General features: G+C 64.4%; 108 protein-coding genes, 1 rRNA gene and 1 pseudogene (1 of these 110 cut by a window edge). 69 read left to right on the top strand and 41 right to left on the bottom strand.

Going from position 1 to position 113,926, the window contains the following annotated elements; all coding sequences use genetic code 11:
* Positions 1–168: 168 nt before the first annotated feature.
* A 5S ribosomal RNA gene (gene rrf, locus R3P95_RS20285) occupies positions 169–285 on the top strand.
* Positions 286–972: 687 nt separating this feature from the next.
* The gene (locus tag R3P95_RS20290) at positions 973–1,590 is read left to right on the top strand and encodes a DUF6188 family protein (protein WP_317549251.1); all 618 of its coding nucleotides are present in this window, start codon (positions 973–975) and stop codon (positions 1,588–1,590) included.
* On the opposite strand, the gene R3P95_RS20295 is transcribed toward R3P95_RS20290, so the two are convergent.
* Complete coding sequence (locus tag R3P95_RS20295) at positions 1,569–2,318, bottom strand: YqjF family protein (protein WP_283347500.1); 750 nt, start codon at positions 2,316–2,318, stop codon at positions 1,569–1,571. The two genes, R3P95_RS20290 and R3P95_RS20295, sit on opposite strands and share 22 nt — an antisense overlap.
* Positions 2,319–2,341: 23 nt before the next feature.
* Complete coding sequence (locus tag R3P95_RS20300) at positions 2,342–3,010, bottom strand: SIMPL domain-containing protein (protein WP_317549252.1); 669 nt, start codon at positions 3,008–3,010, stop codon at positions 2,342–2,344.
* Between the two features lie 87 nt (positions 3,011–3,097).
* Between R3P95_RS20300 and R3P95_RS20305 the strand changes: the two genes are divergently transcribed.
* Complete coding sequence (locus R3P95_RS20305; RefSeq protein ID WP_317549253.1) at positions 3,098–4,090, top strand: isopenicillin N synthase family dioxygenase; 993 nt, start codon at positions 3,098–3,100, stop codon at positions 4,088–4,090.
* Here R3P95_RS20305 and R3P95_RS20310 read toward each other — a convergent pair.
* The gene (locus R3P95_RS20310; protein WP_317549254.1) at positions 4,084–4,512 is read right to left on the bottom strand and encodes a DoxX family protein; all 429 of its coding nucleotides are present in this window, start codon (positions 4,510–4,512) and stop codon (positions 4,084–4,086) included. The genes R3P95_RS20305 and R3P95_RS20310 overlap by 7 nt on opposite strands.
* Before the next feature lie 34 nt (positions 4,513–4,546).
* Here R3P95_RS20310 and R3P95_RS20315 point away from each other — a divergent pair, with 34 nt between their 5' ends.
* A complete protein-coding gene (locus R3P95_RS20315) occupies positions 4,547–5,614 on the top strand; it encodes a DNA polymerase IV (protein WP_317533748.1) in 1,068 nt (355 codons plus the stop codon).
* Here R3P95_RS20315 and R3P95_RS20320 read toward each other — a convergent pair whose 3' ends face one another.
* The 3 genes from R3P95_RS20320 to R3P95_RS20330 form a co-directional block, all read right to left on the bottom strand.
* The gene (locus R3P95_RS20320; protein WP_068051137.1) at positions 5,615–6,319 is read right to left on the bottom strand and encodes a TerD family protein; all 705 of its coding nucleotides are present in this window, start codon (positions 6,317–6,319) and stop codon (positions 5,615–5,617) included. It abuts the gene before it with no gap.
* Positions 6,320–6,436: 117 nt separating this feature from the next.
* Positions 6,437–8,188: a pyruvate dehydrogenase gene (locus tag R3P95_RS20325; RefSeq protein ID WP_317549255.1), complete on the bottom strand. Its 1,752-nt coding sequence runs from the start codon at positions 8,186–8,188 to the stop codon at positions 6,437–6,439.
* A gap of 186 nt (positions 8,189–8,374) precedes the next feature.
* The gene (locus tag R3P95_RS20330; protein ID WP_094639850.1) at positions 8,375–9,427 is read right to left on the bottom strand and encodes a LacI family DNA-binding transcriptional regulator; all 1,053 of its coding nucleotides are present in this window, start codon (positions 9,425–9,427) and stop codon (positions 8,375–8,377) included.
* 112 nt (positions 9,428–9,539) lie between these two features.
* Between R3P95_RS20330 and R3P95_RS20335 the strand changes: the two genes are divergently transcribed.
* The 10 genes from R3P95_RS20335 to R3P95_RS20380 all read left to right on the top strand — a co-directional run bounded on the left by R3P95_RS20335 (position 9,540) and on the right by R3P95_RS20380 (position 20,290).
* The gene (locus R3P95_RS20335) at positions 9,540–10,574 is read left to right on the top strand and encodes a formamidase (protein ID WP_317549256.1); all 1,035 of its coding nucleotides are present in this window, start codon (positions 9,540–9,542) and stop codon (positions 10,572–10,574) included.
* 159 nt (positions 10,575–10,733) lie between these two features.
* Complete coding sequence (locus R3P95_RS20340) at positions 10,734–11,366, top strand: flavin reductase family protein (protein ID WP_317533744.1); 633 nt, start codon at positions 10,734–10,736, stop codon at positions 11,364–11,366.
* Positions 11,363–12,256, top strand: a complete 894-nt coding sequence (locus R3P95_RS20345) for a carbon-nitrogen hydrolase family protein (protein WP_317533743.1) — start codon at positions 11,363–11,365, stop codon at positions 12,254–12,256. Before R3P95_RS20340 ends, R3P95_RS20345 begins: the two co-directional genes overlap by 4 nt.
* Entirely contained in the window at positions 12,234–13,265 is a 1,032-nt protein-coding gene (locus R3P95_RS20350) for a hypothetical protein (protein ID WP_283347516.1), read from the top strand. Before R3P95_RS20345 ends, R3P95_RS20350 begins: the two co-directional genes overlap by 23 nt.
* 1 nt (position 13,266) lies before the next feature.
* Positions 13,267–14,526 (top strand): FAD-dependent monooxygenase, encoded by a 1,260-nt coding sequence (locus R3P95_RS20355; RefSeq protein ID WP_068051148.1) that lies wholly within the window; start codon positions 13,267–13,269, stop codon positions 14,524–14,526.
* Positions 14,523–15,953 carry an MFS transporter gene (locus R3P95_RS20360; RefSeq protein ID WP_317549257.1) on the top strand — a complete coding sequence of 477 codons (1,431 nt, stop codon included), beginning with the start codon at positions 14,523–14,525 and terminating at the stop codon, positions 15,951–15,953. The genes R3P95_RS20355 and R3P95_RS20360 overlap by 4 nt, the downstream gene beginning before the upstream one ends.
* Positions 15,953–16,804 (top strand): FAD binding domain-containing protein, encoded by an 852-nt coding sequence (locus R3P95_RS20365; RefSeq protein WP_317549258.1) that lies wholly within the window; start codon positions 15,953–15,955, stop codon positions 16,802–16,804. The genes R3P95_RS20360 and R3P95_RS20365 overlap by 1 nt, the downstream gene beginning before the upstream one ends.
* On the top strand, positions 16,801–19,167 hold the full coding sequence (locus R3P95_RS20370) for a xanthine dehydrogenase family protein molybdopterin-binding subunit (protein WP_317549259.1): 2,367 nt from the start codon (positions 16,801–16,803) through the stop codon (positions 19,165–19,167). Before R3P95_RS20365 ends, R3P95_RS20370 begins: the two co-directional genes overlap by 4 nt.
* A complete protein-coding gene (locus R3P95_RS20375; RefSeq protein ID WP_317549260.1) occupies positions 19,164–19,667 on the top strand; it encodes a (2Fe-2S)-binding protein in 504 nt (167 codons plus the stop codon). Before R3P95_RS20370 ends, R3P95_RS20375 begins: the two co-directional genes overlap by 4 nt.
* Positions 19,664–20,290 carry an SRPBCC family protein gene (locus tag R3P95_RS20380; protein ID WP_317549261.1) on the top strand — a complete coding sequence of 209 codons (627 nt, stop codon included), beginning with the start codon at positions 19,664–19,666 and terminating at the stop codon, positions 20,288–20,290. The genes R3P95_RS20375 and R3P95_RS20380 overlap by 4 nt, the downstream gene beginning before the upstream one ends.
* 1 nt (position 20,291) lies before the next feature.
* Here R3P95_RS20380 and R3P95_RS20385 read toward each other — a convergent pair whose 3' ends face one another.
* A complete protein-coding gene (locus R3P95_RS20385; protein ID WP_317549262.1) occupies positions 20,292–20,957 on the bottom strand; it encodes an aspartate/glutamate racemase family protein in 666 nt (221 codons plus the stop codon).
* Positions 20,958–20,960: 3 nt separating this feature from the next.
* A complete protein-coding gene (locus R3P95_RS20390) occupies positions 20,961–22,379 on the bottom strand; it encodes an MFS transporter (protein ID WP_094639858.1) in 1,419 nt (472 codons plus the stop codon).
* Positions 22,380–22,578: 199 nt separating this feature from the next.
* Here R3P95_RS20390 and R3P95_RS20395 point away from each other — a divergent pair, with 199 nt between their 5' ends.
* The 5 genes from R3P95_RS20395 to R3P95_RS20415 all read left to right on the top strand — a co-directional run bounded on the left by R3P95_RS20395 (position 22,579) and on the right by R3P95_RS20415 (position 26,209).
* Complete coding sequence (locus tag R3P95_RS20395) at positions 22,579–23,253, top strand: GntR family transcriptional regulator (RefSeq protein ID WP_317549263.1); 675 nt, start codon at positions 22,579–22,581, stop codon at positions 23,251–23,253.
* Positions 23,254–23,464: 211 nt separating this feature from the next.
* Positions 23,465–23,764, top strand: coding sequence for a type VII secretion target (locus R3P95_RS20400; protein ID WP_317549264.1), 300 nt, complete (start codon positions 23,465–23,467; stop codon positions 23,762–23,764).
* Positions 23,761–24,768, top strand: a complete 1,008-nt coding sequence (locus R3P95_RS20405) for a WXG100 family type VII secretion target (RefSeq protein WP_317549265.1) — start codon at positions 23,761–23,763, stop codon at positions 24,766–24,768. The genes R3P95_RS20400 and R3P95_RS20405 overlap by 4 nt, the downstream gene beginning before the upstream one ends.
* Complete coding sequence (locus R3P95_RS20410) at positions 24,765–25,682, top strand: hypothetical protein (protein ID WP_317549266.1); 918 nt, start codon at positions 24,765–24,767, stop codon at positions 25,680–25,682. Before R3P95_RS20405 ends, R3P95_RS20410 begins: the two co-directional genes overlap by 4 nt.
* Positions 25,679–26,209: an LpqN/LpqT family lipoprotein gene (locus R3P95_RS20415; RefSeq protein WP_317549267.1), complete on the top strand. Its 531-nt coding sequence runs from the start codon at positions 25,679–25,681 to the stop codon at positions 26,207–26,209. Before R3P95_RS20410 ends, R3P95_RS20415 begins: the two co-directional genes overlap by 4 nt.
* Here R3P95_RS20415 and R3P95_RS20420 read toward each other — a convergent pair.
* Entirely contained in the window at positions 26,206–27,573 is a 1,368-nt protein-coding gene (locus R3P95_RS20420) for an MmgE/PrpD family protein (protein ID WP_317549268.1), read from the bottom strand. The genes R3P95_RS20415 and R3P95_RS20420 overlap by 4 nt on opposite strands.
* Before the next feature lie 178 nt (positions 27,574–27,751).
* Here R3P95_RS20420 and R3P95_RS20425 point away from each other — a divergent pair, with 178 nt between their 5' ends.
* Complete coding sequence (locus R3P95_RS20425) at positions 27,752–28,564, top strand: cyclase family protein (RefSeq protein ID WP_317549269.1); 813 nt, start codon at positions 27,752–27,754, stop codon at positions 28,562–28,564.
* On the top strand, positions 28,561–29,988 hold the full coding sequence (locus R3P95_RS20430; protein WP_317549270.1) for an MmgE/PrpD family protein: 1,428 nt from the start codon (positions 28,561–28,563) through the stop codon (positions 29,986–29,988). The genes R3P95_RS20425 and R3P95_RS20430 overlap by 4 nt, the downstream gene beginning before the upstream one ends.
* Before the next feature lie 67 nt (positions 29,989–30,055).
* On the opposite strand, the gene R3P95_RS20435 is transcribed toward R3P95_RS20430, so the two are convergent.
* Both R3P95_RS20435 and R3P95_RS20440 read right to left on the bottom strand, forming a co-directional pair.
* Positions 30,056–30,883, bottom strand: coding sequence for an HpcH/HpaI aldolase/citrate lyase family protein (locus R3P95_RS20435; RefSeq protein ID WP_317549271.1), 828 nt, complete (start codon positions 30,881–30,883; stop codon positions 30,056–30,058).
* Positions 30,880–31,668 carry an IclR family transcriptional regulator gene (locus tag R3P95_RS20440; protein WP_068051171.1) on the bottom strand — a complete coding sequence of 263 codons (789 nt, stop codon included), beginning with the start codon at positions 31,666–31,668 and terminating at the stop codon, positions 30,880–30,882. The genes R3P95_RS20435 and R3P95_RS20440 overlap by 4 nt, the downstream gene beginning before the upstream one ends.
* A gap of 210 nt (positions 31,669–31,878) precedes the next feature.
* Here R3P95_RS20440 and R3P95_RS20445 point away from each other — a divergent pair, with 210 nt between their 5' ends.
* The 9 genes from R3P95_RS20445 to R3P95_RS20485 are packed head-to-tail and all read left to right on the top strand — an operon-like array spanning position 31,879 to position 41,235.
* Complete coding sequence (locus R3P95_RS20445; protein ID WP_283347528.1) at positions 31,879–33,099, top strand: ABC transporter substrate-binding protein; 1,221 nt, start codon at positions 31,879–31,881, stop codon at positions 33,097–33,099.
* Complete coding sequence (locus R3P95_RS20450; protein WP_094670731.1) at positions 33,096–34,085, top strand: branched-chain amino acid ABC transporter permease; 990 nt, start codon at positions 33,096–33,098, stop codon at positions 34,083–34,085. The genes R3P95_RS20445 and R3P95_RS20450 overlap by 4 nt, the downstream gene beginning before the upstream one ends.
* The gene (locus R3P95_RS20455) at positions 34,082–35,125 is read left to right on the top strand and encodes a branched-chain amino acid ABC transporter permease (protein WP_068047081.1); all 1,044 of its coding nucleotides are present in this window, start codon (positions 34,082–34,084) and stop codon (positions 35,123–35,125) included. The genes R3P95_RS20450 and R3P95_RS20455 overlap by 4 nt, the downstream gene beginning before the upstream one ends.
* The gene (locus R3P95_RS20460; RefSeq protein ID WP_317533730.1) at positions 35,122–35,844 is read left to right on the top strand and encodes an ABC transporter ATP-binding protein; all 723 of its coding nucleotides are present in this window, start codon (positions 35,122–35,124) and stop codon (positions 35,842–35,844) included. The genes R3P95_RS20455 and R3P95_RS20460 overlap by 4 nt, the downstream gene beginning before the upstream one ends.
* Complete coding sequence (locus R3P95_RS20465; RefSeq protein ID WP_317549272.1) at positions 35,841–36,545, top strand: ABC transporter ATP-binding protein; 705 nt, start codon at positions 35,841–35,843, stop codon at positions 36,543–36,545. Before R3P95_RS20460 ends, R3P95_RS20465 begins: the two co-directional genes overlap by 4 nt.
* Before the next feature lie 13 nt (positions 36,546–36,558).
* Positions 36,559–37,191: a hypothetical protein gene (locus R3P95_RS20470; protein ID WP_094688177.1), complete on the top strand. Its 633-nt coding sequence runs from the start codon at positions 36,559–36,561 to the stop codon at positions 37,189–37,191.
* Positions 37,188–38,561 carry an FAD-dependent oxidoreductase gene (locus R3P95_RS20475; protein WP_317549273.1) on the top strand — a complete coding sequence of 458 codons (1,374 nt, stop codon included), beginning with the start codon at positions 37,188–37,190 and terminating at the stop codon, positions 38,559–38,561. The genes R3P95_RS20470 and R3P95_RS20475 overlap by 4 nt, the downstream gene beginning before the upstream one ends.
* 20 nt (positions 38,562–38,581) lie before the next feature.
* Positions 38,582–40,048 carry a dihydroorotase gene (locus R3P95_RS20480; protein WP_317549274.1) on the top strand — a complete coding sequence of 489 codons (1,467 nt, stop codon included), beginning with the start codon at positions 38,582–38,584 and terminating at the stop codon, positions 40,046–40,048.
* Positions 40,045–41,235: a CaiB/BaiF CoA transferase family protein gene (locus tag R3P95_RS20485; RefSeq protein ID WP_068282244.1), complete on the top strand. Its 1,191-nt coding sequence runs from the start codon at positions 40,045–40,047 to the stop codon at positions 41,233–41,235. The genes R3P95_RS20480 and R3P95_RS20485 overlap by 4 nt, the downstream gene beginning before the upstream one ends.
* 456 nt (positions 41,236–41,691) lie before the next feature.
* Here R3P95_RS20485 and R3P95_RS20490 read toward each other — a convergent pair whose 3' ends face one another.
* Positions 41,692–42,618 carry an ABC transporter substrate-binding protein gene (locus tag R3P95_RS20490; protein ID WP_317549459.1) on the bottom strand — a complete coding sequence of 309 codons (927 nt, stop codon included), beginning with the start codon at positions 42,616–42,618 and terminating at the stop codon, positions 41,692–41,694.
* Positions 42,619–42,692: 74 nt separating this feature from the next.
* The gene (locus R3P95_RS20495; RefSeq protein ID WP_317549275.1) at positions 42,693–44,990 is read right to left on the bottom strand and encodes an excinuclease ABC subunit UvrA; all 2,298 of its coding nucleotides are present in this window, start codon (positions 44,988–44,990) and stop codon (positions 42,693–42,695) included.
* A 173-nt stretch (positions 44,991–45,163) separates the two neighbouring features.
* Here R3P95_RS20495 and R3P95_RS20500 point away from each other — a divergent pair, with 173 nt between their 5' ends.
* Positions 45,164–45,607: a PASTA domain-containing protein gene (locus R3P95_RS20500; RefSeq protein ID WP_317549276.1), complete on the top strand. Its 444-nt coding sequence runs from the start codon at positions 45,164–45,166 to the stop codon at positions 45,605–45,607.
* Between the two features lies 1 nt (position 45,608).
* Here the strand turns inward: R3P95_RS20500 and R3P95_RS20505 are convergent, their stop codons facing one another.
* A complete protein-coding gene (locus R3P95_RS20505) occupies positions 45,609–46,148 on the bottom strand; it encodes a DUF2231 domain-containing protein (RefSeq protein ID WP_317549277.1) in 540 nt (179 codons plus the stop codon).
* A gap of 89 nt (positions 46,149–46,237) precedes the next feature.
* On the opposite strand from R3P95_RS20505, the gene R3P95_RS20510 reads away from it, so the two are divergent.
* Positions 46,238–47,755, top strand: coding sequence for an acyl-CoA synthetase (locus tag R3P95_RS20510; RefSeq protein WP_317549278.1), 1,518 nt, complete (start codon positions 46,238–46,240; stop codon positions 47,753–47,755).
* 7 nt (positions 47,756–47,762) lie between these two features.
* Here the strand turns inward: R3P95_RS20510 and R3P95_RS20515 are convergent, their stop codons facing one another.
* From R3P95_RS20515 to R3P95_RS20525, 3 genes and pseudogenes are all read right to left on the bottom strand, one after another.
* Positions 47,763–49,379: an HNH endonuclease signature motif containing protein gene (locus tag R3P95_RS20515; RefSeq protein ID WP_317549279.1), complete on the bottom strand. Its 1,617-nt coding sequence runs from the start codon at positions 49,377–49,379 to the stop codon at positions 47,763–47,765.
* 45 nt (positions 49,380–49,424) lie between these two features.
* Positions 49,425–49,676 (bottom strand): DUF3253 domain-containing protein, encoded by a 252-nt coding sequence (locus tag R3P95_RS20520; protein WP_317549460.1) that lies wholly within the window; start codon positions 49,674–49,676, stop codon positions 49,425–49,427.
* Between the two features lie 15 nt (positions 49,677–49,691).
* Positions 49,692–49,865: pseudogene (locus R3P95_RS20525) on the bottom strand (DUF2256 domain-containing protein); the annotation flags it as partial.
* Between R3P95_RS20525 and R3P95_RS20530 the strand changes: the two are divergent.
* On the top strand, positions 49,843–50,409 hold the full coding sequence (locus R3P95_RS20530) for a peptide deformylase (protein ID WP_317549280.1): 567 nt from the start codon (positions 49,843–49,845) through the stop codon (positions 50,407–50,409). The pseudogene R3P95_RS20525 and the gene R3P95_RS20530 overlap by 23 nt on opposite strands.
* Before the next feature lie 13 nt (positions 50,410–50,422).
* On the opposite strand, the gene R3P95_RS20535 is transcribed toward R3P95_RS20530, so the two are convergent.
* On the bottom strand, positions 50,423–50,863 hold the full coding sequence (locus R3P95_RS20535) for a hypothetical protein (protein WP_317549281.1): 441 nt from the start codon (positions 50,861–50,863) through the stop codon (positions 50,423–50,425).
* Positions 50,863–51,195 (bottom strand): hypothetical protein, encoded by a 333-nt coding sequence (locus tag R3P95_RS20540; protein WP_068047049.1) that lies wholly within the window; start codon positions 51,193–51,195, stop codon positions 50,863–50,865. The genes R3P95_RS20535 and R3P95_RS20540 overlap by 1 nt, the downstream gene beginning before the upstream one ends.
* A 107-nt stretch (positions 51,196–51,302) precedes the next feature.
* Between R3P95_RS20540 and R3P95_RS20545 the strand changes: the two genes are divergently transcribed.
* A complete protein-coding gene (locus R3P95_RS20545; RefSeq protein WP_068047047.1) occupies positions 51,303–51,716 on the top strand; it encodes a DUF6992 family protein in 414 nt (137 codons plus the stop codon).
* Between the two features lie 142 nt (positions 51,717–51,858).
* A complete protein-coding gene (locus R3P95_RS20550; RefSeq protein ID WP_317549282.1) occupies positions 51,859–53,127 on the top strand; it encodes a DUF4185 domain-containing protein in 1,269 nt (422 codons plus the stop codon).
* Here the strand turns inward: R3P95_RS20550 and R3P95_RS20555 are convergent.
* Both R3P95_RS20555 and R3P95_RS20560 read right to left on the bottom strand, forming a co-directional pair.
* Positions 53,060–53,722, bottom strand: coding sequence for a hypothetical protein (locus R3P95_RS20555; RefSeq protein WP_317549283.1), 663 nt, complete (start codon positions 53,720–53,722; stop codon positions 53,060–53,062). The genes R3P95_RS20550 and R3P95_RS20555 overlap by 68 nt on opposite strands.
* Entirely contained in the window at positions 53,719–54,675 is a 957-nt protein-coding gene (locus R3P95_RS20560) for a hypothetical protein (RefSeq protein ID WP_317549284.1), read from the bottom strand. The genes R3P95_RS20555 and R3P95_RS20560 overlap by 4 nt, the downstream gene beginning before the upstream one ends.
* A gap of 297 nt (positions 54,676–54,972) precedes the next feature.
* On the opposite strand from R3P95_RS20560, the gene R3P95_RS20565 reads away from it, so the two are divergent.
* The 6 genes from R3P95_RS20565 to R3P95_RS20590 all read left to right on the top strand — a co-directional run bounded on the left by R3P95_RS20565 (position 54,973) and on the right by R3P95_RS20590 (position 62,618).
* On the top strand, positions 54,973–55,953 hold the full coding sequence (locus R3P95_RS20565; protein WP_269594912.1) for an ABC transporter permease: 981 nt from the start codon (positions 54,973–54,975) through the stop codon (positions 55,951–55,953).
* A gap of 31 nt (positions 55,954–55,984) precedes the next feature.
* Positions 55,985–56,905: an ABC transporter permease gene (locus tag R3P95_RS20570; protein ID WP_317549285.1), complete on the top strand. Its 921-nt coding sequence runs from the start codon at positions 55,985–55,987 to the stop codon at positions 56,903–56,905.
* A complete protein-coding gene (locus R3P95_RS20575) occupies positions 56,862–58,799 on the top strand; it encodes an ABC transporter ATP-binding protein (RefSeq protein WP_317549286.1) in 1,938 nt (645 codons plus the stop codon). The genes R3P95_RS20570 and R3P95_RS20575 overlap by 44 nt, the downstream gene beginning before the upstream one ends.
* Positions 58,800–58,836: 37 nt before the next feature.
* Positions 58,837–60,525 (top strand): ABC transporter family substrate-binding protein, encoded by a 1,689-nt coding sequence (locus R3P95_RS20580; protein WP_317549287.1) that lies wholly within the window; start codon positions 58,837–58,839, stop codon positions 60,523–60,525.
* Between the two features lie 92 nt (positions 60,526–60,617).
* Entirely contained in the window at positions 60,618–61,169 is a 552-nt protein-coding gene (locus tag R3P95_RS20585; protein WP_317549288.1) for a hypothetical protein, read from the top strand.
* A gap of 81 nt (positions 61,170–61,250) precedes the next feature.
* Positions 61,251–62,618, top strand: a complete 1,368-nt coding sequence (locus R3P95_RS20590) for an acetamidase/formamidase family protein (RefSeq protein WP_317549289.1) — start codon at positions 61,251–61,253, stop codon at positions 62,616–62,618.
* 73 nt (positions 62,619–62,691) lie between these two features.
* Here R3P95_RS20590 and R3P95_RS20595 read toward each other — a convergent pair whose 3' ends face one another.
* Positions 62,692–63,306: a TetR/AcrR family transcriptional regulator gene (locus tag R3P95_RS20595; protein ID WP_317549290.1), complete on the bottom strand. Its 615-nt coding sequence runs from the start codon at positions 63,304–63,306 to the stop codon at positions 62,692–62,694.
* An 85-nt stretch (positions 63,307–63,391) separates the two neighbouring features.
* Between R3P95_RS20595 and R3P95_RS20600 the strand changes: the two genes are divergently transcribed.
* Positions 63,392–64,744 carry a cytochrome P450 gene (locus tag R3P95_RS20600; RefSeq protein WP_269594920.1) on the top strand — a complete coding sequence of 451 codons (1,353 nt, stop codon included), beginning with the start codon at positions 63,392–63,394 and terminating at the stop codon, positions 64,742–64,744.
* Positions 64,745–64,746: 2 nt separating this feature from the next.
* Here the strand turns inward: R3P95_RS20600 and R3P95_RS20605 are convergent, their stop codons facing one another.
* From R3P95_RS20605 to R3P95_RS20615, 3 genes are all read right to left on the bottom strand, one after another.
* Positions 64,747–65,610 (bottom strand): alpha/beta hydrolase, encoded by an 864-nt coding sequence (locus tag R3P95_RS20605; protein WP_317549291.1) that lies wholly within the window; start codon positions 65,608–65,610, stop codon positions 64,747–64,749.
* Between the two features lie 47 nt (positions 65,611–65,657).
* Positions 65,658–65,954, bottom strand: a complete 297-nt coding sequence (locus R3P95_RS20610) for an antibiotic biosynthesis monooxygenase family protein (RefSeq protein WP_317549292.1) — start codon at positions 65,952–65,954, stop codon at positions 65,658–65,660.
* Between the two features lie 68 nt (positions 65,955–66,022).
* A complete protein-coding gene (locus R3P95_RS20615; RefSeq protein WP_317549293.1) occupies positions 66,023–67,399 on the bottom strand; it encodes an NAD-dependent succinate-semialdehyde dehydrogenase in 1,377 nt (458 codons plus the stop codon).
* 240 nt (positions 67,400–67,639) lie between these two features.
* Here R3P95_RS20615 and R3P95_RS20620 point away from each other — a divergent pair, with 240 nt between their 5' ends.
* Positions 67,640–69,877 (top strand): NADP-dependent isocitrate dehydrogenase, encoded by a 2,238-nt coding sequence (locus R3P95_RS20620; RefSeq protein WP_269594924.1) that lies wholly within the window; start codon positions 67,640–67,642, stop codon positions 69,875–69,877.
* Between the two features lie 69 nt (positions 69,878–69,946).
* Here R3P95_RS20620 and R3P95_RS20625 read toward each other — a convergent pair whose 3' ends face one another.
* A complete protein-coding gene (locus R3P95_RS20625) occupies positions 69,947–70,840 on the bottom strand; it encodes a LysR family transcriptional regulator (protein ID WP_317549294.1) in 894 nt (297 codons plus the stop codon).
* A gap of 82 nt (positions 70,841–70,922) precedes the next feature.
* On the opposite strand from R3P95_RS20625, the gene R3P95_RS20630 reads away from it, so the two are divergent.
* The 3 genes from R3P95_RS20630 to R3P95_RS20640 are packed head-to-tail and all read left to right on the top strand — an operon-like array spanning position 70,923 to position 74,016.
* Positions 70,923–72,356 carry a CitMHS family transporter gene (locus R3P95_RS20630; RefSeq protein ID WP_317549295.1) on the top strand — a complete coding sequence of 478 codons (1,434 nt, stop codon included), beginning with the start codon at positions 70,923–70,925 and terminating at the stop codon, positions 72,354–72,356.
* Positions 72,353–73,705, top strand: a complete 1,353-nt coding sequence (locus tag R3P95_RS20635; RefSeq protein ID WP_317549296.1) for an acyclic terpene utilization AtuA family protein — start codon at positions 72,353–72,355, stop codon at positions 73,703–73,705. The genes R3P95_RS20630 and R3P95_RS20635 overlap by 4 nt, the downstream gene beginning before the upstream one ends.
* Entirely contained in the window at positions 73,702–74,016 is a 315-nt protein-coding gene (locus R3P95_RS20640; protein ID WP_317549297.1) for an AtuA-related protein, read from the top strand. The genes R3P95_RS20635 and R3P95_RS20640 overlap by 4 nt, the downstream gene beginning before the upstream one ends.
* Here R3P95_RS20640 and R3P95_RS20645 read toward each other — a convergent pair.
* Together R3P95_RS20645 and R3P95_RS20650 are read right to left on the bottom strand one after the other, a co-directional pair.
* Positions 74,013–74,846, bottom strand: coding sequence for an adenylate/guanylate cyclase domain-containing protein (locus R3P95_RS20645; RefSeq protein WP_317549298.1), 834 nt, complete (start codon positions 74,844–74,846; stop codon positions 74,013–74,015). The genes R3P95_RS20640 and R3P95_RS20645 overlap by 4 nt on opposite strands.
* Positions 74,843–75,823 (bottom strand): GlxA family transcriptional regulator, encoded by a 981-nt coding sequence (locus R3P95_RS20650; protein ID WP_317549299.1) that lies wholly within the window; start codon positions 75,821–75,823, stop codon positions 74,843–74,845. Before R3P95_RS20650 ends, R3P95_RS20645 begins: the two co-directional genes overlap by 4 nt.
* Before the next feature lie 124 nt (positions 75,824–75,947).
* On the opposite strand from R3P95_RS20650, the gene R3P95_RS20655 reads away from it, so the two are divergent.
* Positions 75,948–76,586: an isochorismatase family protein gene (locus tag R3P95_RS20655; RefSeq protein WP_317549300.1), complete on the top strand. Its 639-nt coding sequence runs from the start codon at positions 75,948–75,950 to the stop codon at positions 76,584–76,586.
* A gap of 44 nt (positions 76,587–76,630) precedes the next feature.
* Here the strand turns inward: R3P95_RS20655 and R3P95_RS20660 are convergent, their stop codons facing one another.
* Positions 76,631–77,833 (bottom strand): vWA domain-containing protein, encoded by a 1,203-nt coding sequence (locus R3P95_RS20660; protein ID WP_317549301.1) that lies wholly within the window; start codon positions 77,831–77,833, stop codon positions 76,631–76,633.
* Positions 77,834–78,023: 190 nt separating this feature from the next.
* On the opposite strand from R3P95_RS20660, the gene R3P95_RS20665 reads away from it, so the two are divergent.
* From R3P95_RS20665 to R3P95_RS20675, 3 genes are read left to right on the top strand one after another with little or no spacing between them, the layout of a single operon-like run.
* Positions 78,024–78,533: a hypothetical protein gene (locus R3P95_RS20665; RefSeq protein ID WP_317549302.1), complete on the top strand. Its 510-nt coding sequence runs from the start codon at positions 78,024–78,026 to the stop codon at positions 78,531–78,533.
* 16 nt (positions 78,534–78,549) lie between these two features.
* The gene (locus tag R3P95_RS20670; RefSeq protein ID WP_317549303.1) at positions 78,550–79,536 is read left to right on the top strand and encodes an alpha/beta fold hydrolase; all 987 of its coding nucleotides are present in this window, start codon (positions 78,550–78,552) and stop codon (positions 79,534–79,536) included.
* A 7-nt stretch (positions 79,537–79,543) separates the two neighbouring features.
* Complete coding sequence (locus tag R3P95_RS20675) at positions 79,544–80,200, top strand: nitroreductase family protein (RefSeq protein WP_094670769.1); 657 nt, start codon at positions 79,544–79,546, stop codon at positions 80,198–80,200.
* Between the two features lie 43 nt (positions 80,201–80,243).
* Here R3P95_RS20675 and R3P95_RS20680 read toward each other — a convergent pair whose 3' ends face one another.
* Both R3P95_RS20680 and R3P95_RS20685 read right to left on the bottom strand, forming a co-directional pair.
* Positions 80,244–81,326, bottom strand: coding sequence for a ParB/Srx family N-terminal domain-containing protein (locus tag R3P95_RS20680; RefSeq protein ID WP_317549304.1), 1,083 nt, complete (start codon positions 81,324–81,326; stop codon positions 80,244–80,246).
* Between the two features lie 90 nt (positions 81,327–81,416).
* Positions 81,417–81,947: a GNAT family N-acetyltransferase gene (locus tag R3P95_RS20685; RefSeq protein ID WP_317549305.1), complete on the bottom strand. Its 531-nt coding sequence runs from the start codon at positions 81,945–81,947 to the stop codon at positions 81,417–81,419.
* Between the two features lie 115 nt (positions 81,948–82,062).
* Here R3P95_RS20685 and R3P95_RS20690 point away from each other — a divergent pair, with 115 nt between their 5' ends.
* Genes R3P95_RS20690 through R3P95_RS20705 form a run of 4 tightly spaced genes read left to right on the top strand, consistent with a single transcriptional unit; the run spans position 82,063 to position 85,868 of the window.
* On the top strand, positions 82,063–82,923 hold the full coding sequence (locus tag R3P95_RS20690) for an ABC transporter permease (protein WP_094670773.1): 861 nt from the start codon (positions 82,063–82,065) through the stop codon (positions 82,921–82,923).
* Positions 82,924–82,926: 3 nt separating this feature from the next.
* Entirely contained in the window at positions 82,927–83,646 is a 720-nt protein-coding gene (locus R3P95_RS20695) for an ABC transporter ATP-binding protein (protein WP_317549306.1), read from the top strand.
* Between the two features lie 36 nt (positions 83,647–83,682).
* Complete coding sequence (locus tag R3P95_RS20700; protein WP_317549307.1) at positions 83,683–84,729, top strand: ABC transporter substrate-binding protein; 1,047 nt, start codon at positions 83,683–83,685, stop codon at positions 84,727–84,729.
* A 29-nt stretch (positions 84,730–84,758) separates the two neighbouring features.
* Positions 84,759–85,868, top strand: coding sequence for an LLM class flavin-dependent oxidoreductase (locus tag R3P95_RS20705; RefSeq protein ID WP_317549308.1), 1,110 nt, complete (start codon positions 84,759–84,761; stop codon positions 85,866–85,868).
* 10 nt (positions 85,869–85,878) lie between these two features.
* Here R3P95_RS20705 and ribA read toward each other — a convergent pair whose 3' ends face one another.
* Genes ribA through R3P95_RS20730 form a run of 5 tightly spaced genes read right to left on the bottom strand, consistent with a single transcriptional unit; the run spans position 85,879 to position 89,555 of the window.
* Positions 85,879–87,105: a GTP cyclohydrolase II gene (ribA, locus tag R3P95_RS20710; protein WP_317549309.1), complete on the bottom strand. Its 1,227-nt coding sequence runs from the start codon at positions 87,103–87,105 to the stop codon at positions 85,879–85,881.
* A complete protein-coding gene (locus R3P95_RS20715) occupies positions 87,105–87,602 on the bottom strand; it encodes a flavin reductase family protein (RefSeq protein ID WP_317549310.1) in 498 nt (165 codons plus the stop codon). The genes ribA and R3P95_RS20715 overlap by 1 nt, the downstream gene beginning before the upstream one ends.
* Complete coding sequence (locus tag R3P95_RS20720; protein WP_317549311.1) at positions 87,599–88,105, bottom strand: NADPH-dependent FMN reductase; 507 nt, start codon at positions 88,103–88,105, stop codon at positions 87,599–87,601. The genes R3P95_RS20715 and R3P95_RS20720 overlap by 4 nt, the downstream gene beginning before the upstream one ends.
* A gap of 13 nt (positions 88,106–88,118) precedes the next feature.
* Positions 88,119–88,250: a hypothetical protein gene (locus R3P95_RS20725; protein WP_317549312.1), complete on the bottom strand. Its 132-nt coding sequence runs from the start codon at positions 88,248–88,250 to the stop codon at positions 88,119–88,121.
* Positions 88,251–88,262: 12 nt separating this feature from the next.
* On the bottom strand, positions 88,263–89,555 hold the full coding sequence (locus tag R3P95_RS20730) for an NtaA/DmoA family FMN-dependent monooxygenase (protein ID WP_317549313.1): 1,293 nt from the start codon (positions 89,553–89,555) through the stop codon (positions 88,263–88,265).
* A gap of 413 nt (positions 89,556–89,968) precedes the next feature.
* Here R3P95_RS20730 and R3P95_RS20735 point away from each other — a divergent pair, with 413 nt between their 5' ends.
* The 12 genes from R3P95_RS20735 to R3P95_RS20790 all read left to right on the top strand — a co-directional run bounded on the left by R3P95_RS20735 (position 89,969) and on the right by R3P95_RS20790 (position 105,370).
* Positions 89,969–90,796, top strand: a complete 828-nt coding sequence (locus tag R3P95_RS20735) for an ABC transporter ATP-binding protein (protein ID WP_317549314.1) — start codon at positions 89,969–89,971, stop codon at positions 90,794–90,796.
* Positions 90,793–91,836 (top strand): ABC transporter permease, encoded by a 1,044-nt coding sequence (locus tag R3P95_RS20740; RefSeq protein WP_317549315.1) that lies wholly within the window; start codon positions 90,793–90,795, stop codon positions 91,834–91,836. The genes R3P95_RS20735 and R3P95_RS20740 overlap by 4 nt, the downstream gene beginning before the upstream one ends.
* Positions 91,836–92,720: an ABC transporter permease gene (locus R3P95_RS20745; protein ID WP_317549316.1), complete on the top strand. Its 885-nt coding sequence runs from the start codon at positions 91,836–91,838 to the stop codon at positions 92,718–92,720. Before R3P95_RS20740 ends, R3P95_RS20745 begins: the two co-directional genes overlap by 1 nt.
* Before the next feature lie 100 nt (positions 92,721–92,820).
* Entirely contained in the window at positions 92,821–94,476 is a 1,656-nt protein-coding gene (locus R3P95_RS20750; RefSeq protein WP_317549317.1) for an ABC transporter substrate-binding protein, read from the top strand.
* Between the two features lie 183 nt (positions 94,477–94,659).
* The gene (locus R3P95_RS20755; protein ID WP_317549318.1) at positions 94,660–95,967 is read left to right on the top strand and encodes an NtaA/DmoA family FMN-dependent monooxygenase; all 1,308 of its coding nucleotides are present in this window, start codon (positions 94,660–94,662) and stop codon (positions 95,965–95,967) included.
* Between the two features lie 33 nt (positions 95,968–96,000).
* Positions 96,001–97,314, top strand: coding sequence for an NtaA/DmoA family FMN-dependent monooxygenase (locus R3P95_RS20760; RefSeq protein WP_317549319.1), 1,314 nt, complete (start codon positions 96,001–96,003; stop codon positions 97,312–97,314).
* Positions 97,315–97,350: 36 nt separating this feature from the next.
* Positions 97,351–98,640 carry an NtaA/DmoA family FMN-dependent monooxygenase gene (locus R3P95_RS20765; RefSeq protein WP_317549320.1) on the top strand — a complete coding sequence of 430 codons (1,290 nt, stop codon included), beginning with the start codon at positions 97,351–97,353 and terminating at the stop codon, positions 98,638–98,640.
* An 83-nt stretch (positions 98,641–98,723) separates the two neighbouring features.
* Complete coding sequence (locus R3P95_RS20770; RefSeq protein WP_317549321.1) at positions 98,724–100,160, top strand: MFS transporter; 1,437 nt, start codon at positions 98,724–98,726, stop codon at positions 100,158–100,160.
* The gene (locus R3P95_RS20775) at positions 100,157–101,446 is read left to right on the top strand and encodes an NtaA/DmoA family FMN-dependent monooxygenase (protein ID WP_317549322.1); all 1,290 of its coding nucleotides are present in this window, start codon (positions 100,157–100,159) and stop codon (positions 101,444–101,446) included. Before R3P95_RS20770 ends, R3P95_RS20775 begins: the two co-directional genes overlap by 4 nt.
* Positions 101,446–102,885 (top strand): MFS transporter, encoded by a 1,440-nt coding sequence (locus tag R3P95_RS20780; RefSeq protein WP_317549323.1) that lies wholly within the window; start codon positions 101,446–101,448, stop codon positions 102,883–102,885. Before R3P95_RS20775 ends, R3P95_RS20780 begins: the two co-directional genes overlap by 1 nt.
* Entirely contained in the window at positions 102,849–104,045 is a 1,197-nt protein-coding gene (locus tag R3P95_RS20785) for an NtaA/DmoA family FMN-dependent monooxygenase (protein WP_317549324.1), read from the top strand. The genes R3P95_RS20780 and R3P95_RS20785 overlap by 37 nt, the downstream gene beginning before the upstream one ends.
* Positions 104,042–105,370: an NtaA/DmoA family FMN-dependent monooxygenase gene (locus R3P95_RS20790; RefSeq protein WP_317549325.1), complete on the top strand. Its 1,329-nt coding sequence runs from the start codon at positions 104,042–104,044 to the stop codon at positions 105,368–105,370. Before R3P95_RS20785 ends, R3P95_RS20790 begins: the two co-directional genes overlap by 4 nt.
* Before the next feature lie 72 nt (positions 105,371–105,442).
* On the opposite strand, the gene R3P95_RS20795 is transcribed toward R3P95_RS20790, so the two are convergent.
* Positions 105,443–106,282: a GntR family transcriptional regulator gene (locus R3P95_RS20795; protein WP_317549326.1), complete on the bottom strand. Its 840-nt coding sequence runs from the start codon at positions 106,280–106,282 to the stop codon at positions 105,443–105,445.
* A 279-nt stretch (positions 106,283–106,561) separates the two neighbouring features.
* On the opposite strand from R3P95_RS20795, the gene R3P95_RS20800 reads away from it, so the two are divergent.
* Positions 106,562–107,482 (top strand): ABC transporter ATP-binding protein, encoded by a 921-nt coding sequence (locus R3P95_RS20800; RefSeq protein ID WP_317549327.1) that lies wholly within the window; start codon positions 106,562–106,564, stop codon positions 107,480–107,482.
* Between the two features lie 24 nt (positions 107,483–107,506).
* Here R3P95_RS20800 and R3P95_RS20805 read toward each other — a convergent pair whose 3' ends face one another.
* Genes R3P95_RS20805 through R3P95_RS20820 form a run of 4 tightly spaced genes read right to left on the bottom strand, consistent with a single transcriptional unit; the run spans position 107,507 to position 111,515 of the window.
* Complete coding sequence (locus R3P95_RS20805) at positions 107,507–108,652, bottom strand: serine hydrolase domain-containing protein (protein ID WP_317549328.1); 1,146 nt, start codon at positions 108,650–108,652, stop codon at positions 107,507–107,509.
* Positions 108,642–109,268, bottom strand: coding sequence for a TetR/AcrR family transcriptional regulator (locus R3P95_RS20810; RefSeq protein WP_317549329.1), 627 nt, complete (start codon positions 109,266–109,268; stop codon positions 108,642–108,644). The genes R3P95_RS20805 and R3P95_RS20810 overlap by 11 nt, the downstream gene beginning before the upstream one ends.
* A complete protein-coding gene (locus tag R3P95_RS20815) occupies positions 109,265–110,827 on the bottom strand; it encodes a class I adenylate-forming enzyme family protein (protein ID WP_317549330.1) in 1,563 nt (520 codons plus the stop codon). The genes R3P95_RS20810 and R3P95_RS20815 overlap by 4 nt, the downstream gene beginning before the upstream one ends.
* Before the next feature lie 25 nt (positions 110,828–110,852).
* Complete coding sequence (locus R3P95_RS20820) at positions 110,853–111,515, bottom strand: nitroreductase family protein (RefSeq protein ID WP_317549331.1); 663 nt, start codon at positions 111,513–111,515, stop codon at positions 110,853–110,855.
* Positions 111,516–111,698: 183 nt separating this feature from the next.
* Between R3P95_RS20820 and R3P95_RS20825 the strand changes: the two genes are divergently transcribed.
* Entirely contained in the window at positions 111,699–113,624 is a 1,926-nt protein-coding gene (locus R3P95_RS20825; RefSeq protein ID WP_317549332.1) for a flavin-containing monooxygenase, read from the top strand.
* 129 nt (positions 113,625–113,753) lie between these two features.
* Positions 113,754–113,926 carry the start of a RidA family protein gene (locus R3P95_RS20830; protein ID WP_317549333.1) on the top strand. 223 nt of this gene lie beyond the right edge of the window, so only the first 173 of its 396 coding nucleotides appear in the window; the start codon lies at positions 113,754–113,756; its stop codon lies off the right edge, out of view.

The following is a 113,926-nucleotide window of genomic DNA, read 5'->3' on the forward strand; positions in this document are numbered from 1 at the left end:
GTGACTGGTACTAATAGGCCGAGGACTTACCACAAAGAAGCTACGCGTCCACTGTGCAATATCTGAAACAACACACGTTTCAGCACAACACAATTGAATGAACCAGTACGTCACCGATCTTGATCAGGTGGCACCGCTGATGTTCCGTGTGACTTTGTTTCGCAGAGTTACGGCGGCCATAGCGGAGGGGAAACGCCCGGTCCCATTCCGAACCCGGAAGCTAAGCCCTCCAGCGCCGATGGTACTGCACTCGACAGGGTGTGGGAGAGTAGGACACCGCCGAACACAACATTCCAGAATGGCCCCCGACCACGGTCGAGGGCCATTCTGCATTTCGAAACCACCCACACCACAAACTATCCACGAGCATCCGACGAACGCGCGCACCCGCCACGATCCGGGCCTGACCTCGGCGGGCGGACAGACCACGCGACCGCGGACTGTGCACACGGGCGCAGACGCGCGCGCGTTCGCCGTCCGCGCGCACAATCGCGCCCCGACCAGACACCAATTCCCGCGCACCCGACGAACGCGCGCGCACTCGCGACGAACCGGGCCTGGACCCGGGTGGCCGGCTCGCACGCTGACGGACCCCCGAGCTGGCCGGCACCCCAGCCGCCCAGCCCCCACCCCCTCCGACACACACACGCGCGCGTTCGCTATCCGCGCGCGGAATCGCGCCCCGACCACTCACCATTCCCCGCGCACCCGACGAACGCGCGCGCATTCGCGACGATCAGGGTTTGGACCCGGGTGCCGGCTCCACACTGTCGCCCCCGAGCTGCCTACGATGGTGGTCCCGGCGCAGACGCGCGCGCATTCGCCATCCGCGCGCACAATCGCGCCCCGACCACTCACCATTTCCCGCGCACCCGACGAACGCGCGCGCATTCGCTCGCCGCCGGGTCCAACATCCTCTCCCCGGCGAGGCTTTGTGGGTGTCGACGAGATTCTGTGGCACAGTCGTTGTCGATGAAACTCCCCGTCGAACAGCGCCGTGTCAGCAGAGTTCTGCTCGATTTCGATCTGAGTATCGAGTTCGACAACGGTGCCAGCATTGCCTTCAGTGAGGTAGTGATCGATGGCCTCACTGTCGATGAAGACAATCAGTTCGAGGGTCTACGAGCTTTCGCAACACTGCACGGTCTTGTATGCGAGGACGCAGACTACGACGAATCCGGTGTTCTCCGTCTGACGTTCGAGGGCAGGCAAAGGGTGGTGGCCGCCCCGCGAGACGAAGTCGAATCCTGGGAGTACACCGCGGTGGACGGTTCGACCGTGTTGTGTGGACCGGGAGGGGCCGTCGAATCGTGGCCCGCACCCGAGCACCCGAAGGCGGAGACCCCGACCGTCGAAAGGCTTCCTTCGATCGGTGCCTCTGTGGTCCGACTCTCGACCGGCGACGATCCTGCCGTCGAATTCTCCGACGGCACGAAGCTGTTGTTCGACCTCGCGCTCGACGCCGGGTATCTCGTACTGCGGGAGAGTGTGACGTCGAGCTCCCACTCGGACGGTGCTGCCACAGAGGGAGATTGGGTCGTCGAACTATCCTCGGGGCACGTTATCTTCTACCGGCCGCGCACGGTGTAGGGCTTGCCGAACTGAGTTTCTACACCGGGGGAGTACAGCACCGAGTCGGGTGGCCGGGTACTGACATCGGGTAGGCCTGCCGCAGCGACGAGCTCGTCGGAGCAGTGGGTGAGTTGAGCATCGACCAGCTGCCAGTGTCGGTGCACGTTCGGTACGTAGAGCAATCGCCCTGCCAACGATGTGTGCAAGCCCCATCGCGCGGTGAGGAAGACCGCGAGTGCGTCCTCGGACATATCGCGAGTTCCTCGGACGATTCCGAAGTCCGTTGTGGCACCGCGACGCGGGGGAGCGAGTCTCCGACTTCGATAGCCGATTGTCGTCGTGTCGTCGTCTATGTCGATCGACGACCAGCGATAGGGAATGCGAGCGGCGTTGGTGCCCAGAACGACTGCGAGTCTGGATGCCTCGAGGGATCGGAACACGACGCCGCGTCGACCTTCCGCGTCGATCGAGTACAGGCGCACGTTGATCTCACCGAACGTGCCGAAGTACGGAACGGGGTGACGGTAACCGAGGCCGGCACCGACCATGTGGAAGCCGATCAGCCCGACCCACGACGAGCCGTCGAATTCGTCGGGCGTGCATCCGCGAGGCAACAGCGGGGCGACGGCCGAACTCGGAACTCGCCAATGCAGAAAGACGAGCCGTTCCCAGCGCTGATCCATCAGGATCGGACGAGGCAGCAGCGGCGGCCGCGGCCAGAGGCGTCGGGCATCGTCTCGATTCATGATTCGAGCCTAGGCGCGACGCGTCAGGAGGCCGTGAACCGGGCGTGCACGCTCGCTGAGATCGTGATGTTCTCGGGTTTGAGTGCGAATCCGGCAGGGGACGACTGCGCGGCGAACATGCGCGCGGAGGGCTCCGCTGCACCATGTTCGGCGGTCCCAGGAAGCAGGCCCGGGTCGGCTATCGCGACAGCGTGCACGCCCGTACGGCCCAGGCTCGATGCGTAGGCCTCGGCCTTGGAGACGGCGTCGCGCACAGCGAGTTCTCGGACCGCGAGAGTACGAGCGGTTCTGCTGGATTCGGTGAGGTCCCAGTCGAAGTGGTCGATCGACACGCCCTCCAGTGCAGAGGCTGCGTAGACGAACGCGTCCACCAGATCGAGTTGGCTGAACTGCACCTCCACCGACGCCTCGGCTTGGTAGACGTAAGGGAGTTGTTCTCCGTCGTTGTTGAACGGGCGGTGGCGCGAGTGGCGCACCTGGTCCACCGACCAACGATCGATCGGTCCGCCGTCGCTGTTGTAGAGCGGCTCGACCAGTCTGGTGAGCTCCCGGACGAGTTGCTGAGCGGGTTCGGACGCGGACTCCGCCGTGCGGCCGTCGGTGCGAACGGTGAGCGAGAGTGTGCACTGTTCGGGCGGGTAGGTCGCTGCGCCGTGACCGACGACGGTGATGTCGAGTGCTTCAGGGCTCATGGCGTCCAGTCTGGCATTCACCCGCCGATATTCACCGAACCTCAACAGTGCTGGCCGACGCGTCAGGTGGGGAGGACAATTGCGAGCATGCTTCCCGTTCTCGATCTCGGTATGGCCGACGACGACCCCCGCACGTTCGAGCTGTCGCTGCGCGAAGCAGCTCACGGGCACGGATTCTTCTATCTTGTCGGACACGGGATCGAGAACGAACGAATGCACGAGGTGCTGCGTCTCGCGCGTGAGTTCTTCGCTGTGTCGGACGATGTCAAGGACGAGATGAGTCAGCTGAAGAGCCCGCACTTTCGTGGCTACTCGCGGGTGGGTGGCGAGCTGACCAACGGCCGGGTGGATTGGCGGGAGCAGATCGACATCGGGCCCGAACGTCCGGCGATCGAGGGTGCGGCGGGCTACTGGAATCTTCAGGGCCCCAATCTCTGGCCTTCGCAGCCCGCAGGATTCAGAGAGACGTTCGAGCGGTGGGAACGGACGGTGTCGGGTCTCGGACTCCGGCTGCTTCGGCATTGGGCACATTCCCTGGGGGCGCCCGAGAACGTGTTCGACGACGCTTTCGCCACCGCGCCCGCGACACTGATGAAGGTCGTGCGTTACCCGGGCACTCCCGATCATTCGCAGGGCGTCGGTGCGCACAAAGACTCCGGGGTGTTGACGCTGCTGCTCGTCGAGCCGGACTCGACCGGGCTGCAGGTGGAGACGACACCCGACACATGGATCGATGTGCCGCCACTGGACGGGGCGTTCATCGTCAACATCGGCGAGCTGTTGGAAGTGGCGACCGGCGGCTATCTACGGGCGACGCGGCATCGGGTGGTCGCGCCCGGGCCCGGCACCGATCGAGTCTCCGTGCCACACTTCCTGAGCCCCGCCCTCGATGCCGTCGTACCTGTCATCGAACTGCCACCGGAGTTGGCGCTGCATTCACGAGGCGTCGAGAACGATCCCGACAACCCCATCTACCGCACCTACGGCGAAAACGCGTGGAAGTCTCGAACACGAGCGCACCCTGACGTGGCGCAGTTGCACCACGGCATTGCTCCAGCAGAGCAACGGTCGACCTACTGACTCCTGCTGCGTACATCTCGTGACTGTCGGTACTGCGCCCATGCCCCGGTGCACCACAGTGCCCAGAGGATCAGCAGGGGCTGGAACAGCAATCGGATTCCTCGCGCAGTGTCGGAGTCGAGGCCGAACGCATCGGTGTGCGTGAGGAACTGTGAGATGTTGCCGGGGAAGACCGCGACGAAGAACGCTGCGACCACCCAACCCACGAGCGGCGCGCGAGCCGTCCAGAACAGCAGTGCCAAGCCGAGCACGATCTCCACGACGCCCGATGCCAGTACGACGAAGTCGGTGCTCAGCGGCACCCACTCGGGAACCTGCGCTGCGAACGTCTCGCGCGCCCAGAAGAGATGACTGAGGCCGGCGAAGACTAGGAACGCTCCCAGTACTACTCGCCCGATGGTGCGAGATATCGATTTCGTCATGGCGTCATGAGACACCACGGGCAGACTGAGCACTATGACCGGGAGTACACCGACCGACTCAGCGCGGCACCGATGGGTACTGCACGTCGACCTCGATCAGTTCATCGCTGCCGTGGAAGTGCTCCGCAATCCGGATCTGGCGGGCAAGGCAGTGGTGGTCGGCGGCAGGGGAGATCCCACCGAGCGTGGGGTGGTCTCGACCGCCTCCTACGAGGCGCGTGCGAAGGGCGTCGGATCCGGAATGCCACTGCGCGTCGCCGCGAAGAAGATTCCCGACGCCGTCTTCCTCCCCGTGGACAAGCCGGCGTACGACGAGGCGTCGGCGATGGTGATGGACACTCTGCGGACGTTGGGATTCGTCGTCGAGGTGATCGGTTGGGACGAGGCTTTTCTCGGTGTCGAGACCGATGACCCCGAGGGGGTAGCGAAGACAGTGCACGACGCTGTCTTCGACGCGACGGGGTTGCATTGCTCGGTCGGTATCGGGGACAACAAGTTACGAGCCAAGATCGCCACCGATTTCGACAAGCCGCAGGGCGTCTACCGGCTCACACAGGACAACTGGTTCGAGGTGATGGGCGATCGCAGTACCGATGCGTTGTGGGGGATCGGCAAGAAGATCTCGAAGAGGCTGGCCGCCCTCGGCATCTCGACAGTCCGAGAACTTGCCGATGCCGAGGACGCGGACCTCGCCGCCGCGTTCGGGCCGAAGATCGGTCCGTGGCTCGGTACGAAAGGACGAGGCATCGACCTCGCACCGGTGACGTCCGAGCCGTGGGTTGCACGGTCGCACAGTCATGAGATCACGTTCCAGACCAACGTCGCCGACTGGGCGGTCATCCGAGACGAGGTGGCCGGTTTGACGTCGAAGGTGTTGGCCGACATCGAGGCCGAGAACCGGCCGGCAGTTCGAGCTGCACTGAAGATTCGCTACGCGCCGTTCGAGACGCATACCGTCAGCGCACCGATCGTCGGCGCGCCGACCTTCGATCCGGAGATTCTGACCTCTGCTGCGGTGGCGCTCGTCGATCGCCTCGACCACACGAGAGAGGTTCGATTGATCGGCGTCCGGCTGGAAATGATTCCGCCGCAACCTCTCTGACTACTTGCGGCCCGCCGCCCAGCGCAGTCCCCAGCCGTACTTCTTGTCGAGATCGGCCTGGCTCCCCTGGATGTACTCGACCTCGCGGGTGACGGTAATGCCCGCAGAGGTGTTCTCCAACAACGCGATCGAGCAGATTCGCGCGGAGTTCTCGGCAGAGTCGAGGCGTACCTCTACCTGCGGTCCGCTGGTGGGGTAGAGCGTCACCACTCCGTCCACTGCGGCCCAGTTCGGTGCGCCGTCGTAGATCATCGCGAAGATCAGGATTCGAGCGAACTTCTCGGGATGGGCAAGGTTGATGTGCATGTTCTCGCCGCCGCTGACCGAACCGGAGCGATCGTCACCGTCGAGCGCGATGAACGGGGCATCCTGCAGTGAACCGAAGCTGTTTCCGAGTGCCTGGACGACGCCTTTGGAACCGTCGCGCAGTTCGTAGAGGCAGCCGAGGTCGAGATCGACACCGCCGGAGCCGTACGACGCCGCGGCCAGCTTGGCCAGGAAGCCCTTCTTCTTCGGCTGTGCCGCGGGTGCGCCGGTCGACCAATTAAGGTTCACCCGCATCGAACCCTGCTTCTCACCGGACTTGGTGAGGCTGATCGTCGGTGACGCCTTGGACAGCGTCACTTTGCTCAGGCTGACGGGAGCTCCGCTTTGCTGCGCTGGGTTCTGCCCGGTCGAGGGCTTGCGGGTGTAGTCGATGGCCATGGTTGTGCCTTCCGGAACGGTCGGTTACCGGATCGAGGTGTCCGGTTTGGGCGGTGTGTCGACAATAACTGCCCGCCCGATCACCTCGATGATCGCACCGCTGCGTACGAGACGTTGCTACGGCCGTGGCACGTTGCGCAGATTCGACTTGGCCATCCGGACTGCCTCGCCGACGCCACCGTTGAGCACGACCTTGCTCATCGCGAGCGCGAATCCCTTGATCTGCTCCCCGGTGATGGTCGGGGGCACCGACAGCGCCATCGGGTCGGTGATCAGCTGAACCAGCGCCGGACCGTCGACCGCAAAAGCGGTTTCGAGTGCGCTGCGAATGTCACCGGGCTGTTCGACGCGTTGTGCGTGGATGCCGGCGGCGGCAGCGATGCCGGTGTAATCGACCTGCGGCACGTCGACGCCGAAGTCGGGCAGACCGTCGACGAGCATCTCGGCCTTGACCATGCCGAGCGTGGAATTGTCGAACAGCACGATCTTGACGGGCAGCTTGTACATCGCGACGGTCAGGAGTTCGGAGAGCAGCATCGAGAACCCGCCGTCGCCGGAGATGGAGACGACCTGGCGGCCCGGGTTGGCGAACTGCGCGCCGATAGCGTGCGGCAAGGCATTGGCCATGGAACCGTGCAGCATCGACGCGACGAAGGCCCTTCTGCCGGTGGGGTTGATGTAGCGCGCGGTCCACACGTTGCACATGCCGGTGTCCGTGGTGAACACCGCGTCGTCGGCAGCGAGGTCGTCGAGCACCGACGCGGCGTATTCGGGGTGGATGGGAACGAGCTTCTCGGCGTTGCGGGTGTATGCGCCGATCGTCTTGCCCATGAGGTCGTTGTGCTTGTCCACCCACTTCTCCACGTACCGGCGGTCGGTCTTGCGAGTGACCAACGGCTGCAACGCATTCAACGTCGCGAGAACATCACCGTGAATCGGGTACTGCACCGAGGTTCGGCGTCCGAGCTTCGTCGGATCGATATCTATCTGTGCGGTGGTGACGTCCTCCGGCAGGAACTGCTGGTACGGAAAATCGGTGCCGAGCAGGATGAGCAGGTCTGCGTCGTGGATACCCGCATGGGCTGCACCGTACCCGAGCAAGCCCGTCATTCCGACGTCGTACGGGTTGTCGTACTGGATGAACTCCTTGCCGCGCAACGAATGTCCGACGGGAGCGCCGATCGTGTCGGCGAACGCGACCACTTCGTCGTGGGCACCCTTGACGCCGTAGCCTGCAAAGATGGCAACCTTTTCGGCGTTGTTGATGGCGTCGGCCAGCTTCTGGATGTCCGCCGCAGGCGGTGTGACGACCGGTGTGGACGGAACGGCAATGGGATCCATCGTGCCGGACGCCGACAGCTCGGCGATGTCTCCGGGGAGTGTCACGACCGACACCCCGCCGCCGGTGATGGAGGCGTTGATCGCCGCGCGGAACACCCGGGGAGCCTGGTCGGCAGTGGAGACGAATTCGTTGTAGAGCGAGCATTCACCGAAGAGGCGGTCGGGGTGCGTTTCCTGGAAGTAGCCCGAGCCGATCTCGCTGCTGGGAATGTGCGACGCGATCGCCAGAACCGGTGCGCCGGAACGGTGTGCGTCGTATAGGCCGTTGATCAGATGCAGGTTCCCGGGCCCGCAGGAGCCGGCGCAGACGGCCAACGTGCCGGTGGTCTGCGCGTCGGCCGAAGCAGCGAACGCCGCTGCCTCCTCGTGTCGGACATGAATCCAGTCCATACCACCCTTGGCCGATCCGCCGGTGCGGCGCACCGCGTCGACCACAGGATTGAGACTGTCGCCGACGATGCCGTAGATGCGCTGAACGCCGGCGTCGACGAGTCCTCGAACGAGTTGGTCGGCCACTGTGGTGGGCATGTCACTGTCTCCTCAAAATTCGGTGACGCACCGATGTGCCTCGGCTGCGTCTTCTCGATGCCTTCCCTGGACCGAGGGTCTGCCAAACATGGAAGTGCACGTCGGTGGGGGCCGTCACGAGGAAAGCGCTGGTCGAGCCCCGTGGCGATCTCCGTCACGTCGCACTACGCCCACCGATGACTGCAGTTACCCGCGGACCGGCGAGAACTGTGTCGGTGCAGTTCGCCCCGGGACCGTGGAGTCGCGGACGACCAGCGTCGGTGTGAGTGCCACCGAGGACACCGGCAGCCCGTGGGTGACGGCCAGCAGCATTTCGGCTGCGCGTGTGCCGATTTCGCGGTGCGGACTGTGAATTGTCGTCAAGGGCACCGTCAGTTCGCTGCAGATCGAGATGTCGTTGTACCCGACGACGGCAATGTCGCGTCCCGGCTGCAACTGCGCTTCGCGCAGGACACCGAGGACTCCGATGGCGCTGAAGTCGTTGGTCGCGAAGATCGCGGTCGGAGGTGTCGGTAACGCCAGAAGTGCTGTGGCCCCACGTCTCCCGGCCTCGGGATCGAAGCCTTCCTCCCTCACGTACTCGTCCGGAACGTCGATGCCTGCATCGCGGAGGGCAGCTCGGCAGCCCTCCGATCGGTCGATTCCGGTGCTGGCCCACGCCGGTCCGGATACGATCCCCACTCGGGTGTGGCCGAGCCTGGCCAAGTGCTCACCGGCGAGGTAACCGCCCCGATGGTCGTCGCACGTCACCGAGGTCATCCCCGGGTATCTACGGCTGATGAGCACGAACTTGATTCCTCGGCGGTGGAGGTCCTCGAGGTTCTCGCTGTCGAGGCGAGCGTCACCGAAGATGAGGCCGTCGACGTTGCGGCCGAGCAACAGATCGATGCGTCGACGCTGCTGAATCGGATCGTCGTGGGTGTTGGCGACGAAGGTCTCGTACCCGGCACGGTTCGCTGTTTCCTCGATGGCGTCGTACATCGCCGAGAGCACCACGTCGGTCAATCGCGGGACGAGTACTCCGAACGCCGTGGACTTCTTGGTGGTCAAGCTCGCCGCGTTGGGGTTGGGGACGTACTCCATCTCGCGGGCCAGCTCGAACAATCGCAGATCTCCGGCGCTGGCACCGGCCGGGTCGAGCGCGACGCGTCGTAGAGCACGGGAAACGGTCGAGACATGCACTCCCGCAGCAGCTGCGACCGTTTTGAGCGTGACGCTTCCCGACGTAGTGCTGTCCACTGGCGGTTCCCCTCGATCCTCCGTCGGCGCTGCCCCGACCCCTGATGACCCCTAAGCTAGCACCGTGCGCAATCGTTTGCGCAACAAGTTGCTCTCGAGGAACGGACATTCGATGACAGGTTTGGGTGGTCTCAATCCATCGCCGACGTCGCTCACGCTCGGCCTGGTTCAACAGCAGGTTCCGCTGATCACCAGCATGGCCGACGTGGATGCGACGACCGACCGCGTGTGCAGGCAGTTGCGTGAGGCGAAGGCTGGATTCTCGGCCCTGGATCTCGTGGTGTTCCCGGAGTATTCGCTGCACGGCTTACGCAAGTCCTCGTGGGCATCCGACGAGGTGATGTGCGATATGGACGGTCCGCAGGTGGAGCGACTGCGCGCCGCGTGCCGCGAGTCGAAGGTGTGGGGGTGTTTCAGCATCATGGAACGCAACCCGGGCGGGGCGCCGTTCAACTCCGGAATCATCGTCGACGACCGAGGCGACGTAGCCCTGTACGTCCGCAAACTCCATCCCTGGACGCCCAAGGAGCCCTGGGAGCCAGGCGATATGGGTCTGCCGGTCTGCCCGGGGCCCAAGGGTTCCGTTCTGTCGTTGTTGATCTGTCATGACGGGATGTTCCCCGAAGTCGCCAGGGAGGCGAGCTACCGCGGTGCGAACGTGCTGCTGCGTACGGCCGGGTACAAGTTTCCGCTGCGGCAGTCCTGGCGTATCACCAACGAGGCCAATGCCTTTCACAATTTGGCGTACACGGCATCGGTGTGTCTGGCGGGGGAGGACGGCAACGGCATCCCGTCGATGGGCGAGGCGATGGTGTGCGACTACGAAGGAACCATCGTCGAGCGCGGCGATTCGACACCCGATCGAGTGGTGACCGTGTCGATCGAACCGGCCAGGGCCGATGCGGCACGTCGGGAGTGGGGAGTGGAGAACAATATCTATCAACTGGGGCATCGCGGGTTCACTGCCCTGGCCGGTGGCGCGCAGGACTGCCCGTACACCTACGTTCGCGACCTGGCCGACGGAACCTATCGACTGCCGTGGGAGGACGAGGTGCGCATCGTCGACGGGACGTCGGAGGGGTACGGGCCCCCGCGTAGACCCGACAGTGCAACCGATTCGGCGCGGGCCGGTCTGCGCGGCGAGTAAGGCGGAGGTTACGCGGCCGGTGCCCGTGTAACGGTGCCATTAATTGGTTCCGGATTTGTCGCTCAAAGCTCGACATCGATCTCGAAACCCCTCTATCGTCAGTGCAACGCAATCGGTTGCACGACCGTTTGCACAGCAAGCGAAAGAAGGCTCGTTTCGATGACTTCCCAGGTAGGCGACTCTCTGGAGCTCACGGATCGCACCCGCCACGACATCGATTCGATGTCTTCGGGGGATGTGTACAAACTGCTGTCCTGCGCGGTGCAACCTCGTCCGATCGCGTGGATCTCGACCGTCTCCGGCGACGGCGTTCGCAACCTGGCACCGTTCAGCTTCTTCAACGTCGCCTCGCGCAATCCGGCGACGCTGATGATCTCCATCGGCGAGCGCATCGGGTCCCCCGGAGAGCTCAAGGACACGTTGGTCAACATTCGCGACACCGGCGAATTCGTCGTCAACATTCCGTCCGCCGACACCGTGGATGCGGTGACCGCGAGTTTCGCCACCGTCGATGCGGAGATCGACGAGTTCGAGCTCTCGCAGATGACCGCGGTGCCGTCGGTGTCGGTCTCGGCTCCGTCGGTCCTCGAATCCCTGGTCTCGCTCGAATGCCGAACGTTGCAGGAAATTGCGCTCGGCTCGGACACCCTGGTACTCGGGACCGTGACGACGGTGACCAGCAGGCCCGGGTTGCTCACCACCGACCTGCATGTCGACACACTCCAACACCGATTCCTCGGCAGGTTGGCCGGCCCGTTCTACACCACCGACATGAACCGGGTGGCGCAATGACCACGTCGGCCCGCCTGCGCGGCGTCGACACCCAGCCGGTGGTCGACACGTTCGATATCGCTGTGGTGCAGACCGGTTCGCGGACCGGTGCCTGGCAGCAGAACATCGATGCAGTGGCCGCAGAAGTGCGTACGCTCGCCGCCGCCGGGTCCAAGCTGATCGTCCTACCCGAATTGTTCGCCAGCGGTTACGATCTCGACGACCTCGATTCGATGGCCGAGTCGGTACCCGGTCGTACATCGATCGCGCTCGGTGAGCTCGCTGCCGATACCGACACGGTTCTGGTGACGGCCATCGTGTTTCGTGACTCCGCAGGAGTCGTCTTCGACAGCTCGCTCGTCGTGGGTCCGGACGGCCTGCTGGCTGTGGGACACAAGCGTTTTCTCTGGGACCGAGAGAAATCGGTGTTCACTCCTGGCGCGGAGAGCGGACTGCTGGTCAGCACTCCGTTCGGCACCATCGGCGTCGTGATCTGCTACGAGGCAGGCTTTCCCGAGACGGTCCGCGATCTGGTCCAGCGAGGAGCCGATGTCATCGCCGTGCCGTCCGCATTCGGGCACGTTCGCCTGCACGTGTGGAAGCTACTCACCCGGTCCCGTGCACTCGAGAACGGCGTCGTAGTCGCGGCCGCCGGACTCACCGGACAGGCCGGCGACGGCCCACGGTTCGCGGGCCACAGCGTCATCGTCGGACCGCAGGGGCGCACCATCGTCGAGATGGACGAGGGCGTCGGATCGGTATCGGCCACAGTGACTCGACGCGAGATGCTCGACGCACGCGACGAAGTGCCCTATCTGAAAGACCTTGCCCTACTGGGCGGTATCACCGAGACACGGACGACCGAGAACGATCACGAGAGGAACCGAGATGTTCGATCTGCGATCAGCTGATCTGTTGCGCGCATTCACCCGTCAGCTCGAGCTGTGCAAAGTTCAGCCCGGAGAGCAGGTGGTGATTCTCGCGGAACCGTCGAGCCGCGGTGATTACATCTCGGCTGCCTTCGGTGCGGCCCAGAGCCTGGGTGCCCAGGTGCTCGCGGCAACGGTCCCCGGCGGTAGTCCGGCGCCGATGCCGAGCACCCACACCGGGGCAGGCCCCGGCCTGGTGTCGGTCATGAACAGTTCGGTGGCTCAGGACATGCTCAAGGGCGCGGACCTCGTGGTCGACCTCACCAGTGAAGGCTTCATCCACGCGCCCATCCAGCAGGAGATCCTGGCCGCCGGAACGCGCATCATCTTCGTCTGCGACGCCCCGGACGTGTTGATCCGCAACATGCCCCAGGACGGCGACAAGGAGCGAGTACAGGCCGGTGTCGACCTGATCCGCAACGGTTCGACCATGCGCATCACCAACGAGGCCGGCACCGATCTCACCGTGCAACTGAGCAATTCGCAGCCCGAGTTCCAGGTGGGCTTCGCCGACGACAAGGGCCGCTGGGATCATTGGCCGTCGACGATGGTGCTGTGCTGGCCGGAGATCTCCAACGGAAAGATCGTGCTGTCCGAGGGCGACATCTTGTTGCCGTTCAAGGAGTACGTCCGAGACGAGACGACGCTGACGGTCACCAACGGTCACATCGACGAGGTCACCGGCGGCGGCGAGGCGGCGCTGCTCAACATGTTCTTCGCCGACTCCAACGACAAGTGGGCGCGCTACCTGTCCCACATGGGCTGGGGACTGATGAAGACCGGCGACTGGTTCGCGGCCGCGATGTACGGCAAGGACGACATCATGGGCATGGACGCCCGCGCGTTCGCCGGCAGCTTCCTGTGGTCCACCGGCCCACACCCCGTACTCGGCCGAGACTCCTACGCACACCTCGACATCGGAATGCGCGCCTGCACCGTGTCCATCGACGGCATCGATGTCGTCACCGAGGGTCGATTGGTGGAGAGCTGACATGGCACCGATCGAAGTAGTGATCGCAGGCGGTGGCCTGGGCGGTCTGACCGCGGCGCTCTCGCTGCGGCACAGAGGAATTCAGGTGACGGTACTCGAGGCCGCTGCCGAGCTGGGCGAGGTGGGCGCGGGAATTCAGACCGCTCCCAACGCCAGCCGTATCCTCATCGCCCTCGGGATGCGCGAGAAGCTCGAAGCGATCAAGACCGAGCCGATGGATCAGGTGCGAAGGCGCTGGGAGAACGGCAAGGTCATCGCGCTCACCGCGCTCGGCGAGTACTGCAAGAAGACGTTCAACGCCCCGTACTGGCACTATCACCGCGCAGACCTGCACTCTGCCATCCACGCGCAGTGTCTCGACCCCGACGGCCCGGGCCCGATGGTGGTGTTCGAGACCGACGCGAAGGTCGTCGAGGTCGATCGAAAGAATCCGACGCGGCCTGTCGCGGTCACCGGAACCGGTAAGCGCTACGAATCGGACCTGCTCATCGGAGCCGACGGAATTCGCTCGACGGTGCGCGATCTCATCGGTCTACCCGATACGCTCGTGTTTTCCGGCGAAATGGCCTATCGCGCACTCATTCCGGGTGATCGCATCGTCAAGGATCCGGCCACTCGCTGGCTCGTCGACCGATACCAGAGCACCATCTGGTACGGACCGGACCGGCACCTGGTGCACTACATGATCCGTAACGGCGAATACCTCAATGTCGTTGCGCTGGCTCCGTGTACCGACGAGGTCCGCGACGGTGGACCACGGCTCGTCGGGCCCGAGGAACTGATGGGGACATTCCCGGATTGGGACGATCGCGCCCACGCGATGCTCTCCAAAGCCGACGAGAACGTGCTGTGCCAGGCGCTCTACTACCGCAGGCCCGACCCACGGTGGACCGACGGCCGCGTTGCGCTGCTGGGCGATGCCTGTCATGCCATGCTGCCGTATCAGGCGCAGGGGGCCTCGCAGGCCATGGAAGACGCGGCAGTGCTGGCCGAGGAGCTCGCGAAGGTCACCCCGAGCGGGATCGACGAGGCGTTGGCGCGCTACGTGTTTCGGCGGGCCAGGCACGCGCGGATGGTGCAGGACGCGAGCCTGCAGAACAAGACTTTTTATCACATACCCGATGGACCCGAGCAGCAGAAGCGGGACGCGACACTGGCGTCGTTCGATGGGGAATCCGACATCTCGTACGACTGGCTGTGGAGCGGTACCCCGCTCGACGACAGCGACGACGAGAAATTCCATTACTCGTTCGTCCGATGACGACCTCGGACCACAACACCGCGCCGGAGGCTGCGATGAAGACTGGTGATCAGGTAGTACAGGAACTCCCCTGGAAATGGGGTGTGCAGGGCAAGATCTTCATCATCGGTGGGCTGGGCTACATGTTCGACGCCTGGGACGTGGCACTGAACGGATTCTTGACCCCGCTGCTCGGAAGCTACTGGGACCTGTCCCAAGCCGAGCGCGGTCTGGTCGCCACCGGCAACCTGATCGGCATGGCCGTCGGGGCCGTCGTGTGGGGCACGATCGCCGACCGAGTCGGACGGAAACGCGCTTTCTCGTTGACGCTGTTGATCTTTGCGCTGTTCTCGGTCCTCGGAGCGTTCGCGCCGAGCTTCGAGATCTTCATCATTCTGCGGTTCCTCGCCGGGTTCGGTCTCGGTGGCTGCATACCGGTGGACTACGCGTTGGTCAGCGAATTCTCACCGCGTCGCATTCGCGGCAAGATTCTCTCCGCCATGGATGTCTGGTGGCCGATCGGTGCCACCATCTGCGGCGTCGTCGCCACGCTGCTCGTCCCGATCGACGGCGACGTTCGCTGGCGCTACATGCTGCTGTTCATGGTTCTGCCTGCGCTGCTGCTGTTCTGGGTTCGACGCGGTATCCCCGAGTCACCGATCTACCTCGCCAAGGTCGGCCGTGAGGTCGAGGCCCGCGCCGTCATCGACGACATGGTGACCCGTACCGGATCCGAGGCAGTCGAGTACGTCATCGTTGCCGATACCGCGCCGAAGGGGCCGGGCGGTATGAAAGCTGCACTGACGCAGCTGAAGTCGGTGTGGCGCTACAGCCCGCGCATCACCGCCGCAGCCTGGATGCTGTTCGTGTCCATCATGCTGCTCTACTACGCAGCGCTGAGCTGGATGCCGTCCATCCTCCGCGCCGAGGGCTACGGAGAGTTCGCAGCCTTCGCCGGTACGACGCTCATGACCGGAGTCGGCATCGTCGGTGTGCTCACGTCCGCATTCATCGTGGAGATCTTCGGACGCAAGTGGGTCATCGGACTGTCCGGCCCGATCGCGGGTAGCGCGCTGGTCATGTTCGCCGTCATGCTCGACATCCAGTCGGCTGCGCTGATCTGGCTCGGCATCTTCGGATTCGTCATTCAGCTGACCATCCCGGTCCTGTACTGCTACGTCTCGGAGTTGTACCCCACCAACATCCGCGCCTCGGGATTCGGCTACGCGTCCTCGGTCAGCCGGGTCGCAACCGGCTTCGCGCCGCTGTTGTTCGGCTCCGTCATGTGGCCGATCCTCGGTCTGCCGTTGACCTTCGGCATCGTCACCGCGTTCGTGTTGTTCGCAGTGATCTGGATGGCGTACTTCGCACCCGAGACCAAGGGACGCGAACTCGACACCCTCGTCGACGAACCCACCGAGGTAGTCGCAGGCGAGGCTCGGGTCTGATGAAGCCCGCACAGTTCGACTACCACCGGGCGCGCGATGTCTCGGGTGCAGTGCGGCTGCTGTCCGAGCTGGGCGAGGACGCGAAAATCATCGCCGGAGGCCAGTCCCTGGTCGCCATGATGAACTTCCGCCTCGCCCGGCCCGGGCACCTGGTCGACGTGGGTGGGTTGAACACTCTGCAGTACATCCGCCGAGAATCCGACGGCTTGCACATCGGAGCGCTCACCACCCACCACGACGTCGAATGCGGCGACGTGGGAACGGATTTCGGTGTCCTTCGCGAGGCCATGCGGTGGGTGGGGCACTACCCGATCCGTACCCGCGGGACCGTCGGGGGCAGCATCGCCCATGCGGACGCCACCGCGGAATGGTGCTTGTTGGCCATCCTGCTCGACGCCCGCATCGTCGTCGAGAGCGTGCGGGGGCGGCGAACCGTCGAGGCGGACTCGTTCTTCTTCGGGTACTACTCCACCGATCTCGCGTTCGACGAGATGATCGTCGAGATCGTGTTCCCGAACCCGGCACCGCACGCTGCGGTCACCGAATACGCCGAGCGGCAGGGAGATTTCGCGATCGTCGGCGCGGCCGTGTCCCTCGATCTCGACGGCGTGGCCGTGGTCGGCGGGCGGGTTGCCCTCGCGGGAGTGGGAGCAACTCCCGTGCGATCGCCGGCTGGGGAAGCCGTCCTGGCCGCAGGCGGGACCTTCGCAGACTGTGCGAACGCCGCAGCCGAATCACTGGAACTGGAGGACGAGGGCATGGTCACCGCCGAGTACCGCCGCACCCTGGTGCGCACGTTGGTCGCCGAAGCGTGCAGCGACGCACTGGTATCTCAGGGGGTGCCCACATGAGCGTCGATCAGGTTCTCACGCCGAAATTCGTCGGAACCTCGGTCGCACGCCGCGAGGATCCGCGGTTGCTCACCGGCCGAGGTAGATTCGTCGACGACATCGCGATGCCGGGGATGTTGCACGCTCAGTTCGTCCGCAGCACCGTCGCGGCCGGATCGATCACCGGTCTCGACGTCGGTGATGTCGCCGGAGTCGAAGGGGTGCGCGGCGTCTTCACCGCGGCGGACCTGGACCTGCAGCCGATCCGCGCCGAATTGTCGCGTCCGCTCAGCGAATTCGTGCCCACCGACATGCCCGTGCTGGCGCACGACATGGTGCGCTACGTCGGTGAGCCGCTGGCCATCGTCGTCGCCGCCGATGCCTACAGCGTCGAGGACGGGCTCGAAGCGGCACGAGTCTCGTACCGGACCGTCACCGCCGTCACCTCCGCAGACCAGGCCATGTCCGAGGGCGTGCCGCTGGTTCACGATTCGGTTCCGAACAACACCGTCGTGGACGTGCAGATGTTCGCCACCGACGGCATCGACGACATCTTCGACAACGCGCACACCGTGGTGTCGGTGCAATCCAGAACCGGCCGCCAGAACGCGCTTCCACTCGAGACCCGTGGATGCATCGCGTACTGGGACGACCGCGACGAGCAGTTGATCATCTACATCTGTACGCAGGTGCCACACCAGGTTCGGACGGTCACCGCGCTCTGCCTCGGGCTCGACGAGCGCCAGGTGCGCGTCGTGGTTCCCGACATGGGCGGTGGGTTCGGGCAGAAGTGCGTCGTCGGTCGCGAGGAGATCGCCGTCGCCGCAGCAGCGTTGAAGTTCCGCCGTCCCATCAAATGGATCGAGGACCGCAAGGACGCACTGACGGCGTCGTTCCTGGCGCGCGAACAGCAGTACGACGTGCGGGCAGCGTTCGATTCCGAGGGGCACATTCTCGGCCTCGACGCAGATGTCGTGTGCGACATGGGTGCGTACTCGTGCTACCCCTTCACCGCGGGCATCGAGCCGCTCATGGCTTCGGCCGAAATGCCGGGGGTGTACCAGGTTCCGGCGTACCGGGTTCGAGGACGCTCGGTGTTCAGCAACAAGGCACCGACCGCGCCGTACCGCGGCGTGTCCCGGCCGCAGTACGTCATGGTGATGGAGCGACTCTTCGAGCGAGCAGCTCGCGAACTGCAGCTCGATGCGGTGGAGATCAGGCGACGCAACGTCATCACCGCTTTCCCGTACACGGGCGTCAACAACATCACCTACGACCCGGGCTCGTACCTCGAGGCGCTGAACCTGTGCGAGCAGACCCTCCGTGACGGCGGTTGGCACGACCTCCAGGACCGGGCAACCGCCGAAGGCCGGCACATCGGCATCGGATACTCGTGCTTCAGCGAGCGAACCGGCTACGGCAGCAGCGCATTCGCGGCGCGCAAGATGAACGTGGTGCCCGGGTTCGACATTTCGGAGGTCAGGATGGACACCTCCGGCACGGTCGTCGTGACCACCGGAACGATGAGCCACGGGCAGAGCCACGAGACCACGATGGCGCAGATCGTCGCCGATCGCCTCGGCATCGGCGTCGAACAGGTCAAGATCGTGCAGGGCGACACCGATCGGATCACCTACGGCTTCGGCTCGTTCGCCTCTCGCTCCATCACCATCGGCGGCAGTGCGGTGGCGTTGGCGTCGAACAAGCTGGGAGACAAACTCTGTGAGATCGCAGCGCACCTGCTGGAGACTCGCGACGACAACGTCCAGTTGGCATCGGGGCGCGTACGTCAGCGCGACGACCACTCGAAGTACGTCACCTACCGGGACATCGCCGACGTCGCGTATCTGAAGGCGCAACTGCTGCCGAAGGGCGTGGAACCCGGATTGTCCGCGACGGCAAGCTTCGACGTGTTCAACGACGGCACCTTCTCCAACGCCACCCACGGCGTTGTGGTCGAGTTGCACGAGGGCACCGGACGAGTGGAGATCCTGAAGTACGTGTGCGTCGAGGACTGCGGCGTCGCGATCAACCCCAAGATCGTCGAGGGCCAGTGCCGGGGTGGGATCGCCCAGGGCATCGCCGGGGCGTTGTTCGAGCAGGTGTCGTACGACGATCACGGAAATCCACTGTGTGCCAGCTTCATCGACTACAAGGTGCCGACTGCCTGCGAGATCCCGGACATCGAGATTCACCACCTCGAAACTCCCTGCCTGTTCACCGAATCCGGAGCCAAGGGAGCCGGTGAGGGCGGAACGATCGGTGCACCCGCCGCTGTGCTCAACGCCGTCAACGACGGATTGCGCTCCACCGGAGTCGAACTGAACGACACACCGATCACCCCCGTGGCAGTACAGGCAGCACTGGCGAAGGGCAGGCCATGAGCAACAAGCAACTGATCGAACTGAACGTCAACGGCACCGTCCGTGAGGTGATCACCGAACCACGCCGCACCCTGGTCGACGTACTGCGGCACGATCTGCAGCTCACCGGAACCCATGTCGGCTGCGAACACGGCGTGTGCGGAGCTTGCACCGTGCTGATCGACGGCAAGCCGGCTCGCGCGTGCCTGACATTCGCAGCGCAGGTGGAGAACTCGGCCATCGAGACCGTCGAATCACTTGGCATCGACGGTGAATTGAACGACCTGCAGCAGGCCTTCGCGGATCACCACGGCCTGCAGTGCGGGTTCTGCACACCGGGATTTCTGATGCTGGCCGAGGGCTACCTGGCCGACAACCCCGATGCCACCAAGGAACAGATCCGCGAGGTGGTGGCGTCGAACTACTGCCGCTGTACCGGGTACCAGACCATCGTCGAGGCCATCGACTCGTGCGCCGAGCAGCGCCGCTGCGCCGGCTGTGTGAACGGAGTTCCCAAGTGATACTGACCAATACACTCGATATCGACGCGTCCGCCGAGGACGTGTTCCGGCTGATCAACGACGTCGAGAAGGTCGCGACCTGCGTACCGGGGGCGGCCATCACCGGTAAGGACGGCGAGACCTACCTCGGCGGAGTGAAGGTCAAAGTGGGCCCGATCAGTGCGTCGTACGCCGGCACGATCAGGTTCCTCGAGGTCGACGCGGAGACCCGCACGCTCACACTCGAAGCGAAGGGGGCGGACTCGCACGGCAACGGCGACGCCGAGGCCCAGGTCGATCTGGCGGTCGAGGCGATCGGCGACCGTTCGCGGTTGACCCTGAACACCGACCTGGTGATCAGCGGAAAGATCGTCTCGTTCGGCAAGGGCGCGATCGTGGCGGTGTCGAACAAGGTGCTGCAACAGTTCGCCGTCAATCTCGGTGCGCTGCTGAGCGGTTCGGCTCCGGCCGAGCCGACCGCACCGGCAGGTGTGAGAACTGCTGTTGCGAGTCCGGTCGGCGGCGAACTGAACGCGATGAGCCTGATGCCCGAACCGGTGCGCAAGTACGGACCGATCGCGGGCATCTTCCTCGCGGGAATGGTCGAGGGCTGGCTGGTGTCCAGGGCCTTCGGACGCCGATAGTTCAGCTGCGTACCGCGTACGAGATTCTGTCGACGACCATCGCAACGGCACTCGGAACCGGCTCGATGACGTCCACGTCGGTGCGCAGCGCCAGCCGCCGGGCCGAGTCGCTCAACGGTCCGCCGCCGATGACGACCGCGCTCGCTCCGGCGGCGACTGCTGCATCGACCGCTGCTCCCAGTTCGACAATGCTCGATGCGAGGTCCTCGGCCAGGACCAACGGTGCTGACGCGGTGAGGAACACACCCGCGAAATCGCCGTCGGGCACGGTGGCACGGGTCAGTGCATCGAGTTGGGCGGCGAGATCGGCTGTGGTGGTGGCGATCGCGAAGCGCCGACCACCTCGTGCAGCGTGAAGGATTCCTGCCTCGCCGATCCCGACGACCGGAATGTCGACGAGGGTTCGGAGTTCGGCGGCACCGGGATCACCGAACGCGCCGACGATCACCGCTGCCGGGCCATGGTGCTCGATCGCGTCGAGAGCCGCGGTTACGACATCCGGTCCGGCAGCACGCAACTGTTCGGTGCCGGTGATCATCGCCGGTCCGGTACCCGCGGTGACCCCGACGACGGTGAATTCTGTGTCGTGGAGCCAACGCCGCGCGACGTCGACGAGCAGCTGCGTCGTTGCAGTGTTCGAGTTGGGGTTGATCACGAGAATCTTCACTGCTCAGCCATCTTCCGGCATGGGTTGTCCGAAGGTCTCTTTCGGGAACTGCACGGCAATTCCGCACACGATGAAGAGGCCGGCCAGCATCGCGAACATGGCACCCACGCCGGACGAGTCCAGTACGGCTCCGGCGATGAGCGGGAACAGTCCGCCGGAGAGGGAGCCCAACGCCAGGATCACCGAGGTCGCGAGGCCACGGATTCGTGTGGGGTACTGCTCGGGTGCGAACAGCCAGATCGTCGTGTTGAGGATGATGACCGAGAAGTTGAACAGGGCACCGAAGAACAGTACGAGCCCGATGGACGTTGCGAAGAAGCCGAATCCGAGCCCGGCGACGATACCGAGCACAGCGCCACCGGTCAGCGTCACCTTGCGGGGGAGTTTGCGAGCGATGAGTGCGGCGGTCAGCGCGCCGATCAACGACCCGGACTGCATCACGAGGGTGTACCAGAGCGCACTCGAGATCGACATTCCCCGCTCGGTCAGGATGACTGGGATCAGCGTGAGCATCGAGATCTGTGCTGCGTAGGACATGCAGACGGCAATGCCGAGGGCGAGAGTGCTTCTGCGGTAACGCTGCCCGAACATCTCCGTCCACCGTGCGCGCGGTGCGGCGTGATCATCGACCGTGGTGTCGACGTTCAAGTACTGAACCTCGGAGTCGAGGGTGCCGCGAAGCTTGCCCTGTGCCAGGCGGTTGATGACGGTGTTGGCCTCGGCCACCCGGCCTGTCGCCGCGAGGAAGCGAGGTGTTTCCGGAAGCGAGCGTCGATAGAACACGACCGCGAGTGCGGGTAGCACCAGCAGACCGAACAGCCAACGCCAGCGGTCGTCACCGGTGAAGATCGCGAAGACGATGACCCCGAACAGAGGGGCGAGCATGTTGCCCAGACCTGCGGCCGCGACGTTGATCATGCCGACCGCAGTACCGCGATGCTTGGCGGAGAAGAACTCGGAGAGCATGATCACCGCTACGGCGATCTCACCGCCGAGTCCGAGCCCGACCAGGAATCGAGCGCCCACCAGCACCTCGTAGTTGGGTGCGAATGCGCACAGTAGCGAGCCGAATGCGAAGACGAGGAGGTTTGCACCGAGGAGGGTTCGACGACCGAATCGGTCCATCACGGCTCCGGCCAGGATGCGCCCGAGTGCGACGGCGGTGAACGTCGCGGTGTTCAGCAGTCCGATCTCGGTTCCGCCGAGGCCCCAGGATTCACGCAGGAGCGGTCCGGTGATGCCGACGGCATTCTGTTCGATGGCATCGAAGAACACACCGAACAGGACCATGGCGACGATGCCGAAGTGCGCTGTGGTGAGGCCGATCTTCGAGTACGACGCCTCGATCTGTTCACTGAGGCTGCCGGCCTCGGGCGGTGGGTCGATCGGTGACGGCTTCTCGTTCCTGGTCGGGACGCTCATCCCAGTGCCTCTCGCTAAGTGGTATACCAACAACGGAGAATTTACGGAGCATTGGGCCGCGAATGGTTTCTCGGCGGTAACGCTTGTGTTTCCAGGTCCTCTCACCTGGCTCTTGCTGTCTAGCTCTTCGTTGGACAAAGCTTGCCGATGACGCTGGCGGATGCGCGGTATACCTACAGTTCGCTGGTATACAAGCATCATGGCATCCACGGAAGGTCGCGAATCGCTGTCGCGATCGGTGTTCGACGCGATCAGAACACGCATCCTCGACGGCCGCCTCCGGCCTGGTGAAACGCTGAGCGAGCGCAATCTGGGAACCGAGTTGCAAGTGTCGAGGGTCCCGATTCGCGAGGCGCTTCCGTTGCTCGAAGCAGCAGGGTTGGTGACGCTGTCGCCGCGACGCCCTGCCGTGGTGACAGGAGTGACCAGAAGTTCCGTCGACGAGTTGTACGACATCAGGTCCGCGCTCGAGCCGCTCGTTGCTCGCCGGGCAGCGTCCGCTGTGGCGGCGGGCGCGGACTCGTCGTCGTTGGTCGACGCCGTGTCCCGTGCAGGTGCAGCCCTCGAACGGGGTGATCTGCTCGAATTCCATCACGCGAGCTCGGGGGTGCACTCGGGGATCGAGGCATTGTCGGCCAACCGGCTGTTCCCGGTCATCATGGAACCGTTGCGCGAGCGCAGCAATCGACTCAACATGGCCAATCTCGAACGGGATCCGTCGCTACGACACGGGGAGCATGTCTCCCTCGTCGACGCCATCGCCAAGGGGGACACGGAATTGGCTGCCGCTGTTGCGTTCGCGCACGTGGAATGGGGTCGAGCGCGAACGTTCGAGACTCTGGCGCAAGTTCCGGGCTACGACCCACAGCACTGAGCCGAGTCCGCCGTACTCACCGCGCCGCAGGCAGTCCTGCCGCGGTAGGTCCGATGGGCGGTGACTGGGCGATGACCGGGCGGTGCTCATCACCGTGATGCCCATGAACGTTTCTCGAAGCGGCCGGAGGGAACCGATCGGGGCACACTCGCGTCAAACCCGATGACGCCGATTCACCGGGCGTCGCTACGGTGCAACTCGGGGGAGCGTCATGACAGTGAATGTGGATCCAGCGATCCTGCGGCAGTTCTCGAATGTGTTGTCGGCAACTGGCGGGGTGATCCGTGAGGTGGATGCTCTTGCTCCGTTCCGTGCGTCGGAGAATGCGTTGCAGGGTAGTGACTTTCACGGAGCATGTGCGGCGGCAGCAGCAGCGGCGGCCGGAGCTGTTGCAGCTCTGGCCGGGCGGGCCGAATGCGTCGCGGACATCGCCCGCGGCGTCGCGCAGAACTACGAGATCGCCGACGACGAACTCGCCCGCCGCCTCGCAGCAATGGACCAGCCGAAATGACCCCGACGGTCCCGCACGTCGCGGGTTGGGAGCCGGAGTCGATGCGCAAGACGATGATCGAGTTGTCGGAGATCGTCGAGCGCGTCAACGGCCAGCGCACCGGAGTACTCGAGGAGCAGGACGTACTGGCCGAGACGTGGACCGGCGAAGCAGCCGACGCCGCAGCCGAGCGTGTGGTGAGCGAATGCTCCCGAATGAGCTCGGTGTGCAGTGAAATCGATTCACTCGGTAGAGCATTCGAGACCGCAGCAGGACTGGTCGATGCTGCGAAGGCCCACCTGCAGGCGCAGGTCTCGGCGGCGACGGCGAGCGGGTTCGCCGTTCGGGCCGACGGTGTAGTGGATCCAGACGGGATGATCGCATTGATACCGGACGTCCTGGGTGAAGAAAAGATACGGAAGGCCGACGAACTACGCTCTGCTGCAGCGCAGTTGACCGAGGACATTCAGGGAGCTCTGAGACAGGCCGACAGGGCCGCACTCGACGCTGCGCAGCAGTTGGCCGAGCCCACGAAGCTGTTGACCGAGCTTGCGCTCAGTAGTCCGGCCGGGAAGTTCGTCGAGAACCCGGACGGGTCCTTCTCGTGGATGCCGGATTGGCCGACGACCGTTGCAGCCACCGTCATCGGTGGTATGACCGACGTGACGAGGAGGGCTCTCGAACTTCCGGGTGTCGGTTCCGTCGACGATGTTGCCAAGAACATCGGTCGGGGGTTGGGGGCGTTCGGCGCGGTGGCAGGAACGGTGCCCTCGATTGGCCACGATATCGATGAGGGGGTGAGCCCCGCTGAGGCGATTGCGGTCAATACGGCGAGTACCGCCGCCGGCCTCGCGGCTGCGAGCTACGTGACCGGTGCTCTGGTGGGAGTCGGTAGCGCCGCGGGTTCGGTGTTTCCCGGGCCGGGCACGGTTGCCGGTGCTGCCGCAGGCGTTGCGTTGGGTGCCCTGGTCGGGGGCTCCGTCAGCCACGGCGTCTCGAAGGTCTTCGAATGGACACTGCGATGACCGATCGTGAGGACACAGGCGCGAACATGCCTGCGACAGCGAATCCGAGACCTGTGTGGGTGCGGAGGTGGCGCAGTGTTCACCTCGGCTGGCTCGCAGCGGTTTTCGGCATCTGTACGGCAGTGGTGGGACTGCTGGTTGCTGCCGTCCCTGTGATTGCCAGGACGGGCGCAGGCGGCCTCCTGGCACTGTTGTGGCTCGCGTTCTTCGTGCTCCTTCCCTTGGGAATGGCGGTGCCGATGTTCGGCATCGGAGCTGCGCGATTGTCACGTTTCGTGCGGCGGGTCGACGTTGCAGGCGTCGGCGCAGGTCTGTTGGTGCCCGGGCGCGGGGACTTCGTGGTCCGGGCAGGTCTACTCGCCTTCGCGTCGGTGGTGGGCCTGTCCTACTTCGTATTCAGAGACGACGGACCGGACCCTCGCCAAGAGAGGGCAGAGTTGCTGACGGCGATAGGCGCGCCGGCATGCCTGGCGTGGTTCGTGCTCGGGTTCGTCGTCGTCAACCGCACCTGGATCTCTCTGCACCCCGAAGGTGTTGTCCAACAGATCTATCGACGTCGTGGGTGGAAGGTGTCGAACGACGTGTCGGTCGTGCCCTGGAGCGACATTGCGGATCTGTGCCTGGAGGAGCATCCGAATCCAGCAGTACCGCACCGAGGTGACTTGCCGGTGATCAGAGTCTCGCGCCGATCGAGCGAGACCGACGAGCCGGAGCTGGTCATCATGGCGTGTGAGAAGAAGGTCGAACCGAATTCGCTGCTCGCGCTGCTTCTGTGGTGTCGCGACAATCATTGGGCTCGTGCGCAACTGGGCCACGACGATGCGCGGGAGTTGCTGCGCCCGCCCAGGCTGCGCGAGCGTATCCGCGCCGACCGTGCCGCAACGACTGTCGGTGGAAGGCACACTGTCCAGTGACGGTTCGACAAAGGACGGTATACACCTATCTCCAGCAGCAGGGTGTCGAACTGGCACCGGTGCACCGCGACGAATGCGACAGGTTCGGGCTCGAGCTCCCGGTGCTACCGGACTGGGAGGCTGTTTCCGAGCATCACTTCCCACACGCCACCGCGGTGCTGTGCTCGCCGGCGAACGCAGTCGACGGATTCGTACCGAATGCGGTGGTTCTGGTCGGGAAGCTCGCACGGTCGGTCGACCCGGATGCCCTACTGGAGTGCGGCTTCGGAGACGCGCGGGCACTGCCCGGCTGGGTCGAGATCAGTCACGACCGAGGTTCGTTCTGCGGTCTACCGTCCGTCTCGATTGCGGGTCGCTACGACTGCGCCGGTCGGTTGCTCTTCGCCCGGACCCGTTACGTCGTCGTCCACCACATCGTCGACCAGTACCTGGTTCAGGTGACGGTCACCGTGCCGGATTCGCTACGACAGAGATTGTCCTGTGTTGCAGACGAATTCGTCGACAAGGTGCGTATCGGTCGACGCTAGCGAATCGGTAGTGCGCGCAACAGCGCCGCAACGTCCTCTGTATCGCCGAGGGAGTCGACGATGTCCTCGATGACCGCGGTATCGGATTCGCCGACCAAGCGGGCGATCTTGGCGCGCACCGCGCTGTAATCCATCGGAAAATGGTCGATGTCGCCCAGCGGATTCGGGGCAGTCGCCGAGAGTGTGGTGCCGTCCCGAAATTCGATCGTCACTTCGGCGGCTCGGCGCTCGGGCAGCAGCGCGTCGAGCTCGCTCGACGATGCGACGTCGACTCGGGCGCTGAACGATTCGGCCGTCGAGAAGCCCGAACCTCGGGGATCCAGAGAATCCACGTCTATCGCGTCGGACACGAACGCGGCGGCCACCACGAACGGCAGTGAGAACATCGCGCCCAACCTGTTCGACGGATGTCGGCGGAACAGGGGCTCCGCCAACGAATGTGTCCGCACCCGAACATGTTCGATGTCGGCGGCGGACCATTCGGCGTCAGCGCGCAGGCTCTGCACAGCGTCCACGGCGGCGTGTGTGTACGAGCAGCTGGCGTGCTGTTTCGTGTAGCCCTCCAGCGTGAGCCATCGCTCGCCGAGATCCTCGGTCAGTCGGGAGGTGTCCAATGTCCCGACCAGAGCGCCCAGGGTGTGCTCGATGGCCCCCGAATTGTGGACGACCCCGGACCGGGCGAGCCTGGCCGCGGTCACGCCCGCCCGTGCGGCACCGCCGATCCACAGGTTTCGCGAGAAATTGCCGTCGAGAACCACCGCCCAGGGCGCTACCTGAATCAACGCAGACGACGAGTCGATCGCCGCGGCAACCTCGTTCGCATCGGCACCACGAATCGACGCGGCTGCCGTGGCCGCGCCAGTGGCACCCCAGTGTCCATGGGTGTGCCACGCACTGTGCCGGGTCAATGCCCAGCCGAATCGAGCGGCAACCTCGTATCCCGCTACGACGGCCGTCAGGAAGGCCCGGCCCGAGATCGGCGTGGATGCCAGCCTGGCCGCGGCGATCGCTGCAGGAAGCACATGCGCAGCAGGATGTCCGGCGGCGTACTTGTTGCCCTCGTCGAGTTCGAGGCAGCACGATGCAATGGCGTCGAGCTCGGCCGCAGTCTCAATGGTGGCGCCGGTGCTTCCGCCTATCGGGTACGTCGATCCTGGTTCCGCGTCCCAGTTCTTCCGTAGTTCGACCATCTCGGCGGTGCGGGCACCGGCAAGGGTGACGCCCAGCAGGTCCAACAGAATCAACCGCGCTCGGTCGCCGAGCGGCGTGGGGAGGGGTGACTTCCTTAGTTCGACCATCGCGGTGGCCAACGCGTCGACCGCAAGTACGTGTTCCGTTGAGCGAAACGCCGTTGAACCGTCCATTGTTGGACTGTAGAAGGCTCGGAAAGAAAGAGTCAATGATCGAGACGTGCAACCTGCCGACTGCTAGGCTCGGCCTACCGCCGGCGCGAGTCCATACCGCTCAGAACCGTTCCGGCTAGCGAAACAAAACAACGCTGGTGTGAGGTACGCACGCAGCGTCGAACGAGGAGACGAAGCAATGTCCGATCAACTTCTTCGTGCAGTCCAGGGGGGCGTGCGCGCAGTCGATCTCGGTAGACAGTTGAGGGTCGGGATGCCGCAGTCGCCCAATCATCCGCAGTTCTGGCATACGTTGCCGCGCAGGCACGGTGACGTGACTCGAGCAGACGGTGGCAGCGCCGCAAACGACATGATCACCACCGGAACGCACGTGGGCACTCACATCGACGCTCTCGCTCACGTCAGCCACGACGGAAAGCTGCACGGCGGTGCCGATGCCGGGCAGTCGTGCCTGGGCGGCAAGTATGTCGAACACGGAGTCCACACCATCGAACCCATGATCCGCCGCGGCGTGCTGCTCGACATCCCGAGGCTCCTCGGTGTCGGTCGCTGCGAGGGCGGGTACGAGATCACCGTCGATGATCTGCAATCGGCATGTGCTGCAGAGAAAATCGAGATCGAACGCGGCGATGTCGTGCTGATTCGCAGCGGATGGGGGCAGTTGTTCGCCGAGGGGTCACCGTATGTCGGCGGCCCGTCCGGAGTTCCCGGAGTGGGAGAAGCAGGCGCGCAATGGCTGGCGGACAGGGGTGTACACGCTGCAGGTGCAGACACCATCGCGTTCGAGCGGCTCGCCCCGGGTGGTGGTCACGCTCTGCTCCCCGCGCACCGAGTTCTGTTGGTGGAGAGCGGTATCTACATCATCGAAGCACTCGACCTCGAAGAGCTCTCGCAGCAGGAACTGTTCGAGTTCACGTTCGTTCTCGTTCCCCTGAACATCTTCGGCGCAACGGGTTCACCGGTACGGCCGCTGGCTGTGACGTCCGCATGAGCGAACGCACACTTGCGCAGCACCTGGCGCGTTTCGCCGCGACCACCCGCTATCAGGATCTGCCCGACGCCGTCGTCACCTCGGTGGGGATGCGGGTGCTCGATACGCTCGGGATCGCGGTTGCGGCCACCGACCTCGAGACGAGCAAGGCCGCGACCGCATGGGCCCGCGAACAAGGCGGGGCAGCAACGGCATCCGCGGTCGGCCTCGACATCGCTCTCCCTCCGGCCCTCGCCGCTTTCGTCAACGGAGTGCTCGCACACTCGCTGGATTTCGACGACACGCATCTTCCATCGATCCTGCATCCGAGCGCCAGTGTCGTGCCCGCGGCTCTTGCGGCTGCTCAGGAGCACGGTGCCGACGGCCGAGAACTCGTCCGCGGCATCGCGATCGGGCTGGAAGTGTGTGTGCGCATCGGTATGGCGGGGTTCGACCCGGAGACCAAGAACTCGGTGTTCTTCGAGCACGGACAGCACGCGACGTCCATCTGCGGTGCGATGGGTAGCGCTGTGGCTGCCGCTGTCATCGGTGGTGCGTCTGAGGAGCAGATCGTCGACACGATGGGCATTGCCGCGTCGATGGCGTCGGGCATCATCGAGGCCAACCGCACCGGGGGCACCGTCAAGCGCATGCACTGCGGTTGGGCTGCGCATTCCGCGCTCTCCGCGGCAGGGCTTGCCCGACACGGGATCACCGGGCCGCCGACGGTCCTCGAAGGACGGTTCGGCTTCTTCCAGGCCTGGCTGCACGAGCCTGGCCGAGCCAACGAGATTCTGGACGGACTCGGCTCCGAGTGGGCCGTTCCCGGAATCTTCTTCAAGCCGTACCCCGCCAATCACTTCACCCACGCGGCAATAGACGCAGGAGCAGCGCTGAGGGCGAGAGGAATCCGGCCGGAGCAGATCGAGAAGCTCGAGCTGGGAGTGCCCGCGGCGAACCTGCGGACCATCGGTGAACCCATCGACGTCAAACGCACGCCCGAAACCGGGTACATGGCGCAGTTCAGCGGACCGTACGCCGTGGTCGTCGGCTTGCTCGGCGGGGGAGGTCTCGGCGCAGCACTCGAGGACTACACCGACGAGTTGGCGAAGTCAGCAGATCGGCGAGCTCTGATGGCCAAGGTCGACGTCGTTCCGAACCCGAAGTGCGACGCCATCTTCCCGCATCAGTTCCCGGCGGTGCTGACCGCAACCCTGACCGACGGAACAGTAGTGGTCGAAGAGGTGCTCACCACTCGTGGCGGACCCGAACGGCCGCTGACCTTCGGTGAGGTCTCGACCAAGTTCACCAGCAACGCGGGGCCGTTCCTCTCCGACGTCGAGCTGAAGGAACTGGCCGGCCGATGCGATCGGCTCGGGGACCTGACCGACATCGGGACACTGCTCGCACCGTTGACCGATCTGAAATCGACCACGCAGCAATAGAACAGTTGTCCCACCGGCTCGGGCGCCGTCACTCGTGTGGCGGTGCCCGAGCTGCAGTTCGGTCGGTTCAGGCCCGGGCGAGGATTTCCCGTGCGCCCCGCACCACTGCCTCGTCGACGAAGCGTCCGTTGTCGTCGACGGTCGGTCCTCCCCGAGACACCTCGTACAGCTCCACCAGTCGACGTGCTGTGGTGATGTCGTCCGAGGACGGGGTGAGCGCGGCATTGATGATCGGAACCTGACTGGGGTGCAATGCCGTCCGGCCACGGAAACCCATCTGCACGAAACGGGCCGTGGTGCCGACGAACCCGTCCAGATCGCGAAAATCGGTCGACGTCGGGGCGATCGGTGCTGTCAATCCCGCCGCAGCACAGTCGATCACGACGTTCAGCCGAAGCGCGTCGATCATCGCTTCCGTCGATTCCGAACGGGTGATGCGCAGGTCCGCGAGGAGGTCGACTTCACCGATTCCGAATGTTCGCACTCTGTTGCATCGAGCCATCTCCGGCAGAGCACGCAAGGAGTGCGCCGTCTCGATCAGCCCGATCAGCTCGACCTCGGGCAGGTTGTGCTCGGTGAGCAATCGGTCTGCGCGCGTGAGTGACTCGACCGAACACTTCGCCACCATGATGCCGGTGACACCGCCTCCGGCGACGGCCTCGAGGTCCTGCGTCATGAATTCGGGGGTGATGCGAATCCAGATCTGGGTATCGGTCGACGGCGTCGAGGCCAACCACCCCGCGAGGTCGGCACGCGCTCGGTCTTTGTCCGCCATTGGAACCGCGTCCTCGAGGTCGATGATCACCGCGTCTGCGGCACCGCCAACGGCCTTGTCGAACAACTCGGGCTTGTTTGCCGGTACGTAGAGGAACGACCGGGCGGAGGTGGGGGTCATCGAGCTGCACGCGCTTCCAGGATGGTGGTGATCGACTGGGCCGCCGCGACGACCTGACCAGCATGAACGATGTGTTCGTCGTCCGCGGACGAGGAGTAGCGGAAAGCGGGGCCCGAGGAGCTGACCGATCCGAGTACGTGCCCTGCGGCATCGAAGAACGGGGCGGCGATCGACGCGGCACCGGTGTTTCGCTCGTTCGTCGAGGTTGCGTATCCGTTGGTGCGGATCTCTGCGAGGCGGGCGCGGAAGCGGGTCTCGTCGGCGTCGGGGGAACTGCTGCGAAGTTCCTGGAAGGCCTCGTCCGCGAATCGATCGGGGAGGAACGCCAGGATCGCTCGGCTCGAGGCTCCCGAGTGCAACGCGTACTGAGGGCCGATCTCGACCACCATCTTCACCTCCTGGGGGCTCTCGTATTGATCGAGATAGACACGGCGGTGCCCCACGAGTACCGACAGCGTTGCGGTCTCGCGTGTGTTCGCGCGAAGCGCGCGCAGCACGGGAGCCGCAATCGACCGGACGTCGAGCTGGCTCCACGCCTTGGTGCCGAGTCCGATCGCCGCCGGGCCGAGGGAATACGTCGACTCGCCCGCAACCGGCTGCACGATCGACCGCGATGCCAGCGACTGCAGAATGCGGTGCACCACAGCCTTGCTCAGGTCGAGAGTGCGAGCGATCTCGGACACGCCCAGTGCCCGATCGGATTGCGCGAAGGCGATGAGCACATCGGCGACACGATCGGCGGACTCTGTTCCCGTCGACGTCTCCAGTGCAGGCCTGCTGACCATAAGTGTCACCTTTCGGATGTGCGTGCGTTCCGCTGAGCGAACCATACCCGTAACAAGAAATTGACGGAAGAGCCTGTTCTGAGGCCGTGATGCGTGCCATACTCGATTTCAGCGAGATCAATCATCAATCTGATGGTGCGCTCAGCGGAACGGTAGGTTCCGCCCAGTGGTTCGACTCGGCGCCGATGGGCGCGGAAGGCAGACTCAACAATGAAGAAGCTCGTAGGCGTGCTGACAGCCGTTGCAGTCGTGGGTGCGGCAGCATGTGGCTCCTCCACCGGCTCGGACGACTCCGGCCCCATCAAGATCGGATCGGTTCATCCCACCACCGGAGCTCTGGCGGGAGTGGGCGGGCTGATGAACGACGGTGCTGCCCTCGCCGTGGCCGATATCAATGCAGCAGGCGGCATTTCGTCCATGGACGGTCGGCAGTTGGAGTTGGTGTCGGGCGACAGCCAGGGCAAGGCAGAGGTCGGACAGAGTGAGGCGCAGCGGCTGATCGACGACGGCGCGGTGTCGCTCATCGGCACGTACCAGAGCGACGTCACACAGAACGTCGCCTCGGTTGCCGAGCGATCTCGGGTTCCGCTCGTGATCGATGTGGCGGTGGACGACAAGATTCTCGACCAGGGTTACCAGTACTCCTTCCGCATGCAGCCGAATGCGTCCAGCATGGGAACCGACGGTGCCAAGGCGCTCGCCGCGATCGAGGAGCAGACCGGTCAGCCGATCGACCGCGTCTCCTACCTGCACATCGAGGGATCCTTCGGAGACAGCGTCTTCAACGCGTTCGAGGCCGAGGCCGCGAATCAAGGGATCTCGTCGGTACAGGAAATCACCTACCCGGCAACGAATTTCTCCGACGCCACCACGCAGGTGCGTGAGGCTGCGGTGTCCAACCCCGACGTCATCGTCGCCACCGGCTACTACCCGGACGGGCTGCTGATCGCACGTGCGGTCGAGCAGCTGAACCTGAACGTCAAGGGCGTCTACGGAATTGCCAACGGCGCGTTCGACGACAGCTCGTTCCCCAGTGACGCAGGTGCAGCAGGCGAGGGCGTGTTGAGCGCCAACTACCACTTCGACGCCACCAGCGACCGCGTCACCGACATCCGCTCGCGGTTCGAGGCCGAATACGGACGTCCGATGGAGACCGCAGCAATGCTGTCCTACCAGGCAGTCGAGGTCATCGCGGCCGGACTGAACGACGGTGCGTCGAGTGATCCCGAGGATCTGCGCGACGCCATCTCCGGCGTGTCGATCGAGGATCCGCTTCTCGCGTTCAACGGACCGATCGAGTTCGACGAGACCGGCCAGAACAAGAACGCCACCGTCATCGTCATGCAGGTTCGCGACGGTGCAGTCGCTCAGGTCTTCCCCGAAGAGTTCGCAACGGACGCAATCGAGTTCCCCGCAGGAGCCGGCCAGTGACGGCCGCTACCTCGACCGCGGAGAAGGCGGGGAACAAAGGTCTCGCGGGGCTCAACCCCGGTATCCCGGTCGCAGCAGCGATCGTCGTCATCATGGCGGTGATCTACCTCGTCGGTGGAAAAGACCAGGGCCTGGTCACGCAGTCGGTCGTCTCCGGACTCCTGCTCGGCGGTGTGTACGCACTGATCTCCGTCGGACTGACGCTGATCTTCGGTGTTCTCGGCATCGTGAACTTCGCCCAGGGTGCGATGCTGACGATGGCGATGTACATCGTCTACGCGCTGTCCACCGCCGGGTTGCCGGTCTACGTTGCAACACTGGTCGCCGTTCCGGTGATGTTCCTGTTCGGCATGGTCGTGCAAGCGACACTGTTGACGAAACTGACCATCAGCGGCAGTCACGACGGCCCGCTCCTGGTCACCCTCGGCCTGTCGCTGCTGATCATCAACGTGCTGCTGATGATCTTCGGTGGGCGGCCTCAATCGGTGCAGGCTCCGATCGACGGTTCGCTCGACGTGCTCGGTGCCGTCGCGTCGTGGCCGCGAGTGATCGCGTTCATCGGGGCCGCGTTGGTCGCCGTCGCGCTCACCGCGGTACTGAAGCGGACGCCGCTCGGATTGTCCATCCGCGCAGTCGCATCCAACTCCGAGGGAGCCAAGCTCGTCGGCGTCGACATCGGTCGGGTCTACGCGCTCACCTTCGGTATCGGCGCAGCCTGCGTCGCTGTCGCGGGCGGGTTGATGACACCGTTCACCAGCCTGACGCCGTCGGTCGGAGAACAATTCACCATCCTGGCGTTCGTCATCGTGGTTCTCGGCGGACTCGGAAGTGTCGTCGGAGCCATGGTCGGCGGGCTCGTCATCGGCCTCGTGCAGACCGTCGGCGCGCTGTACCTCCCCGGAACGGGTTCGCTGATCCTGGTATTCGCGGTGTTCGTTCTCGTTCTGTTTCTCAAGCCCGAAGGATTGTACGGAGCGCGCCGATGACTACGACAAGAAGCGCACCCACACCGGTGCAGCACGATCCGCGGTTGAAGGACACGTGGCTACGCCGCCAATTGATCACGCTGGTCATCGGATTCGTCGTCGTGGCGGCATTGCCGCTGCTCCTCGGCGAGCAGGCCCAGACGGTTGCCGTGCGCACGTTGATCTTCGCCGTGATGGCCGTGGCGTGGAACATCATGAGCGGGTTCGGCGGCATGTTCAGTTTCGGCCACGCCGCGTTCTTCGGAATCGGTGCGTACTCCGGTGCGTATCTTCTGGTCGAGCACGGAATCTCCCCGTGGATCTCGATGGTGGTCGCGGCAGTCCTCTCGGCCACGGTGGGCACACTCATCGCCTACCTGTGCCTGCGCTACCGACTCGCCGGGTCGTACTTCGCGCTGGCGACATTCGCCTTCGCGCAGATGTTTCTGCTGCTGGTGCAGAACCTCGAGGTGTTCAACAAGACCGAGGGCTTCAATGTGCCCATCCTGCCGCGTGATTCGTGGTGGATGCTGCAGTTCGAGAAGGGCAGCCCCAATTACGTCTGGATTCCGCTGGTCATTCTGACGCTCGCGGTTCTCGGCACCATCTTCTACACCCGTTCCCGCGCAGGGCAGTTCGTCCAGGCCACCCGCGACGACGAAACCGCTGCAGCCTCGCTCGGTATCGACACGATGAAGTATCGGTTGATCGCCGTGGCGGCGAGTTGTGCGCTGACCGCCGTAGCCGGGGTCTACTACACGCAGTACTACTTCTTCGTCGGTCCCGAGCAGGCCTTCGGTTCGGCGGTTTCCGTCGAAGCGATCGTGCCGGCCGTCATCGGCGGCATCGGAACGATCTGGGGCCCGGTCATCGGTGCCGCCGTGATCGGGCCGCTGTCGGAGTTGATCAACGAACTGCTCAGAAACCCGCCCGCCTTCCTCGAATTCCTGCAGGGAACAATCGGATTGGACGTCGCCGCGTACTCGGTGATTCTGATCGCGATCGTGATCTTCCTGCCCAAGGGAATCTTCGGCACGATCCGTGAGAGGTGGAACCGATGAGCTTGTTGACCATCGAGAACCTGAGCAAATCCTTCTCGGGAATCCACGCGGTACGCGAGGTCAGCCTCGACGTGCCCGAGCACGAATTTCTCGGCATCATCGGCCCCAACGGGGCAGGCAAGACGACCCTGTTCTCCCTGCTGTCGGGTGAGCAGCCCCCGACAGCAGGCCGAGTGATCTTCGACGGTACGGACATCACCGGATGGCCGGCGAGCAAGATCGCGCGCGCCGGGCTGGTACGTACGTTCCAGCTCATGCGCCCCTTCGAGTCGATGTCGGTGCTCGAGAACGTCACCATCGCCGCACTGTCGAAGCGCAAGTCACGCAAAGACGCCCGGCAGCATGCCCTCGACGTCCTCGACCGCGTGCAACTGTCCGACCAGGTCGGCGGCAAGGTCTCGACCATGTCGACGGCAGGCCTGAAGAGACTCGAACTCGCTCGCGCCCTGGCCATGGAGCCACGCGTCGTGCTCCTCGACGAGGTTCTCGCCGGGCTCGTCCCGGCCGAGCGAGCACCGATGATCGAACTGCTGCGCACGGTGCATCAGCAGGGCCAGACGGTGCTGTTCGTCGAACACATCATGGCTGCGGTGATGGCCCTGTCCGAACGTCTGGTGGTCATGCACGAGGGGGCGGTGCTCACCTCGGGCGACCCACGCACGGTGGTTGCCGACGACCGCGTCGTCGAGGCATACCTCGGTGAGGAGAAGACGGCATGATGCTCGAAATCGACAACCTGCACGCCGGATACCGTCGTCTCGAGATCCTGCACGGGGTGAACCTCTCGGTCGATCGGCACGAGATCGTCTCCCTGATCGGCGCGAACGGTGCGGGTAAATCGACCACGCTGCGTGCGCTGTCCGGCATGGTATCCACCTCCGGTGGCAGAATCATGCTGGACGGCAACGCGATTCACGGGATGCGGGCGGACCGGATCGTGCGAGCGGGGCTGGTGCACGTCGCCCAGGACCGGGCGTTGTTCGGCAGCCTCACCGTCGCCGACAACCTCGAGATGGGCGCGTACACCCAGAAGCGCAGCGGCGTGAAGGAATCCCTCGACCAGGTCTATGCCCTGTTCCCCATTCTCGCCGAACGACGAGAGCAGCGGGCCGACACCATGTCCGGCGGTCAACAGCAGATGCTCGCCATCGGCCGCGCCATGATGTCCAAGCCGCGAGTACTGACACTCGACGAACCGTCCGTCGGGCTCGCTCCCAAGCTGGCAGCTCAAGTGCTCGAGGCGATCGTGCGTATCCGTGACTCGGGTGTGACCGTACTGATCGTCGAACAGAACGCCGCGCAGGCACTCGCGATCTCCGATCGGGCCTACGTCATCGAGAGCGGGTCCATCGTGCTGACCGGCACCGGGCCCGAACTGGCACACGACGAGCGGGTCAAAGCTGCCTACCTCGGCATTTAGGAGTTCACCTCACATGCATCTCTTGGCTTTCACCCCGATCGACGTCGACGCGGCAGAACTGCAGCGCCGGCAGGATCGGTACGACCACCTTTCGCCCGCGGGGATCACCGTCGAGCTCCGCAACATCGGGCCCGACGCGCCGAGCGCACTGGATACCGAACTCGACGTCAGACGGTCGGAACAGGTGCTGTCACAGGCCTTTCGTTCCGTGCCGGACACGCACGCCGACGGGTTCCTGCCCGACTGCGTGCTCGACCCCTGCGCCGAGGAAGCGGATTCGTTCGCTCGGCCGCTCTACGGCCTCACCCGGCTGACGGCCTCGTTCTATGCCTCCCAGGGGCACCGGATCGGTGCACTGGCGAGAAACGACGCGATCGCGGCGGAACTGGACCGCCGACTCGGGTTCTACGGGATCGTCGCCGAGGCCACCGAAGTACTCGGGCTCGGTGTGCACGACATCGCAGACACCGGCACGTGGGGGAGAGCGGTCTCCGAACACGCGGGCAAGCTCCGCTGCACCATCGCCATCAATGCCTGCTCTGCAGTCGATCTCGTCGATCCACCGACGTCACCGCAGGTGGTGGACCCGACCGGCACGGCGTTGCGGCTGCTGGGTCTGCGTTCCGAGCTGCAGGTCTCCGCGTGAGCGAGGACGGCCCCGACCTGGTGGTGGCCGGCGCGGGCGGTGGCCTCGTCGCTGCTCTGCGTGCAGCCGAGCTGGGGCTCGACGTGCTGGTCGTCGAGGCCAGTGCGCACTTCAAGCGGGGCAACAACACGGCGATGTCCACGGCCATGATCCCCGGTGCCGGCTCACGGTGGCAGCGAGCGGCCGGAATCGACGATTCGCCGCAACAGTTCCTGGACGACGTCCTGCGCAAAACGAAGGGCACTGCCGATCTGCGGCTGGCGTCCACCCTCGCCGATGTCAGTGCGCCGTTGGTGGAATGGCTCGCAGATCACGTGCAGCTGCCCCTCACGCTCGTCACCGATTTCGCATACCCCGGCCATTCGCAGTTGCGTTGTCACACGGTCGAAGGCCGTCACGGCAGTGGGATGCTCGAGCATCTTGCGCGAGCGGTCGCCGCCGAGCCGCGCATCGACATGCTGATGCCCGCCCGGCTGACCGATGTGTCCGTCGATTCCGACGGGGCCGTCGACGGCGTGACGATCACGATGCCCGACGGCAGCGTCGACCGAGTTCCGACGCGCGCAGTCCTGTTGGCCACCAACGGCTACGGTGCCAACGCCGAGTTGGTGGCAGAGCACGTACCGGAGATATCCGCGGCGCGCTATCACGGAAGTGAGCACTCCAACGGTGACGCGCTGACCATCGGGCACCGTCTCGGTGCCGATTCGGCGTATCTGGATGCGTACCAGGGACACGCGGCACTCTCGAAGCAGGCGACGACTCTCGTCGGATGGGCGACGGTGATGCACGGCGGCGTCGTGCTCGACGCATCCGGGCACCGGTTCGGTGACGAGACGACCGGGTACTCCGAGTACGCAGCCATTCTGGCCGCCAGGCCGGGCTCGGAGGGCTGGGTCGTCATCGACCGCGAGATCTACGACAAGTGCCTGTCGTTCAAGGACTTCCAGCAGACCGTCGACTCGGGTGCCGCGGTGTGGGCCGACGACACGGACGGCCTTGCTGCAGCAACGGGGCTTCCACCTGCGGCAGTGGCGGAGGAGCTGGCCGCTGTGCAAAAGTATTCACGGGGAGAGGCGTCGGATCCGTTCGGCCGCACCTCTTTCGAGCATTCGCTCACCGGACCGTACGCAGCCATCAAGATCGTGCCCGCGTTGTTCCACACCCAGGGCGGGCTCGTCGTCGACGAGAACGCACGTGTTCTCCGCACCGACGGTTCCGCCATCACCGGTCTGTTCGCTTCGGGCGGTGCCGCAATGGGCATCTCCGGCCACGGTGCTGCCGGGTATCTCGCGGGGAACGGACTGCTCCCGGCGCTCGGACTCGCATACCTCGCGGCAAGTTCGCTTCGAACAACCCAACTCTTGTGAAAAAATTCGAAAGGACCACCATGTCAACGCTGTTGATCACCAATGCGCGCGTAGTTCGACCAGGATCCGACGCCCCCGACGAGGGCGAATTTCTGGACCTGCTGATCGAAGACGGCAAGTTCACTCGCATCGAAGCGAATATCGATGCCTTGGCAGCGGATACCGTCATCGACGCGGCCGGCAAGGTCGCGTTCCCGGGTGTCGTCGACGCACACCAGCACTGGGGTATCTACAACTCCCTCGGTGACGACGCCGAGACCGAGTCGCGGGCGTGTGTCCAGGGCGGCGTCACCACGTCGCTGTCCTACATGCGGACCGGGCAGTACTACATGAACACCGGTGGTTCCTACGCGGATGTGTTCCCCAAGGTTCTCGCGGCCACCGAGGGACGCCCCTACGTCGACTATGCGTACCACCTCGCGCCGATGTCGAAGGAACACATCGACGAAATCCCCGCGCTCATCGCAGATCACGGCGTCACGTCGTTCAAGATCTTCATGTTCTACGGCAGCCACGGGCTGCACGGCCGGTCCACCGATCAGAGCGAATTCCTCATGACACCCGAGGGCGAGCGATACGACCTGGCGCACTTCGAGTTCGTCATGCGCGGCATCCAGGCTGCCCGAGAGCAGATGGGCGACAAGGCCGATCACATCTCGCTGTCGCTGCACTGCGAGACCGCGGAGATCATGAGCGCGTACACCAAGATCGTCGAGGAGGAAGGCACTCTCGAGGGCCTCGCGGCCTACAGTGCGTCGCGGCCGCCGCACTCCGAGGGCCTCGCCGTCACCATCGCGTCGTTCCTCGCCGACGAGACGCAGCTGCCCAACATCAACCTGCTGCACCTGTCCTCCCGCAAGGCATTGACCGCGGCGATGCGGATGGCAAAGGCGTTCCCGCACGTCGACTTCCGCCGCGAGGTCACCATCGGGCACCTACTGGCCGACATCGACACCGCCTACGGACTCGGCGGCAAGGTCAACCCGCCGCTGCGCCCGCGCGACGACGTCGAAGCGCTGTGGGAGCACCTGCTCGCGGGTGACATCGACTGGGTCGTCAGTGATCACGCCTGCTGCAAGGACGAGAAGAAGTTCGCCGAGGACCGGGGCGACATCTTCGCCGCGAAGTCCGGCTTCGGTGGTGCGGAATACCTGCTGCCTGGTCTCGTCAGCGAAGGACGCAAGCGCGGCCTGAGCTGGCGTCGTATCGCCGAGCTCACGTCACTGAACCCGGCCCGCCGTTACGGGCTGCCGGGCAAGGGAGACATCGCCGTCGGCATGGACGCAGACATCGCCCTCATCGACCCCGATCACACCTGGACCGTGCGACCGGAGGATTCCGAGTCGGCTCAGGAGTACACGCCGTTCGAGGGATTCGAGCTCGGTGCCAAGGTGACCGACACGTTCGTCCGTGGTCAGCGGGTACTCGCCGACGGTGCCGTCGCCGGTGCTCCCGCAGGCCGCTACCTGCACCGTCCGTACCTGTGACGGGCCCACTGGAGGGCATCAAGGTTCTCGACATCTCGACGATCCTGGCAGGCCCTCTCGTCGCGCAGATCCTGGGCGACTTCGGGGCCGAGGTCATCAAAATCGAGCACCCCACCAAGCCGGATGGCATGCGCGGACACGGTCTGGACAAGGACGGTCACCCACTGTGGTGGACGATGATCGGTCGCAACAAGCGGACGATGACCCTCGACCTCGGAAGCGCGCAGGGCGGAGCGCTCTTTCGCCGCCTCGCCGCGGAGGCCGACGTGGTGGTCGAGAACTTCCGGCCCGGGACCCTCGAACGCTGGGGGCTGGGATACGACGTGCTCTCCGAGCTCAACCCTGGCCTGATCCTGTTGCGTGTCACCGGCTTCGGTCAGACCGGACCGTACGCCACCAGGCCCGCCTTCGGCACGCTCGTCGAATCGATGAGTGGGTTCGCGCACCTGACCGGTGAAGCCGACGGGCCGCCGACACTTCCGGCGTTCGGATTGGCCGATTCCCTCGCTGGGATCGCGGGCTCGTCGGCCGTGTCGATGGCTCTGCTGCACCGCACCAACAACGGCGGCATCGGCCAGCAGATCGATCTGGATCTGTTGAGCCCGATCATGGCCGCGGTCGGGCCGGGCGTCATCTACGCAGACCAGCTGGGGATCGATCAGGAGCGAACCGGGAACCGGTCCAGCAACAACGCGCCCCGCAACCTGTACAAGACCGCAGACGGGCATTGGTTGGCCATCTCCACGAGCGCCAATTCGATAGCCGAACGCGTGCTCGTGCTGGTGGGTCACCCCGAAGTGCTCGACGAACCGTGGTTCGCCACCGGGCGTCAGCGCGCCGCCCACGCGGACCTGTTGGACGAGTACGTCGGCGGCTGGATCGGCGAACGGACGAAGGACGTGGTGATCGACGAGTTCGAGAAGGCAGGGGCCGCAGTCGCTCCCGTCTACAAGCCGAGCGATCTGTTGTCCGATCCACAGGTCAACGCCATCGAGATGGTGACGACCGTCGAGGACGACGACCTCGGTCCCGTCCGGATGCAGAACGTCATGTGGCGAATGGGTGGCAGCCCCGGCCGCATCAGGTACACCGGCCGCAAGCACGGGGCCGACACCGACGAGGTGCTCACCGAAATAGGCTGCAGCGCCGACGAAATCGAGGCCATGCGGCGCGACAGCGTCGTGTAGAGCACGGCCAGTGCCCGGCAACGGTCCCCTTCGGCAGCACTGCCGAGGGGGACCATTGCCGATGGAACGCTATCGGGCCGGTCCTCGGTTCACACTGAAATCTGTTGCACGACGACGGAAGGCCGCCGTGGCCGGCTGACGCGTTACCCCATCGTCGCTGGGTGCACGCCGGAATCTGTCTCACCACATCGGAAGGGGGCCGTGGCCGGCTGACGCGTTACCCCATCGTCGCCGGGTGCACGCCGGAACCTGTCGCACCACATCGGACGGCGGCCTTGGCCGATTAGCACCTTACCCCATCGTCGCCGGGCTCACGCCGGAATCTGCTGCAGTGCAGCGGAAGGCGGCCGTGGCTGGCTGACGCGATACCCGATCGTCGCTGGGTTCACGCCGGAACCTGTCTCACCACATCGGAAGGGGGCCGTGGCCGGCTGACGTGCTACTCCGTCGCTGGGTTCACGCCGGAATCTGCTGCACCACTGCGGCGACGGCCTCGACCTGGTCCGCGATGCGGGGACCCCATCGACTCGACAGGTCCTCGTCCATCGGGAAGATCCTGCCGTCTCGGACGGCGGTCATCGATCCCCACCCCGGCCGAGTCGCAACCGATTCGGCTGTGACGCCGCAACATTGGGCGTCGGCCAGGAACACGACATCGGGATCCGCGGTGATCACCGATTCGGCGGACAGTTGCGGGTAGTCGCCTGCGCCGGAGCCGTCGGCGATGCTGGTCAGACCGAACAGACCGTAGATCTGACCGACGAAGCTGGCGCTCGACACCGTGTACAGCGTGTCGTCGAGTTCGTGAAAATACGTCAGGGGTTCGTCGCGCGCGGGGACGCTCGCCACGGCGGCATCGATTCGGTCGCGCATCTCTGTGACCACCGCGTTGCCCTCGGCGTCGTGCCCGGTCGCGTCCGCGACGAGCTCGATCTGCGAGTACGCGTCGTCGAGGCTCGTCGCGGCCGGGACCAGCAGCGTCGGAATACCGGCCTCGGCCAGAGTGGACGTGACCAGGCCGAGGTCGGTGGAGGTGATCACCAGATCGGGGTCGTACGCGACGATCGCCTCGAGGCTCGGCGTGAACGCCGACAGCCCGGTCTTCGGTGCGTCGGCGGGATAGTCCGACTGATCGTCGACCGCCGCCACCTGCTCGCCCGCTCCGACGGCGTACAGGGTCTCCGTCGCCGTCGGGCTCAGCGAGACGATCGAACGAGGCATCGCGTCGATGGTGACGGTCCCGCCGTCCGAGCCCGACGCGATCGTCCTCGGGAACTCCCCGCTCGACGCCGCGGCCGAGGTGGTTGCCGGCGGGGAGTCGGTCGTCGTGCTGCCGCAGCCGGTCGCGACCAGCGCGACGACCGCGAACCCTGCTGAGATCATTCGTGCCGATCGACGCTGCACTGCCACTCCTGTGTGTCCGATGCCCCTGGAGCGCCAACACTATCGGGTTGTGGTCACCGGCCCAGGCTCCGTGCCAGGTACGTGCCGGTGTGGGTGTCGGAGACCACCAACTCGTCGACGGTTCCGGTGAAGGTGATCAGTCCGCCGTTGTGCCCGCCGTCGGGGCCGAGGTCGATGACCCAGTCGGCGGCGGCTATGACGTCGAGGTTGTGTTCGATGACGATCACCGACCTGCCCTCGTCGACCATCCCGGACAGCAACGCGATCAGGTTCGACACGTCCGACGGATGCAGACCGGTCGTCGGCTCGTCGAGGACCAGCACCGGTGACGACCCGACCAGTTCGGTGGCGAGCTTGAGCCGTTGTCGCTCGCCGCCGGAGAGCGACGACAGGTTCTGGCCGAGCGAGAGGTAGCCGAGCCCGACGTCCCGGCACCGGCGGAGGATGTCGCGGATCTTCTTGACCTCGAAGAAGTCCTGAGCGTCCTCGACGGACATCTCGAAGATGTCGGCGATGCTGATGCCGTCGACGGTGTGCCGGATCGCGCCCGACCGAAATCGCCTGCCCTGGCACGTCTCGCAGGTGCTCGTCACCGGGTCGGTGAACCCGAGATCGGTGAAGATGACACCGCTGCCCTGGCAGTCGGGGCACGCGCCGTCGGAGTTGGGCGAGAACAGCGACGGCGGCTGGCCGGTCTTCTTGGCGAAGTACGCACGGATCGGATCGAGCAGACCGGTGTACGTCGCGGGGGAGGAGCGCCGCGATCCGCGGATGGGTGCCTGGTCGATGATGACGGCGTCCGGTGCGGCCTCACGGAGGTGCCCGTGGATGAGACTCGACTTCCCGGAACCGGCGACGCCGGTGACGGCCGTCAGGACTCCCAGCGGAATGTCGACACTGACGTCGCGCAGATTGTGGGTGCTGGCTCCGGTGATGCTCAGCCAGCCCGAAGGGGTTCGGGGAGTACGCAATACGACATCCTCGCGCCGCAACGCGGCACCGGTCCTGGTGTCGGCGTCGCGCAGCTCGTCGTAGGTTCCCTCGAACACGACCGTGCCGCCCGCCTTTCCCGCGCCGGGGCCGATCTCGACGATGCGGTCGGCGATGGCCATGACCTCGGGGTCGTGCTCGACGACGAGGACGGTGTTGCCCTTGTCGCGCAGCGCGAGCAACATGTCGTCGAGACGGTGGACGTCCCGGGGGTGCAGGCCTGTGGTCGGTTCGTCGAAGACGTAGAGCATGTCGTTGAGGGTGGCTCCGAGGTGCCGGACCATCTTGATGCGCTGGGATTCACCGCCCGACAGCGACGACGTTGCGCGGTCCAGGCTGAGGTAGCCGAGACCGAGATCGACGAGTCTTCGCAGCTGCGTGACGATTTCGGCGGTGACGGTACCCAGGCCGTCGATCTGCCACCCGTCGATGCGGTCGGCGAGTTCGGACACCTGCATCGCGAACGCGTCGGGCAGAGACAGGCCCTCGAGGGTCGCGCCGCGGATGGTCTCGTTGTAGCGGGAGCCGCCGCAGGATTCGCAGACGCCGCGCGTGACGATGCGCTCGAACGCGAGCTTGGCCTTGCCCTTCAGGGCGTCGGCGTCCTTGGCCAGGTAGCTGCGCCGGAACCGGGACACGATCCCCTCGTAGCTCTTCATGACGGCATCGGGGTTCAGTACCTCGAACTCGCCGGGTTTCGCGTCGAAGAACATGTGGCGCTCGCGGGCGGAGTACTGCTCGATCGGGACGTCGAGATCGAACAGGCCCGAGTCGGCGAACACCCGATACGGCCATTTGCCGACGTCGAAGTCCGGATGCTTGAACGGCCCCTCGCGCAAGGACTTCGACTCGTCCACCAGTTCGCCGAGGTCCACGAACTTCGCCTCGCCGAGCCCCTCGCACTCGAGGCACATGCCGGCCGGGTCGTTGAACGAGAACGCGTTCGCGAACCCGATCGTCGGGGTGACGCCGCGGGACCACAGCATGCGCAGCCAGTCGCCGATGTCGGTGATGGTGCCGACGGTCGAGCGCGGGCCGCCGAACAGGCGCTTCTGGTCGACGATGACGACGGCCGACAGGTTGGCGATGAGATCGGCGTCGGGACGGCCGTAGGACGGAAGGAACGTCTGCGCGAACGCGGTGAACGTGGAGTTGATCTGCCGTTGAGCTTCGGCAGCGATGGTGTCGAAGACGAGTGATGACTTCCCTGACCCTGAGACGCCCGCGAAGACGACGAGCGAGCGTTTGGGCAGGTCGAGGTTTACGTCGCGGAGATTGTTCTCGCGTGCTCCGCGAACGAGGATGGTGGACAGTTCGTCGATGGATGGCTGAGTTGGTGTCGTCGGCTGGGCCTGGGTCATGTGCGCTTCGGTCGCCTTTCGCCGCCCCCGACGCTGGTTCGCCCGGGGCCGACGCAGCTTACCGTACGGTGTACGGAAACGCCACCGATGGACGGGAAGTAACAGACTTACCGGTCTGGCGATCTCTCATGGGTACCGGTTGCGCCAGGCCATCGGTCGGTCGAAGGGTTTTCATGACGAGCAGTAGTCGTTCCCGCGTGCACTCGGTCCTCGCGCTTGCCCTTCCTGCGCTCGTCCTCGCGGGCTGCGGATCCACGGACTCCGCCGAGCCCGAAGTTCGGACCGTGACCGTGACCGTCGAGGCGACCACGCCCGCACCGACGCCGGTCGACAGGATCGTTGTCCCGGACACCACCGCGTCCGAGCCGCCCGCGGCAGAGCCCGTCCTCGCCGCCATGCCTTCGGTCGTGTGCATGAATCTGCAGTCCGCCCAGAACGCGATCCAGGCGGCGGGGATCTTCTACTCCCGGAGCGTCGACGCGTCCGGTGCGAGCCGGATGCAGGTCAACGACTCGAACTGGATTGTTGTGGCGCAGGATCCGCAAGCAGGGGTGCTCGTCGGTGAGGGTGATGCTCTGCTGTCCGCGGTGAAGATCGGGGAGCCGAACAACTGCTGATCTATCGGCGAATGCTGTGCTTGCCTGCCGGAGCCGGTTCCTGCTCGGTCGAGGTGTAGGCGAGGTGGCCTCCGATGAGACCGCCGACGCTCGCCGTTGCCAGACCGGCAGCGGCCAGGGCCTTGGCGATGCCATCGGTCTGCTTGCGGCGCCGCAAGTAGGAGCCGAGGAAGAGGAAGACGCCGGTCGCGTTGGACGCCGCGTGGATCATCCCGACGCGTCGCTGACGGGTGTTCATCGTCGACCAATCGGCCCATCCGGTGGCGATGGCTGCCGGCGCGGACACAAGCCCAAGGGAGATGACCAGCTTGCTCGCCCTGGACTGGTGGTTCAGCAGATCGAGGACGACGGCGCTCGTCCAGCTTCCGATGGTGACGTTGACGAGAGCCGGGTGGATGGGGTGACCGATCCACCGGCCGCGTAGACCTGCGCCGACGGCGGTGTCGTCCAGTGCGGGTTTCAGGACACTGTTGATCGCGTTGCTTGCTCCGTCGAGGAACGAGGCAGATTCGAGGCTGTCGAGGGCTTGTTTCGCTGTCATACCTTCTCGCATGCCCCAATGGCATCGATCGAACCCTGAGGGCAGCCAAACACGGCACGAGATGCTTGGACGTCCTATAACGTCGGGTGATGAGCAGCGGAACACGAGTGAACACCGTCGACGGCGTCCTTCGACGGTCTGCCGCGAAATTCCCGGACCGTCTTGCGGTGACATTCGAGGGACGCAGTCACACCTACTCAGAACTCGATACCGCGGTCACCCGCGCCGCTCGACGACTGATCGCGTTGGGATTGAACAAGGGTGACCGCGTGGCGGCGTACGGCGTCAACTCCGACGCGTACGTGGTCGCGTTCCTCGCCTGTGCGCGAGCCGGATTGGTGCACGTCCCGATCAACTATGCGCTCGTGGGCGACGAATTGCAGTACCTGTTGCAGCAATCGGGTTCTCGGGCAGTGTTGGTCGACCCGGAGTTGGCGGGCACGCTCGATTCGGTTCGCGGCAAGCTGAGCATCGAGCACGTGGTCTCCCTTCCCGACGTGCTGGGTACAGACGGTGACGGCTCCGAACTCGACCCCGTCGCCGATGCGACCGACCCCGTCGCCGATGCGACCGACCTCGCTCAGTTGCTCTACACCTCCGGGACGACGTCGAAACCCAAGGGCGCGATGATGTCTCACGGCGCGCTGGTCGCGGAGTACGTCTCGTGCGTCATCGCGCTCGGGTTCACCCAGGACGACGATCCGCTGCTGGTGATGCCGATGTACCACTCGGCGGGGATGCACGTGTTCATGCTCCCGTACCTGTCGGTGGGTGCCACCGTCCGTTTGATGCGCAGGCCCGACGTTCCGGAGATCCTGCGCCGCATCGAAGCGGAGAGGATCAAGTCTCTGTTCCTGGCGCCGACGGTGTGGGTTCCGCTCGCCAATCACCCCGATCTGGCGACGCGCGATCTCTCGTCGTTGAAGAAGGCGCAGTACGGGTCGTCGATCATGCCTGTCACCGTTCTCACTCGGCTGCGTGAGCGGTACCCGGACATCGAGTTCTACAACTGCTTCGGGCAGTCCGAGATCGGGCCATTGGCAACGGTATTGCAGCCCGAGGAGCACGAGGCGCGGCCGGCGTCGTGTGGACGTGCGGTGTTCTTCGTCGAGACCCGCGTCGTCGATGCCGACGGCAACGACGTGGCGGACGGCGAGCCCGGTGAGATTCTCTACCGTTCTCCTCAGCTGTGCGACGGCTACTGGGACAAGCCGGAGGCGACGGCAGATGCGTTCTCGGATGGGTGGTTTCATTCCGGTGACTTGGTGACACGCGACGGCGAAGGGTTCATCACCGTGGTCGACCGGATCAAGGATGTCATCAACACCGGCGGCATCCTGGTCGCGTCCCGCGAGGTGGAGGATGCGATCTACACCCATCCGGCGGTCGCCGAGGTCGCGGTGATAGGGATGCCCGACGACAAGTGGATCGAGGCGGTGACGGCCGTCGTCGTGCTCAAGGACGGAAGTGAGCTGTCGTCGCAGGTGTTGATCGACCACGTGAAGGGGCGGATAGCGCCGTTCAAGGTACCCAAGACCGTCACCTTCGTCGACGAATTGCCGCGCAATCAGAGCGGAAAATTGCTCAAGCGTGAGCTGCGCAGCTGACCTGTTGTCACGCTGCGCGACGTTTTCGGCGGTGGTAGCTGGGGATGGGTTGTCGTGTGGCGTCGATGGATTCGGGTGGGATGGCGTAGGGGTGTCCGTCGTCGCCCATGAGCAGTTGCCAGTCGCCGTGGTGGACGAGGCGGTGGCATTCTCCGCAGACCAGCGCGAGGTTGTTCAGGTCGGTGCGGCCGCCGTGTTCCCAGAACTTCACGTGGTGGGCCTGGCACCACTGTGCGGGGCGGCCGCACATCACGCAGCACCGATCGCGGATGGTCAGGGCGATGCGTTGGTTGTCGCTGGCGAGTCTGGTGGTGCGGCCGAGGGCGAGGGGGACGCCGTGGTGGTCGACGATGACCGGGGTGAGGTCGGCGTCGCAGGTGAGGAGTTCGGCGAAGGCGCGGCTCATTGGCCCGGTCCAGTCGAAGTGGAACGGCCAGTCGGCATCACCGGGCTCAGGTGCAGACTTCTGCCCGCAATGGTCACCGGCACCAGTGCTGGGACCGACACGATCGCCGCGGGGATCACCGGTCCGTGGACCGGCACCGACACTCCCACTCACGTGGTGCCCGCCGTCAGCGCGAGCAATGGGAGGCGTGTCGGTATCACCGGTCTGTGAGTCGCCACCGGAACCGTCTGTCGTCGAACCCGTTGTTGCGCTGTTCGATTGCGTGTGTCCGCGGTCGGCGAGCAGGTCCCGCAGCGGGACGATCAGGTGCGCCGATGCCCGCGACCCGCCCGCCGATCCGCGGCCACCACCGCTCAGGTGCCGGTCGAGGATCCGATCGAGTGCATCCGCCCGCCGCTTCGACGGACCACGTAGATCGCGTTCACCTCCAGGGCCGGGCTGCGGCGCGGTCAACGCCGACAGCGCGGTGAGCAGCTTCTCGGCCAGGAGCCGGTCGACGTTGCCACCCATCTGGAAGCGGCCACTGGCAAGCGGGTGAACATCGAAACGGTTCAACTCCGGGTTCTCCGACACCGGTATCGGCGGCGGTCCAGCTGGAACAGGTTCGGGCCCAGCAGGTTCGGGCTCGCCCGCGCCACCTGCATCACCCGCGCCACCCGCGTCAGCTCGGCTCGCAGGGTCTCGCTCCCGTTCCCGCTCCTGTGTCCGCTCCCGTTCTTGTCGTTGCTTCTCGGCCTGCTCGTGGCGGGCTCTGGCGTCCTCGGCCGCGGAATGCGCCAGTGCCTGCGCGCGGGAGGCGACCTGCCCGGCGGTGCTGCGCATGGCGGTTTCGAGCAGTTCGGCGACGACAGCGTCGCGGCGTTGTTCGTCGAGGGTGGGGTCGGCGACCACCACGGTGGCGTAGCCGTCGGCGATCGCCGAGGCGTGCGCGGCGTGGATGTCACCACATGCGAGGGCGTTCAACACGCTGGGCCGGTCGGTGAGCCACTGCCCCAGCTCCATCTGACGGGCCGCGGACCCGTCGGTGATGCGCACCGATCGCGCGTACCACCGGGTGATCGACGAGTAGCCGAGTTTCATGGCAAGACCGCGTCGGTCCATCTCCGCCAGCAGCGTCAATCGCGTTGCAGCGAGCTCGTTTTCGAGGGAGGACACGCCAGCGAGCTCGGAGACCAAATCCTGGTCGCCGAGCCCGAACACATCCCCCCATGTCTTCACACCACGAAAGCTATACCCACCCACCGACAACTTCCGTGTCGCAGGTCAGCGTCTCCATCGGATGCGGATGGGCCCCTTCGCGGTCGACGGATCGACGACGGATCCCTTCTGGGTGATCTCGACTTCTCCCGCGTCGACCATGCGGCGGGCGGCGCGGCGGACGGGCTCCATCAACTCCCGCCAATTGTCGTCGGACAGTGCACGTGCGACGTCGGAAGGGCAGATGGTGGAGTCGCGGGACCGGGCGTCGAGCAGGGAACGGATCTTGTCTTCGAGTTCCTTGTCGGTGGTGCTCACCTTGTGCCGGCGGCATGCGTCGCTGCAGTACTTGATGTCATCCCAGTTCTTCTCCCACTTCTTGCGCCATTCGATTCGCCGCCCGCACGATGCGCAGACCTTGTCCGCGGGGTGAGCCGTGGGGGAGCGACGGGAATGAGCCATGCTTCGACAGTAACCTTCTCGCATGGCGATTCGACCCATTCTCATTGCCGGTGACCCGAGGCTGACGACGGTTGCCGAACCCGTCACCGTGTTCGACCCGGAGTTGGCCGGGTTCGTGGAGGACCTGTTCGAGACCAACACTGCGGCGCACGGCGCCGGTCTTGCCGCCAACCAGGTCGGTGATCCGCGTGCGGTGTTCGTCTACGACCTGCAGGACGGCGGAGTCCGTCATCGCGGGCACGTGGTCAATCCAGTGCTTGACACGTCGGCGATCCCGGAGACGATGCCGGACCCCGAGGACGGTGAGGGGTGTCTGTCGGTCCCGGGGGAGCGGTACCCGACCGGCCGTGCGGACTGGGCCCGCGTGACCGGTGTCGATGTGGAGAACAATCCCGTATCCGTCGAGGGGCACGGCTACCTGGCGCGGTGTCTGCAGCACGAGTCCGACCATCTGGCCGGTCACCTGTACCTCGACCGTCTGATCGGCCGCAGTCAGCGCGCAGCGAAGAAGATGATCAAGGCCCGAGGGTGGGTCGGGCCCGGCAACAGTTGGATGCCCGGGTCCGACTCTGACCCGTTCGGATGGTGATCTGATCCGTCGGTCAACATGCCCCGGTGATTCCGCACGCCGCTGCGCGTTCCAGCTTCCAACGGCCCTCGGAGACAACGAAGTCGATGGAGGACACTCGCCCGACGGACGTTCCGCTCGCCTCGACCCGGCCGGGTGCGACGACGTCGATGCGGTCGAACGACGCCTCCGACATGATCCCACCGCTGTCGAACACCGCGGCATTCTCCTCGGCAGATCCCTCGAGCGCGTCGGCGCGGTCGGACCGCTCGGCGGTCCAGTCGAAGACGGTGCGGAAGATGGCGGTCGCCTCGTCCGGGGTCGGGATGGCGGAGGATGCGACGGAGGGAGGAGGTGCCGGGAACGACGACGGCGCAACGTTCACCGCCGCCTCGATGGTCGGCTCGGGTTGCGTTGCAGCGCAACCGGTAAGGGCGACGAGAGCCAGTCCGCACAGGGTGCGGCCGGCGATCATCAGAACGGGTTGTAGACGTAGAGCGTCCGATAGTCCCATTCCGACGATCCGGCCGGGATTCGAATCTGAGTGAGGACTCGCCCGTTCTGGGTGCACCAGCTCTGGCCGTGGAACGACGAGCAGTCGATCTGCTGGCTCGTGCCGAACGGGCTGACGATCAACGATTTGGCGCTCGCTGCACCGTATGCCGCAGGGTCGAGGGCGCTCACGAAGTTCGCGGTCGAGTCCTTGGGTCCGAACGGGTTGTCGTCGGGTGCTGCGGACGCTGTCGACGCGACGAGCACTGCGCCGCCGATCGCCAGCGCGACTCCGGCGAGGACCTTCTTCAGCATGGTGGCTCCGTTCGTTTCGAGCGCGAATGCTCAGTGCTCATGGAATCGGCTGCAACCGACCGCGCGTTACGAACCGGCATCTCCCCCGAGGCGGCACACTGGAGTGCATGACAGCACTCGAAGCGCCCATCGTTGCCCAGCAGCTCGGCCGTCGCCTCGCGGTGTGGGGCGGTGGGAGTGTGCTCGCCGGAACGATGTTGGCGTTGCGCGGGTCCTCGCCTGCCCGGCGGGCGTTCGGGTTGCAGACGGCGGGGTGGGGCGCGATCGATCTGGCGATCGCGGGTGCAGGCGCGCTGAGCTCGAAGCCCCCGACGGCCGCGAGTTTGAGTCGGCTGCTGTGGATCAATGCCGGTCTCGACGTTCTCTACATCGCGACCGGTGCGCACATCGCCGTCAGGAAGCCTCGGTTCGGCGGCCGGATCACTGCTGACCAGGCCGTGGGTCACGGCACTGCCGTCGTCGTGCAGGGCGCTGCACTGCTCGCGCTGGACACGACTCACGCCCGCATGATTGCCGGCTAATCACACGAGTGTCATTCTCTCCGTAGGTGTTTTGTCAAGTACCGACATGCCCGATTTGTTGCGCGATCAGTAGATTTGCGTAACACTCGTCCCATCAGTCACATCAGTATCGTGGGTCACACGGGAAACGGTGGGTTCGTCTATGCGTGTACGTAGTCGGCAGATCGCTGTCGGGGCTGTCCTGGCGCTGGCAGTGAGCGGACTCAGCGCTTTGACTGCGCCCACCGTGTCGGCCGAACCGTGTGGTGGGCTCGGCGGGCCGGGCTCGTCTCCGCTGTTCGGGTCGTCGGGCAGCGCGGGCATGTCGGGTAAGAACCCGCAGGGTCCGCAGGGGCCGCTTCCTCGGATCACCGGCAACACACAGAGCATCGCTTGGGTCACCGGTCCGCAGAGTGTCAACAACACCTACAACGACCTCGCGATGTCGGGCACCGACCTCGGCATCAGCTGGGACAACGGTGCCGGCCAGATCCTGATGGCGTTCGGTGACACGTTCGGCGACTGCTCCTCCGGCAATGCCCAGTGGCGCAGCAACGCGCTCTTCCGCTCGGACAAGGCGTCGACGAACTTGGCGCAGGGCATCGAGATCGGTCCAGCCGATCCCGCGGACAACACCTCCGGTGCCGTCGTGCGTGCAGACAACCCACGCTATGCGGCCGAGATCATCTCGAGTGCAAAGCTACCCAGCGTCGAGGACACGACCATCCCCACGGCGGCCATCGCGATCGGCAACACCCAGTACATCAACTACATGTCGGTGCAGAGCTGGGGCACACCCGGGCGCTGGGTCACGAATTACTCCGCGACTGCAAAATCCACTGACAACGGCCAGAATTGGTCGACGGATCCCAGGACCATCCGCGTCAACAAGGGTGTCACCATCCCGGGCTTCACCAACGTCCACGAAAGCCAGGGCAAGTTCCAACAGAGTGCGTACGTCCTGGGCCGCGACGGCGAGTACCTGTACCAGTTCGGTACTCCGAACGGTAGATTCGGCGACGCCTTCGTCTCGCGGGTCGCGCCTGCGGACATCGAGGATCTCGACGCGTACGAGTACTCGACGCAGGATCCGGACCCGACGAAGCAGTGGTCGAAGAACATCGGCGATACGGTCGCCGTCGTCAAGGGCCCGGTCAGTGAGATGTCGGTTGCGTGGAACGACTACCTCGGCCGCTACGTGATGATGTACGGGGACGAGAACTCTCGCACTCTGGTTGCTCGCACGGCAGACAATCCCGAGGGTCCGTGGAGTGCGCCGAGGACCATCCTCGACGCCAATCAGACGGCCGGCGGAATCTACGCGCCGTTCATTCACCCGATGTCCAGCGGAAAAGACCTGTACTTCACTGCTTCTCGGTGGTCGGACTACAACGTGCTGCTGTTGAAGACGAACCTCGATGCGCTGAAGTGATCTGCATCGATCGTTCGATGGCCGCGTCGAGGTAGGCGTCGACGTCCAAATCGAGGTCTGCGCCGAGCAGTCCGCGGCGAATGGTCGAAAGATACCTGCTCGACGGTTCGCCGGGCTCGCGCACGGTCGAACTGGTCAGCGTGAAGGCGGACCTTCCGTCGATGTCCGGAAGCCGTAGCAGTGCATCGTATTTCCCGCGGAAGCTCTCGCCCTCGCGGTCCACTGTCAGCTGCGACCACTGTCCGATGGCGAGCGTCTCCGTCGCCCCGATATCGACGGCTGCGACGACGTTCTCGACTGCGGCCAGATGAGCGAACTGGGCTCGCTCGATGAGATATCCGCGCCCTACAGAACGATTCGCCGGATCGACCGTCGTCGAGACGAATGCGGATGCTCCGGTCCAGCGCCGGGAGACTCCCGCGAAATACAGCGCATGATCGATCCACAGCCATCGTTCTTCGGCGGGTGGTGACGCAGTGGGTGCCGGTGGGTGCGCACCGAATTCGGAGTGCTCGTCGGACCCGGTCAGGTAGGTATGGAACCTCTCGCGCAGCAGGTTGGACCCGTACGAGACGTACCACAGCCGATCGGTCACTCGGTCTCGAACAGCTGCCGGTATGCCTCGGCGAGCAGGTCGGACGCGAGGTCGTGATTGTGTGATGCTGCGCCCGTTGAGTTTCCGGATCGCATCAGCCGGGCGTTGAGACCGTAGGCGAGGTCGTCGAACGTGTCGTCGTCGATGCCGAGGTCGACGTCCACGTCTTCTTCCAGCAGTGCGCCGAGGTCGATCGACCACGACCACACACGTTCGTCCCGGTGCGGACCGCGTCCTGCGCTGACCGTCTCGTTGGAGACCTCGAGTTGCTCGTCGGTGCGGTCGCGCGGAACGTTGGTGTTGATGCGCAGGTCGAGTTCTATGGTGTCGTCGTCGTGCACGATCTCGTCGACGCGGAGCGTCTCGAAGCCGCCGCACGTCAGCGTCACCAAGCGTCGCGGACCGGTCTCGGCGAGATCGTCGGACAGGGCAGCGATCTGCCACAGATACTTCTCGGTGTTCGCCGGGTCGGGGATCGAGGAATTGATGTAGTCGGCCACGATGCTGCGGATGGCGGGGTACGCGATGTGGTCGGACAGTTCCCAGAACTGCTTGCGTGCCTTGCCGACTGCCGTGTCGAGCAACGTCGCCCGCTTGGCTCTTTCTTTCGGCAGTGCGGATTTCGCGCTCGGTGCTTCGCCGATCGCGCCAGGATCGGAAGGGCGTTCGCGGAGGCGGGTCAGGCGCGACACGAGCTCCTGCAGCTGCTCCAGCTGATCTGCAGTTCCGACCGCAAAATCGAGTGCCTCGATGTCGGCCCACACGTCGAGGTCCGCGGCGAACCGCGCGGCGACCGAATCTGCGTAGCCCGCGTAGGCCGAGCCGTCGGTGAAGTGCAGAACGTAGAGCCCGGCTCGGTGTTCCTTGGCCGCGAAGACCGTGGCGATGGATCCGGCGTCGGTGACGTCGAATCGTTCGTAGGCGAATCCGTCGGGTGTGGCAGCTGCGGTCATGGTCGTGAATCTACCGATTCGAGTGGAGAGCACCTATTCCGCGCGTTGTCCGCATTGTCGGAATTTGCAGCCTGTATCGGTAAATGTCTCCAAACATGTTCTGACACCGCTATTTCCGGTTTGTCCGTTCCTCGGAAAGTATTTCCTCTTCCATGAACGAACAGCAAATTTCTGGTGCTATGTTGTGGAATGTCTGTTTCCGCCGCTAACGAAACAAGCAGGAAACACGCGGTGTGAACAATGCCGAGAGCAGTGCCAGTGGGCACCGCCGTGGTGTTCGATGGAAGGTGGTTGCGCGTGGGCGGTTATCTTGCGCGGAGGTTGCTGAACTACGTCGTACTGCTGCTCATCGCGACGTTTCTGACCTACCTTCTGGCGTCGCTCACGTTCGATCCGCTGTCCAATCTGCTCAGCCGTAACCCACCGCCCTCCGACGCGGTGCTTGCCGCCAAGCGCGCGGCTCTGCACCTCGACGACAATCCGGTGCTGCGTTATCTGAAGTGGCTGTGGGCGGTGCTGCACGGTGATTTCGGGCAGACGATCGCTGCCGGTTCGGTCAACGACGAGTTGTGGCGTCGCATCCTCGTATCGCTGCGGCTGGTGGTGCTCGGCACCGTGTTGGGAGCAGTGCTCGGTACGTTGATCGGGGCGTACGGAGCGGTTCGGCAATACAAGATCTTCGATCACGTCGCAACGGTCGTGACGTTCGTTCTCATCAGCACGCCGATTCTGGTACTTGCCCCGGTGCTCAAATACCTGGCGGTGCAGGTCAATCAGAGCACGGGCAGTCAGTTCTTCCAGTACACCGGCGAGACGTCGACAACGCTCGCGCCAGGCCTGATGAACGAAATCGTCGATCGTGCACAGCATTTACTGCTACCCACCGTCGTGCTGATGTTGTTCACCATCGGTGGCTACAGCCGCTACATGCGCAGCTCGATGCTGGACGAGCTGAACATGGACTACATTCGCACCGCCCGCGGCAAGGGGCTCACCCGCGGCCGCGCGATCTTCAAGCACGGCTTCCGTACTGCGCTCATTCCGATGGCCACGTTGTTCGCGTTCGGTATGGGCGCGGTGATCACCGGAGCCACCTTCACCGAGCGCGTGTTCGGTTGGTACGGCATGGGGGACTGGCTGATCTACGGCATCACCAGCCAGGACATCAACATCACGCTCGCGGTCTCGCTCTTCACCGCGCTCTCTGTCCTCGTCTCCGGAATGCTGACCGATATCTTCACTGCCGCACTGGATCCGCGCGTTCGCTACGCGGACTGACCCACCACTTCGATCGAGGAAAGGATCGGCGATGGCAACACCTGTGGTTCCCGAGATCGCTGCGGTGGACGGCCAGGGCGAGACGACGGCCCCGATCACCCGTCGTCGACTGGTACTGCGTCGGTTCCTGCGTAACAGGCCGGCCCTGGTAGGCATTCTGGTGTTGGTGGTGATGTTCGTCGGCGCCTTCGTGCTCCCGCGCTTCATCCCCTTCACCTACGAGGAACTCGACGCGTACGCGTTGAACTCTCCGCCGACCACGCGGCATTGGTTCGGCACCAACCAGATCGGGCAGGACGTCCTCGCTCAGACGCTGCGCGGATTGCAGAAGTCGCTGATCATCGGCATGCTCGTCGCGTTGATCTCCACCGTGCTCGCCGGCGTCGTCGGCGCGGTGGCGGGATACTTCGGCGGCTGGACGGACCGCGCCCTGATGTGGGTTGCCGATGTCCTGCTCGTCGTCCCGAGCTTCCTGGTCATCGCCATCTGCTCACCGCTGTTCCGCGACAAGAGCTTCTTCATTCTGGTGCTGCTACTTGCGGCGTTCGCGTGGATGATCACCTCGCGCATCATCCGAGCGATGACGCGGTCGCTCCGGGAGCGTGAATTCATCCGCGCCGCAAAGTACATGGGCGCGACGCCGGCGAGTGTGATCGGCAAGCACGTGCTGCCGTCGATGGCCTCGATTCTCATCGTCGACGTCACGCTCAATGTGGGTATCGCCATCATCGGTGAGGCGTCCCTGAGCTACTTCGGCTTCGGTGTCCAGCGACCCGACGTCTCGCTAGGCACGCTGATCGCCGACGGCACGTCGTCCGCGTTGACGTATCCGTGGCTGTTCGCGTTCTGCTGTGGCGCACTGGTGTTGATCGTGCTGGCAACCAATTTCGTCGGCGACGGTCTGCGCGATGTATTCGATCCGAACTCGACGAGGGGACAGGCACGTGGCTGAGATTGTGCCGGTGTTGAAGGTCAGCGGGCTCGAGGTCAGTTTCCCCAGTGAGGAGGGGCGCGTCACCGCGGTCCGGGGCTTGGACTACCAGGTCGACAAGGGTGAGGTGTTGGCCATCGTCGGCGAGTCCGGCTCGGGAAAGTCGGTGTCGTCCCTCGCCGTCATGGGACTTCTCCCGCAGACCGCGCGGGTCACCGGATCCATCGAACTCAACGGCCGTCAGCTGCTCGGCCTGTCCGACCGCGAGATGTCCCGCGAGCGCGGACGTTCGGTGGCCATGATCTCGCAGGACCCGCTGACTGCACTGACGCCCATCTACCGCATCGGTGACCAGATCTCCGAAGCGATCTCGGTACACAATCCATCGCTCAGCAAAGCGAAGGTGCACGAGCGTGCGCTCGAGTTGTTGGATCTGGTCGGTATCGCCGATCCGAAGACACGGGCCAGGTCGTACCCGCACGAGTTCTCCGGTGGCATGCGCCAACGCGTCGTCATCGCGATGGCCATCGCCAACGACCCCGACCTCATCATCGCCGACGAGCCCACCACGGCCCTCGACGTCACAATCCAGGCCCAGATTCTGGATCTGCTCCGTACCGCGCGGGACGTCACCGGGGCCGGGGTCGTGTTCATCACCCATGACCTGGGAGTCGTTGCCGGCGTGGCTGATCGGGCCATGGTGATGTACGCCGGTCGCGCTGTCGAGACCGCGCACGTGGACGAGCTCTATGCGCATCCGTCGATGCCGTACACCGTCGGGCTGCTCGGATCGGTTCCTCGCCCCGACCGGCCGGCCCAGGAGCGGCTCGTGCCGATCGAGGGCACCCCGCCGGCTCTGGTCAACCTGCCGACGGGATGTCCCTTCGGTCCTCGGTGCCCGTTGCACACCGACGCGTGCGACGCAGGCGAACCCCAGTTGATCGAGGTCTCACCGAGCCACAGTGCTGCGTGCATTCGTATCGATGCCGCTACGGCAGAATCGGTGGAGACGGAGTTCGAGGGTGCCCCGCGGTCGGAGGCCCCAGCGGAGCTGGTGGTGACGGTTTCGAAGGACGCTCCGGTGCTGTCGGTGACCGATCTGCACAAGAGCTACCCGGTGTTCAAGGGCTCGGTACTGCGGCGTCGGGCCGGGGAAGTGCCTGCGGTGCAGGGCATCAGCTTCGACGTGCACGCCGGGTCCACGCTGGCAATCGTCGGTGAATCGGGCTGCGGCAAGTCCACGACCCTGCTCGAGATCATGGAATTCGTGAAGCCGCAACAAGGTTCGATCCGGATCAACGGCGTCGAGCCGTACAGCCTGAGCCGCGTCGAGCAACGACAGCTCCGCGCGCACATCCAAATCGTGTTCCAGGACCCGATGGGCTCGCTCGACCCGCGGATGCCTGTGGGGGAGATCATCGCCGAGCCGTTGAAGATCAACGGTGTCCCGATCGACGAGCGCACCCGCCGGGTTCGGGAACTGATGGACACCGTCGGGATGCGTCCGGAACTCGCAGATCGGTATCCCACACAATTTTCCGGCGGGCAGCGTCAACGAGTCGGTATTGCACGGGCTTTGGCGCTGAAGCCGTCGATCCTGGTGCTCGACGAGCCGGTGTCCGCACTCGACGTATCGATCCAGGCGGGCGTGCTGAACCTGCTGCAGGATCTGCAAGCGGAGCTCGGTCTGGCATATCTTTTCGTCTCGCACGATCTGTCGGTGGTGCGTCATCTCGCCGACGAAGTGGCTGTGATGCGCAACGGGGTGTTCGTGGAAAAGGGTCCGACGGCGCAGATCTTCGACGCACCCGAGGACCCGTACACACGGGCACTCCTGAAAGCCATCCCCATCCCCGATCCCGTGCTCCAACGAGCTCGAATCGCCGAGGCCGCAGCACTGGCCGACGCCATCTGATCCTGCAGGTTACGTGCACACTGAGAAAGGTGAATTGATGAGAGCCAAGCTATTTCGGGCACTGGTCCCGATCGCGGTGGCCGTGACCACTGTGGGACTGGTGGCGGGGTGCAGCTCGGGGGATACCGGGCCCAACGCCGATGCGCCTGCGTCCTTCGAGAGCGGAGCGCAGATCAATCCGCATCCGATCAGTGACTTGCAGCAGGGCGGAAACATGAACTTCCCGCTCACGCAGGTGACGGCCAACTACAACTACTACCAAATCGACGGCACCACGGTCGATACCTCACGTTTCTACGCCGCGCTGATGCCGAGGTCGTTCACCGCCGCAGCCGATGCGAGCCTGTCGGTGGCCACGGACTTCTTCACCGACGTCACCGAGTCGGAGGTCGACGGCAAGCAGGTCATCACGTACAACATCAATCCCAAGGCCAAGTGGAGCAGCGGGAGGCCGCTGGATTACACAGACCTCGTGGCGACGTGGACGTCGAACAGCGGTAAGGACCCGGCTTACGAGGCGTCATCCACGGCCGGGTACGACAAGGTCGAATCCGTGGTGCGCGGCGAGAACGACCAACAGGTGATTCTGACCTTCGCCGAGAAGTTCGCAGACTGGCGCTCCCTGTTTTCGCCGCTGATGCCTGCGGAGTCCGTGAACACTGTCGAGGCGTTCAACACCGGTTCGGTCGAGACCATGCCTGCCACCGCCGGCCCGTTCCGCATCCGCACGATCGAGCCCGGCGGCAAGCGCATCGTGGCCGAGCGCAACCCCGATTGGTGGGGCGAAAACCCAGCGGTGCTCGACACCATCACGTTCCTGCCACTTGATTCGACGGCTTCCGTTGGCGCGTTGCAGAGCGGTGAGATCGATTACTACGAACTGGGCAGCAGCGCAGACGCATTCAAGGTCGCGCGCGGTATCCCGAACGTCGACCTCCGTCAGAGCCTGGGGCCGCAGTACCGGCACTTCGACTTCAACGGTGCGCCCGGTCGTATCACTTCGGACAAGGCCGTCCGGGTAGCGTTGATGAAGGCGATCGACCGTGACTACTTGGCCACCTCGCAGCTCGGCCAGATCACCTCGAACCCGACGGTCCTGAACAGTCACATCTACGTCGACGGTCAAAAGGGCTACCAGGCGAACAACGGCGACATCACGTTCGACCCGGAGAAAGCGAAGTCGGAACTCGACGCGGCTGGTTGGACGATGAACGGCGAGTTCCGCTCCAAGGACGGGCAGCAGCTCGATCTGCACGACATCATTCCGGCGGATACCCCGAATGCGACGCAGGAAGCGCAGATCATCCAGCAGAACCTCAAGGCCGTCGGTGCCAACCTCATCATCGACGCAGTGCCGTCCGACGACTTCTTCGAGAAGTACATTCTGGTCGGAGCGTTCGACGTCACCCACTTCACCTGGGAGGGAACGCCGTACACCTCGAGCAGTGACGGCATCTTCCGGCTCACGCCCGGCAGCACGCTGCAGAACTACGGCCAGGTGGGATCCGAGGAGATCAACGGTCTGCTCGACACGGCTGCCGCCGAGCTCGACGACGATGCACGCATCGCCGACTACAACGAAGCGGACAAGGCGATCTGGGCCGAGGGCCACAGCCTGACGATGTTCCAGCGTCCATCGACGTACGCGACCAAGTCGAATCTCGCGAACTTCGGAGCTCCAGGATTCGGCGACCTCGATATGTCGAAGGTCGGGTTCCTGAAATAGCTCACGGTCTCGGGTATCCGGTCGGTGCCGCGGCAATCACTCTGGTTGTCGCGGCATCGACCGTTGTCGTCATTGCGCCACTGAGCGTTTTCGTGGCCCTGATCGTCCTCGTCTGGACGGGCTGGTCGACAGCGTGCGCCGTGCTGGCCGGGAGGTCGATGAACACCTCGACCACCGTGCGGCGAGTGCGGTTTCAACACCGTATGCGTTCTCGCGGATACCTGGAAGTACAGAAGAACGGTGGGCGGGCCTGGTACCCCGTCTACTTCCACACCGGGCTTCTGGCGATCGTCCCCGACGCCGACGCGCGTGCGAGTAGGTCGATTCTCGGGCGGCGCGCTTTCGTCATCGAACCCGGAATTGTTGCGCTGCCGTCGGGGCGGCGTTGTAATTCGTTGCCTCCCGGCGCTCCGCTCGACGCGCCGCGGTTGAACGAGTCCGACCTCCGTACGCGCAGTGATCGCTTCGGGTCGCTGCGGCGTCGGATCATGCTGGACGCTCCCGCCGCGGTGGCAGGTCCGATCATCGGATTGCTGTGGCTGGTCGTCGACGGAGGCGGATTCGCCGAGTTCGTGGCAGTGAGTCTGTTGGCTGCAATCACCGCCATCTGGTGGTCGGCAATCGGCGGCAGCGATCCAAGCTGAGCAATTGCCGCGACGCGTGATCGTAACTGCCGAGAAACACCTCCGGTCTACGTTCGGGTTTCGGACAATTCAGGAGGCATCATGGCGCGGTCGATGGCGGAGCAGGCAGCGGAGACGATCACCAAGGGGATCGGACGTCGCGGATTCATTCAGGCGGTGGCCGCGCTGGGCGCGGGCGTCGGAATCGCCGGAACGGCAGCCTGTTCGACGTCGACGTCGACGTCGACGAGCACCGCCGCCGCGAGTTCGTCGGCCCCGGCACCGGTCGGCATTCTTCAGCCCGGCGCGGGCGATATCTCCGGCGATCACTACCTGAGTTCCGAAGTCGACAAGGTTCTGTGGGGGTACGTCCCGACGGTCGAGTCCGAATCGGTGCTGCGGATGAAGTCCGGTGAGACGGTGACCATCGATGCGCTCAGCCACGAGGGAATTCTCGAAGACCAGGGCCGCGATCCCGTTGAGTTCTTCGGCGGCAAAGGTGTATCCGAATCCGATGTGCTGCAGGACGCCATCGACATCGCCGGCGGGTACGACCGGACGGTCCGCAACTTCGACGTCGACGGTCCGCACGTGGTGACGGGGCCGGTGTTCGTCGAAGGTGCGCAGCGTGGTGATGTGCTCAAGATCGAGACGCTCGAGGCGATTCCCCGCGTGCCGTACGGCGTGGTGTCGAGTCGGCACGGCAAGGGTTCCTTGGCGGTGACCGCGTCCGGTGAGGCACCCGCAGGTATCAGCCTGGACGAGGTGATGCCTCCGATCGGCAGCGATGGCAGGCCGTCGGGTGATCCGACGCAGTACGGCAACGTCTCCACGTTCACCGCCGTCGAGGACGGGCAAGGTGTGATGCGTTACGGCGATGCCGCCGTGCGCTTTCCGCTGCGCCCGTTCATGGGCATGATGGGCGTGGCGTTCGCCAGCGACCCGGGTCTGACGTCACCCAACGCGAACTCGATTCCGCCGACGCTCGGCGGCGGCAACATCGACGTCGGTTTGCTCGGTGTCGGATCGACGTTCTACCTCCCGGTATTCGCGGAGGGTGCGTTGTTCTACGTCGGCGATCCGCACATGGCGATGGGCGACGGGGAGGTGGCGCTGACCGCGATGGAAGGTTCTCTGCGTGGCACCTTCCGGCTCACTGTCTGCAAGGCGGGCAGTGGAGATGCCCCGTCCGTCGCGTACTCGTATCCCTTTGCCGAGAACGAGGACTCGTGGATTCCGATCGGCCTGTCCGATCCGGACGGTGCCGTCGGCGGCCAGAGTTCGGACCTGAACGCCGCCATGCGTCGCGCCGTGGTCAACGCGCTCGACTTCCTCGAGACCGACCTCGGTATGGACCGGGCGACGGCGTACGCGTACCTCTCCGCGGCCGCGAACTTCACCGTGTCGCAGGTGGTCGACAAGACGGTCGGCGTGCACGGTCAGATCTCCAAGGCGCACTTCGACCGGTAGGAGTGCGCCTCCGGCGCAGTGGTGCGGGTAAGTGCCTCAGGGGGCACTTAATCACGCCACTGCCGAAGGCACCTCAGCGGTGTGCCGTCGCGATGAAGTGGCGGGTGGCGGCGTCGACGATATCCGCTGGGGTGACGGCTATCTCGTCGTTCAACCACGCGATGACCAGTTCCGCGAGTCCGCCGATGAACAGCAGGCCGTTGATCTCGGATTGTGGCTGCGGCCAGGCCTGTTCGCCGAACAGCTCGCGTGACTGCTCGGCGACCAGATGCGCGAACGCGCGCATGGACTGTCGTCGATAGTCCCGCAGTGAGTCGACGGCCAGTGACTCGATCATCGCGACGCGGCCCTTGCGGCGGTCGTCGGTGAGCACGCCGACGAACGCGGCGATGGCGTTGTGTACCTGGTCCTCGACGGTGGGGGCGGGGGAGTGCAGAGCGTCCAGGGCAGCGGCCCGGATCTCGTCGGATACCGACTCCACCACTTTCTCGAGCACATCCTCTTTGCTGGAGAAGCTTTGGTAGAAGTAGCGCTCGGTCAGCTTCGCCTCCACGCAGATCGCGGTCATGGTCGTGTTCTGGGCACCGGCCGTCGAGAACACTTCGAGTCCGGCTTCGAGCAACCGTGCGCGACGGTCGGCGGTGCGATCGTCTGCGCTCATGCCGTTGTAGCGGCGCGTGGAAGCCATGAGTAGATCTTGACAGAGGGAGCAGGTGTGACGCAGACTACATCCCATCTGACAGGACGCTCTGTCAGATTGACGGAGGTCGACAATGGCACGTGCTCTCGCTGCTCCACCTGCTGATTCAACGCTCCAACCGGTCTACGGCGACGGCGGTATGCCCGTCGTCGGGCACACGCTCGAGTACATCCGAGATCCCCTCAAACTGCTCGGGAGTCGGTGGGAGAAGTACGGCGAGGTGTCGTGGCTGACGATGGCCGGTCAGAAGTGGATCACCGTTCTGGGTCCGGACGCATGCCAAGAGGTGTTGCAGAACGCCGACAAGGCGTTCGCGAACGGTGACGGCTGGTCCCTGCTGATCGGCCCGTTCTTTCACGGCGGATTGATGTTGCTCGACTCCGAGGAGCATCTGAAGCACCGACGGATCATGCAGCAGGCCTTCACCAGGGACCGGCTCACCAAATCCGTCGAGGCGTTGAATCCTGTCACAGCAACAGGTTTGGACGCGTGGCAAGGCGGGCGCGACGTTCAGGTCTACCCGGCGCTCAAGGCGTTGACCCTGGAGGTGGCAACGAGCATCTTCATGGGCGGCGCAGAGGGCAGCACCGATGCCGAGATCGCCGAGCTGAACTCCAGTTTCGTGGCGTGCGTTCAGGCGGCGACATCCATTGTGCGCTTTCGGGTTCCCGGAACTCGGTGGAAGCGCGGTCTCGACGGCCGCGCCATGCTCGAGGAGTTCTTCCGGCGGTACCTTCCGTCCCGGCGTGCCACCGAGACCGACGACCTGTTCTCGGTTCTGTGTCACATCGAGGGGAACGACGGCGAGCGTTTCTCCGACGACGAAGTGATCGACCACATGATCTTCCTGCTGATGGCCGCGCACGACACGTCGACGATCACGCTGTCGACGATGATGCAGTACCTCGGTCAGCATCCGCAGTGGCAGGACAAGTGCCGTGCCGAGTCCGAGGCGCTCGGTACCGATGCGCCGACGCTCGCGCAACTCGACGAACTGCACAGCGTCGATCTGGTGATGAAGGAATGCTTGCGTTTGGTCTCGCCCACGCCGGTGGTTGCGCGCCGCGCGGTCAAGGACACCGAGGTGCAGGGCAAGTTCGTCCCCGCGGGGACGTATGCGTCGGTCGCCCCACACTTCACGCACCACATGGCCGAGTACTGGCCGAACCCGGAGAAATTCGATCCCGGCCGGTTCGCCGACGACCGCCGGGAGGACAAGGTGCACCGCTACGCGTGGGAGCCGTTCGGCGGAGGCGTGCACAAGTGCATCGGCATGTTCTTCGCCGGAGCGGAGATCAAGACGATCATGCATCATCTGCTGCTGCGGTTCGACTGGTCGGTCGACCCCGATTACGTTGCGCCGCTGAACTTCACGTCGCTGCCCTTCCCGGAGGACGGGCAGCCCGTGCAGTTGCGAAAGCGGTAGGTCTATCCGGCGCGGTCGGTGAGCCAGCCGATGATGTTCGCGGTGACCTCGTCCCGGTTGGTCTCGTTGAGGATCTCGTGGCGGGCACCGGGGTAGAGGGTGACGGAGACGTCGCTCATTCCGGCCTCGCGGTATCGGGCAGCGAGGGTCTCGATCAACTGTCCGCCCCCGGCGAGCGGGTCGTCGGTTCCCGAGGTGATGAGCAGCGGGAGATCGGAGCGGATCTGCTCGAGGTTGTGCGGGTCGGCGAGCTTGTCGGCCTCACCGAACAACGCGGGGACCGTCGACTCCGGGAGGTCGAAGCCGCACAGCGGGTCGGCTACGTAGGCGTCCACTTCGGCCTCGTCGCGGGAGAGCCACTCGTATCCGGTGCGGTGCTCGAAGGCGGCGTTGAACACGCTCAGGTCACCGGCTGGGGCGTCGGCCATTCCGGCGGCGAGGATGTTCAGCGTGGTCGAGCCCGACAGCACCACACCCTCGTACAGATCGGATCGTTCGATCAGAACATGCTGCGCGGCAAACGATCCCATGGAATGGGCGAACAGGAACAGCGGCAGGTCGGGATATTCGTTCAGCAGTGATTCGCCCAGCTGCTCGATGTCGGCCCACAAACCCGCGAACGCTGCAGCACCGAAATCGCCGGGGGTGTCGACGATCGACTCTCCGTGGCCGCGATGATCGGACGCCACGACGTGGAATCCGGCGTCGTTCAACGCTGCGGCGAAGCGGGCGTAGCGGCTGCCGTGCTCGGCGAGCCCGTGCGCGATCTGTACGACTCCGCGAGCCGGGTCGGCGGACGTCGCCCAGATGTAGGTACTGATCTCGGTGTCGTCCTGCTTGGATACGAACGACGAAGCATTGGCCACGGGTGACTCCTCGAAACGGCGATGGGGACGAGAAACGAACTTATCTCCTACGCCCTGAGCCTCGGAGCGAAATGCTCGACGACGGGGAAGGGGTCGTAGAAATGATGCAGCAGCGTCTTCCACTTCTGGTACTCGTCGGACTTCCTGAAGCCCTCGGTGTGGTCTTCGAGGCGTTCCCATTCGACCAGCAGTAGATACGTATTCGGCTGCTCGATGCCCCGCGACAATGTCAGATTCACGAACCCCGGCATCGAGGCGATGATCGATTTCGCGTCGGCGAACGCGGCCTCGAAGTCGTCGGTTCGATCGGGGACGACGTGCAGCAGAGCATGTTCGACGATCATCGGGACAGTATGACCGCGGCATGACAAAGCTCCCCGGGCAACTGCCCGGGGAGCCTTGCCGACAGGATCTACTTCGCGGAGACGCGCACGAGCTTCTTGTTCACGAACTCGTCCATGCCCCACGGTCCCAGCTCGCGGCCGACGCCGGAGCGCTTGACGCCGCCGAACGGCAGGCCGGGGAGCGTAGTGCCGTGCTCGTTGACGAAAGCCATGCCCACTTCGAGCTGCTCGGCCACGTCACGGGCCTTGTCCAGGTCGGCGCTCCACACCGAGCCGCTCAGGCCGTAGGCCGAGGAGTTCGCCAATTCGATTGCCTGCTGCGGGCTTTCGACCTTGTAGATCACCGCTGCCGGTCCGAACAGCTCCTCGCTGTACGCACGCATGTCCGGGGTGACGTCGGTCAGCAACGTCGGCTGTACGAATGCACCCGGTCCGTCGATCTTCTTGCCGCCGGTCAGCAAGGTTGCGCCCTTGGCGACGGCGTCGTCGATCTGTTCGATCAACGTGTCGGCTGCGGTCTGCGACGACAGCGGGCCGAGAGTGGTGTTCGCGTCCAACGGATCGCCCGTCTGCACTGCCTCGAACGATGCGGTGAGCTTGGTGACGAAGTCGTCGTAGAACTCCTCGGCGACGAGGATGCGCTTGGCGGCGTTGCACGCCTGGCCTGCGTTGGACAATCGCGCCCGGGTCGCGGACTCGACGGTGGCATCCATGTCGTCGGAGTCGAGCATGATGAACACGTCCGAGCCGCCGAGTTCGAGCACGACCTTCTTGAGGTTGCGTCCGGCGGTTTCGGCAACCGAGGTTCCGGCCCGCTCGCTACCGGTGAGCGAGACACCCTGCACGCGTGGGTCGGCGATCATCTCGGCGATCTGATCGTTGGTCGCGAAGATGTTGATGTACGCGTCCTGGGGGAGTCCGGCCTGTTGGAAGATCTCCTCCATCAGCAGAGCCGACTGCGGGCAGTTCGGTGCGTGCTTGAGCAGAATCGTGTTGCCCACCATCAGGTTCGGGCCGGCGAATCGGGCCACCTGGTAGTACGGGAAGTTCCACGGCATGACGCCGACGAGCGCGCCCACCGGCTTGCGCTGCAGCACAGTGTCTTCCGCGCCGGGGACGTCCAGCTTCTCGTCCTCGAGCAGCACAGGACCGTTGTCGGCATAGTAGTGGTAGATGTTCGACGACAGCTCCACCTCACCCTGGGATTCGGTGAGCGGCTTGCCCATTTCGAGCGAGATGGCCCGCGCCAGTTCGTCCGAACGTTCGGTGTAGAGATCGGCGACCTTGTGCAGAATTTCGGCGCGGTGCTTCGGTGAGGTCTTGCGCCACGTCTGGAATCCGGCGTGTGCGTCGGCCAGTGCGCGCTCGACGCCGGCCGCGTCGAGAGTTTCGAATTCCTTGACAGTTGTGCCGTCGGCAGGATTGACAGTTTTGTAGGACGTCATATTCGGTTCAACGGTCGGGGAGGGGTCCGTTGTTCCGATCCGGGCAAATCGGATGCTCCGACGGTGGTCAGAGGCGGGGCAGGGGTAGGCGGCGAAAACCTTTGAGCGCCCTACCGGTCGGTAACTTGGAACCGCCGATGGAGTGATACCCCACTGGCACGCACAGCGGCGGGTTCAAAGATTAAAGTCGACGGTGGACGCATCCAAAAGACGACGTTGAAACTGAGGCAAAGGCGAAACATGACTGCGAAGAAGCCGACCATCATCTATACCCTGACCGACGAGGCGCCCATGCTGGCGACTCACGCGTTTCTGCCGGTCATACGTTCTTTCGCCAGCGCGGCCGAGATCAACGTCGAGTCGAGTGACATCTCCGTTGCCAACCGCATCCTCGCCGAGTTCCCCGACTACCTCAACGAAGACCAGCGAGTGACCGACAACCTCGCCGAGCTGGGCAAGCTGACGCAGCTGCCCGAGACCAACATCATCAAGCTGCCCAACATCAGCGCGTCGGTTCCGCAGCTGCTCGCTGCCATCAAGGAACTGCAGGACAAGGGCTACGCGATCCCCGACTTCCCCGGCAATCCGAAGACGGACGAAGAGCGCGAGATCCGCGACCGGTACACCAAGTGCCTCGGTAGCGCGGTCAATCCTGTTCTGCGTGAAGGCAACTCGGATCGCCGCGCGCCGAAGGCCGTCAAGGAATTCGCCCGCAAGCACCCGCACAGCATGACCGAGTGGTCGATGGCGTCGCGCACCCACGTCGCGCACATGCGCGAGGGCGATTTCTACCACGGCGAGAAGTCGACGGTCGTCGACGGTGACCGTGAGATCAAGATGGAGCTGCTGCCCGCCGACGGCGAGCCGATCGTGCTCAAGGAGACGGTCTCGCTCACCGACGGTGACGTCATCGACTCGATGTTCATGAGCAAGAAGGCGCTCCTCGATTTCTACGAGCACGAGATGCAGGACGCCTACGACACCGGCGTCATGTTCTCCCTGCACGTCAAGGCGACCATGATGCGGGTCTCTCACCCCATCGTGTTCGGCCACGCTGTGCGTGTGTTCTACAAGGACGCGTTCGCCAAGCACAACGAGCTCTTCGAGGAGCTGGGCGTCAACGTCAACAACGGCCTCTCGGACCTGTACACCAAGATCGAGACGCTCCCGGCGTCCAAGCGCGACGAGATCATCGAAGACCTGCACAAGTGTCACGAGACCCGTCCGGAGCTCGCGATGGTCGACTCCGCCCGCGGCATCTCGAACTTCCACTCGCCCAGCGACGTCATCGTCGACGCATCCATGCCCGCGATGATTCGCGCCGGCGGCAAGATGTGGGGAGCGGACGGTCGTCCCAAGGACACCAAGGCCGTCAACCCCGAGTCGACGTTCTCCCGGATCTACCAGGAGATGGTGAACTTCTGCAAGACCAACGGCCAGTTCGACCCGACGACGATGGGCACCGTTCCCAACGTCGGACTGATGGCTCAGAAGGCCGAGGAGTACGGCTCGCACGACAAGACCTTCGAGGTGCCGAAGGCAGGCGTCGCGAACATCACCGACAAGGCCACCGGCGAGGTGCTGCTGACGCAGACCGTCGAAGAGGGCGACATCTGGCGCCTGTGCATCGTCAAGGATGCCCCGATCCAGGACTGGGTCAAGCTCGCCGTCACGCGTGCGCGTGAATCCGGAATGCCGGTCGTCTTCTGGCTCGACCCGTACCGCCCGCACGAGAACGAGCTCATCGGCAAGGTGCGCAAGTACTTGAAGGACCACGACACCGAGGGCCTCGACATCCAGATCATGTCCCAGGTTCGTGCCATTCGGTACACGATGGAGCGTCTGGTCCGCGGACTCGACACCATCTCCGCCACCGGCAACATCCTGCGCGACTACCTCACCGACCTGTTCCCGATCCTCGAACTCGGCACCAGCGCCAAGATGCTCTCCATCGTTCCGCTGATGGCAGGTGGCGGTCTCTACGAGACGGGTGCAGGCGGCTCGGCTCCCAAGCACGTCAAGCAGCTCATCGAGGAGAACCACCTGCGGTGGGATTCGCTCGGCGAGTTCCTGGCCCTGGCCGTGAGCCTCGAAGATCTGGGTACCAAGACCGGCGACGTCAAGGCGACCATCCTCGCCAAGGCACTCGACTCCGCCACCGGCAAGCTGCTCGAGAACAGCAAGGGCCCGTCGCGCTCGACCGGTGAACTCGACAACCGTGGCAGCCAGTTCTACCTCGCTCTGTACTGGGCACAGGAACTCGCCGAGCAGACCGAGGACGCCGAACTGGCCAAGCACTTCGCTGCACTGGCGAAGACGCTTGCGGAGAACGAGGAGAAAATCGTCTCCGAACTCAACGAGGTCCAGGGCACGGCTGTCGACATCGGCGGCTACTACTACCCGGACCCCGAAGCCACCGCTGCAGTGATGCGCCCCTCGAAGACCTTCAACGAGGCTCTGGAGTCGGCAAAGAAGTAGTTTTCTCTGGCTCACCCCCCCATCGAATGAATGGTCCATTCACGCGCTCAGACGTGTTGAATGGACCATTCATTCGTTCAAGGCGGGCACCAAAATATCCAGAAATGCCGAGCAACTTGCACTTTGGCGACGCCCGGGCAACTGGACAACAGAGATGGTCCGATGGATGGTCGGCTCGATGGGCAGGTAGATCAGGTTCGCGAACGACATCATCGGCTCCACCAGTTCCGGGATCACGGTGATGCCGAGTCCGGCAGCGGTCAGGCCCGCCACGGCGGCCACGTTGTGCGCCTGAACCGATGGTCCGACGTCGACTCCCGCGCTTTCGAGCCCCAGTTGCACGTGCGAGGCGATGCTCGATTCGGGACCGAACGCGACGAACGGCTGGTCGGCGAGGTCGGTCCACAGCAGGCTTGTCCGTTGTGCAAGCGCATGATTCGGCGGTAGCGCGCAGACGAATGCGTCGGTGCTGACCGTCGTGCGCATCAGATCGTTCGCTCGCCCCGACGCGGCGACGACTGCGAAGTCCACGGAACCGTCGCGAACCGAGGCCACCACGTCGTCGCGCAGCCCGTCTCTGATGTGTACCGAGACGTCGGGGTGACTGCTGCGGAAGTCCACGATGTACGGCGGGAGAAACGTCGCCGCGATCGAGGGCAGGCACGCGATGGTGACGGTTCCGCGGTCACCGGATACGAAGCGCCCGATCTGCTCCAGGCCGTCGTCGAACTCGAGCAATACCCGACGGGCATAGGCCGTGACTTCGTGTCCGTCTCCGGTGAGGTCGACGCTGCGGGTGGTGCGCACGAACAGTCGGACGCCCAGGCGTCGCTCGGCCTCGGCGACGGTACGGCTCAGATTGGGTTGCGAGACCTGAAGCCAGTTCGCCGCTGCAGTGAAGCTCGCATGATCGGCGAGTGCGACGACGGCGCGTAGATGGGCGATGCCCAGGTTTATGCCCACGATGCATGAATCTATACCCAACTGATGTTGGACGGAGTAAGTGATCTGCACAACACTCGTCGTATTCGATGAAGGAGATCACATGCTGTCACTGCTCGGCTTCGGGACGATTGCCATCATTCTGCTGCTGTTGTTCACCCAACGCGTTGCGGCGATCGTCGCGCTCGCAGGTGTCCCGCTCGCTGCGGCGTTCCTGGCCGGCAACTCGCCATCCGAGGTGGCCGGGTTCGTCAAGGACGGACTCGGCGGCGTGGTGGGCGTCGCGGCGATGTTCCTCTTCGCGATCGTGTTCTTCGGGATCATGCGCGACGCGGGACTGTTCGATCCCATCATCGCCCGCATCGTGCGCTGGGCAGGTAGTGCCCCGCCGACCGTGGCAGTCGCGACCACTGCCCTCGCCGTGGTGGCTCACCTCGACGGTGCCGGCGCAACCACGTTCCTGATCGCCGTCCCCGCCATGCTCCCGATCTACGAACGCCTCGGTATGAGCCGGCTCGTCCTGGCCACCTGCGTCGGTCTCGGTGCCGGAGTGATGAACATGGTCCCCTGGGGTGGTCCGACGGCTCGCGCTGCAGCAACTCTGGGTGTCGACGCCAACGAACTGTGGGTACCGTTGATTCCTGCTCAGATCGCCGGAGTCGTGTTCGCACTGGGCGTCGCCTACTACCTGGGTCGGCGTGAGCGGACCCGCCTGGCCAAGGTCGCCGCGGGCGATGCGTCGGCCGTCGTGGAGGAGTCGACGGCGCGAATCGCCGAACGAATGTCCGTGGGATCCGGGGATACCGGATCCGCAGTCGGTGACGCGAACGAGGAGCCCGGCAGCCCGGCGACCGGTGGCGACGATGCGGACGGTCCGGCAACCGCGTCGAGTGACCGAGCACTGCTGCGGCCGAAGTTGTTCTGGGTCAATGCCTTCCTGGTAATCGCGACGTTGGCTGCGTTGATCGCCGCCATCGCCCCTCCGGAAACGTGCTTCATCATCGCCACTATCGTGGCGCTTCTCGTCAACTACCGCGGAATGAAGGCCCAGTCCGCCCGCATCGAGGCCCACGCTGTCGGCGCGATGCTGATGGTCGGCACGTTGTTGGCTGCAGGGGTACTTCTCGGTGTGCTCGACGGCAGCGGCATGATCGAGTCCATGGCGGTCAGCGCAGCGAATGCCATTCCGGACGCGATGGCCCCCGCCTTGCCGCTCATCGTCGGCGTGTTCGCCGTCCCGATGAGCCTGATCTTCGGGCCGGACGCCTACTACTTCGGCGTGCTGCCGGTCCTCATCGAGGTGGGTGACCAATTCGGAGTCAGCGCAATCGATCTGGCGCAGGCCTCGATCATCGGTGAGGAAACGGTCGGATTCCCGATCAGCCCGATGACCGGCGCGTTCTACCTTTTGGTGGGTCTCGCGAAAGTCGACATCGGAAAGCACATTCGGCACACGTTGGGGTGGGCGTGGCTGATCAGTCTCGGCATGCTCGGCGTTGCCATGGCCACCGGCGCGATCCCGCTGTGGTCGTCATGAGCGCCCGCGGAACCGTCCGGTTGGGTGCCGGCGCAGGTTTTGCCGGCGATCGCATCGACCCGGCGCAGATCTTGGCCGAGCGGGGCGAGCTCGACTATCTGATCTTCGAGTGCCTCGGAGAGCGGACGGTGGCGACAGGGCAGGCCCGAAGACTGCTCGATCCCACGGCGGGCTACGACCCGCTGTTGGCAGCGCGGATGCGTGCAGTTCTCGGGGCGACGACCGAGCAGGGCATCACCGTCGTCACCAACTCCGGAGCCGCGAATCCTGTTGCGGCAGCGGCCGTCGTTGCGCGCGTGGCCGAGCAGGTGTGTTCGCGTTCGGTACGTATCGCTGCCGTCACCGGTGACGACGTACTGGACGCGGTGCGACGGATCGACCCGGTGGTGTGGGAGACCGGTCGCCCGCTGTCGGAGCATTCCGAGGAACTGGTGTCGGCCAACGCCTACATCGGGGCCGATGCAGTGCTGCCCGCACTCGATGTCGGTGCCGACGTGGTCGTCACCGGCCGTCTCGCCGATCCGGCGCTGTATCTCGCACCCCTGATGCACGAGTTCGGTTGGGCCGGGCAGGATTGGGAGACGCTCGGTGCAGGAACGGCCGTCGGACATCTTCTCGAATGTGCGGGCCAACTGACCGGTGGTTACTTCGCCGATCCGGTCACCAAGCCGGTGCAGGGTCTGGCGAATCTGGGCTTTCCGTTCGGCGATGTACATGCAGACGGTACAGCAGAATTCGGCAAGGTCGACGGTACCGGCGGGGAGCTGACGCGTCGAACGTGCGCCGAGCAATTGCTGTACGAGGTCGGCGATCCCGCCAGTTATCTGACGCCGGATGTAACCGCCGATTTCACCGGGGTCTCGTTCGAGACCATCGGACCCGATCGGGTGGCGGTGTCCGGGGCGACGGGCAGCACGCGGCCAGAGGAGCTGAAAGTGACCCTCGGGTTCCGGGGCGGTTGGCTCGGTGAGGGGCAGATCAGCTACGCGGGTCCGCGCTCGCTGCAACGCGCCGAGCTCGCCGGAGAGATTGTGCAGCAACGACTGTGGGAGGTGCACGGTATATCCGCCGAGAACGTGGGTATCGAGTACATCGGTGCGGGCGCTGCATTCCGTGGACTCGTCGCCCCCACCGATGTCCCTGAAGTGCGGCTGCGCGTAACCGCGAAGGTGCCCGACGCCGAAACTGCGGCTCTCGTCGGCTGGGAAGTCGAGAGTCTTTACACCAACGGGCCCGCCGGCGGTGGCGGTGCGCGCAGCAGCAACACGGAGGTCTTGGCTATCAGATCCTGTCTGATTCCACGTGCACAGGTGACGACCGCCCTGCACATCACGGAGGTGACGGTATGAGGACTGTCGACGATCTCGCCGACGTGCGAACCGGGGACAAGGGCGACACTCTCATTCTTGCTGTCTTCCCGCGGACCGACGAAAGCTACGAAGTGCTGACTCGCGCAATGACTGTCGAGGCCGTCGCTGCGCATTTTGCGCCGCTGGTCACGGGAGAGGTACGCCGAACCGACATGCCCCTGGTCTCCGGACTGGTGTTCGAGCTACCCGGCGTGCTCGGTGGGGGAGTGACGGGTAGCCCGGTGCTCGACGGACACGGCAAATGTCTGAGCTACCACCTGCTGAGTATGATTGTGCCCGAGCAGATCTAGTCGAGTTGCTTGACTTCAGCATCCGGCAGCACCGGCAATGTCACGGGGTACAACTGAAATGTTCCGCTCATTCCCTTGAGTTCGACGTCTCGGGGCGTACCGAGGCTCAGGTCGTGCGCGGCGCCGATGGCATTGCGCACCGGTTCGCTGACCAGTATTTCGCCGCCGTCGGCTTGATTCGCCACTCGGGCCGCCATCGCGACGTTAAGCCCGAACAGGTCGTCACCTCGGCGCACCGAGCTGCCGACGTGCACGCCCATACGGACGCGGATGCGGTCCCAGCGATCGGGGTTCTTCAGCAGCGCTTCCTGCACCTTCACCCCGCAGCGCACGGCCTGGGCCGGGTCGGAGAAGGCGATCATGTAGCCGTCGCCCTGGCTTTTCACCACGTGACCGCCGTGATCGTCGACGTGTTTGCGGATCAACTTGTTGTGCTTCTCGAGCAGCTTCACCCAGCCGCGGTCGCCGAGTTCCTCGTTGCGGGCGGTGGAGCCCTCGATGTCGGAGAACATCACCACGATGTCCCCGTCTGCCGTCATACGCGCCAGGTCGGGGCGTTCCACCTTCGCCCAGCCGGCGAGGTCCTCGACGGAGTTGCGGACCGTTGCGCCGAAGCCCTTGTTGATGAGTAAGTCCGTGGTGTGGAAGGCGGTTCTGATCGCGAAGGGCACGATGCCGCGTCGCTTACGGCGTTGCTGCGATTCGAGAGCGCGGTCCAGCGCACGACGTGTGTGCTTCAGCTTTCGACGCGAGACGATCAAGACCACACCGAGCGCGATGATGGCAGCGAGCTCTACTCCGGCAACTATCCACAGGATCACGTCGCTCATCTTTGCCTGTCGACGATGCTCGTGGTTGTTGAACCGACGGCGAACTGCCGTCGGTAGGCCGTCGGTGTCACCGCGAAGGCCGAGCGGAAGTTCTGACGCAAAGTGACGGCGCTGCCGAATCCGCAAAGCGCTGCGATGTTCTCGACGCTGCGATCGGTCGTTTCGAGCAGGCTCTTGGCCTCGTTCAGTCGCTTCTCCAATACCCAGCGGGCGGGGGTGGACCCCGTCTCGAGGTGGAACTGGCGGATGAAGCTGCGTCGGCTCATGCGTGCATGTTCGGCCAGTCGCTCGATCGGCAAGGGCTCGTCCAGTCTTTCGAAGGCCCAGCTCAGCACGTCGGCAATCGCGGTACCTCCGGATGCCTCCGTGACCGGACGCTCGATGTACTGGGCCTGGCCACCGTCGCGGTGAGGTGCGACCACCAGACTCCGCGCCACCCGGGTCGCCGCCGCCGAACCGAGGTGTTTGCGCACGATGTGGAGGCAGGAATCGATCGACGACGCGGTGCCCGCAGACGTCATCACGTCGCCGTGATCGATGTAGAGCACCGACTCGTCGACGCCGGCGTGCGAATTTCGCTCCCGCAGTTCGGTCATCTTGGTCCAATGAGTGACGGCCGGGCGGCCGGCTAGCAATCCGGTATCTGCGACGGCGAACGAGCCGAGGCACAATCCAGCGATTTCCGCTCCACGCGAATGGGCGTCGCTGAGCGCCGCCGACAAGTCTTTCCCGATGTGCGGCAACGACTCCGGCCACGACGTGACGATGACGATGTCGGCCCAGTCGACGGTATCGGGGCCGGCGATCTCGCCGACCGGGAAGCCCTCCTCGGTGCTGATCGACCCGGCTCGGTCGGACCACACCCGCGTCTCCCAATCCGGGGCGAGTCCGAGTCGAGTCACCTCGCCGAACACCATCAACGGCGCGGCGAGGTGGAACATCGTGATGCCGTCGAACGCATAGAGCGCGATTCGCATGGCTGTCTCCGATCTCCACCGTTGGCCCGAATCAATCGAAAGTATGCATCCGTGCCACTCGTGGAAGCAAGTCCGCCACCGCAGGATGAGAAGCGACCGAGATCGCCAGTCGAAGGAGAACACCATGACCGCACCACGCAGAGCATTGATCGTCATCGACGTCCAGCAGGAGTACTTCGAGGGCGTGCTGAAGATTCAGTACCCGCCTCGTGACCAGTCGTTGGCCAACATTGTCCGGGCGATCGAAGCCGCTGTGGCGCAGGATCTTCCCGTGGCGATCGTGCAGCACGAGATGCCCGACGGCGCTCCGGCGTTCGTGAAGGGCACCCCGACGTACGAGCTGCACCCCGATATTCAGGCGCTCGTACAACCCTCGTTCGAGCGAGTCGAGAAGAAGTACAGCAGCGTGTTCGCCGGAACCGGTGTCGCGAAGTGGTTGCAGGGCAACAATATCGATACCGTCACGATCGTCGGATACATGACCAACAACTGCGACCTCGCATCCAGCGCCGACGCCGAGGTGCTGGATCTGACCGTCGAAATTCTGTCCGACGCCACCGGCGCGATCAATCTCTCGAACGAGGCAGGCACCGTCTCGGCGGAGCAACTGCACAAGGCGTTGATGGTGCTGCTGCAGTCGAACTTCGCAGCGGTCGCGTCGACAGATCAGTGGATCGACGCCGTCAAGAACGGAAACGAGCTGACCGCAAACAATCTGGTGGTCTCGTCGGCTCAGGGCAACGACGCGGTGGGTACCGCCTGAGTCCGCATTCGGCTTCAAGATCCACTGACCCGAGGTATCTATCGTCAGTCGATTATCTTCGCCGCCCGAGCCTCACGTATCCAATCCGGGAATTCGCTGAGGATTCGTTCGTACAACTCGGCGTCGGAGACTTTGTCGATGTCGTCGAGCGCGAAGAACCCGGCGTTGTCGACGAGCCTGCCCTCCATGGTGTCCAGCTTTTCGAGGAGGCCGTAGTTCGCTTTGCCGACACCGATGAACTGCCAGAAAATGGGCGCGCTCGACGCCGTCCGCATGAAACTCGCGATCGGGCCGCGTTTGGTGAAGCCACCGTCGGTGAAGAACAGCACCAACGTGGGCTGGCGCGAGACAACCGTGGACAGGATCTGTTTCATGATCGGCAGTTCGTCGTTGGTGCCGCCGATCGACGAGTAGTCGATGCCACCGTGATGGCCGTACAGATGGAGGTAGGTGTCGGCCCAGGCATCGGTGTCGGCGACGGTGATGACCGGCAGCTGCGCGTACCACGAGCCGTACAGGTAGGGCTCGAGCTCGCCGTCGTCGTCGAGTTGGGTCGCAACAGGAACCATGCGTTCAACGACGCGATGCACGACGCGCGTCGAGTACTGCTTGCTCATGCTGCCGGTCTTGTCTATGACGAGAATGATGCGAGCCCGCAGCCCCACAGCGTCTTTCTTCAGCAGCACCTTGTGCACGTGATGCTTGCGGAGATCGAGCTTCTCGCGCTTGACCATCGACAGCTTTTCCTCGCCCGCCACAGAACGGACTTTTGGGTTCTCGGTGTCATCGACGTCGACCCCGTGTTCGCGCACTAGATCGGCAAATCCGGCATCCCAACCGGCGCTCACGTTGCGTACCTTCCAGCCGCCGCCTCGGCGGTAGATTTCGATCAGAACTGCCGCAGTTTCTGTGGTCAAACCCGTTGCTGGACTGACGATATCGCTGCACCTTACGATCAATCCAGCGCGAGTCGACAGTGCGCTGCCCGATGCGATCGCGACTACGATGGCGTCGACGTCTCCAGGTACGAGTCTCAGGTCGATGCTGATCGACTGCGTCGATGACAGTCGGACCGCGCCTTCAGGCGACGACGGTTGGTTGAAGAACACGAAATCGTCGTCGTTGCGTACTTTTCGACCTGTGTCCACTTGGAACGCAAGTAGGTCGACACCGTTGGCATCGTCGACGGTGACCTCGAACGTCTGTGCCTCGATTGGGGTATTTCCGCCTCGCGCCAGGGTTGTCATGGTGTCCGTTCGGTCTCGCGAGAACGCATGAGGCCAGCGTAGTGGCGACATGAATTGCTGTACGTGTTTCGCAAGCAGCTTGCCGGTCACGGTCGCCGTGCAACTGGAGACGAAGAGTTCCGAGTAGGTGCGGGAGTCCCTCCGGGTATCTCTCGGGCACAGCCGGCGAGCGCAACTCATTGATCCAGTCGTGCTGCCGTCCACACCCGATGTGTTGGCAATCGTCCACGCGGTGCAGAGCAACGACGCGGTTGCTCAGTTCTTCATTACGATGACGATCATGACGGCGCGCGCGATAACCGACCGGACCCTCGGTGCGTGGGTGATCAAGTGCAATCCGCACAAGACCGATCTCGCACCGATGGTCGACGCCGGACGTGCGCACGAGCAGTGGTGCGTCGCCGACAACTATCGAACGCGTCTGATGGCACCCGGGCAGCCGGTTCTGTTCTGGGTCAGTACCCATGCCCGACGCGGAATCTGGGGTGCCGGCACCTTGACCGGTTCCCCCGTCCCGGGTCCGCAATGGAAGGTCTCGACGGACATCACGCTGTTCGATGAGCCGATTCTTGCGTCGGACATTCAATGCATCGCGGAACTGTCGACGCTCGAGGTGTTCCGATCACCGCAGCAGTCCAACCCTTCCTGGGTCGACGTGTCCGCGTGGGCGACGATTCGTCCGATGCTGCCGGCGTCATGATGATGTGATGGTCGGTATGACATCGAACGATGCCCCGACGCAGCACGGGATGTTGGATGTGGGCGACGGCCAGCGCATCTATTGGGAGCAATGGGGTCCGTCAGACGGCGTGCCTGCGGTTTACCTGCACGGCGGTCCGGGTGGCACTCTGAACGCGAGCCAGTTTCGTCGTCACTTCGACCTATCGCGAGTTCGCGCAATCGGATTGGAGCAGCGCGGGTGCGGACGGTCCACCCCGCACGCGTCCGATCCCTCGACGTCGTTGTCCACCAACACCACTGCCCATCTGATTGCCGACATCGAAGCGTTGCGCGAGCACCTCGGCGTCGACGCCTGGATCGTCAACGGCGCGTCCTGGGGTTCGACTCTCGCTCTTGCCTACGCGCTCGCGCATCCGACGAGGGTTCTCGGCATTGTCCTCGTGTCGGTCACGACGACCAGCCGCGCGGAGGTCGACTGGATCACCGAGGGCGTCGGCGCGGTCTTCCCCGAAGCGTGGGATCGTTTCGCTACCTTCGCCGAGCAGGCCGGCGTTGGCTATTGCCGCGGGCACGGACGAATAGTCGACGCCTACGGCCAACTGCTGAACTCGGACGATCTTGTGTTGCGGGACAGCGCATCCCGTGAATGGGCATTGTGGGAAGATGTCCACATCTCGATCGGTACCGGAGGTATCAGACCCGATCCCAGGTGGGACGATGACCGGTTCCGCCTTGCCTTCGTCCGACTGACCACGCATTACTGGTCGCACGACGGGTTCTGCGATCCGCCTCTGCTCGACCGCGCCGCAGGTCTGCGCGATATCCCGGGCGTCCTGATCCACGGCCGACGCGACGTGTCCGGACCCGCCGTCACCGCGTGGCGTCTGCACCGGGAGTGGCCCGGATCGACACTTCACGTCGACGAGGGCGACGGGCACGGTGGCAGGTCAATGGCCGCGCGTTGGGACACTGCGAACGATGAATTGACCAACCGGGCCCTGCAGGGGTCGAATGGTGCATGATCGAGGAGTGACTTCATTCCCGATCATCGACCTCACTCCCGACGAGCTGCTGACCACTACGCGCACCGTCCGTAAGCGTCTCGACCTGACGCGACCGGTTCCGATGGAACTGATCAAGGAATGCCTGGAGATCGCGTTGCAGGCCCCGTCCGGATCGAACAAGCAGGGGTGGCAGTGGATCGTCGTCACCGATCCTGATCTTCGCGCTCGGATCGGTGCGATCTACGGCGAACTGTTCACCGCGTATCAGGCGTCCAAGCATTCTGCGTCGGCCCTGTTCACAGACGACCCAGAACGTGCCTCGGTCCAGAAGCGTGTCGGAGACAGTGCGAGCTGGCTCGGCGAGCACATGGGTGAGGTTCCGGTTCTGCTGATTCCGTGCATCCAGGCCGGCAAGACGCTCCCGGCCGGCAATCAAGCCGGTCTGTGGGGCTCGTTGCTACCCGCGGTGTGGAACTACGCCCTGGCCGCACGGGCGCGTGGTCTCGGAACAGCATGGACCACAATTCATCTCGCGAAGGAAGCCGAGATCTCGGAACTGCTCGGCATCCCCGACGACTTCCATCAGGGTGCGCTGATTCCCACGGCGTACTACACGGGGGAGACCTTCAAGGTCGCTCCTCGGGATCCGATCGAGACGGTGCTGCACGTCGACCGCTGGTGATTCGCGCGCAGCCCGTCCGATTCATGTTCGCGTCGAAAAAGCACTACCTGGGCAGCCCCATCTTGTACTGCAGGGCGTAGGCCAGTTTGCCAGGCTTGTCATCCGAGTACTGGGCCGACAGCTTTCCGAATTCACCCTTCGTGGCTGCCTTGCCGTCGTTCCACGCGGTCAGTGCACCGAGTTCCGCTGCGGTGCGGCCACTGTCGATCACCGCGTCTTTCGGAGTCGCGACCTGGGCGCGCGAGACCGATTCGACGGTGCTCAGGTAGCTCGTGAGGTTGTTGCTGTCCCAGCCGCTGATATCGGCTGCGCCGGAGTCGCGAACCCATGCACCCCAATAGAATTCCTGGAACGGGATGGTTCCAGGGGTGAATCCGATGTCGCGGGCGAAGTACGTCAGGCTGCGGTACCTGTCGTTCTGAAACTTGGCGAGTCCCACTCCCGACGGGAGCTGCTCCACCGGAACCTCGTTGCCGTCGACGTCGTAGTTCCACACCCACTTCTCGGCTTTCATCCGCGCCCAGAAATCGGTGGTGCTCAGATCGCTGAGATTCGCGACCACCCGCAGACGAAGATGCAGATTCGGTCCACCGTCGGCCGTTTCGTAGAACGAGGTGAGCGTGTGGTGTCCGTCGGTCAAGTACGGCACGCCGCCCGGGCCGATGACGACGGTCTTCATGGGCGCGATGGTGTCGGGCGTTTCCTGGCCGACGGGCACAGTGCAGGTGAACGACGACGGATTGTCCAGTCGCGCATCGGGCATCGCCGACGCGGCCTCTTCCTGGCCGTTGGCCTCGCACCAGTCGTCGAACTTCTTGTTGATCTCGTCCTTGCCGAGCGTGTACCGACCGAGCTTGTAGTACACCTCGTCGTACCCGAGCGACGGTTGTGTCGCGCGCACCTCACCGATCGGGAGATCGAGAAGCTGACCGGCTTCGGCACATTGGTAACCGAGGCCCGAGGACGATCCGCTGGGGATGAGGTCTGCGACCTGGCACAGCGGCGATGTGGTCCGTGCCGGCGCGGCAGTGGCAACGCCGGCCAGCGACGTGGATGCGATAGAGATCAGTGCGAGCGTGCCCAACAGTGCAGCTCTACGAAGCGAGGCCATCGGTAAAACTCCCATGAGTTCGAGTGAAGTTTCCGAGAGTGCCCCAGTCCGGTCACCGGTCGGTGTCGTGGAACCAACGCAGAGGTGAACGTCGCATGATGGACGTCAGCGATCCTCGCGCAACATCGCGTACACAAGGGTGTCGGTCCATTCACCCTTGCACCACCAGTTCTGGCGGAAGTGCGCTTCCTGCCGCATCCCGACCCGCGCGGCCAGGCGGGCAGAGGCGTCGTTGCGTCCGTCCAGCTGCGCGCTGACACGGTGAATCTGGGGTAGCGAGAACACGTGCTCGATCAGCGCATTCACCGCCTCAGTGGCGTATCCGCGGCCGGACACGGCAGGAGAGAACGTCCACCCGAGTTCGACGAGAGCCGGTGACCCGTCGATCAACCATGCCTCGACGTTGCCCACCACCGTCCCCTCGTGTTCGACGACCATCGCGAGTGCCTGAGTGTTCAATCCGGTTCGCTTCATCCGCTTGCCCACCGCAGCAACGGCATCGGCGTGTGTCCACGCTTCGTGCAGAAGGTATCGGCACACCTCGGGGTCGCTGTAGTAAGCGAGAATCCGGTCTGCGTCGTCGGGTTCGTACAGGCGCAGCGTCAGGCGCTCGGTATGGATGGGCTCGACGTTCATGAGAGCAATTCTGCCCGACCTAAATTCACGCTGATTCGAACCCTGGTCCTCGGCCCCGGTCTGACCGAAGGTGAGTAGTCGAACCTGCTCGCACTCAACCGGAAGGCCTGTACCCATGGTCGTGACGTCGTACGCCGTTCCCGCGGCACCCGTGGACACGCGTGTCAGCGACGTTCCCAACGGCGGCCCCGCGCATGTTTCGCCGAAACAGTCGGTGTGGCAGCGGTACCGATGGACCGTCGTGCGCGTTCTCTCACCCGTCGCCCTCCTCGTCCTGTGGCAGATTGCCAGTGCTGCCGGAGTTCTCTCCGAACGAGTACTGCCGGCGCCATCGCTGATCTTCGACGCGGGCCTCGAATTGCTACGCAATGGAGAGTTGGCCGATGCCCTCACCGTCTCCGGAACCCGTGTGGTGCAGGGACTCGTGCTGGGCGGTGTGATCGGGGTGGCCCTCGGAGCGCTCGTCGGACTGTCCAAGCTGGCGGAGGCAACGGTCGATCCGCCGCTGCAGATGCTGCGGGCACTTCCGCACCTCGGGCTGATCCCGCTCTTCATCCTGTGGTTCGGGATCGGCGAGACTCCCAAGATTCTGCTCGTGGCTCTCGGAGTTGCATTTCCGCTGTACCTCAACACGTTCTCGGCGATCCGCCAGATCGATCGCGACTTCCTCGACACGGCCGTCGTACTCGGCTTCTCGTGGCGTCAGCGGTTCACCACCATCATCCTGCCCAGCATCGCCCCGCAACTACTGGTGGGATTGAGGCAATCGCTGGCTATTGCGTGGTTGTCGCTGATCGTGGCCGAGCAGATCAATGCCGAATCCGGGCTCGGCTACATCATCAACAATGCGCGGGATTTCCTGCGCGTGGACACCATCATCTTCGGGCTCGTTGTCTACGCGCTGATGGGAATCGCCACCGACGGCATCGTGCGCATCCTCGAAAAGCGGGCTCTTCGTTACCGATTGGATGTCTGAATCATGACTGCGACGACGACGTCCGTTGCCACCCTGCACGGGATCGAGAAGTTCTACGGATCCAGCCACGTGCTGAAGGGCGTCGACCTGTCCATCGAACGCGGCGAGATCGTCTCGCTCGTCGGACGATCCGGGTCCGGCAAGTCGACGATCCTGCGCGTTCTGGCCGGGCTGTCGACCGACCACACGGGTGAGCGGCACGTCGCCGGGAATCCCGCGGTGGCGTTCCAGGAACCACGGCTGTTTCCGTGGCGATCGGTCCGCCAGAACGTGTCCTACGGCCTGAACACCGCAGGCGTCACCGGCAACGACGCGCTGACCGCGGCGGATGCAACGCTCGCCGAAGTCGGGCTGGCCGAGAAGCGAGACGCGTGGCCTCTCACGTTGTCCGGTGGGCAAGCTCAGCGCGCAGCCCTGGCGCGGGCGTTGGTGGGGGAGCCGGAACTGCTGCTCCTGGACGAACCGTTCGGGGCGCTCGATGCACTCACTCGACTGACCATGCAGTCACTCCTGCTCGACCTGTGGGGACGGCACCACTTCGGCATCCTTCTGGTCACCCACGACGTCGACGAGGCAATCGCGTTGGGGGACAGGGTGGTGGTGCTCGACGGGGGTGCTGTGGCCGAGACCGTCACCGTCGATCTGCCTCGTCCGCGCGACCGGGGAACAGCCGGATTCTCCCGCATTCGTACCCATTTGCTGTCCGCCCTCGGCGTCCACTGACCGATCAATTCCTCTCATAAGAAGGATCTTTCACGCATGTCGTCACACGCTCGTTCCAGATCCCTGCGCGCCATCGGTGTGCTCGCTGCGCTGTCTCTGACGGTCGTCGGACTCACCGGCTGCGTCTCCCGCGGCAGCGACACCACTACCACCGAAGCACCCGAACTCGTCTCCGACGACCAGCTCACCACGGTCACGCTCGACGTCGGCGACCAGAAGGGCGGCACCGAGGCGCTGCTTCGTGCGTCGGGTGAGCTCGACTCGGCCCCATACGATGTTGCGTTCTCCACCTTCACTTCCGGCCCGCCTCAGGTGGAGGCCGCAACAGCCGGCCAGATCGACTTCGCGGTCACCGGCAACACACCGCCGGTGTTCGGCGTCGCAGCCAACGCGCGCATCAAGGTTGTCTCCGCCTACAGCAACGACGCCAGCGGCGATCAGATCCTCGTGCCGTCCGACTCGACGCTCACCTCGTTCTCCGATCTGCGCGGCAGGAAAATAGCGGTGGGCAAGGGAAGTTCAGCGCACGGCCACGTGCTGCTGCAGTTGCAGAAGGCCGGGTTGACCGAGGACGACGTCCAGATCATCTTCCTCCAGCCGGCGGACGCGCTGACCGCCTTCACCTCGGGTGAGGTCGACGCCTGGGCGATCTGGGATCCCTTCACCGCGATCGCGCAGGTCCAGAACGGCTCGAAGACACTGACCACCGCCGAGGGCGTGGCCAACGGTTACGGGTTCGGCATCGCCTCACAGCAGGCCCTGGACGATCCGGCGAAGAACACTGCGTTGCAGGACTTCGTGGTTCGTCTGGCCAAAGCCTCGGCCTGGGCCGAGAAGAATCCGGCCGAGTGGGCGTCCGCGTACTCCACGGCCGTCGGGATCGACCCGGCTGCAGGTGAATTGGCGCAGGGACGAAGCCAACGACCCGCAATTGCTCTTGACGACACTGTGATCGAGTCCGAGCAGGCGCTCTTCGATGCATTCGTCGAGAGCGGGAGCATCCCCGGCGGCAACACGTTCGCGGACTTCGTCGACACGCGTTACAACGACGCCATCGCAGACGCATCCGCCGCCACCAACTGATCACCCACCACGTTCTAGGAGCTCCACTCGTGACCGCACGCATCTTCTGGTTTCTTCCCACCGCAGGCGACGGCCGCTCCATCGTCGGCGCGTCCCACGCATCCGGCAATCTCCGCGAACCCGCCGGCTTTCGTCGCCCGTCGCTTCGCTATCTCACCGAGGTTGCCCAGGCCGCGGACCGGCTCGATTTCGAGGGCGTGCTGACTCCGACGGGAACGTCGTGCGAGGACGCCTGGTTGACCACAGCCGCCCTTCTGCAGAGCACCCGTCGGCTGAAGTTTCTCGTTGCCTTCCGGCCCGGCCTCACGCCGCCCACGTTGGCGGCGCAGCAGGCGGCGACGTTGCAACGGTTCTCGGAAGGGCGAGTGTTGTTCAACATCGTCACCGGGGGAGACGACGTCGAACAGCGCCGTTTCGGGGACTGGATCGACCATGACCGGCGATACGCTCGCACCGACGAGTTTCTCGAACTCGTACAACGCATTTGGACCGAGACCTCGGTGGACCACGAGGGTGAGTTCTTCAAGGTTGCCGATGCGCGGGTGTCCGAGGCTCCGGACCCATTGCCGGAGTTCTGGTTCGGTGGCTCCTCCGAGCCTGCTCTGGCCGTCGCAGCCAAGCGGGTGCAGACGTACCTGACGTGGGGTGAGCCGCCGGCCGACGCCCGCGCGAAGATCGAAAAAGTACAGGCGTTGGCAGATGCCGAGGGCCGCAAGCTTACCTATGGCATCCGCCTGCACACCATCAGTCGCGACACCTCCGAGGAGGCCTGGGCCGTCGCGCAGAAGCTCCTCGACGAGCTTCCCGAGGAACAGGTGTCTGCGGCGCACGCGCTGCACTCGTCGTCGCAGTCCGAGGGGCAGCGCCGAATGGCCGCGTTGCACGGTGGCAGCAAGGATTCCCTCGAGATCTACCCGAATCTGTGGGCCGGTGTGGGACTCGTTCGCGGCGGCGCAGGGACGGCGTTGGTCGGTTCGCACGAGGAGGTCGCGAACCTCATCGGGGAATACCACGATGCCGGGTTCGACGAGTTCATTCTCTCGGGCTACCCGCACCTCGAGGAGGCGTACCACTTCGCCGAGGGAGTGCGGCCGATCCTCGACGCCCGGGGGATCACTGTTCCTGCACGTGGAGAGTAGCTTTCGATTCCTACCAACCCTGCGCAATACCCTGGGGAAGCAGGTGACCCATCTGAGAGCGTTTGGTTTCGAGGTAGTGGATGTTGGCCCGCGCTGCACCCACGACGATCGGTAACCGGGTGCTGACGTCCACGCCGTGCGCTTCCAGTCCGCGAATCTTGTCCGGGTTGTTCGTCAGCAAACGCACGGTCGTCAAACCCAGGTCCTTGAGAATGGCTGCTGCGCCGCCGTATTCGCGTCCGTCTGCCGGCTCGTCGAGTTCGAGGTTGGCCTGCACGGTGTCGAAGCCTTCGTCCTGAAGTCGGTATGCAGCAAGCTTCTTCAGCAAACCGATGCCGCGACCCTCGTGACCGCGCAGGTAGACCAGAACGCCTCCGTCGGTGGCGATTCGTTCCAGCGCGGTCGCGAGTTGCGGTCCGCATTCACAGCGCTGCGAGAGGAACGATTCACCGGTGAGGCATTCCGAGTGCACGCGCACCACAGCGTCGTCGCGGACGTCACCCGATACGAGCGCCACGTGTTCGGCTCCGGTCTGGTGGTCGAGGTAGCCGAACATCGCGAACTCGCCGTGCGGGGTGGTGAGTACGGTTTCCACGATCCGCTCCACGCGAGCGGGCCCGGCCACCGGCGCTGGGTCACGAAGTCTGCGATAGGCGATGAGCTCCTCGATGGTGAGGACCGGCAGCTGCATCCGAGCCCCGAGAGCTTCGATCTCGCGGAACTGCATCATCGAACCGTCGTCGGCGACGAGTTCGGCGATCACGCCCACCGCGGGCAGCCCGGCGAGAGCGCACAGGTCGACGGCTGCTTCGGTGTGGCCGGGCCGTTCGAGGACGCCACCGGGTCGCGCTCGTAGCGGCAGCACGTGGCCGGGGCGGATGATGTCGGTGGGGACGGAACCGGGGTCGGCCAACACCTGCAGGGTCCTGGCGCGATCGGCAGCACTGATTCCGGTCGTGATGCCCACGGCCGCATCGACGGTGACGGTGTAGGCGGTTTTCTTCGGATCCTGATTGTTGGCCACCATCGGCGGCAACTCCAGGGCGTCCGCGCGAGCGTCGCTCATCGGCGCGCACAGCAGACCCGAGGTGTTACGGACGGTCCATGCCGTCCACGCGGGTGTGACACGGTCGGCGGCGAGGATGACGTCGCCCTCGTTCTCACGGTCGGCCGAGTCGGTGACGAACACCGGCTTGCCGGCTCGAAGTGCATCGAGGGCATGTTCGACGGCACTCATCACAGATCCACAGCGAGGCGTCGGAACTTGCTGCCGTGGAACACGATCGGTGCGACGCCGTCCTTGATCTCGAGCTCGTTGATGCGCATGAGCACGATGTCGTGGTCACCGGCGGTGATCTGCTCGGTGACGCTCGCGTCGAGCCACATGCTCGCACCGTCGATGAAGACGGCACCGTCGTCGGTCGTCGTCGTGGTCAATCCCTCGAAGCGGTTTCCGGTCTTCGCCGCGAGGGTTCGTGCGGCGACGTCGTGGAGTTCACCGAGCACGCTGATACCGATGCGGGTGGCTGCCGCGAATTTCGGCCACGTGGTCGAGGTGTCCTGGACGCAGAAGGCCACGAGCGGGGGATCGATGGAGACCGCGACGAAGCTGCTTGCGGCCATGCCGATCTTGACTCCGTCGATCTCTGCACAGACGGCGACGACTCCACTGGGGAACTGGCCGAACGCGTTTCGCAGAACGGACTGGTCGAGGCTGGTGGTGCTCAGGGTCATGATGCATCCGTTCGGGTTCGGGCCGCGGCGACGATGGTGTCGCCCCAGCGTGAGACGTAGTCGGCGATAACAGAATCGGTGGTGTAGGTGCTATCGATCAGGTAGAGCCCGGGGGCGGGGGTGATCGCGCCCAGTTCGACCAGAACGTGCTTGAGGAACATGTCCGGTGCCATCGCATGAGCGGGCCCGGCTCCCAACATGAGCGGCACGGCCACGACGTTCTGTAGGCCGGTGCCCCCGGCGAATTGGTCGAGGAACAGTTTGAGAACTCCGGTGTACGTCGCCTTGAAGGTCGGACTGGCGAAGACGACGAGATCCGAGGATGCGACGGTCTCGACGGCAGCCTGCACCGACTCGTCGCCCCATCCGAGCAGTCCGGCTCCGAGGGTGATGACGTCGACGGTTCCGCCGGACTCACCGGTCAATGCGGTGGCGAGGACGCGCGCTGCGTCGAGTGTCCGCGACTCGGGCTTCGGATTACCTGCTACTACAGTGATTTTCATTCGTGAACCTTTTCTACGAGGTGACGAGTCGAGCCAACACGACGTGCGTGACGGGCGTGAGACTCGAACGTTGCGCAACCATTGCGCCGCTGGCAGCGGACTTCTCGGCCGTCTGCGCTGCGGCTGCACCGAATGGGTCGATCACAACGCCACCATCTCAGAAGGCGGCGAGGTTCTCGCGGAACGTGGTTCGTGAGTACCCGTCGCGAATCGCACCACGGCGACGCAGCGCGGGAGCGAGACCGTCGCTGATCTCGGAGATGACCTTACGAGTGACGGGGGATGCGATGAGGAACCCGTCGCCACCGATGAAATCCATTGCTTCGATCATCGTTTCGGCCACGGTCTCGGCTGTTCCGACGAGTTCCATGGACTCGGTCGTCGGGTAGTTGGCGACGATCTCGCGCAGCGTCTTGCCGGTCTTCGCCATGTCCGCCAGCGTGCTCTGGTGCCCGTTGTACTGGGTCAGGTCCGGTACCGGCGCGTCGATGTCGAACTGCGAGAAGTCCGTGCTGCTGAAGTAGGACATCGCGGAGAGTATGCCGTCGATGTTGTTCTTCTGGACTTCACGCATGCGGTCGCGCTTGACGGCGGCCTCGTCGTCGGTGTCGGCCATGATGGGGCTGACCAGGAACAGCACTTTGACGTCGTCGGGCTTACGTCCGTACTCGATCAGCCGTCGGCTGATGTCCTCTCGATATTCCTTCATCGCGTCGAGTCCGCGGACGTTGGCGATGATGGTGTCCGCGTGTTTGGCACCGAATGCGCGGCCGGCGGGAGAGCCCCCGGCCTGACAGATGACCGGGTGACCCTGAGGGCCACGCGGAACGTTCAGCGGGCCCCGCGAGGAGTAGTACTTACCCTCGAAGTCGATCTTGTGGATCTTCTCGTGATCGGCGAACACTCCGGACTCCGGATCGAGGACCAGGGCATCCTCGTCCCACGAATCCCACAGCTGCGAGACGACATCCACCCACTCGTCTGCCATCTCGTATCTGAGGTCGTGCTCGATCTGTTTGGGCAGTCCGTAGTTCTGCGCTGCGCCGTCGGCGCTGGCGGTGACGAGGTTGATTCCGACACGGCCCTGGGTGAGGTGATCGAGTGTCGACATCAACCGCGCGGCGAGAAACGGTGGGTAGAACGTCGTTGCGACAGTGGCGATGATGCCGATTCGTTCGGTGGCGGCGGCCATCAGTGGAACCAACGGCATCGGGTCGAAACGCACTGTCGTTCCGCGTCGGACCGAGCTCTCGAACGTACCGCGATAGACGTCGGACAACACCGAGGAATCCTCGAGCATGATGTAGTCGAATCCCGCGCGCTCGAGGCTCTTCGCCGCGTCGACGAACAGATCGGGGCGACCGACATCCGACGCCACGTTGCCCGACCACGGTTGGTTCCAGCCGTAGACTCCGAATCCCGTGGTGAAGAACCATCCGAGATGCATCATGCGCAATCACTTTGTCCAGCAGCATCGTTGGGAAGAACAGGTATCGGCGTCGGAGCGTGCTCGTTCACTTCGAGGTCCTCACGTGGTGGGTCGGCAGCCGTACGGGCTGATACACGATGAAGCTTCCCGGACGGGGATTACCGAACATGGCGCAGGCGTAAATGAGCTATTACGCCGTGGAACACCCCTGCTGGAGCTGCGCTACGGACCAATAACGCCACCCGGATCGGACGGGACTGCTGATCGAGACCTACGTCACTCCGGCGTTTAGCGCCGGGCTACACCGTCTGACCTGGTGCTGCGCACGGCGTAATACTTCATTTACGCCGGAGGTCACTTTCAGTAATGCGTGTCGAGAAAGCTATGCGATCAAGCAGCAGATCTGCTGGAGACAATCGGCATGGAGGATCTTGATGGGTGGCACTTCGCGCACTGCGTACGCCGAGATCGACGTCGAACACCTGGGCAAGAGTTTCGATCGCACGGGATCCAGCACACCGGCTGTCGACGACATCGACATGAAGGTCACGTCGGATTCGGCTATCGGAATCGTCGGTGAATCGGGATCCGGCAAGTCGACATTGGTCCGAATGATGTGCGGGCTGCTCGCGCCCAGCACGGGTTCGGTCTCTTACAACGGAGCCGAATTGAAAGGGGTGCTGTCGTCCCGAGCCGGCCGACGCGAATTCAGGTCGCGGGTGCAGTACGTCGCGCAGGACACGACGTCGTCCTTCGATCCCCGCAGAACATTGCGGGATGCGGTCCGGTTGCCGGCGTCACGGCTGCTGGGGATGGACACCACGGCCGCCGACGCACGAGTGAACGAGACGTTGGAGTCCCTCGAACTCGACCCGGCGATGGCCGACCGTTTTCCCTCGGAGGTGTCCGGCGGTCAGCGTCAACGTTTTTCGATAGCGCGGGCCTTGGTCGTCCGACCCAGGATATTGCTGTGCGACGAGGTGGTCTCTGCGCTGGACGTCTCGGTTCAGGGCGCGATCTTGAACATGCTGCGTCAGTACTGCATCGACTCGGAGTGCGGACTGGTGTTCGTCTCGCACGGGCTTCCGGCAACCGCCTTCATCGCGCGCGACATGGTCGTCATGAGGAACGGCGTCATCGTGGAGCAGGGCAGCACCGACGATGTCGTCGAGCGACCCCAGGATCCGTACACGGCGGAGTTGCTCGACGCCTACCGCGGTGACGAAGCAATCGAGCAACTCGCCGTGGCGGCTGCGCGATGACGGGATTTCTCGGACGTCAACGATGGTGGCTCGGCCGAGTGGCCGTCCTGCCGCTGCATCTGCTGGTCTTCGCGGTGGCTGCGTTCTTCCTGGTCCGGGCCATCCCGGGCGACCCGGCCCGTGAGGTGGTCGGACCCGAGGCCACGGAGGCCGACTACCTGGCCACGAAGGCCGAGCTCGGTCTCGACGGCAGCCTGGTGTCTCAGCTGATGACGTATCTGAGCGGTCTGCTGCACTTCGATCTGGGCAACGCGATCATGACCGGTAGGCCGGTGATGACCGATATCGCCGACCGGCTGCCGGGCACACTCGAGCTGGCGGGTATCGCGTTCTTCTTCCTGCTGGTCATCACGGTGGTGCTCTCGGCCGTGGTCGTTGCCTGGCCCAGATCCTTTGCCTCGCGTGTTGTCCGCGGTTACGCACAAGCAGCCGGTGCCGTTCCGGAATTCGTGGTCGGCGTGGTCGGAATTTTTCTGTTCTATGCCACGCTGCAGGTGGTACCCGCTCCCACCGGCCGAGTGCGGGCCGGGCTGACCGAACCCGAACCGCTCACCTCGTTCCCGCTGCTCGACGCAATTCTTCGGGGCGACACCGTGGTGGTGTCCTCGATGATCTCGCACCTGTTCCTTCCCATCGCGGTGCTCGTCGTCTCGGTCACCCCGATTCTGCTCAAACAGCTACTGACAGCCCTCGATTCGAGCCTGACAGCGCAACCCACGCTGTTCAAGATCGCCACCGGGTCGGCGCGCAAGTACATCTATGCCAGCGCGTACCGCCGGGCTCTGCCACCGACCGTCGCACTCTTCGGGATGGTGTTCGGGTCTCTGCTCGGTGGTGCGGTCATTCTCGAGACCCTGTTCGGACTCGGCGGGATGGGGCGGTATGCCGTGGAGGCCGTGGCCGCGACGGATCTGATTGCGCTGCAGGGGTTCCTGCTCGTCGTCGCGGCGATCTCCCTGATCGTGTTCCTGTGTGTCGATCTCGTCAACATGCTGCTCGATCCTCGGCGCAAGCCGGGTCGGCAGGGAGGTGGTTCGTGATGGTTGCTCTCGCACAGAAGAATTCGGTGCCCGATGCGCACATGCCTGCGTCGACTGGTCGTCGCAGAGTGTCGATCGGCACGATTTTGCTGTTCATCCCACTGGCGGCCATACTGCTGATCACTCTGATCGGGCCGTGGATCGTGCCGTTCGATCCGACGAAAGTCGTCGGCGCACCGTCGCTCTCACCCGATTCGGAGTTCCTTCTCGGCACCGACTCCAACGGACTCGACGTGTTCTCGCGGACGATCGCCGGTGCCCGCATCGATGTGACCATTGCTCTCGCCGTTACGATCGCGGCGACCATGGCCGGAATTCTGATCGGGCTCACCATCGGAATGAACGAGGCAGGACGCGGACTCGGCGGCTTCCTCGCCCGCGGCGCGGCGCGTTTCCTCGACCTGCTCGAAGCCGTTCCGACGGTGATCGTCGCGTTGGTCGTCGTGTCGTTCTTCGGAACGTCGTCGATCACCATGATCTTCACGCTCTCGATCATTCTCGCGCCGATTCAGGCCAGGCTCGTCCGTACCGAAGTACTCCGGGTGCGCGGCGACGCGTATCTCGATGCGGCCCGTCAGGCCGGACTGTCCGAGACACAACTGGTGTTCCGGCACGTGTTGCCCAACTCCTCGGTCCCGGCGCTGCAGAACGCATCGGTCGTGTTCGGCATGACGATCATCCTCACCGCCGCACTCGGCTTCCTCGGTGTCGGTCTGCCGCCGCCGACCCCCGAATGGGGTTCGATGATTACTCGCGGCGCAGGCGACGCCGCCATCGGAAAGCTCTGGTCGGCAGGCGCTCCCGCGTTCGCGCTGTGCTTGACCGTCGCCTCGGTGGCCGTCGTCGGCCGCAGATTGACGTCGGGAACCCGACGCTCCCACTGACCGAACACCCCTCTCGTACCGCTTGTTCCACGATCGACGCCACCGGCTCGACCGGTGATTCCGCGTGCCCCTGTGCATCCAAGAAGGAGACCGACCAATCGTGAAATCCTCTCATCGTCTGTCCATCGGGTTCAGATGGACCATCCCGTTGCTCGTCGGTGCCCTCGCCTTGAGCGCCTGCTCCGACGGCGGAACCGAGTCCTCTGCCTCGACCCCCGGTGAAATCGTCGTGGTGACGCCGGATCAGGCGTCGAACGTGGTGCGCGACTACGGCTACACCGCAGGCACCGACAACCAAGACGTCACCAACAACATGCACGCGCAGCTGATTCGCAAACCGTACGTCGAAGAAGAAGGCTCGAACGCGCTGGTGCAGGACTACTACAATTTCGAGCCCTACCTCGCCGAGAGCTACGAGGTGAGTCCGGATCAGCTCGTGTACACGTTCACGCTCCGTCAGGGGGTCATGAGCGAACACGGCAACGAGCTCGATGCCGACGACGTGCTGTGGTCGTTCGAGCGCAAGCTCGCCACTCCCGGTGGCGGTATGGCCGGCTACTTCAAGCCCATGCTCACCGACCCGGTGTCCCAGATCCAGAAGGTCGACGACTACACCGTCAGCTTCACTGTCGAGAAGGCCGGTTACGGGCTGACGTTGCTCGCGAACCTCGCCGAGAACATCGGTTCGATCTACGACAGCAACTACCTGCTCGAGAACGCGACACCCGATGACCCGTACGCGGTGGCGTGGGGCGCGGAGGACATGATGCGCGGCAACTTCGGTTACGGCGCATACATGTTGGAGTCCGTCACCCCCGGCCAGGAAATCGTCATGACCGCAAATTCCAACTTCGTGCTCGGTGAACCCGAGATCAAGCGGATGATTCGACGTGTCGTGGCCGACCCCGCCACGAGGGCCAACATGGTCACCCGAGGGGACGCCGATGTCGCACTGGCGCTGCGTTCGTCGGATCAGGCCACGCTGGAGGGCAACGACGCCGTCACGGTGCCGACGACCACCTCGAATCAGTACCTGCTGTTCTCGATGAACACCACCACAGCACCGTTCGACGACGTGCGCGTGCGACAGGCGATGGCCTACGCCATCCCGTACGACAAGATCATGTCCGACGTGTTCTTCGGCCGCGCGTACAAGTACAACCACGTACTCGACGACAAGGCACCGAACTGGGACGGCAGCGATCTTCCGCAGTACGACAGCGACCCCGAACGGGCGAAGTCACTGTTGGCAGAGGCGGGCCTGACCGATGGCCTGGCCTTCACCCTCAGCGTCAACAATCAGCTTCCGGCGACGCAGGACACGGCGATTCAGATCCAGTCCTATGCAGCCGAAGCGGGTATCGACGTCACGATCTCCGAAGTGCCTGCAGCGCAGCTCAATGCCGACACCTTGGCCGGAAAGGTACAGGCCAGCCTGACCATGGGCGCCTCGGTCACGATGACCCCGCCGTACTCGCTGCAACTGCTCACTCAGCCCGGCGGCGGCTCCAACGTGGCGCTGTGGAACGACCCGGAGTTCCTCACCATGATCGATCAGGGGCTGGATGCGGGCGACGCTCTGAGCCCCGAGGCCGGTGAGTTCTGGAACGCTGCGGAACTACGCATGACCGAGCAGGCCCCGTACATCTTCATCGCCCGGGTACGGCCGTCGGTGGCCCTGGAAGCCGGCATCGGTGGGTTCGTCCAGCGCACCGACTTCCGCATCGACTACTCCAATCTGACGCTCGATTCGTAGGTTCGGCGATCTCACGCGGTGCGGTCGGTGGTCATATCCGGCTCGCCGGCCGCACTGCGTGGGGAAACACCGGCGATCCGCGGCGAAATCCGACGGCTACCGAGAACGTGACTCGGCGAAACATCCGCGCGGTGTAGTTGACCGATACCGAGGAAGAACGACCAGCGAGGAACGAATGTGACCATGACAGACAACAGATTTCATCTCGGTTGGTTCGGCAGCTTCGTCCCGACGTCCTGGAACACCGCATTCGAGGGTTCCGACAGCGGGGACTGGCTGAACGGAGACTTCTACGTCGAGTTCGCCAAGACACTCGAGCGGGCCTGCTTCGACTTCCTGCTCCTCGAGGATTCGTCGATGGTGTCCGATACCTACGGCGGAAGTTCGGAAGCGACTCTCAAGACCGGCGGTTGGGCACCCAAGGGCGACCCGATGGCATTGGCTCCCTTGCTCACTCGGGCCACCAGCCATCTCGGTATCGCGCTCACCGCCTCGACGTCGTTCTATCCCCCCTATATGCTCGCCCGCTCGATCTCCTCGCTCGATCACCTGTCCTCGGGGCGCATCGGCTGGAACGTGGTCACCTCGAGCGAGGATCGCGCCGCCCAGAACTTCGGCATGGACGCCTTGCCGCCGCACGACGAGCGGTACGCCCGCGCCGACGAGTACGTGGAACTGGTCGAGAAGCTCTGGGACTCCTGGGATGCCGACGCCGTGGTGATGGACCGTGCCACGTCCACCTACGTCGACCACACCAAGGTGCACACCATCGACTTCGCCGGGAAGTACTACTCCTCGCGTGGACCGCTCAACACTCTGCCGTCACCGCAGGGGCGACCGGTGATCACGCAGGCCGGTGGTTCCCCGGCCGGTCGTGACTTCGCCGCCAAGCACGCGGACATGATCATGGCCCTGCCCAAAGGTGTTGCCGCGATGAAGGAGTACCGGTCCGACATCCGTCGCAGGATGGAGTTGCACGGCCGCGATCCCGACTCGGCGAAGGTCATGTACGTGGTCTCGCCCATTCTCGGCGAGACCCACGAGGACGCGCTGGCCCGCAAGGAACGCAAAGCGGCGGCGGTCCGCGCCAATCCTGCGGGCGTGCTCGTAGGTTGGTCCGCGAGCATGGAGATCGACTTCTCCACGTTCGATCTGGACAAGCCGATGCCCGATGACGTGCACACCAACGGCCATCAGTCCACGCTGGAGAACTTCCGCAACTGGGCCGACGGGCGAACGCTGCGCGAGGCGTGTGTCGCGTACCGAACCGAGTCGATGGAGTTGGTCGGGACGCCGGATGCCGTTGCCGCACAGATGGGTGACGCCATGGCCGAGGTCGGTGGGGACGGGTTCCTGATCTGGAGCCAGCCGCACAACCGTCGGTACATCGGTGAGATCGCGGACGGACTCGTGCCTGCCCTGCAGAGCAGAGGTCTGATGCGAACCGAGTACGGCAGCGATCATCTGCGCGACAACCTGCTCGAATTCTGACCCCTTCACTCGTCGCATATCTGGAGAAACGCTATGACTGCCAACAAATTTCACCTCGGCTGGTTCCTCGGTGCCGGCTTCGGAGTTCAGTCCTGGAACCAGCCGTGGTCCGGTACCGGCGCAACCGACTGGATGATGCCCGATCAGTACGTCGACCTGGCGCACTCGCTCGAGCGGGCCTGCTTCGACTTCCTGATCATGGAGGATTCGGTGCAGGTGTCGGACACCTACAAGGGTTCGATGGAGTACTACCTGGCCACGGCATCCGCGGCACCGAAACACGATCCTGCGGTCCTGGCCGGAATTCTGTCGTACACCACCAAACACCTCGGCATCGTTCCGACGCTGACCACCACCTTCTACCACCCGTACACCGTTGCGCGGTTGATGTCGACACTCGATCACATCGCCGAGGGCCGGATCGGCTGGAACATCGTCACCGGCAGCAACACTCGCGCCGCGCAGAACTACGGCTTCGACATGCCCGAGCACGATCTGCGGTACGACATCGCCGACGAGTTCGTCGAACTCGCCTGCAAGTTGTGGGACTCCTGGGAAGACGGTGCGGTGCATGCCGATACCTCTGCGGGCGGCATCTACGCCGACCACGAGAAGGTCAACCGTATCGACTTCGAGGGCAAGTTCTTCAAGTCGCGAGGGCCGCTCAACACCATTCCCAGCCCCCAGCGTCGACCGGTGTTCCTGCAAGCAGGAGGCTCGGACAAGGGCAAGGAGTTCGCCGCGAAGCACGCGGACGCCATCATCTCCAATCCCCACGGGACCGACAAGATGCGCACCTACCGAGAGGACATCCGTCAGGGAGCAGCCGAGTCCGGCCGTGATCCCGACGACGTCAAGGTCATGTACCTGATCTCGCCGATTTTCGGTGAGACGACGGCCGAGGCGCAGGCCAAGCAGAAGCGTCGGGCAGATGCCGCGTCGCGGAACATCGACGGACTCCTCGCCGGACGCTCGCACCTGTCGGGTATCGACCTGAGCCAGTTCGATCTCGACGAACCACTGCCGGCGGATCTCGAAAGCAACGGCCACCGCAGCAGTTTCGCCGAGTTCAAGGGCGACGGCACGCAGACGCTGCGCGAGCGCATCACCGGCCACAGCGCCATCGACACCCTGCAGTTCGTCGGTACCCCCGACGACATCGCGGACATGATGGACGGCGTCATGCAGGACGTGGGCGGCGACGGGTTCCTCATCGCCGGAGCGCCGATGAACCGACGCTACGTCGCCGAGGTCACCGACGGGCTGGTGCCCGCACTCAAGCGTCGAGGACTGACCCGAACGTCGTACGAGCACAGTCACTTCCGCGACAATCTGCGCGCATTCTGAACCCTGCGACCCTAATTCTGTAAGGAGAAACTCGCTATGTTTCACATGGGTTGGTTCTTGAGCTGGCAGGTGCAGTCGTGGAACCAGATGTGGTCGGGGGAGGGTGGCACGGAATGGAACCATCCCGAGCTGTACATCGACATGACGCGGTCGCTCGAACGCGCCGGATTCGACTACATCATGTTCGAAGACGGAGCGTTCGTTCCCGATTCGTTCGGTGGCTCCTCGAAGTGGTGGCTGGCCAACGCGCGGTCGGTTCCCAAGCAGGATCCGAATTCGTTGCTGCCCATCCTGAGTCAGCACACCGAACACCTCGGTCTGATCGCGACGATGACCACCTCGTTCCACCCGCCGTACATGGCGGCGCGAACCTCGGCGACGCTCGATCACCTCAGCAACGGCCGCGCGGGAGTCAATCTCGTCACCTCGCACAACGTGCGGACGGCGCAGAACTTCGGCTACGAGGAGATGTTCGAGCACGATCATCGCTACGAGATGGCCGACGAATGGATCGATCTGGTCAAGAAGTTGTGGTCCTCGTGGGAACCCGATGCCGTTCGCCTCGACCGAGAAGCGGGCGTCTTCGCGGACTTCACGAAGGTGCACAACATCGATTTCAAGGGTGAGTACCACTCGTCCCGCGGACCGCTGAACACCACTCCGTCGCCGCAGGGACACCCGGTGATCTGCCAGGCCGGCGGTTCGCCTGCCGGTCGGGGTTTCGCGGCCAAGCATGCCGAAACCATTCTGGCGCAGGTCGAAAGCGTCGAGGCGATGAAGGCCTACCGTGACGACGTCCGCACCCGCATGATCGTGGAGGGTCGAGACCCGGACAGCTGCAAGATCATGTTCATCGTCAATCCCGTTCTCGGGGAGACGGAACAAGAAGCGCAGGACAAGAACGACCGAATCCTCGACGGCTTCCGTAAGAACATCGACGTCAATCTTGCGTCGATGTCGTATGCGAGTGGCATCGACTTCTCGACGTTCGATCTCGATGCGCCGTTCCCGACGGTGGAGACCAACGCCGGCCGCGCCTCGATGGCGTTGATCGGTGCCAACACCGCAGGCATGACGTTGCGCGAGGCCGCGAGCTCGGACATCCGGAAATCCGTTCAGCTCATCGGAACAGCCGATTCCGTTGCCGAGCAGATGGGCGACATCGCGGCGGAGGTCGGCGGCGACGGCTTCCTCATCGCAGGCAGTGTGCACCGCCGGTACATCAGCGAGATCACCGACGGGCTCGCACCGGAACTGCGCAAGCGCGGCTTGATTCGCGACGGCTACGCGCACGAGCTGTTCCGTGACAACCTGATGGACTTCTGATCGTCACGGCAGGGATGCCTCCCACTCCGACGGTTCCGACGGACAGATATCCGTGGCGCGTGCTGTCGGTCACGGGGCTGGGAATGAGCATCACGTTCGTATCGGTGTCCATGCTGCCGGTGGCTCTGCCGGACATGAGCTCCGGTCTGAGCGCCTCTGCAGCACAGACCGATTGGTTCATGCTCGCGTACTTGCTCACCACCGCCGTGTTCATCCTGGTCCTCGGAAAACTCGCCGACATCGTGGGACGACGACCGGTGTACCTCGCCGGATTGGTCTGCCTGACAGTCAGTGCCGCGGTGATCGCGGCGGCTACGGACCCCGATGTCGTGATCGCGTTGCGCGTCGTGCAGGGTATCGGCGCGGCAGCGGTGATCACCAACACCACGGCGTTGCTCGTCGAAGCATTCGAGCCGCAGAAGCTCTCGATCGGCATCGGCTGGAACATCACGATCATGTCGCTCGCCATTTCCATCGGACCGTTGCTCGGTGGCGTACTGACCCAAACAGTCGGGTGGCGCGGGGTATTTGGAGTCGTCGTTCCGCTCGGCGTGCTCGGGACGGTGTGGGCCTGGATCACTCTGCGCCGCACACCACGTCCCACGTCAGGTGCATCGCTGGACTACGCCGGTGCGCTGGGCTCGATGGTGATACTCGGCGGCCTGGTCTACGGGGTCAACCGCGGTGGCAGTGACGGTTTCGGGGCCTGGCAGTCGTTGGTCCCGCTCGCCCTTGTGGTGATCGCCGTCCCACTGTTCTGGTGGTGGGAGAAGCGCGCCGCCGATCCGATAGTGGATCCGACGCTACTGATGGACAGGTTCCGTGGCAGTGCCTACACCGCGTCGTTCCTGGTGACGACGGCGGAAGGCGCGGTGGCGGTGACGATGTCGCTCTACCTGCAGGGCGTCGGGGGTTCGAGTCCCATCCACGCCGGACTGCAGATCACCGCACTTGCCGTCGGCACCACGGTGATGTCGCCCATTGCCGGCACGCTGGCCACCCGGGTCTCGACGCGAACGTTGACGACGGTGTCCACACTCGGCACCGCAGTGGTGCTGTCACTGCTCGCCATGCACATCGCCGGTCCGGCCCGAGGCATACCCATCGTCGCCCTGCTGTTCGCGCTCGGCCTCAGTGGGGGAATCTTCAAGACGGCCAATGCGGCGGCGATCAACGTGGGGGTGGCACCGAACCGCTCGGGCATGGCGAACGGCCTGCGGGTGTCCCTCGACAACACCGCGGTCACCCTGAGCACGGCGCTCGCACTGGTCCTCGTCGTATCGGCGCTGCCGGCAGCGCTACGCGAACTGGTGTACTCCGGCGACACCGAGATGTTGCCGGAAGGCGGAACCGAGCTGTTGACAACAGGATTCGTGATCGCCGTCGCCGCCATGGCGTTCGCAGCGCTACTGGCGAGCGTGGCGTCGGGCCTGCGGGGAATTCATCCGAAAGAACCTGCCGAGCTGTCTCGGCTGCACCGAAGTGATCTACCCACATCGAGAGCAAGGAGCACGGCATGACCAAATTTCATCTGGGGTGGTTCACCAACTTCTCCAATCCGCCGTGGAACACCACCTGGGCCGGCGACGAAGGTCGAACCTGGGCCAACGGCGAATTGCACGTCGACTTCGCTCGATCGCTCGAACGCGCCTGCTTCGACTACATCATGCTCGAGGATTCGTCGATGGTCTCGGACGCCTTCGAGCAGACGTCGCGGGTGGACCTGAAGTACGGCCTGTATGCGCCCAAACACGATCCGGTGACGCTGGTTCCGCTGTTGACGGCGTCGACCGAACACATCGGGATCATCGCGACGTGCTCCACCTCCTTCTACCCGCCGTGGTTGCTCGCTCGACGGTTCTCCACCCTCGATCACCTCAGTGGCGGGCGGGTCGGCTGGAACGTCGTGACCTCCAGCGAGGATCGCGCCGCGCAGAACTACGGTATGGACAAGCTCGCCGAACACGATCAGCGATACGAGCGGGCCGATGAGTTCGTCGATCTCGTCAAGCAGCTGTGGGCATCGTGGGACGAGGACGCGATGGTCCTCGACCGCGAGACCGGTACGTACGTCGACCACACGAAGGTCCACGTCACGAACTTCCGGGGGAAGTACCACGCCTCCCGCGGTCCGTTGAATCTGCCGCGTTCGCCGCAGGGCGAGCCGGTGATCTGCCAGGCCGGCGGCTCACCGCGTGGCCGTGAATTCGCCGCCCGCAACGCCGAGACCATCCTCAGCGCCGCCAAGGACCCGGCCGCGATGAAGGCGTTCCGCGACGACATCAGGATGCGGATGGAGAAGGAGGGCCGCGACCCGGACAGCTGCAAGATCATGTTCATCACCCAGCCCGTCCTGGCGGACACCGAATCCGACGCTCGCGCCAAGGTGGAACGTATGACGGCCGACGTCGATTCACGCATCGAGTCTGCGCTGGGCCACATTTCGGCGTTGACCGAAATCGACCTGTCGACGTACGAGCTGGACGAGGAGTTCCCCGAACTCTCCACCAACGGACACCGGACGACCCTCGGTGACTTCCTGTCCTACGGCAACACACCCCGTAAGGCGGCACTGGGCTGGTCCATGAAGAACGTGCATTACGTCGGCACCCCGGATTCCGTCGCCGAGCAGATGGGCGAGACGATGGACTTCGTCGGTGGCGACGGATTCCTGATCACCGGAAGCATCGGCCGTCGCTACGTCGGCGAGATCACCGAAGGCCTCGTTCCCGCGCTGCAACGACGCGGCCTCGTCCGGACCGAATACGAGCACGACATGTTTCGTGAGAATCTCATGTCCTTCTGATGCGGTTGCTGCGCAGGGATTCGGTGGTACCCGGCCCGGTGTACGCGTTGGCGTTCGTCAACGTCTGCATCGGCCTCGGCTACGGTGTCGTGGCACCGGTCATTCCGGTCTTCGCCCGAGATTTCGGGGTGTCCGATCTGGCCGCCTCGTCGGTGGTGAGCATCTACGCGTTCACCCGAGTGCTGGCCTCGTTCGGCGCATCTCGATTGTTGATGAGGTTCGACGAACGCACGGTCCTCACTGCGGGGCTGCTGCTGGCCGCCACCTCCTCGCTCGCAGCGGCATTCGCTCCGACGTTCCTGTCCCTGTTGTTGCTCCGCGCCGTCGGCGGTGTCGGGACCGCGATGTTCACCGTCGCCGGTCAGCAGTTGCTCTTCCGCTACAGCACTCCGGAAACCGGCGGCAGAACTGCGTCCGTCTTCCAGTCCGGATTCCTCATCGGCGGGGTACTGGGCCCGGTGATCGGCGGTGCAGTCGCCCTCGTCTCGCTGCGGGCACCGTTCCTCACGCATGCACTGACGTTGATCGTCGGGGTCGCCGTCGTCTGGTTCGCGTTCCGATCGAGTGACAAGAAGGACGCGGCCGACGGAATCGTGCACGACACGACGACCCGACCGGAACCGATGACGCTACGAACCGCCCTCGGCCACCGAGGGTTTCGCGCATCGATTGCGTCCAACTTCGCCAACGGCTGGGTCGGCAACGGGGTGCGGTTCACCCTGATCCCACTGTTCGTCGCGACGGTGCTCGGCGGCAGCCCGTTCGTCTCGGGTCTGGTACTCGTCGTCGGAGCCGTCGTGCAGATCATCGTCGTGAAACCTGCCGGTCGACTCGTCGACAGCTGGGGTCGACGGCCCATGCTGGCCTTCGGTTCCGGACTCATCCTGCTCGGCATCGTCGTTCTCGCCATCGTCCCGACCCTGCCGATCCTGGTACTGACCATGGTGTTGTGGGGCGTGGGCGGCACGTGCGCGATGGTGGCCAGCGCTGCGACCGTCGGCGACGTGCTGTCCGGTCGCGGCGGCAGTCCCATTGCCGTGTACCAGGTCACGTTCGACATCGGCACCATGCTGGGGCCGCTCGTCGCCGGCGCCGTCGTCGCTCAGGCGTCCTACTCCCTCGCCTTCACCGCCAGCATTCCCGTGGCGGCGTTGGCAGTCCTGCTCGCTCTCCGTCCGTGGCGGACCGTTGCGGTGTCGACTCCCGAATCGAAGGTGGTCGTCACCGAGGAGTCCGCCGTCCCTGCCCCGACCATTCACGACCACTACCTTGGAAAAGAGGACCGATGTCACAACCGTTCACCCTCGGTTGGTTCACCAACTACCTCGTACCCGACTGGACCGGACCCTTTGCCGGAACCGGTGGAACAGATTGGGCCGACGGAACTTTCGCTGTCGACATCGTGCGCGCATTCGAGCGATCGGGAATCGACTTCGTGATGCTGGAGGATTCCACCGCACTGACCGACATCTACGGCGGCACCTTCGAATCCGAACTGAAGTGGACTCCCCGAGCGCCGAAGCACGATCCGATGGCACTGGCGTCTCGGCTCGCCTACGAGACCGACCGAATCGGCATCGTCGTCACCGCGTCCACCAGTTTCTACCCGCCGTTCCTGCTCACACGGTTGTTGTCCACTCTCGACCACCTCAGCCGAGGCCGGATGGGCTGGAACATCGTCACCTCCACGGGAGATCGCGCCGCACAGAACTTCGGCAAGGACACGTTGCCGACGCACGACGCCCGGTACGAGATCGCCGAGGAATTCGTCGACGTCGCCAACAAGCTGTGGGCGTCGTGGGACGCCGATGCCGCCTCGCCCATCGGCCCCGGTCTCGAGTCCTACGTGGACCACACCAAGGTGCGGACCATCGACCATGTGGGCGAGCACTTCTCGGTCCGCGGCCCGCTCAACACCCTGCCCAGTCCGCAGGGCAAGCCCGTGATCTGCCAAGCAGGAGCGTCCAAGTCCGGTATCGATCTGGCAGCGCGAGTGGCCGATCTCGTGGTCGCCGCACCCAAGGGGCGAGACGCGATGCGTGAGTATCGAAAGACGGTGCGGGCCCGCGCCGCAGAATTCGGACGCGACCCCGACGACATCAAGGTGTTGTACATGGTGACGCCGATTCTGGGGGAGACCGAGGAGGACGCGGCGCGCAAGGCCGAGCGCTACTACAAGGCCACCGACGGGGCCATCGCGCGTCGACTGATCATGCTCTCCGGAGACATCGACTTCTCCACCTTCGATGTGGATCAACCGATTCCGGACGAGCTGCAGACCGAAGGCAGCACCAGCATTCTCGACAACCTGCGGAAATGGGCGAACGGCAGGTCGATTCGCGAGACCGTGGCCACGGAGCGGACGGAATCGTTGCGGCTCGTCGGCACGCCGGCCGGCGTCGCGGACGAGATGGAGAGCGTCATCGACGAGGTCGGCGGAGACGGCTTCCTGTTCTTCGGAGGTGGCGGCGGGGTCCTGAACCGTCGGTACGTCGACGACGTGTGCGACGGGTTGATGCCCGAACTCGCCCGTCGTGGGGTGGCGGGTACCGGATACCGCGGAGGCAACTTCCGTGAGCACCTGGCAGGTGCCCGATGAGCACACCGCGCATCCATCTGGGCTGGTTCACCAGCTTTCGTCCACCGGTGTGGAGTTCGCACTGGACCGGGTCCGATTCCGACTCCTGGGCCGACGGGCGGTTCCACGTCGACATGGCCAGGGCGCTCGAGCGGGCAGGCTTCGACTATCTGATGCTCGAGGACTCGTCGATGGTGTCCGACATCTACGGCGGCACCACGGAGTTCGATCTGGCGAAGGCGCAGTACGCGCCCAAGCACGACCCGGTCGCACTGGTGCCGATGTTGGCCGCGGCCACGACGCGACTCGGGATCGTGACCACGATGTCCACCAGCTTCTACCCGCCGTATCTGCTGGCGCGGGTGGTCTCGACACTCGACCACATGTCCCACGGACGGGTCGGATGGAACGTGGTGACCTCCAGCGAGGACCGCGCCGCACAGAACTTCGGTATGGACGCGCTGCCCCCGCACGACGAACGATACGAGCGGGCAGAGGAATTCGTCGAGGCAGTCGATGCGCTGTGGAAGTCGTGGGAGCCGGACGCGCTGGTGATGGACACGGCGTCGAACACCTACGTCGATCACACCAAGGTGCACGACGCGAATTACGTCGGCAAGTTCCATCGCACCCGCGGCCCGCTCAATACGCTGCCGATGCCGCAGGGCAGGCCGGTGATCTGTCAGGCCGGTGGATCTCCGCGTGGTCGTGCGTTCGCCGCTCGCAACGCCGACACCATCATCTGCCAGGCGCAGGGCATCGAAGCGATGAAGGCTTATCGCGACGACGTTCGGGCGATGGCGTCGGACGCGGGTCGGGACCCGAATTCGATCAAGATTCTCTACATCGTGTCGCCGGTGCTGGGGGAGACCGACAGCGAAGCCCGCGAGCTCGATGCGCGGTCCCGTGAGGCGACCGATGGACGCGTGCACGCAGCCTTGGCGCACATCTCCGCGGTGACCGGGAACGATCTGTCGACCCTGGACATGGATGCTCCGCCGCCGGAGCTGAGCACCAACGGTCACCGCACGACGCTCGCAGATTTTCTCGCGGGTTCGGGTGGTAGCAAGTCGAACGAGGACGGCACTCCGAAGACGTTGCGCCAGTTGGCTGCCACATGGTCGATCACGTCGGTTCCGTTGGTGGGGACTCCGGAGACCGTCGCGGAACAGATGGAGGAGGTCATCGATGCCGTCGGCGGCGACGGTTTCCTCATGACCGGTCGACTCGGTCGTCGGTACTACACCGAGGTGACCGACGGTCTGGTTCCGGCGCTCCGCCGTCGGGGATTGGTTCGAGAAGAATACGCACACAGCCAGTTACGTGACAATCTGCTGGATTTCTGAGCGGCTTGAATTCCGGTGATCGACAGGGGATCGGTTCGATACCGATCCCCTGTCGCGATTCGAAGGCGCGGACTACGCGGTGGCGGCGACGGTGGATCCGATGATCGCCACTCGGTCCGCTCGAAAGTGGGTGAAGCTGAGCTCGGACGGACGGCCATCGGTATCGCGAGTGATCAACTCGCGCAACAGTACCGGCGCACCGACCGGCATTTCCAGCAATTCGGCTGCTCGTTCCTGGCAGGAGATCGCCTCGACGACCGAGCTGCTGCCGCCGTAGCGGGTCCCGAAGATTCGGTGATGAGCCACGGCGATGGGTGGGTACTCGCCGTGGTTGCTCTCGACGCGTTCGATGAAGTCGTCGATCTCGAAGTCGGTGATGCAATATCCCACGCGCAGGTAGAGCGGATTGCCGCCCATCCTGCCGATCTGCTCCAGCAGGATCACGGTGTCGACCTCGGCGCCGATGAAGTTCCGAATGACCGCGGGCGCAGTGATCCGTCTGCACTCGAGGGTATCGACGGTCAGTCTGCCCTCGTCCGGCATGCCCGCCCACGCTCTGGGGCCGACTTCGCCGTCGTGCACCGCCACGATGTCGTGGGCGATCGATGTTCCTGCTCTGCGTGCACGGAGCACGACTCCGTCGTCGGCCAGCATCTGAAGTGCCTTGCGCACAGCGTTTCTGGTGGCACCGAGCGACTCGATGAGATGCTGCTCGGAGAGGATCTCGTCGTGTGGCATCGTGCCGCGTCGAATGCCGGAGCGAATCAGCTCGTACACCCGCCGCGGCGAGGTGACGAACTTCTCTGCCCGATGCCGTTGAGCACGTGCGTATCTCGCACGTTGCTCGTCCGATTGCCGTCGTCGATGGGCGGCAACGGATCCGGACTCGTCGTCGAAGAAGGGGCGGGTCATGGGTCAGGGCCTTCCGGTGATGCGCACGGAGGAACGAGGGTGGCCGCGACGGTGAGACAACCTGTACCGATGTCCGAGTCTATCGGAGATCGGCGCGTGGTCTCGGGTGGGTGCAGCGGCCTTTATGTCCGGTCTGCTCGAGAATATGCTGCTCAGGCCCTGTGATCAGTGGACCGTGGAGTGCGTAATGCGCTGTTTACCATCGACGTCGCTTCAAGAAACACCGTGACGCAACGATGGGACTCGTTCATATTCGACGGCGTTCGGTGGGAGCAATACATGACGACAACTACTGAGCGCGAATCTGTTTCGCTCGTAGATCACGGCGAGGATGTGCAGGCGAACCTGCCTCGGACAACGAACTCCTCGGTACTGAGTGTAGAGAATCTCACGGTCACGTACGGTACCGGCGACTCCGCCGTGGTTGCGGTGAAGGATGCGTCCTTCGATATCGCGCCGGGTGAGCGAGTGGCATTGGTGGGTGAATCGGGATCGGGAAAGTCGACTTTGGCCATGACCATCGCGGGACTGATCGACGCATCGGCAGCCGCGACGGTCGACTCGACGCGCCTCGAATTCGAGGGCAAGCCGGCCCAGCCGGAGACGGGACGCAGCGTGCCGCGGCGCACCGACGGCATCGCGATGGTGTTCCAAGACGCCATGACGGCACTCGACCCGGTGTGGACCATCGGGGGTCAGTTCAAGCACGTGCTGGCGGGAGCGGGCATCACGGGCAGGCGGGAGCGGGCGGACACCACCGCGTACTGGCTGAACAAGGTCGGTCTCTCCGACACGAAGCGGGTGATGCGGAGTCGGCCCTACGAGCTGTCCGGCGGAATGCGCCAACGGGTGATGACGGCCCTGGCGTTGTGCGGATCGCCACGACTGCTGATCGCCGACGAGCCGACCAGTGCACTCGATGCCTCTCTCGCGCGCGGAACCATGGAGTTGCTGCAGCACCTGACTCAGGAACAGGGGACCGCGTTGCTCATCGTCAGTCACGACATCAAGCTGTGCCTCGAATTCTCCGACACCATGCTGGTGATGTACCGGGGTGAGTTGGTGGAGCAGAAGGCGTCCGCAGAAATCGCTGCTACCGCGACGCATCCGTACACGAAGGGACTGCTGGGCTGCGTCCCCACTCTGGCGAACCGTTCGGCAACCAGACTCCCGGTGCTGCGAGACTTCATGCCTGCCTGACGGGTCGGTTCGGTGACGGCCTCGTCACGTAGCGGTGGACGACAGTGCTTCGTAGGTCGCGCGCACGTACTGCTCGGCCCGGTCGGAGCCGATGATTCCCGGCCCCATCCGGTTCATCACGTAGGAGACGGTCAGCTGCGACTCCGGGTGCATGACGGTCAGCGATCCACCCCATCCGCCCCAGAAGCAGATCTTGCCATCCGGGATATAGGGCACCGATTCCTGTTGTGGCAGAGCGAAACCAAGACCGAAGCGCAACGGGATGTCCAGGGCGAGATCGACTCCGTTGGACTGTTCCTCGAAGATCGAGTCGATCGTGCCGGGACTCAGCAGTCGAACGCCGTCGACGGTGCCGCCTCGCGAGATGACCGACAGGATTCTCGCGACCGATCGCGCATTGCCGTGACCGTTCAACGCGCCCATGTCCGCGGCACGCCATGCCGGTGTATTCGCGGACGAGGCCTGCACCAACGGCCCGAGAAAGGTCTTGCGACGCACCATCGTCGGATCGGGAACGGCATCATCGGTCGGCGGGGGCGGCGGTACGACGTCGGCGATGCGGGACCGGTCGGACTCGGCGGCACCGATCTGGAAGTCTGCCCCGAGAGGCCCGGCGATCTCCTCGGCCACGAACTGACGCAACGATTTTCCGGTGACACGACGGACGACTTCTCCGATCAGGTGGCCTTGGCTGGCCGCGTGATACCCCGACGTGGTGCGTGAATCCCACCACGGAGCCTGTGCGGCCAGGCGCGAGGTCGAGAGTTCCCAGTCGTAGAGGTCCTGTTCGCTGAACGGCCGGTCCCAGCCCGATACGCCGGAGGTGTGTGACAACAGATGCCGAACTGCGATGTCCTGCTTGCCTGCGGCCGCGAACTCGGGCCAGTAGGTCGCGACCGGCGAATCGGGATCGAGCACCCCACGGTCGATCAGCATCAGCGCCGCCAGGCACGTCACCATCTTCGTCGTCGACCACACGTTGGTGATCGTGTCCGCCTCCCACGGCAGGCGGCGCTCGGAGTCGCGATAGCCGCCCCAGAGGTCGACGGCGGTATGGCCGTCGATATCGACCACAATGGACGCGCCGAGTTCTGCCCCGCTGTCGAGATTGGCGGCCAATGCGTCACGCACGCCCACGAAGCGGGGGTCGCAGTGACCGTCAATTGCCATGTGAGGCACCGAGAACGCGATGGACCGCCAGTTCGACGTAGCCGTCGGCGACGTCTTCGATGCTCAGTGCGCCGCCGTCGTGGAACCAGTTGCTGATGCCGTTGAGCATGTCGGTCAGGGCGAACGACGCCAACCGGGCATCAGGGACGGTGAATTCGCCGCTGCGCATTCCGGCGGTGATCACGTCGCGCACGCGTCGTTGGTATCGGCGGCGGTAGTCCTCGATGACGGTGCGATGTTCGGGGGTCAGCGAGGCGAGCTCGTGCAGCCCCACGATGTACTCGACCCTTCGTCGGTTGAGATGCACCAGGTGCGCGCGCACCAGAGACGAGAGGCGCTCGGTAGGGGTTCCGGCCGCGTCGAGCAGTGGCAGGTTCTGCTCGGCCGGTTCTTGCGTGACCGTCAGGCAGATAGCGAACAGGATGTCTTCCTTGGACGGGAAGTGGTGGTAAAGGCTGGCACCCTTGATTCCGACGGCGTCGGCGATATCGCGCATGCCGACGTTCGAGTAGCCCTCACGCGCAAAGATGTTCGCGGCATTGGCGACGATGTCATCGCGCCGTTGGCGGGTGCGCTGCTGTCGGGGGAGAGCGGTGACCTCGGATGGCTGCGTCATACGGTCTCCTCGACCGCCACCAGCATTCGCAGTTCACGCTTGAGGATTTTGCCCTGCGGGTCGACGGGCAGCTCGGCCACGATGTGTACCGATTTCGGTGCCTTGTACGACGCCAACTCGGTGCGGCAGTACTCGATGATCGCGGCCGGATCGGCAGTCACCCCGTCGCGAGCGATGACGAAGGCGGTCACGGCCTCGGACCAGTACGGGTCGGGTACTCCGACGACGGCGGCACGCAGCACGTCCGGGTGCGTGTGGATGGTGCGTTCCACTTCCTGCGACGACACGTTCATCCCTCCCGACTTGATCATGTCCTTCATCCGATCGTAGAAGAACAGGTTGCCGTCGGCGTCGATGCGCACCATGTCGCCGGTGTGCACCCACCCGTCTCGGAACACCTCGGCGGTGCGCTCGGGGTCCTTGAAGTAGCCGAGCATCACCGACGGAGTGCGGCAGAGCAATTCACCGATCTCACTGTCGTTGCCCGCGGGGTCGACCACCTTGATCTCGAGGTGGGTGACGGGCTTGCCGATCCACGACGCGTCGCCGTCGGGAATGTCGTCGAGGCTCGAGAACCAGCCGACCGAGCCGAGCTGCGAGAGTTCCGACTGCCCCCAGTAGGTGCCCCAGATGGCCTCGGGTGCCGCGGCGGCCCAGGCGCTGATCGTGTGCGGTGAAACCTGGCCACCGTAGGTGAGGCAGCGCCTGACCTGGCTCACCGTCTCGGGGCCGAACTGCGCATCACGGGCCAGAGCCAGGTAGAACGTGGGGGTCTGCGCAATGACGGAGATCTTCTCGGCGGCGATGATGCGCAGCGATTGAGCCGGATCGACCGTCGCGGGCAGTACGAGGGTGGCCCCCATCAACGTCAAGGTTGTCATCGAGCCGAGTCCGGCGATGGTGTGGAACGGCATGACGAACAGCCAGGTGTCCTCCGGTCCGGTGCGCAGGCCCCAGCTCCACGCGGGCGCGGTGGAGATGAGGAAGTTACGGTGCGGAATCATCACGCCCTTGGGAGCCGCTTCGGTCCCGGAGGTGTAGATGACCATTGCGACGTCGTTCTCGTCCATCTCGACGTCCGGCTCGCTGGACGGGGTGTTCGCCGTCAGTGCTGCGTATTCGGGCCCGAACGTCACCAGGGTGGTGGTGTCCGGCTTCACCGAGGAGATGATGTCAGCGTAGGCCGGATCTGCCACCACGACAGTCGGTTCCGCGTGTTCGAGTTGATGCTTCACTTCGGGCGCGCGGTACATCACGTTGATTCCGGTGAACGCCGCCCCGGCTTTGAGCGTGCCGTAGTACGCCACCACCACGTCGACGCTGTTGCGAGCCATCGATGCGACGCGGTCACCCGAGGTCACTCCGAGATCGACCAGCAGGTTGGCGAACTGGTTTGCGCGAGAATCGAGTTCGCCATAGGTGGTGACCGCGCGGGTGCCGTCCGCCGCGTAGCTGATGAACGCGACCTTGTTCGGCTGCGTCCGCGCATGGCGACGTAGCTGATCGCCGATGGTGGCGCGGCCGATGGGGGAGCGGTGGTGAATGGCGGTACCGGGCACGGCGGACTCCTTCAGGTACGAGCTGTTACAGGGCGGGGGCGAGGGCAGCGGAGTCGAACATCGGCTGCGAGAACGTCTCTGCCGCAACGATCTGCTCTACCGGATCACGGGTGAGCTTGCGCGGGAACGACTTCTCCGGATAGCCGACGGCGATGTGCGCGGCGGTGATGTAGTCGTCCGGGATGCCGAGCAGTTCCCGAATAGCGGGCTCCTCGTGGCACAGCAGCGTCGTCACCGCGGTCGCGACGCCCTGATCGCGCAGGCTCAGGCACAGGTTCTGCACGGTCGGGTAGATGGATGCGCCGCCGACAACGGAAAGTCGGCCGAGTTCGTGGTCGGTGGGGTGCAGTCCGTCCAGCGCGGCGCAGACCACCACGATGGCGGGCACCTCGTGGAGGTGGCGGGCGAAGTAGTCGGCGTCCTGCACGGTTTTGGGCAGGGCCCCGACGGCGACGGTTCCGCCGGTGATGCCGGCGAAGTAGGCGTCCCACATCGGGAGGTAGAGATCGGCGAGGGCCTGCTTGCGGGCGGCGTCGCGCACGACGATCCACCGCACAGGCTGACGGTTGCCGCCCTGCGGGCCGAAGCGGGCGACGTCGAACGCGGCCTTGAACACCTCGTCGGGAACAGGATCGCTGAGGTACCGCCTGCAGGTGCCGGTGGTGCGCATCGCCTCGGTGAGTTCCATGGGTGTTTCCCTTCGCCTGTCCGCTGTTAGGTAGTGCCCTGAAGCATCGTGTGGCGTGGGCCACATTGTCAAGGGTCAAAAAGCTGTGAATCGAGAGATCGCGAATCCCTTGCGCGAAATTGCCTAACCATGGTTAGTTGAGCTGTCGGAGTCGGATAGAGCAGCTCGCAACAGGAGGTACCGGTGTCCACAGACGCAGCAACGGCAGCGGAAACCGTGGGTCGGATCGATCGAGATCGGCTCTCGCGCGCTCTCACCGCAGCCAACCTGCCCACGCTGGTCGCGGTGCTCTATCAGCTGACCGGAGATCCCACCTGGCTCGCTGATCCCTACCGCCCCACCCGGAGCCGGGGCATGGACAACAACGACACGGGCGGATTCGACGACGCGGTTGCCGCCCGCATCCGCGACGCGGCTCTCGACGCGATCTGTGCGTTCGATGCGGGTGCGCCCATGGCGGTGCCGTCACCCGACCCGGAGCACCTCGTCGAGATGATCAGCGTAGCCGTCGGTGAGCAGGTTCCTCCCGAGTTCGGCGTCATGGTCGCCGAGGACATGGGCTTCACCATCGCGGACACTCCGGTGGCTGCGCCGAACAACCTGTCGGTCATCGTCATCGGTGCCGGCGTCTCCGGAATGCTCGCCGCCATCAAGCTGCACGAGGCGGGTATCAGTCACGTCGTTCTCGAGAAGAACTCCGACGTGGGCGGAGGCTGGTTCGAGAACACCTACCCCGGTGCGGGCGTCGACACCCCCAGTCACCTGTACTCCTACTCCTTCGCGCCGCGGGCCTGGAGCACGCACTTCGGCAAGCGCGACGAGGTGTGGCAGTACCTCAGCGATGTCGCCTCCGAACACGATCTGCGGCAACGCATTCGCTTCGACACCGAGGTGGCGACCGCCGAGTACGACGCGCAGAGGCAGTGCTGGACCGTCACGACGGTCGACGGCGACACGCTGACCGCCGACGTGGTGATCACTGCGACCGGTCAGCTCAATCGGCCGAAGGTGCCGAAGATTCCCGGGCTGGACGCGTTCGAGGGGCCGATCTTCCACACCGCGAACTGGCCGGCTGATCTGGATCTGACCGGCAAGCGCGTCGCCATCGTCGGAACCGGAGCCAGTGCCATGCAGGTGCTGCCGGCCATCGCGTCGACAGTGGGGCACGCGACGGTGTTTCAGCGCTCACCGCAGTGGGTGTCGTCGAGCGATGTGTATTTCACCGAGATGGGCGACGACGCCAACTATCTGATGGATGTCGTTCCGCTGTATCGGCTCTGGTATCGGACCCGGTTGGCCTGGAACTTCAACGATCGTGTGCACAGCTCGCTGCAGGTCGATCCCGAGTGGGAGCACCCGCAGCGATCAATCAACCCGATGAACGACGCCCATCGACGGGTATTCACCCGCTACATCGAAGCCGAGCTCGACGGCCGACCCGACTTGATCGAGAAGTCGCTGCCCGATTACCCGCCCTTCGGTAAACGGATGCTGCTCGACAACGGCTGGTACGCGGCGCTCAAGCGCGACAACGTCACCCTCATCGCCGACGCAGTCTCGTCCATCACCGCCAACTCGGTTGTTGTGCATAATGGTTCCGAGACCGAGGTCGACGTGGTGATCCTCGCGACGGGGTTCGAGACCCACAAGCTGCTGACGCCGATCGATGTGCGCGGACGATCGGGGGAGTCCATTCGCGATATCTGGGGCCCCGAGGATGCGCACGCGTATCTCGGTATCACTGTTCCCGACTTCCCGAACTTCTTCATCACCTGCGGTCCAGGCACGGTGTTGGGCCATGGGGGTAGCTACATCACCATTGCCGAATGCCAGGTGCGCTACATCGTCGATGTGCTGATCGACATGGTGGACAAGCGAATCGGAGCCATCGAATGCAAGGCCGACGTGGAGGCGGAGTATGTCCGCAAACACGATGAAGCTCACGCGAAGATGATCTGGTCGCACGGCGGCATGGACAACTGGTACCGCAACGACGCCGGACGAGTGGTTTCGACTTTGCCATGGCGCATCGTCGACTACTGGGAGATGACGCGTCGGGCCGATCTGAACGACTTCGTGACCGAGGACAGGCGGGAGGACGCTCGCTGATCAGCGGGATGTCCCCTGAAAGCTGTTGGTACCCGTGACCGTTTGGACCCATACCGCCGAAGATGTCCGGATTCCATGCAAGGCTCGACGGTGCACAGATACCCGAACGATCGAATGGAGTGCGCGGCGATGGAACGAACGGCAGTCAACCCGGTGCGGTGGTCGGTGGACATGGGATTCAACCAGGGGGAGATCGTCTCGGGGCAGGCTCGGACGCTCTATCTCTCCGGCCAAACAGCGACGGCTGATGACGGCTCACCTCAGCACCCCGACGACATGGGCGCGCAGTTGTCTCTGTGTCT

Origin of the sequence: Rhodococcus cercidiphylli, from assembly GCF_033042225.1 — a bacterium.
Taxonomy (GTDB): domain Bacteria; phylum Actinomycetota; class Actinomycetes; order Mycobacteriales; family Mycobacteriaceae; genus Rhodococcoides.

Bases quoted from the DNA above. Each gene is read 5' to 3' on its own strand.
- R3P95_RS20290 (WP_317549251.1), top strand. From the start codon at position 973: ATGAAACTCCCCGTCGAACAGCGCCGTGTCAGCAGAGTTCTGCTCGAT.
- R3P95_RS20295 (WP_283347500.1), bottom strand. From the start codon at position 2,318: ATGAATCGAGACGATGCCCGACGCCTCTGGCCGCGGCCGCCGCTGCTG.
- R3P95_RS20300 (WP_317549252.1), bottom strand. From the start codon at position 3,010: ATGAGCCCTGAAGCACTCGACATCACCGTCGTCGGTCACGGCGCAGCG.
- R3P95_RS20305 (WP_317549253.1), top strand. From the start codon at position 3,098: ATGCTTCCCGTTCTCGATCTCGGTATGGCCGACGACGACCCCCGCACG.
- R3P95_RS20310 (WP_317549254.1), bottom strand. From the start codon at position 4,512: ATGACGAAATCGATATCTCGCACCATCGGGCGAGTAGTACTGGGAGCG.
- R3P95_RS20315 (WP_317533748.1), top strand. From the start codon at position 4,547: ATGACCGGGAGTACACCGACCGACTCAGCGCGGCACCGATGGGTACTG.
- R3P95_RS20320 (WP_068051137.1), bottom strand. From the start codon at position 6,319: ATGGCCATCGACTACACCCGCAAGCCCTCGACCGGGCAGAACCCAGCG.
- R3P95_RS20325 (WP_317549255.1), bottom strand. From the start codon at position 8,188: ATGCCCACCACAGTGGCCGACCAACTCGTTCGAGGACTCGTCGACGCC.
- R3P95_RS20335 (WP_317549256.1), top strand. From the start codon at position 9,540: ATGACAGGTTTGGGTGGTCTCAATCCATCGCCGACGTCGCTCACGCTC.
- R3P95_RS20340 (WP_317533744.1), top strand. From the start codon at position 10,734: ATGACTTCCCAGGTAGGCGACTCTCTGGAGCTCACGGATCGCACCCGC.
- R3P95_RS20345 (WP_317533743.1), top strand. From the start codon at position 11,363: ATGACCACGTCGGCCCGCCTGCGCGGCGTCGACACCCAGCCGGTGGTC.
- R3P95_RS20350 (WP_283347516.1), top strand. From the start codon at position 12,234: ATGTTCGATCTGCGATCAGCTGATCTGTTGCGCGCATTCACCCGTCAG.
- R3P95_RS20355 (WP_068051148.1), top strand. From the start codon at position 13,267: ATGGCACCGATCGAAGTAGTGATCGCAGGCGGTGGCCTGGGCGGTCTG.
- R3P95_RS20360 (WP_317549257.1), top strand. From the start codon at position 14,523: ATGACGACCTCGGACCACAACACCGCGCCGGAGGCTGCGATGAAGACT.
- R3P95_RS20365 (WP_317549258.1), top strand. From the start codon at position 15,953: ATGAAGCCCGCACAGTTCGACTACCACCGGGCGCGCGATGTCTCGGGT.
- R3P95_RS20370 (WP_317549259.1), top strand. From the start codon at position 16,801: ATGAGCGTCGATCAGGTTCTCACGCCGAAATTCGTCGGAACCTCGGTC.
- R3P95_RS20375 (WP_317549260.1), top strand. From the start codon at position 19,164: ATGAGCAACAAGCAACTGATCGAACTGAACGTCAACGGCACCGTCCGT.
- R3P95_RS20390 (WP_094639858.1), bottom strand. From the start codon at position 22,379: ATGAGCGTCCCGACCAGGAACGAGAAGCCGTCACCGATCGACCCACCG.
- R3P95_RS20395 (WP_317549263.1), top strand. From the start codon at position 22,579: ATGGCATCCACGGAAGGTCGCGAATCGCTGTCGCGATCGGTGTTCGAC.
- R3P95_RS20400 (WP_317549264.1), top strand. From the start codon at position 23,465: ATGACAGTGAATGTGGATCCAGCGATCCTGCGGCAGTTCTCGAATGTG.
- R3P95_RS20405 (WP_317549265.1), top strand. From the start codon at position 23,761: ATGACCCCGACGGTCCCGCACGTCGCGGGTTGGGAGCCGGAGTCGATG.
- R3P95_RS20410 (WP_317549266.1), top strand. From the start codon at position 24,765: ATGACCGATCGTGAGGACACAGGCGCGAACATGCCTGCGACAGCGAAT.
- R3P95_RS20420 (WP_317549268.1), bottom strand. From the start codon at position 27,573: ATGGACGGTTCAACGGCGTTTCGCTCAACGGAACACGTACTTGCGGTC.
- R3P95_RS20425 (WP_317549269.1), top strand. From the start codon at position 27,752: ATGTCCGATCAACTTCTTCGTGCAGTCCAGGGGGGCGTGCGCGCAGTC.
- R3P95_RS20430 (WP_317549270.1), top strand. From the start codon at position 28,561: ATGAGCGAACGCACACTTGCGCAGCACCTGGCGCGTTTCGCCGCGACC.
- R3P95_RS20435 (WP_317549271.1), bottom strand. From the start codon at position 30,883: ATGACCCCCACCTCCGCCCGGTCGTTCCTCTACGTACCGGCAAACAAG.
- R3P95_RS20440 (WP_068051171.1), bottom strand. From the start codon at position 31,668: ATGGTCAGCAGGCCTGCACTGGAGACGTCGACGGGAACAGAGTCCGCC.
- R3P95_RS20445 (WP_283347528.1), top strand. From the start codon at position 31,879: ATGAAGAAGCTCGTAGGCGTGCTGACAGCCGTTGCAGTCGTGGGTGCG.
- R3P95_RS20455 (WP_068047081.1), top strand. From the start codon at position 34,082: ATGACTACGACAAGAAGCGCACCCACACCGGTGCAGCACGATCCGCGG.
- R3P95_RS20460 (WP_317533730.1), top strand. From the start codon at position 35,122: ATGAGCTTGTTGACCATCGAGAACCTGAGCAAATCCTTCTCGGGAATC.
- R3P95_RS20465 (WP_317549272.1), top strand. From the start codon at position 35,841: ATGATGCTCGAAATCGACAACCTGCACGCCGGATACCGTCGTCTCGAG.
- R3P95_RS20470 (WP_094688177.1), top strand. From the start codon at position 36,559: ATGCATCTCTTGGCTTTCACCCCGATCGACGTCGACGCGGCAGAACTG.
- R3P95_RS20480 (WP_317549274.1), top strand. From the start codon at position 38,582: ATGTCAACGCTGTTGATCACCAATGCGCGCGTAGTTCGACCAGGATCC.
- R3P95_RS20490 (WP_317549459.1), bottom strand. From the start codon at position 42,618: ATGATCTCAGCAGGGTTCGCGGTCGTCGCGCTGGTCGCGACCGGCTGC.
- R3P95_RS20495 (WP_317549275.1), bottom strand. From the start codon at position 44,990: ATGACCCAGGCCCAGCCGACGACACCAACTCAGCCATCCATCGACGAA.
- R3P95_RS20500 (WP_317549276.1), top strand. From the start codon at position 45,164: ATGACGAGCAGTAGTCGTTCCCGCGTGCACTCGGTCCTCGCGCTTGCC.
- R3P95_RS20505 (WP_317549277.1), bottom strand. From the start codon at position 46,148: ATGACAGCGAAACAAGCCCTCGACAGCCTCGAATCTGCCTCGTTCCTC.
- R3P95_RS20510 (WP_317549278.1), top strand. From the start codon at position 46,238: ATGAGCAGCGGAACACGAGTGAACACCGTCGACGGCGTCCTTCGACGG.
- R3P95_RS20530 (WP_317549280.1), top strand. From the start codon at position 49,843: ATGGCGATTCGACCCATTCTCATTGCCGGTGACCCGAGGCTGACGACG.
- R3P95_RS20535 (WP_317549281.1), bottom strand. From the start codon at position 50,863: ATGATCGCCGGCCGCACCCTGTGCGGACTGGCTCTCGTCGCCCTTACC.
- R3P95_RS20540 (WP_068047049.1), bottom strand. From the start codon at position 51,195: ATGCTGAAGAAGGTCCTCGCCGGAGTCGCGCTGGCGATCGGCGGCGCA.
- R3P95_RS20545 (WP_068047047.1), top strand. From the start codon at position 51,303: ATGACAGCACTCGAAGCGCCCATCGTTGCCCAGCAGCTCGGCCGTCGC.
- R3P95_RS20550 (WP_317549282.1), top strand. From the start codon at position 51,859: ATGCGTGTACGTAGTCGGCAGATCGCTGTCGGGGCTGTCCTGGCGCTG.
- R3P95_RS20560 (WP_317549284.1), bottom strand. From the start codon at position 54,675: ATGACCGCAGCTGCCACACCCGACGGATTCGCCTACGAACGATTCGAC.
- R3P95_RS20570 (WP_317549285.1), top strand. From the start codon at position 55,985: ATGGCAACACCTGTGGTTCCCGAGATCGCTGCGGTGGACGGCCAGGGC.
- R3P95_RS20575 (WP_317549286.1), top strand. From the start codon at position 56,862: ATGTATTCGATCCGAACTCGACGAGGGGACAGGCACGTGGCTGAGATT.
- R3P95_RS20580 (WP_317549287.1), top strand. From the start codon at position 58,837: ATGAGAGCCAAGCTATTTCGGGCACTGGTCCCGATCGCGGTGGCCGTG.
- R3P95_RS20590 (WP_317549289.1), top strand. From the start codon at position 61,251: ATGGCGCGGTCGATGGCGGAGCAGGCAGCGGAGACGATCACCAAGGGG.
- R3P95_RS20595 (WP_317549290.1), bottom strand. From the start codon at position 63,306: ATGGCTTCCACGCGCCGCTACAACGGCATGAGCGCAGACGATCGCACC.
- R3P95_RS20600 (WP_269594920.1), top strand. From the start codon at position 63,392: ATGGCACGTGCTCTCGCTGCTCCACCTGCTGATTCAACGCTCCAACCG.
- R3P95_RS20610 (WP_317549292.1), bottom strand. From the start codon at position 65,954: ATGATCGTCGAACATGCTCTGCTGCACGTCGTCCCCGATCGAACCGAC.
- R3P95_RS20615 (WP_317549293.1), bottom strand. From the start codon at position 67,399: ATGACGTCCTACAAAACTGTCAATCCTGCCGACGGCACAACTGTCAAG.
- R3P95_RS20620 (WP_269594924.1), top strand. From the start codon at position 67,640: ATGACTGCGAAGAAGCCGACCATCATCTATACCCTGACCGACGAGGCG.
- R3P95_RS20630 (WP_317549295.1), top strand. From the start codon at position 70,923: ATGCTGTCACTGCTCGGCTTCGGGACGATTGCCATCATTCTGCTGCTG.
- R3P95_RS20635 (WP_317549296.1), top strand. From the start codon at position 72,353: ATGAGCGCCCGCGGAACCGTCCGGTTGGGTGCCGGCGCAGGTTTTGCC.
- R3P95_RS20640 (WP_317549297.1), top strand. From the start codon at position 73,702: ATGAGGACTGTCGACGATCTCGCCGACGTGCGAACCGGGGACAAGGGC.
- R3P95_RS20645 (WP_317549298.1), bottom strand. From the start codon at position 74,846: ATGAGCGACGTGATCCTGTGGATAGTTGCCGGAGTAGAGCTCGCTGCC.
- R3P95_RS20650 (WP_317549299.1), bottom strand. From the start codon at position 75,823: ATGCGAATCGCGCTCTATGCGTTCGACGGCATCACGATGTTCCACCTC.
- R3P95_RS20655 (WP_317549300.1), top strand. From the start codon at position 75,948: ATGACCGCACCACGCAGAGCATTGATCGTCATCGACGTCCAGCAGGAG.
- R3P95_RS20660 (WP_317549301.1), bottom strand. From the start codon at position 77,833: ATGACAACCCTGGCGCGAGGCGGAAATACCCCAATCGAGGCACAGACG.
- R3P95_RS20670 (WP_317549303.1), top strand. From the start codon at position 78,550: ATGACATCGAACGATGCCCCGACGCAGCACGGGATGTTGGATGTGGGC.
- R3P95_RS20680 (WP_317549304.1), bottom strand. From the start codon at position 81,326: ATGGGAGTTTTACCGATGGCCTCGCTTCGTAGAGCTGCACTGTTGGGC.
- R3P95_RS20685 (WP_317549305.1), bottom strand. From the start codon at position 81,947: ATGAACGTCGAGCCCATCCATACCGAGCGCCTGACGCTGCGCCTGTAC.
- R3P95_RS20690 (WP_094670773.1), top strand. From the start codon at position 82,063: ATGGTCGTGACGTCGTACGCCGTTCCCGCGGCACCCGTGGACACGCGT.
- R3P95_RS20695 (WP_317549306.1), top strand. From the start codon at position 82,927: ATGACTGCGACGACGACGTCCGTTGCCACCCTGCACGGGATCGAGAAG.
- R3P95_RS20700 (WP_317549307.1), top strand. From the start codon at position 83,683: ATGTCGTCACACGCTCGTTCCAGATCCCTGCGCGCCATCGGTGTGCTC.
- ribA (WP_317549309.1), bottom strand. From the start codon at position 87,105: ATGAGTGCCGTCGAACATGCCCTCGATGCACTTCGAGCCGGCAAGCCG.
- R3P95_RS20715 (WP_317549310.1), bottom strand. From the start codon at position 87,602: ATGACCCTGAGCACCACCAGCCTCGACCAGTCCGTTCTGCGAAACGCG.
- R3P95_RS20720 (WP_317549311.1), bottom strand. From the start codon at position 88,105: ATGAAAATCACTGTAGTAGCAGGTAATCCGAAGCCCGAGTCGCGGACA.
- R3P95_RS20730 (WP_317549313.1), bottom strand. From the start codon at position 89,555: ATGATGCATCTCGGATGGTTCTTCACCACGGGATTCGGAGTCTACGGC.
- R3P95_RS20735 (WP_317549314.1), top strand. From the start codon at position 89,969: ATGGGTGGCACTTCGCGCACTGCGTACGCCGAGATCGACGTCGAACAC.
- R3P95_RS20740 (WP_317549315.1), top strand. From the start codon at position 90,793: ATGACGGGATTTCTCGGACGTCAACGATGGTGGCTCGGCCGAGTGGCC.
- R3P95_RS20745 (WP_317549316.1), top strand. From the start codon at position 91,836: ATGGTTGCTCTCGCACAGAAGAATTCGGTGCCCGATGCGCACATGCCT.
- R3P95_RS20755 (WP_317549318.1), top strand. From the start codon at position 94,660: ATGACAGACAACAGATTTCATCTCGGTTGGTTCGGCAGCTTCGTCCCG.
- R3P95_RS20760 (WP_317549319.1), top strand. From the start codon at position 96,001: ATGACTGCCAACAAATTTCACCTCGGCTGGTTCCTCGGTGCCGGCTTC.
- R3P95_RS20765 (WP_317549320.1), top strand. From the start codon at position 97,351: ATGTTTCACATGGGTTGGTTCTTGAGCTGGCAGGTGCAGTCGTGGAAC.
- R3P95_RS20770 (WP_317549321.1), top strand. From the start codon at position 98,724: ATGAGCATCACGTTCGTATCGGTGTCCATGCTGCCGGTGGCTCTGCCG.
- R3P95_RS20775 (WP_317549322.1), top strand. From the start codon at position 100,157: ATGACCAAATTTCATCTGGGGTGGTTCACCAACTTCTCCAATCCGCCG.
- R3P95_RS20780 (WP_317549323.1), top strand. From the start codon at position 101,446: ATGCGGTTGCTGCGCAGGGATTCGGTGGTACCCGGCCCGGTGTACGCG.
- R3P95_RS20790 (WP_317549325.1), top strand. From the start codon at position 104,042: ATGAGCACACCGCGCATCCATCTGGGCTGGTTCACCAGCTTTCGTCCA.
- R3P95_RS20795 (WP_317549326.1), bottom strand. From the start codon at position 106,282: ATGACCCGCCCCTTCTTCGACGACGAGTCCGGATCCGTTGCCGCCCAT.
- R3P95_RS20800 (WP_317549327.1), top strand. From the start codon at position 106,562: ATGACGACAACTACTGAGCGCGAATCTGTTTCGCTCGTAGATCACGGC.
- R3P95_RS20805 (WP_317549328.1), bottom strand. From the start codon at position 108,652: ATGGCAATTGACGGTCACTGCGACCCCCGCTTCGTGGGCGTGCGTGAC.
- R3P95_RS20810 (WP_317549329.1), bottom strand. From the start codon at position 109,268: ATGACGCAGCCATCCGAGGTCACCGCTCTCCCCCGACAGCAGCGCACC.
- R3P95_RS20820 (WP_317549331.1), bottom strand. From the start codon at position 111,515: ATGGAACTCACCGAGGCGATGCGCACCACCGGCACCTGCAGGCGGTAC.